The organism is Streptomyces sp. NPDC051452 (genome assembly GCF_044454765.1).
Lineage (GTDB): Bacteria > Actinomycetota > Actinomycetes > Streptomycetales > Streptomycetaceae > Streptomyces.
This window is the reverse complement of the sequence record NZ_JBITEB010000014.1, coordinates 115,344-221,069: the sequence shown is the minus strand read 5'-3', so window position 1 is coordinate 221,069 and position 105,726 is coordinate 115,344. Positions and strand designations below refer to the sequence as shown.

The 105,726-nt window shown below is 73.1% G+C and carries 85 protein-coding genes, 1 tRNA gene, 1 pseudogene and 2 riboswitches (1 of these 89 cut by a window edge); of the genes and pseudogenes, 63 read left to right on the top strand and 24 right to left on the bottom strand.

Features of this window, described 5'->3' with window-relative positions; translation table 11 throughout:
* Nucleotides 1-961: 961 nt before the first annotated feature.
* The gene (locus tag ACIBA9_RS28495; protein WP_399367367.1) at nucleotides 962-1,741 is read right to left on the bottom strand and encodes an SDR family NAD(P)-dependent oxidoreductase; all 780 of its coding nucleotides are present in this window, start codon (nucleotides 1,739-1,741) and stop codon (nucleotides 962-964) included.
* Between the two features lie 68 nt (nucleotides 1,742-1,809).
* On the opposite strand from ACIBA9_RS28495, the gene ACIBA9_RS28490 reads away from it, so the two are divergent.
* From ACIBA9_RS28490 to ACIBA9_RS28465, 6 genes are all read left to right on the top strand, one after another.
* Complete coding sequence (locus ACIBA9_RS28490) at nucleotides 1,810-2,181, top strand: holo-ACP synthase (RefSeq protein WP_362150513.1); 372 nt, start codon at nucleotides 1,810-1,812, stop codon at nucleotides 2,179-2,181.
* Nucleotides 2,182-2,226: 45 nt separating this feature from the next.
* On the top strand, nucleotides 2,227-3,657 hold the full coding sequence (locus tag ACIBA9_RS28485; protein ID WP_399367365.1) for an NAD(P)H-hydrate dehydratase: 1,431 nt from the start codon (nucleotides 2,227-2,229) through the stop codon (nucleotides 3,655-3,657).
* A 199-nt stretch (nucleotides 3,658-3,856) separates the two neighbouring features.
* On the top strand, nucleotides 3,857-5,023 hold the full coding sequence (gene alr, locus ACIBA9_RS28480; protein WP_399367363.1) for an alanine racemase: 1,167 nt from the start codon (nucleotides 3,857-3,859) through the stop codon (nucleotides 5,021-5,023).
* Between the two features lie 111 nt (nucleotides 5,024-5,134).
* Entirely contained in the window at nucleotides 5,135-6,403 is a 1,269-nt protein-coding gene (locus ACIBA9_RS28475) for an alpha/beta fold hydrolase (RefSeq protein ID WP_399367361.1), read from the top strand.
* The gene (gene tsaE, locus ACIBA9_RS28470) at nucleotides 6,360-6,881 is read left to right on the top strand and encodes a tRNA (adenosine(37)-N6)-threonylcarbamoyltransferase complex ATPase subunit type 1 TsaE (RefSeq protein WP_362150524.1); all 522 of its coding nucleotides are present in this window, start codon (nucleotides 6,360-6,362) and stop codon (nucleotides 6,879-6,881) included. Before ACIBA9_RS28475 ends, tsaE begins: the two co-directional genes overlap by 44 nt.
* A 130-nt stretch (nucleotides 6,882-7,011) precedes the next feature.
* On the top strand, nucleotides 7,012-7,206 hold the full coding sequence (locus tag ACIBA9_RS28465; RefSeq protein ID WP_399367358.1) for a hypothetical protein: 195 nt from the start codon (nucleotides 7,012-7,014) through the stop codon (nucleotides 7,204-7,206).
* Between the two features lie 13 nt (nucleotides 7,207-7,219).
* On the opposite strand, the gene ACIBA9_RS28460 is transcribed toward ACIBA9_RS28465, so the two are convergent.
* Nucleotides 7,220-7,780 (bottom strand): hypothetical protein, encoded by a 561-nt coding sequence (locus ACIBA9_RS28460; protein ID WP_362150529.1) that lies wholly within the window; start codon nucleotides 7,778-7,780, stop codon nucleotides 7,220-7,222.
* Between the two features lie 113 nt (nucleotides 7,781-7,893).
* On the opposite strand from ACIBA9_RS28460, the gene tsaB reads away from it, so the two are divergent.
* The 8 genes and pseudogenes from tsaB (at nucleotide 7,894) to ACIBA9_RS28420 (ending at nucleotide 12,834) form a co-directional block, all read left to right on the top strand.
* Nucleotides 7,894-8,550, top strand: coding sequence for a tRNA (adenosine(37)-N6)-threonylcarbamoyltransferase complex dimerization subunit type 1 TsaB (gene tsaB, locus ACIBA9_RS28455; protein WP_399367356.1), 657 nt, complete (start codon nucleotides 7,894-7,896; stop codon nucleotides 8,548-8,550).
* A gap of 29 nt (nucleotides 8,551-8,579) precedes the next feature.
* Nucleotides 8,580-9,077, top strand: a complete 498-nt coding sequence (rimI, locus tag ACIBA9_RS28450) for a ribosomal protein S18-alanine N-acetyltransferase (protein ID WP_362151363.1) — start codon at nucleotides 8,580-8,582, stop codon at nucleotides 9,075-9,077.
* Nucleotides 9,070-10,167 carry a tRNA (adenosine(37)-N6)-threonylcarbamoyltransferase complex transferase subunit TsaD gene (tsaD, locus tag ACIBA9_RS28445; RefSeq protein WP_399367354.1) on the top strand — a complete coding sequence of 366 codons (1,098 nt, stop codon included), beginning with the start codon at nucleotides 9,070-9,072 and terminating at the stop codon, nucleotides 10,165-10,167. The genes rimI and tsaD overlap by 8 nt, the downstream gene beginning before the upstream one ends.
* Nucleotides 10,164-10,421, top strand: coding sequence for a hypothetical protein (locus tag ACIBA9_RS28440; RefSeq protein WP_399367352.1), 258 nt, complete (start codon nucleotides 10,164-10,166; stop codon nucleotides 10,419-10,421). Before tsaD ends, ACIBA9_RS28440 begins: the two co-directional genes overlap by 4 nt.
* Nucleotides 10,422-10,494: 73 nt before the next feature.
* Nucleotides 10,495-10,567, top strand: a tRNA-Gly gene (locus ACIBA9_RS28435).
* 128 nt (nucleotides 10,568-10,695) lie between these two features.
* Nucleotides 10,696-10,916: pseudogene (locus ACIBA9_RS28430) on the top strand (LytR family transcriptional regulator); the annotation flags it as partial.
* A gap of 165 nt (nucleotides 10,917-11,081) precedes the next feature.
* Nucleotides 11,082-11,438, top strand: a complete 357-nt coding sequence (locus ACIBA9_RS28425) for a YciI family protein (RefSeq protein WP_362150539.1) — start codon at nucleotides 11,082-11,084, stop codon at nucleotides 11,436-11,438.
* Nucleotides 11,439-11,484: 46 nt separating this feature from the next.
* Nucleotides 11,485-12,834 carry an RNA polymerase sigma factor gene (locus tag ACIBA9_RS28420; RefSeq protein ID WP_399367350.1) on the top strand — a complete coding sequence of 450 codons (1,350 nt, stop codon included), beginning with the start codon at nucleotides 11,485-11,487 and terminating at the stop codon, nucleotides 12,832-12,834.
* A gap of 6 nt (nucleotides 12,835-12,840) precedes the next feature.
* On the opposite strand, the gene ACIBA9_RS28415 is transcribed toward ACIBA9_RS28420, so the two are convergent.
* Nucleotides 12,841-14,040, bottom strand: coding sequence for a methyltransferase domain-containing protein (locus ACIBA9_RS28415; protein ID WP_399367348.1), 1,200 nt, complete (start codon nucleotides 14,038-14,040; stop codon nucleotides 12,841-12,843).
* A 90-nt stretch (nucleotides 14,041-14,130) separates the two neighbouring features.
* Between ACIBA9_RS28415 and ACIBA9_RS28410 the strand changes: the two genes are divergently transcribed.
* The 4 genes from ACIBA9_RS28410 (at nucleotide 14,131) to groL (ending at nucleotide 18,183) form a co-directional block, all read left to right on the top strand.
* Nucleotides 14,131-15,054, top strand: coding sequence for a polysaccharide deacetylase family protein (locus tag ACIBA9_RS28410; RefSeq protein ID WP_399367346.1), 924 nt, complete (start codon nucleotides 14,131-14,133; stop codon nucleotides 15,052-15,054).
* Entirely contained in the window at nucleotides 15,051-15,869 is an 819-nt protein-coding gene (locus ACIBA9_RS28405; RefSeq protein ID WP_399367344.1) for a polysaccharide deacetylase family protein, read from the top strand. Before ACIBA9_RS28410 ends, ACIBA9_RS28405 begins: the two co-directional genes overlap by 4 nt.
* A 257-nt stretch (nucleotides 15,870-16,126) precedes the next feature.
* Nucleotides 16,127-16,435: a co-chaperone GroES gene (groES, locus tag ACIBA9_RS28400; RefSeq protein ID WP_004955293.1), complete on the top strand. Its 309-nt coding sequence runs from the start codon at nucleotides 16,127-16,129 to the stop codon at nucleotides 16,433-16,435.
* 125 nt (nucleotides 16,436-16,560) lie between these two features.
* Nucleotides 16,561-18,183 carry a chaperonin GroEL gene (gene groL / locus ACIBA9_RS28395; protein ID WP_399367342.1) on the top strand — a complete coding sequence of 541 codons (1,623 nt, stop codon included), beginning with the start codon at nucleotides 16,561-16,563 and terminating at the stop codon, nucleotides 18,181-18,183.
* Between the two features lie 189 nt (nucleotides 18,184-18,372).
* Here groL and ACIBA9_RS28390 read toward each other — a convergent pair whose 3' ends face one another.
* On the bottom strand, nucleotides 18,373-19,146 hold the full coding sequence (locus tag ACIBA9_RS28390; protein ID WP_399367340.1) for an SDR family NAD(P)-dependent oxidoreductase: 774 nt from the start codon (nucleotides 19,144-19,146) through the stop codon (nucleotides 18,373-18,375).
* 74 nt (nucleotides 19,147-19,220) lie between these two features.
* Entirely contained in the window at nucleotides 19,221-19,889 is a 669-nt protein-coding gene (locus ACIBA9_RS28385) for an MOSC domain-containing protein (RefSeq protein WP_399367338.1), read from the bottom strand.
* Nucleotides 19,890-19,969: 80 nt separating this feature from the next.
* On the opposite strand from ACIBA9_RS28385, the gene ACIBA9_RS28380 reads away from it, so the two are divergent.
* Entirely contained in the window at nucleotides 19,970-20,878 is a 909-nt protein-coding gene (locus tag ACIBA9_RS28380) for a LysR family transcriptional regulator (RefSeq protein WP_399367336.1), read from the top strand.
* Between the two features lie 107 nt (nucleotides 20,879-20,985).
* Here ACIBA9_RS28380 and ACIBA9_RS28375 read toward each other — a convergent pair whose 3' ends face one another.
* Complete coding sequence (locus ACIBA9_RS28375; protein WP_362150562.1) at nucleotides 20,986-21,315, bottom strand: WhiB family transcriptional regulator; 330 nt, start codon at nucleotides 21,313-21,315, stop codon at nucleotides 20,986-20,988.
* 381 nt (nucleotides 21,316-21,696) lie between these two features.
* Here ACIBA9_RS28375 and ACIBA9_RS28370 point away from each other — a divergent pair, with 381 nt between their 5' ends.
* The 4 genes from ACIBA9_RS28370 (at nucleotide 21,697) to ACIBA9_RS28355 (ending at nucleotide 26,628) form a co-directional block, all read left to right on the top strand.
* On the top strand, nucleotides 21,697-22,308 hold the full coding sequence (locus ACIBA9_RS28370) for a response regulator transcription factor (RefSeq protein ID WP_003948568.1): 612 nt from the start codon (nucleotides 21,697-21,699) through the stop codon (nucleotides 22,306-22,308).
* Nucleotides 22,309-23,044: 736 nt separating this feature from the next.
* Nucleotides 23,045-23,632 carry a sigma-70 family RNA polymerase sigma factor gene (locus ACIBA9_RS28365; RefSeq protein WP_362150564.1) on the top strand — a complete coding sequence of 196 codons (588 nt, stop codon included), beginning with the start codon at nucleotides 23,045-23,047 and terminating at the stop codon, nucleotides 23,630-23,632.
* A 246-nt stretch (nucleotides 23,633-23,878) separates the two neighbouring features.
* Nucleotides 23,879-25,387 carry an IMP dehydrogenase gene (gene guaB / locus ACIBA9_RS28360; protein WP_362150567.1) on the top strand — a complete coding sequence of 503 codons (1,509 nt, stop codon included), beginning with the start codon at nucleotides 23,879-23,881 and terminating at the stop codon, nucleotides 25,385-25,387.
* Nucleotides 25,388-25,503: 116 nt separating this feature from the next.
* Nucleotides 25,504-26,628 (top strand): GuaB3 family IMP dehydrogenase-related protein, encoded by a 1,125-nt coding sequence (locus ACIBA9_RS28355; protein ID WP_362150569.1) that lies wholly within the window; start codon nucleotides 25,504-25,506, stop codon nucleotides 26,626-26,628.
* Between the two features lie 70 nt (nucleotides 26,629-26,698).
* On the opposite strand, the gene ACIBA9_RS28350 is transcribed toward ACIBA9_RS28355, so the two are convergent.
* Both ACIBA9_RS28350 and ACIBA9_RS28345 read right to left on the bottom strand, forming a co-directional pair.
* Entirely contained in the window at nucleotides 26,699-27,250 is a 552-nt protein-coding gene (locus tag ACIBA9_RS28350) for a hypothetical protein (RefSeq protein WP_399367333.1), read from the bottom strand.
* 269 nt (nucleotides 27,251-27,519) lie between these two features.
* Nucleotides 27,520-28,728, bottom strand: a complete 1,209-nt coding sequence (locus tag ACIBA9_RS28345; RefSeq protein ID WP_399367331.1) for a nucleotide sugar dehydrogenase — start codon at nucleotides 28,726-28,728, stop codon at nucleotides 27,520-27,522.
* 281 nt (nucleotides 28,729-29,009) lie between these two features.
* Here ACIBA9_RS28345 and ACIBA9_RS28340 point away from each other — a divergent pair, with 281 nt between their 5' ends.
* The 8 genes from ACIBA9_RS28340 (at nucleotide 29,010) to ACIBA9_RS28305 (ending at nucleotide 44,615) form a co-directional block, all read left to right on the top strand.
* The gene (locus ACIBA9_RS28340) at nucleotides 29,010-30,719 is read left to right on the top strand and encodes a glycerol-3-phosphate dehydrogenase/oxidase (RefSeq protein WP_399367329.1); all 1,710 of its coding nucleotides are present in this window, start codon (nucleotides 29,010-29,012) and stop codon (nucleotides 30,717-30,719) included.
* A 289-nt stretch (nucleotides 30,720-31,008) separates the two neighbouring features.
* Nucleotides 31,009-33,168: a serine/threonine-protein kinase gene (locus tag ACIBA9_RS28335; protein ID WP_399367327.1), complete on the top strand. Its 2,160-nt coding sequence runs from the start codon at nucleotides 31,009-31,011 to the stop codon at nucleotides 33,166-33,168.
* 163 nt (nucleotides 33,169-33,331) lie between these two features.
* Nucleotides 33,332-35,992 carry a protein kinase gene (locus ACIBA9_RS28330; RefSeq protein WP_399367325.1) on the top strand — a complete coding sequence of 887 codons (2,661 nt, stop codon included), beginning with the start codon at nucleotides 33,332-33,334 and terminating at the stop codon, nucleotides 35,990-35,992.
* A gap of 100 nt (nucleotides 35,993-36,092) precedes the next feature.
* The gene (locus ACIBA9_RS28325) at nucleotides 36,093-37,874 is read left to right on the top strand and encodes a serine/threonine-protein kinase (protein ID WP_399367323.1); all 1,782 of its coding nucleotides are present in this window, start codon (nucleotides 36,093-36,095) and stop codon (nucleotides 37,872-37,874) included.
* Nucleotides 37,875-38,042: 168 nt separating this feature from the next.
* The gene (locus tag ACIBA9_RS28320; RefSeq protein WP_399367321.1) at nucleotides 38,043-39,902 is read left to right on the top strand and encodes a protein kinase; all 1,860 of its coding nucleotides are present in this window, start codon (nucleotides 38,043-38,045) and stop codon (nucleotides 39,900-39,902) included.
* Nucleotides 39,903-40,053: 151 nt separating this feature from the next.
* Entirely contained in the window at nucleotides 40,054-40,986 is a 933-nt protein-coding gene (locus tag ACIBA9_RS28315; RefSeq protein WP_399367319.1) for a protein kinase, read from the top strand.
* A gap of 136 nt (nucleotides 40,987-41,122) precedes the next feature.
* Nucleotides 41,123-42,736: a succinic semialdehyde dehydrogenase gene (locus ACIBA9_RS28310; protein WP_399367317.1), complete on the top strand. Its 1,614-nt coding sequence runs from the start codon at nucleotides 41,123-41,125 to the stop codon at nucleotides 42,734-42,736.
* A 100-nt stretch (nucleotides 42,737-42,836) separates the two neighbouring features.
* Nucleotides 42,837-44,615: a GMC oxidoreductase gene (locus ACIBA9_RS28305; protein WP_399367315.1), complete on the top strand. Its 1,779-nt coding sequence runs from the start codon at nucleotides 42,837-42,839 to the stop codon at nucleotides 44,613-44,615.
* 678 nt (nucleotides 44,616-45,293) lie between these two features.
* Here ACIBA9_RS28305 and ACIBA9_RS28300 read toward each other — a convergent pair.
* Nucleotides 45,294-45,641, bottom strand: a complete 348-nt coding sequence (locus tag ACIBA9_RS28300) for a chorismate mutase (RefSeq protein WP_399367313.1) — start codon at nucleotides 45,639-45,641, stop codon at nucleotides 45,294-45,296.
* A gap of 287 nt (nucleotides 45,642-45,928) precedes the next feature.
* On the opposite strand from ACIBA9_RS28300, the gene guaA reads away from it, so the two are divergent.
* Nucleotides 45,929-47,509, top strand: coding sequence for a glutamine-hydrolyzing GMP synthase (gene guaA / locus ACIBA9_RS28295; protein ID WP_399367311.1), 1,581 nt, complete (start codon nucleotides 45,929-45,931; stop codon nucleotides 47,507-47,509).
* A gap of 3 nt (nucleotides 47,510-47,512) precedes the next feature.
* On the opposite strand, the gene ACIBA9_RS28290 is transcribed toward guaA, so the two are convergent.
* Nucleotides 47,513-47,995, bottom strand: coding sequence for a pyridoxamine 5'-phosphate oxidase family protein (locus tag ACIBA9_RS28290; protein ID WP_399367309.1), 483 nt, complete (start codon nucleotides 47,993-47,995; stop codon nucleotides 47,513-47,515).
* Nucleotides 47,996-48,134: 139 nt separating this feature from the next.
* Between ACIBA9_RS28290 and ACIBA9_RS28285 the strand changes: the two genes are divergently transcribed.
* The 3 genes from ACIBA9_RS28285 to ACIBA9_RS28275 all read left to right on the top strand — a co-directional run bounded on the left by ACIBA9_RS28285 (nucleotide 48,135) and on the right by ACIBA9_RS28275 (nucleotide 51,357).
* Nucleotides 48,135-48,929: a class II aldolase/adducin family protein gene (locus ACIBA9_RS28285; RefSeq protein WP_362150601.1), complete on the top strand. Its 795-nt coding sequence runs from the start codon at nucleotides 48,135-48,137 to the stop codon at nucleotides 48,927-48,929.
* A gap of 266 nt (nucleotides 48,930-49,195) precedes the next feature.
* Entirely contained in the window at nucleotides 49,196-50,476 is a 1,281-nt protein-coding gene (locus tag ACIBA9_RS28280; protein WP_399367306.1) for a hypothetical protein, read from the top strand.
* Nucleotides 50,477-50,817: 341 nt separating this feature from the next.
* Nucleotides 50,818-51,357 (top strand): DoxX family membrane protein, encoded by a 540-nt coding sequence (locus tag ACIBA9_RS28275; protein WP_399367304.1) that lies wholly within the window; start codon nucleotides 50,818-50,820, stop codon nucleotides 51,355-51,357.
* A 137-nt stretch (nucleotides 51,358-51,494) separates the two neighbouring features.
* Here the strand turns inward: ACIBA9_RS28275 and ACIBA9_RS28270 are convergent, their stop codons facing one another.
* Together ACIBA9_RS28270 and ACIBA9_RS28265 are read right to left on the bottom strand one after the other, a co-directional pair.
* Complete coding sequence (locus tag ACIBA9_RS28270) at nucleotides 51,495-51,707, bottom strand: hypothetical protein (protein ID WP_362150608.1); 213 nt, start codon at nucleotides 51,705-51,707, stop codon at nucleotides 51,495-51,497.
* Nucleotides 51,694-53,214 carry a PspC domain-containing protein gene (locus tag ACIBA9_RS28265; RefSeq protein ID WP_399367301.1) on the bottom strand — a complete coding sequence of 507 codons (1,521 nt, stop codon included), beginning with the start codon at nucleotides 53,212-53,214 and terminating at the stop codon, nucleotides 51,694-51,696. The genes ACIBA9_RS28270 and ACIBA9_RS28265 overlap by 14 nt, the downstream gene beginning before the upstream one ends.
* Nucleotides 53,215-53,424: 210 nt before the next feature.
* Between ACIBA9_RS28265 and ACIBA9_RS28260 the strand changes: the two genes are divergently transcribed.
* Entirely contained in the window at nucleotides 53,425-54,717 is a 1,293-nt protein-coding gene (locus tag ACIBA9_RS28260; protein ID WP_399367299.1) for a PspC domain-containing protein, read from the top strand.
* Nucleotides 54,714-55,460 carry a response regulator transcription factor gene (locus ACIBA9_RS28255; RefSeq protein ID WP_362150616.1) on the top strand — a complete coding sequence of 249 codons (747 nt, stop codon included), beginning with the start codon at nucleotides 54,714-54,716 and terminating at the stop codon, nucleotides 55,458-55,460. Before ACIBA9_RS28260 ends, ACIBA9_RS28255 begins: the two co-directional genes overlap by 4 nt.
* Nucleotides 55,461-55,478: 18 nt before the next feature.
* Here the strand turns inward: ACIBA9_RS28255 and ACIBA9_RS28250 are convergent, their stop codons facing one another.
* On the bottom strand, nucleotides 55,479-56,546 hold the full coding sequence (locus ACIBA9_RS28250) for an NlpC/P60 family protein (protein WP_399367297.1): 1,068 nt from the start codon (nucleotides 56,544-56,546) through the stop codon (nucleotides 55,479-55,481).
* Between the two features lie 435 nt (nucleotides 56,547-56,981).
* On the opposite strand from ACIBA9_RS28250, the gene ACIBA9_RS28245 reads away from it, so the two are divergent.
* Nucleotides 56,982-57,335: a hypothetical protein gene (locus ACIBA9_RS28245; protein ID WP_362150620.1), complete on the top strand. Its 354-nt coding sequence runs from the start codon at nucleotides 56,982-56,984 to the stop codon at nucleotides 57,333-57,335.
* A gap of 3 nt (nucleotides 57,336-57,338) precedes the next feature.
* Here the strand turns inward: ACIBA9_RS28245 and ACIBA9_RS28240 are convergent, their stop codons facing one another.
* Nucleotides 57,339-58,304 carry a hypothetical protein gene (locus ACIBA9_RS28240; protein ID WP_399367294.1) on the bottom strand — a complete coding sequence of 322 codons (966 nt, stop codon included), beginning with the start codon at nucleotides 58,302-58,304 and terminating at the stop codon, nucleotides 57,339-57,341.
* 237 nt (nucleotides 58,305-58,541) lie between these two features.
* Nucleotides 58,542-60,116, bottom strand: a complete 1,575-nt coding sequence (locus ACIBA9_RS28235) for an NlpC/P60 family protein (RefSeq protein WP_399367292.1) — start codon at nucleotides 60,114-60,116, stop codon at nucleotides 58,542-58,544.
* Between the two features lie 7 nt (nucleotides 60,117-60,123).
* Nucleotides 60,124-60,295, bottom strand: a riboswitch (cyclic di-AMP (ydaO/yuaA leader).
* Between the two features lie 286 nt (nucleotides 60,296-60,581).
* Here ACIBA9_RS28235 and pcrA point away from each other — a divergent pair.
* Entirely contained in the window at nucleotides 60,582-63,071 is a 2,490-nt protein-coding gene (gene pcrA, locus ACIBA9_RS28230; RefSeq protein WP_399367290.1) for a DNA helicase PcrA, read from the top strand.
* A gap of 82 nt (nucleotides 63,072-63,153) precedes the next feature.
* Here the strand turns inward: pcrA and ACIBA9_RS28225 are convergent, their stop codons facing one another.
* Nucleotides 63,154-64,608 (bottom strand): M23 family metallopeptidase, encoded by a 1,455-nt coding sequence (locus ACIBA9_RS28225; RefSeq protein WP_399367288.1) that lies wholly within the window; start codon nucleotides 64,606-64,608, stop codon nucleotides 63,154-63,156.
* 295 nt (nucleotides 64,609-64,903) lie between these two features.
* Nucleotides 64,904-65,764: an esterase/lipase family protein gene (locus ACIBA9_RS28220; RefSeq protein ID WP_399367286.1), complete on the bottom strand. Its 861-nt coding sequence runs from the start codon at nucleotides 65,762-65,764 to the stop codon at nucleotides 64,904-64,906.
* Nucleotides 65,765-65,987: 223 nt separating this feature from the next.
* On the opposite strand from ACIBA9_RS28220, the gene ACIBA9_RS28215 reads away from it, so the two are divergent.
* Nucleotides 65,988-66,410 carry a cobalamin B12-binding domain-containing protein gene (locus ACIBA9_RS28215; protein ID WP_399367284.1) on the top strand — a complete coding sequence of 141 codons (423 nt, stop codon included), beginning with the start codon at nucleotides 65,988-65,990 and terminating at the stop codon, nucleotides 66,408-66,410.
* 191 nt (nucleotides 66,411-66,601) lie between these two features.
* Here ACIBA9_RS28215 and ACIBA9_RS28210 read toward each other — a convergent pair whose 3' ends face one another.
* Both ACIBA9_RS28210 and ACIBA9_RS28205 read right to left on the bottom strand, forming a co-directional pair.
* Nucleotides 66,602-68,296: a DUF5691 domain-containing protein gene (locus tag ACIBA9_RS28210; protein WP_399367282.1), complete on the bottom strand. Its 1,695-nt coding sequence runs from the start codon at nucleotides 68,294-68,296 to the stop codon at nucleotides 66,602-66,604.
* A 280-nt stretch (nucleotides 68,297-68,576) separates the two neighbouring features.
* Entirely contained in the window at nucleotides 68,577-69,932 is a 1,356-nt protein-coding gene (locus ACIBA9_RS28205; RefSeq protein ID WP_399367280.1) for an SWIM zinc finger domain-containing protein, read from the bottom strand.
* A gap of 131 nt (nucleotides 69,933-70,063) precedes the next feature.
* Between ACIBA9_RS28205 and ACIBA9_RS28200 the strand changes: the two genes are divergently transcribed.
* The 5 genes from ACIBA9_RS28200 to sucD all read left to right on the top strand — a co-directional run bounded on the left by ACIBA9_RS28200 (nucleotide 70,064) and on the right by sucD (nucleotide 78,013).
* Nucleotides 70,064-71,236, top strand: a complete 1,173-nt coding sequence (locus ACIBA9_RS28200) for an AAA family ATPase (RefSeq protein WP_399367278.1) — start codon at nucleotides 70,064-70,066, stop codon at nucleotides 71,234-71,236.
* A complete protein-coding gene (locus tag ACIBA9_RS28195) occupies nucleotides 71,233-73,761 on the top strand; it encodes a DUF5682 family protein (RefSeq protein WP_399367276.1) in 2,529 nt (842 codons plus the stop codon). The genes ACIBA9_RS28200 and ACIBA9_RS28195 overlap by 4 nt, the downstream gene beginning before the upstream one ends.
* Nucleotides 73,762-73,769: 8 nt before the next feature.
* On the top strand, nucleotides 73,770-74,957 hold the full coding sequence (locus tag ACIBA9_RS28190; protein ID WP_399367274.1) for a VWA domain-containing protein: 1,188 nt from the start codon (nucleotides 73,770-73,772) through the stop codon (nucleotides 74,955-74,957).
* A 966-nt stretch (nucleotides 74,958-75,923) separates the two neighbouring features.
* Nucleotides 75,924-77,102 (top strand): ADP-forming succinate--CoA ligase subunit beta, encoded by a 1,179-nt coding sequence (gene sucC, locus ACIBA9_RS28185; RefSeq protein WP_362150649.1) that lies wholly within the window; start codon nucleotides 75,924-75,926, stop codon nucleotides 77,100-77,102.
* A 26-nt stretch (nucleotides 77,103-77,128) separates the two neighbouring features.
* A complete protein-coding gene (gene sucD, locus ACIBA9_RS28180) occupies nucleotides 77,129-78,013 on the top strand; it encodes a succinate--CoA ligase subunit alpha (protein ID WP_399367272.1) in 885 nt (294 codons plus the stop codon).
* Between the two features lie 82 nt (nucleotides 78,014-78,095).
* Here the strand turns inward: sucD and ACIBA9_RS28175 are convergent, their stop codons facing one another.
* Nucleotides 78,096-79,187 carry a helix-turn-helix domain-containing protein gene (locus tag ACIBA9_RS28175; protein ID WP_399367270.1) on the bottom strand — a complete coding sequence of 364 codons (1,092 nt, stop codon included), beginning with the start codon at nucleotides 79,185-79,187 and terminating at the stop codon, nucleotides 78,096-78,098.
* 111 nt (nucleotides 79,188-79,298) lie between these two features.
* Between ACIBA9_RS28175 and ACIBA9_RS28170 the strand changes: the two genes are divergently transcribed.
* Nucleotides 79,299-81,296, top strand: a complete 1,998-nt coding sequence (locus tag ACIBA9_RS28170; protein WP_399367268.1) for a DUF6350 family protein — start codon at nucleotides 79,299-79,301, stop codon at nucleotides 81,294-81,296.
* Nucleotides 81,297-81,329: 33 nt separating this feature from the next.
* Here ACIBA9_RS28170 and ACIBA9_RS28165 read toward each other — a convergent pair whose 3' ends face one another.
* On the bottom strand, nucleotides 81,330-82,139 hold the full coding sequence (locus ACIBA9_RS28165) for a hypothetical protein (RefSeq protein ID WP_399367266.1): 810 nt from the start codon (nucleotides 82,137-82,139) through the stop codon (nucleotides 81,330-81,332).
* Nucleotides 82,140-82,367: 228 nt separating this feature from the next.
* Here ACIBA9_RS28165 and purN point away from each other — a divergent pair, with 228 nt between their 5' ends.
* The gene (purN, locus tag ACIBA9_RS28160) at nucleotides 82,368-83,060 is read left to right on the top strand and encodes a phosphoribosylglycinamide formyltransferase (RefSeq protein WP_393900424.1); all 693 of its coding nucleotides are present in this window, start codon (nucleotides 82,368-82,370) and stop codon (nucleotides 83,058-83,060) included.
* Entirely contained in the window at nucleotides 83,057-84,643 is a 1,587-nt protein-coding gene (gene purH / locus ACIBA9_RS28155; RefSeq protein WP_399367264.1) for a bifunctional phosphoribosylaminoimidazolecarboxamide formyltransferase/IMP cyclohydrolase, read from the top strand. Before purN ends, purH begins: the two co-directional genes overlap by 4 nt.
* A gap of 68 nt (nucleotides 84,644-84,711) precedes the next feature.
* Here purH and ACIBA9_RS28150 read toward each other — a convergent pair whose 3' ends face one another.
* On the bottom strand, nucleotides 84,712-85,302 hold the full coding sequence (locus ACIBA9_RS28150; protein WP_399367262.1) for a hypothetical protein: 591 nt from the start codon (nucleotides 85,300-85,302) through the stop codon (nucleotides 84,712-84,714).
* A 240-nt stretch (nucleotides 85,303-85,542) separates the two neighbouring features.
* Between ACIBA9_RS28150 and ACIBA9_RS28145 the strand changes: the two genes are divergently transcribed.
* The 9 genes from ACIBA9_RS28145 (at nucleotide 85,543) to ACIBA9_RS28105 (ending at nucleotide 98,139) form a co-directional block, all read left to right on the top strand.
* Nucleotides 85,543-86,397 carry a bifunctional methylenetetrahydrofolate dehydrogenase/methenyltetrahydrofolate cyclohydrolase gene (locus tag ACIBA9_RS28145; protein ID WP_393900421.1) on the top strand — a complete coding sequence of 285 codons (855 nt, stop codon included), beginning with the start codon at nucleotides 85,543-85,545 and terminating at the stop codon, nucleotides 86,395-86,397.
* Nucleotides 86,387-86,860, top strand: a complete 474-nt coding sequence (locus tag ACIBA9_RS28140) for a DUF3017 domain-containing protein (RefSeq protein ID WP_399367260.1) — start codon at nucleotides 86,387-86,389, stop codon at nucleotides 86,858-86,860. The genes ACIBA9_RS28145 and ACIBA9_RS28140 overlap by 11 nt, the downstream gene beginning before the upstream one ends.
* A 362-nt stretch (nucleotides 86,861-87,222) precedes the next feature.
* A complete protein-coding gene (locus ACIBA9_RS28135) occupies nucleotides 87,223-88,821 on the top strand; it encodes a DUF2690 domain-containing protein (RefSeq protein WP_399367258.1) in 1,599 nt (532 codons plus the stop codon).
* Between the two features lie 322 nt (nucleotides 88,822-89,143).
* Nucleotides 89,144-90,133 carry a malate dehydrogenase gene (locus ACIBA9_RS28130; RefSeq protein ID WP_362150676.1) on the top strand — a complete coding sequence of 330 codons (990 nt, stop codon included), beginning with the start codon at nucleotides 89,144-89,146 and terminating at the stop codon, nucleotides 90,131-90,133.
* Nucleotides 90,134-90,788: 655 nt separating this feature from the next.
* Entirely contained in the window at nucleotides 90,789-92,309 is a 1,521-nt protein-coding gene (locus ACIBA9_RS28125; RefSeq protein WP_399367255.1) for an aldehyde dehydrogenase family protein, read from the top strand.
* A 74-nt stretch (nucleotides 92,310-92,383) separates the two neighbouring features.
* Nucleotides 92,384-93,916, top strand: coding sequence for a GMC family oxidoreductase (locus ACIBA9_RS28120; protein WP_399367253.1), 1,533 nt, complete (start codon nucleotides 92,384-92,386; stop codon nucleotides 93,914-93,916).
* Nucleotides 93,913-95,220, top strand: coding sequence for a glycine betaine/L-proline ABC transporter ATP-binding protein (locus ACIBA9_RS28115; RefSeq protein ID WP_399367251.1), 1,308 nt, complete (start codon nucleotides 93,913-93,915; stop codon nucleotides 95,218-95,220). The genes ACIBA9_RS28120 and ACIBA9_RS28115 overlap by 4 nt, the downstream gene beginning before the upstream one ends.
* The gene (locus ACIBA9_RS28110) at nucleotides 95,220-97,178 is read left to right on the top strand and encodes an ABC transporter permease (RefSeq protein WP_399367249.1); all 1,959 of its coding nucleotides are present in this window, start codon (nucleotides 95,220-95,222) and stop codon (nucleotides 97,176-97,178) included. The genes ACIBA9_RS28115 and ACIBA9_RS28110 overlap by 1 nt, the downstream gene beginning before the upstream one ends.
* Nucleotide 97,179: 1 nt before the next feature.
* On the top strand, nucleotides 97,180-98,139 hold the full coding sequence (locus tag ACIBA9_RS28105) for an ABC transporter substrate-binding protein (protein WP_399367247.1): 960 nt from the start codon (nucleotides 97,180-97,182) through the stop codon (nucleotides 98,137-98,139).
* Nucleotides 98,140-98,202: 63 nt separating this feature from the next.
* Here the strand turns inward: ACIBA9_RS28105 and ACIBA9_RS28100 are convergent, their stop codons facing one another.
* The gene (locus tag ACIBA9_RS28100) at nucleotides 98,203-98,703 is read right to left on the bottom strand and encodes a carboxymuconolactone decarboxylase family protein (RefSeq protein ID WP_399367245.1); all 501 of its coding nucleotides are present in this window, start codon (nucleotides 98,701-98,703) and stop codon (nucleotides 98,203-98,205) included.
* 47 nt (nucleotides 98,704-98,750) lie between these two features.
* Between ACIBA9_RS28100 and ACIBA9_RS28095 the strand changes: the two genes are divergently transcribed.
* A complete protein-coding gene (locus tag ACIBA9_RS28095; RefSeq protein WP_399367243.1) occupies nucleotides 98,751-100,145 on the top strand; it encodes a PLP-dependent aminotransferase family protein in 1,395 nt (464 codons plus the stop codon).
* Between the two features lie 46 nt (nucleotides 100,146-100,191).
* Here ACIBA9_RS28095 and ACIBA9_RS28090 read toward each other — a convergent pair whose 3' ends face one another.
* Nucleotides 100,192-101,037 (bottom strand): DMT family transporter, encoded by an 846-nt coding sequence (locus ACIBA9_RS28090; protein WP_362151368.1) that lies wholly within the window; start codon nucleotides 101,035-101,037, stop codon nucleotides 100,192-100,194.
* A 134-nt stretch (nucleotides 101,038-101,171) separates the two neighbouring features.
* Between ACIBA9_RS28090 and ACIBA9_RS28085 the strand changes: the two genes are divergently transcribed.
* From ACIBA9_RS28085 to ACIBA9_RS28065, 5 genes are all read left to right on the top strand, one after another.
* Complete coding sequence (locus ACIBA9_RS28085; protein WP_399367241.1) at nucleotides 101,172-101,522, top strand: hypothetical protein; 351 nt, start codon at nucleotides 101,172-101,174, stop codon at nucleotides 101,520-101,522.
* Between the two features lie 14 nt (nucleotides 101,523-101,536).
* Nucleotides 101,537-102,721 carry a glutathionylspermidine synthase family protein gene (locus ACIBA9_RS28080; protein ID WP_399367239.1) on the top strand — a complete coding sequence of 395 codons (1,185 nt, stop codon included), beginning with the start codon at nucleotides 101,537-101,539 and terminating at the stop codon, nucleotides 102,719-102,721.
* 64 nt (nucleotides 102,722-102,785) lie between these two features.
* Nucleotides 102,786-102,876: riboswitch (ZMP/ZTP riboswitch) on the top strand.
* Nucleotides 102,877-102,908: 32 nt separating this feature from the next.
* Complete coding sequence (locus ACIBA9_RS28075; protein WP_399367237.1) at nucleotides 102,909-104,360, top strand: glycine hydroxymethyltransferase; 1,452 nt, start codon at nucleotides 102,909-102,911, stop codon at nucleotides 104,358-104,360.
* Nucleotides 104,361-104,406: 46 nt separating this feature from the next.
* The gene (gene trpS / locus ACIBA9_RS28070; protein ID WP_399367235.1) at nucleotides 104,407-105,420 is read left to right on the top strand and encodes a tryptophan--tRNA ligase; all 1,014 of its coding nucleotides are present in this window, start codon (nucleotides 104,407-104,409) and stop codon (nucleotides 105,418-105,420) included.
* A 136-nt stretch (nucleotides 105,421-105,556) separates the two neighbouring features.
* Nucleotides 105,557-105,726, top strand: the start of a protein-coding gene (locus tag ACIBA9_RS28065; protein WP_393900409.1) for a 2'-5' RNA ligase family protein. It continues 415 nt past the right edge of the window; the window shows 170 of its 585 coding nt (coding positions 1-170); it begins with the start codon at nucleotides 105,557-105,559; the stop codon falls past the right edge of the window.

The following is a 105,726-nucleotide window of genomic DNA, read 5'->3' as shown; positions in this document are numbered from 1 at the left end:
CGCCCGGCCCCTGCCGGGCTCTCGCTTCACCCCTGCCGGGCTTCCGCCAGGCTTTCGCCCGGCTCCCGCCAGGCTTTCGCCCGGCTCCTGTCCGGCTTTCGCCCGGCTCCGGCTTGGCTCCTGTCCGGCTCCCGCTTGGCTTCCGCCCGGCTCCGGCTTGGCTCCTGTCCGGCTCCGGCTTGGCTCCTGTCCGGCTCCGGCTTGGCTCCTGTCCGGCTCCGGCTTGGCTCCTGTCCGGCTTCCGCCTGGCTCCTGTCCGGCTCCCGCCTGGCTCCTGTCAGGCTTCCGCCCGGCTTCCGCCCGGCTCCCGCCCGGCTCCTGTCCGGCTCCCGCCAGGCTTCCGCCCGGCTCCCGCCTGGCTCCTGTCCGGCTCCCGCCTGGCTCCTGTCCGGCTCCCGCTTGGCTTCCGTCCGGCTCCTGCCGGGCTCTCGCGTCGTCCCTGCCAGGCTTCCGCCCGGCTCCTGCCAGGCTTCCGCCCGGCTTCCGCCCGGCTCCCGCCCGGCTCCCGCCCGGCTCCCGCCAGGCTTCCGCCCGGCTTCCGCCAGGCTTCCGCCCGGCTTCCGCCCGGCTCCCGCTTGGCTTCCGCCCGGCTGCCGCCCGGCTGCCGCCTGGCTTCCGCCTGGCTTCCGCCCGGCTCCTGCCGGGCTCTCGCGTCATCCCCGTCCGGCTCCCGTCCGGCTCCCGCTTGGCTTCCGCCGGGCTTCCGCCTGGCTCCTGCCTGGTTCTGCCCTCGGCGTCCCCGCGGCGTCCCCACGGCGTCCCGGGGTGCCCCCGCGGCTGCCGCCGGGCGTCCGCCGGTGTGTCGCCGGCGCCTTCTCGGCGCTCGCCTCGGTGCCCGTGCGGCTTCGATCGGATCCTCCGGCCTGGTCCTCCCGGACGGCCGAGGCGCCTGCGCCCCGCCCGGTCGCCGATGCCGCAGCCGGAGGGCGCCCCCCCCGCCCTCCTCCTGGCCCCTTCCCCCTCAGTGGACGGAGAAGCCGCCGTCGACGAAGAGGGACTGGCCGGTGACGTATGCGGAGGCGGGGCCGGCCAGGAAGACCGCCGCGCCCTCGAAGTCCTCGGCGAGGCCGTTGCGGCCGGTCATCGTGCGCGCGGCCAGTGCCGCCACCCGCTCGGGGTCGGACGACAGCCGCGCGTTCAGCGGCGTCATCACGAACCCCGGGACGAGCGTGTTGCAGGTGACGCCGTGCCGGGACCACGCCTCGGCCTGGGAGCGGGCCAGCGACTCCAGCGCCCCCTTCGAGACGCCGTAGGCACCGCTGTGCACGAAGGCCCGGTGCGCCTGCTGGGAGGTGACGTGGATGATCCGGCCGAAGCCGCGCTCGGCCATCCCCGGCCCGAACCGCTGCCCCAGCAGGAACGGCGCCTCCAGGTTCAGCGCCATGGTGGCGTCCCACACCTCCTCGTCCAGCTCGCCCATCGGCGGCCGGAGGTTGACCCCGGCGCAGTTGACGAGGATGTCGGGCTCCCCGAACACCGCGGCCGCCTCCTCGGCGGCGGCACGCACCCCCGCCCGGGTGCCCAGATCACCGCTCACCCAGGCCGCCCGGCACCCGTCGGCCGTCAACGCGTCGACCGTCTGCGCGAGTTGATCCTTGTTCCGGGCCACGATCACCACGCTCGCCCCGGCCCGCGCCAGCGCACCGGCGACGGCCCGGCCGATGCCGGAGCTGCCACCGGTCACCAGGGCGACGCGGCCGTCCAGCGAGAACAGGTCGGAGAGATAGGCCTTCGATGTCATGTCCGGAGCGTAGGCGGCACGTGCCGGCCCGCCCTCCGGCCCCCGGCCACGACCGTAGGCTGCGGCCCATGAGCATCATCGGAGTCGGGATCGACGTCGCCGAGATCGATCGGTTCCGGGCGTCGCTGGAACGCACGCCGGCGCTGGCCGACCGGCTGTTCGTGGCACGGGAACTGCTGCTGCCCAGCGGGGAACGACGCGGGTTCGCCTCGCTCGCGGCCCGGTTCGCCGCCAAGGAGGCGCTGGCGAAGGCGCTGGGCGCGCCACCCGGCCTGCTCTGGACCGACGCCGAGGTGTACGTCGAGGACAACGGCCGCCCCCGGCTGCGGGTGAAGGGCACCGTCGCGGCGCGCGCGGCCGAACTGGGCGTGCGGTCCTGGCACGTGTCCCTGAGTCACGACGCGGGTGTCGCCTCGGCCGTGGTGGTCGCCGAGGGATGAGCGCCCGGGTGTGACGGACGGCGGTGACGGGGCAGACTCGGTGCCATGCGGACTGCGTATGACGTGGAGACGGTCAGGGCGGCCGAGCGGGCGCTGATGGCACGGCTGCCGGAGGGCGCGCTCATGCTGCGGGCGGCCGCCGGGCTGGCCGCCGCCTGCGCCGAGTTGCTCGGCCGGGTGTACGGCAGCCGGGTGGTGCTGCTCGTCGGCAGCGGCGACAACGGCGGCGACGCGCTGTACGCGGGCGCGCGCCTGGCGCGGCGAGGGGCCGGGGTCACGGCCGTCCTGCTCTCGCCCGAGCGGGCGCACGCCGGCGGACTGGACGCTCTGCGGCGGGCCGGGGGCTCGGTCGCCGCCGACGAGGCGGCGGAGGAGCTGATCGGGCGGGCCGACCTCGTGGTCGACGGGATCGTCGGGATCGGCGGCAAGGGCGGACTGCGCCCCGACGCCGCCCGCCTCGCGTGGGCCGCCGAGCGGTCGAGCGCCGCGGTGGTGGCGGTGGACCTGCCCAGCGGCGTCGAGGCCGGCACCGGTGAGGTTTCCGGGGACGCCGTCCGGGCGGACCTCACCGTCACCTTCGGGACGTACAAGCCGGGGCTGCTGGTCGACCCGGCGCGGGAGTACGCCGGCGTCGTACGGCTCGTCGACATCGGGCTGGAACTGCCCGCCGAGGGTGAGCTGGAGGCCTTGCAGCACGCGGACGTGGCGCGGCTGCTGCCGGCGCCGGGCGCCGAGAGCGACAAGTACCGGCGTGGCGTCGTCGGGATCGCCGCCGGGTCGGCCCGGTATCCGGGCGCCGCCGTGCTCGCCGTCTCCGGTGCCCTGCGGGGCGGGGCGGGAGCCGTGCGGTACGTCGGACCGGCGGGGGAGGCCGTCCTCGCGCGCTTCCCGGAGACGCTCGTCTCCGACGCCGGACCCGCCAAGGCCGGCCGGGTGCAGGCCTGGGTGGTCGGACCCGGCGCCGGGGACGACGCGCGGACCGTCGCCGAGGTGCTGGACGCGCAGGTGCCCGTACTGCTCGACGCCGACGGCCTCCGGCTGGCCGAGCGGGACACCGTACGGGCCCGCACGGCGCCCACCCTGATGACGCCTCACGCCGGCGAGGCCGCAGCGCTGCTGGGGGTGCGCCGGGAGGAGGTCGAGGGGGCACGCCTGGCCGCGGTACGCGAACTGGCGGCGGTCTACCGGGCGACCGTGCTGCTGAAGGGATCGACCACGCTGGTGGCCGACCCCGCGGGCGGACCGGTCCGGGTCAACCCCACCGGCACCCCCTGGCTGGCCACGGCCGGCAGCGGGGACGTGCTGTCGGGACTCGCGGGCTCGCTGCTGGCGGCCGGACTGCGGGCACCGGACGCCGGAAGCGTCGCGGCCTATCTGCACGGGCTCGCCGGACGGTTCGCGGCCGACGGGGCGCCGGCCGGGTCCCATGACGTGGCGGCACACATCCCGGACGCCTGGCGCAATGTGAACGGCTGAGAACCACCCGCCGGGCCCTGCGCTGTCCGCTCCACGCTCGGCCGGCCGAAGACCGGCGCGAGGGGCTTCGCCACCGGGCACGCACGGGCCGCACCCGGCTGCACCCCGGGTGCCCGCCCCCCTGTCGAGCCGGACCGGCGGCCGGGTATCCGACACGGCGCCCGGGGCCCGTGGCGCCCTCTGAGAGACTGGGGGCGCCATGAGTGAGACTGCAACTGTGCCGACCGCCTCCCTGCGGGCCCGCGCCGAGATCGACCTGGACGCCCTGCGCGCCAACGTGCGGGCCCTGCGCGCCCGTACCGCGGGCGCGGCCCTGATGGCCGTCGTGAAGTCCGACGGATACGGACACGGGGCGGTGCCGTGCGCCCGAGCGGCCCGCGAGGCGGGCGCGAGCTGGCTCGGCACGGCCACGCCCGAGGAGGCCCTCGCGCTGCGCGCGGCCGGCCTGCCCGGGCGCATGCTGTGCTGGCTTTGGGTGCCGGGCGGCCCCTGGCGGCAGGCGATCGAGGCCGACATCGACGTCTCGCTGAGCGGCCTGTGGGCGCTGCGGGAGGTCGCGGCGGCCGCCCGTGCCGCCGGGCGGCCCGCACGGGTGCAGCTCAAGGCCGACACCGGCCTCGGGCGCAACGGCTGCCAGCCCGCCGACTGGCCCGAACTGGTCGCCGAGGCCCTGCGCGCCGAGAGCGCCGGACTGGTCCGGATCACCGGACTGTGGTCCCACTTCGCCTGCGCCGACGAGCCCGGGCACCCCTCCATCACCGCCCAGCTCGACCGGTTCCGGGAGATGCTCGCGTACGCCGAGGAACAGGGCGTGCGCCCCGAGGTGCGGCACATCGCGAACTCGCCGGCCACGCTCACCCTGCCCGAGGCCCACTTCGACCTCGTCCGCACCGGCATCGCGATGTACGGCATCTCGCCCGCACCCGAGCTGGGCACCCCGGCCGACCTCGGGCTGCGCCCGGTGATGACGCTGAGCGCCTCGCTCGCCCTGGTCAAGCGCGTACCCGGCGGACACGGCGTCAGCTACGGCCACCACTACGTCACCCCCGGCGAGACCACCCTCGGCCTGGTGCCGGTCGGCTACGCGGACGGCATCCCGCGGCACGCCTCCGGGACCGGCCCGGTGCTCGTCGACGGCAAGTGGCGGACGGTGGCCGGCCGGGTCGCCATGGACCAGTTCGTGGTCGATCTGGGCGGCGACGAGCCGCCGGTGGGCGGCGAGGCCGTGCTGTTCGGTCCCGGCGACCGCGGCGAGCCCACCGCCGAGGACTGGGCACAGGCCTGCGGGACCATCGCGTACGAGATCGTCACACGCATCGGAACCCGGGTTCCGCGCGTCTATGTGAAAGGGAAAGATCTCGGGTAACCCGTGCGGGGGCGGCCGGGCCACCTCCGTGACGGGGGTGCCGGGCACCGCGCCGGCACCATCCGAGTCACCCGCACAGGCGAACTGCAGTACGGCGAAGAGGAGCGGTACGTGAGCGAGAGCAGCGCGGAGGCCGTGGCGGAGGTCGTCGCCGCGGCGGCCGCGGCCTCTGCCGCGGAGGCGGCCGCGAGCTGGCGCCGGGCGACCGGCATCGCCGGCGCCGCGATAGGCGTGCTCGCCGCGGGCGCGGCGGCCGGCGTCGCGGTGGAGCGGATGACGGTGGGGCGCGGCATGCGGCGCAAGGCCCGCCTCGCGCTGGACTCGGCCGGCCCCTACGGCGCCCTGCGCGGCACCCCGGCGGTGGCACGGGCCGACGACGGCACCGAGCTGTACTACGAGGTCGACGAGGCCGAGCCCGACACGGGTCCGAACGTCTCCCCGCGCCGGCGCCGGCTCTTCGGCCGCAAGGCGCCCGCCCCGGTCACCGTGGTCTTCTGCCACGGCTACTGCCTCAGCCAGGACTCCTGGCACTTCCAGCGGGCCGCCCTGCGCGGGGTGGTACGGACCGTGCACTGGGACCAGCGCAGCCACGGACGCTCCGGGCGGGGGCTGGCCCAGACCCGGGACCGGGTGCCCCTCACCATCGACCAGCTCGGCCGCGACCTGAAGGCCGTCCTGGACGCCGCCGCACCCGAGGGCCCCCTGGTGCTGGTCGGCCACTCCATGGGCGGGATGACCATGATGGCCCTCGCCGCCCAGTACCCCGAGCTGATCCGGGACCGGGTCGTCGCGACCGCCTTCGTCGGCACGTCCTCCGGGCGGCTCGGCGAGGTCAACTTCGGGCTACCGGTGGCCGGAGTGAACGCGGTGCGCCGCATCCTGCCCGGGGTGCTCAGGGCGCTCGGTCAGCAGGCGGAGCTGGTGGAGCGCGGGCGCAGGGCCACCGCCGACCTGTTCGCCGGGATCATCAAGCGGTACTCGTTCGCGGGGCGGGACGTCGACCCGGCCATCGAGCGGTTCGCGGAACGCATGATCGAGTCCACGCCGATCGACGTGGTCGCCGAGTTCTACCCGGCCTTCACCGATCACGACAAGACCGGCGCCCTGGCCTGCTTCCGGGACATGCCCGTGCTGGTGCTGGCCGGCGTGCGGGACCTGGTCACCCCCAGCGAGCACAGCGAAGCCATCGCAGACCTCCTCCCGGAGGCCGAACTGGTGCTCGTGCCGGACGCCGGGCATCTGGTGATGCTGGAGCACCCGGAGGTGGTCACCGACCGCCTCGCCGACCTGCTGACCCGCGCGGGCGCCGTGCCGGCAGGGGCTACCGTAAGTGGCTATGGAACATCCGGCAGCACCAGCAGCACAGCACAGCCCCACTGAGACCCGGCTGACGATCACCTCACCCGAGCAGATGCGGGACCTGGGCCGGCGGCTGGCCGTACTGCTGCGCGCGGGCGACCTGGTGATGCTCAGCGGTGAGCTCGGCGCGGGCAAGACCACGCTGACCCGCGGGCTCGGCGAGGGGCTCGGTGTGCGCGGCGCGGTCACCTCGCCGACCTTCGTGATCGCCCGTGTGCACCCCTCCCTGGGCGGCGGTCCGCCCCTGGTCCACGTGGACGCCTACCGGCTCGGCGGCGGCCTGGACGAGATGGAGGACCTCGACCTCGACGTCTCCCTGCCCGACTCGGTGATCGTCGTCGAGTGGGGCGAGGGCAAGGTCGAGGAGCTGACCGACGATCGGCTCCAGGTGGTCATCCACCGGGCCGTCGGGGACACCACCGACGAGGTACGGCACATCACGCTGACCGGACTGGGCGGGCGGTGGTCCGACGCCGGGCTGGAGAGCCTCGCGGTCTGATCTCGGGCCGACGTTCCGACAGGCCGTCGGCAACATATTGCGCTGGACGCCCCGGGCGTGGTCACATGGTGGCCAGCCCGAAGTTAGGTGTGCCTAACTTCGCCCGCCCCCCGCACCTCAGGAGGCGTCCATGACCGCTGCCCGCCCCACGGAGCCCATCCGGCCTGCCGTGCCCGCCGGGATCTCCATGCGCGAACTGCTGGCGTCGTGTGCGGCCGCGGACGCCGTCTCCCGCCCACCCCGCGACCCCGAACCGCGCCGTCACGCGCCCGGATCCCGCCACCAGGCGCCCGGTGTCCCGCAGGAGCGGCGCGCGGCCGCCTAGGCGTACCGTCCCGTCAGCGGATCACGACGACGCGTACGCCGATCGTCGCGAACTGCCACATCAGGTTCCCGTCGGCCCGCGTCTCGCGGATGCCGCCGGTCTTCACGCCCGGGTCGGCCGCGGTGGGCGAGCCGTCGCCCACCGCCGCGCTGAAGCCGACCGCCACCCCGTCCACGCTGGTGAACCGCACGACGTGCTCGATGGGCACGCCGTCGCTGCCGGTGACCGCGTTCGAGCGGGACGAGACCCAGTACGTGCCCGGCAGCGGGTCGAGGTTGCCCGGCCGCACCGGGAAGGTGCGCTGCACCCGGTCGTGCGCGTCGATCAGCCAGACCCGGTCGTCGTCCACCGAGTACACGACCCGTTCACCCGCGCCGGTCCCGCCGGGCAGGGCCGTCGGGTTGTGCCGGTCGCGGGGCGCCTTGCTGGCGGCCGCCGCGGCGGAGGCGCCCGGTCCGGGGCTGCCGCCCAGCTTCGCCGGGACGGTGGTCTGGGCCTGGTAGGCGAGGAAGCCGACCGCTCCGAGGGCCGCCGCGGTAAGGCCGGCCACGATCCCCGCGCTGGTCCCTGCCACGTGCGCTCACCCCTGCCTTGTGCGATATGTCGTACTTCGTACAGACCGTAGCAGCCGGTGACCGTACGACCCGGACGGCGATGCGGGCGGCGCGGGCGCCGTAGGCTGTTCGCGTGCTCTTGCTCGCTCTGGATACCGCAACGCCCGCCGTCACCGTCGCGCTGCACGACGGCGCGGACGTCATCGCCTCGTCGAGCCGGGTGGACGCGCGCCGGCACGGGGAGCTGCTGCTGCCGTCCGTCGACCGTGTGCTCGCCGATGCCGGGCTGAGGCTGGAGGCGGTCACCGGGATCGTCGTCGGCGTCGGCCCCGGCCCCTACACCGGCCTGCGGGTCGGTCTGATGACCGCAGACACCTTCGGCCTGGCGCTCGGCGTCCCGGTGCACGGCGTGTGCACGCTGGACGGCCTCGCCTACGCCGCGGACATCGCCGAAGGCCCCTTCGTCGTGGCGACCGACGCCCGGCGCAAGGAGGTCTACTGGGCGACGTACGCCGACTCCCGCATCCGGCTGACCGACCCGGCCGTGGACCGGCCGGCCGACATCGCCGAGCGGGTCGCTGGGCTCCCGGCGGTCGGCGCGGGCGCGCTGCTCTACCCGGACACGTTCCCGAGCGTGCACGAGCCCCAGCACGTCTCCGCCGCCGCCCTCGCCGCGCTGGCCGCCGAACGGCTCGCCGCGGGCGAGGAGCTGCCGGCGGCCCGGCCGCTGTACCTGCGCCGCCCCGACGCCCAGGTCCCCAAGAACTACAAGGTGGTCACCCCCAAGTGACTCAGCCGGCACCTCCCGAACTGCGCGAGATGCGCTGGTGGGACATCGACCCGGTCCTGGAGCTGGAGAAGGACCTGTTCCCCGAGGACACCTGGTCCCGGGGGATGTTCTGGTCCGAGCTGGCCCACTCCCGGGGCCCGCAGGCCAGCAGGCGCTATCTCGTGGCCGTGGCCGACGGCCGTATCGTCGGCTACGCGGGCCTCGTCGCCTCCGGCGACCAGGCCGACGTCCAGACCATCGCCGTCGCCCGTGACCGCCAGGGCACCGGCCTCGGCGGCCGCCTGCTCGCCGATCTGCTGCGCGCGGCGACCGCGTTCGAGTGCCACGAGGTGCTGCTGGAGTGCCGGGTGGACAACGTCCGCGCCCAGAAGCTCTACGAGCGCTTCGGCTTCGAGCCCATCGGCTTCCGGCGCGGCTACTACCAGCCCGGCAATGTGGACGCCCTGGTCATGCGCCTGGCCACCGCGTCCGACGGCGGCCCGGCCGCTGGCGCCTCCCCCGTACAAGGAACCGACAACAATGACTGACGAACCCCTCGTCCTCGGCATCGAGACCTCCTGCGACGAGACCGGCGTCGGTGTCGTCCGGGGCACGACCCTGCTCGCGGACGCCGTCGCCTCCAGCGTCGACGAACACGCCCGGTTCGGCGGTGTCGTCCCCGAGGTGGCCTCCCGGGCCCACCTGGAGGCGATGGTGCCGACCATCGACCGTGCGCTGAAGGAGGCCGGCGTCCACGCCCGCGACCTCGACGGCATCGCGGTCACCGCCGGCCCGGGCCTCGCCGGCGCCCTCCTCGTCGGCGTCTCGGCGGCGAAGGCGTACGCCTACGCGCTCGGCAAGCCCCTGTACGGCGTCAACCACCTCGCCTCCCACATCTGCGTGGACCAGCTGGAGCACGGCCCGCTGCCCGAGCCGACGATGGCCCTGCTGGTGTCCGGCGGCCACTCCTCGCTGCTGCTGTCCTCGGACATCACCTCCGACGTCCGCCCGATGGGCCAGACCATCGACGACGCCGCAGGCGAGGCCTTCGACAAGATCGCCCGGGTGCTGAACCTGGGCTTCCCGGGCGGCCCGGTCATCGACCGGTACGCCAAGGAGGGCGACCCGGCGGCGATCGCCTTCCCACGGGGTCTGACCGGCCCGCGCGACCCCGCCTACGACTTCTCCTTCTCCGGCCTGAAGACGGCCGTCGCCCGCTGGATCGAGGCCCGGCGTGCCGCCGGCGAGGACGTCCCGGTCCGCGATGTGGCCGCCTCCTTCCAGGAGGCCGTCGTCGACGTGCTGACCCGCAAGGCCGTCCGCGCCTGCAAGGACGAGGGCGTGGACCATCTGATGATCGGCGGCGGTGTGGCGGCCAACTCCCGGCTGCGCGCGCTCGCCCAGGAGCGCTGCGAGGCGGCCGGCATCCGGCTGCGCGTGCCGCGCCCCAAGCTGTGCACGGACAACGGCGCGATGGTGGCCGCGCTCGGCGCCGAGATGGTCGCCCGCAACCGGGCCGCCTCCGGCTGGGACCTGTCCGCCGACTCCTCCCTGCCGGTCACCGATCCCCATGTCCCCGGCCACCACCACGGCCACGACCATGTGCACGAGGTCGGCAAGGAGAACCTGTACTCGTGACGGTCGCCCTGATGTGGGAGGCGCGGGCCGCCGAGGGGCGGGGCGAGGAGCTGCTGCGCTGGGCGCGCGGCCAGACCCTCGCACGGCGGCCGGTGCGCCGCGAGATCCTCCGCGCGCCGGGGGAACGGGTGCTGGTCATCACCTGGTGGGATGCGCCGTACGACGCCGAGCTGCCCGAACTGCCCGAACCGGAAGCGGAGTTGGTGAGCCGCGCGGTGCACCGCTGGCGGTTCGAGTCGGTGGCCGACGACTGAGGTTGGGAAATCCGGCCCGACTGCGCTAAGATCATCACATCGCGAACGGCCGGAACTCCGGTCCGGACGCAGTGCGTTGGTGGTCCAAGGAAAGACGCCCCGCTTCCTGCGGGGAAATGCAGGTGCAAGGCCTGCCCGGCGCTCCATCGAGAACCCGTCCCCGCTCACCCGGGGGCGGGTTCTTCTCGTTCGGGGCGAACCCTGCGCCGAGGAAGGCGGGCGGGCGGGATGAGAATTCCGCGAGAAATCCGGCTCTCACCGCTTCCCCTGACAAGCCCGCACCCGGCACGGCATCGGTGACGGCAGCGACCTCGGCCGCATAGGCCTGCAGCAGAAGCTGGCACCGAGCTGATGGGCCTCGGCCGGAGCCTGGAGGGGCTGACGGCCGACCGGGTGAAGACGGTGATGATGCCGGTCGTCACGGCACCCTCCGACCCCGACCGCGTGATCGCGAGACAACCGGCGGCCGGCACCCTGTGGGCCTCGCTGCGCTGAGCCCTGTCTGGCAATGCGCGTCTGCCGCGCGGCAGCCGAGCCGGAACGGCCCGCGGAAAAACTTCCGGGAAATCCCGGCGAGCGTGTCGATCCCGGCCCCGCCCGTTCGACGCATGGGTGAGCGGCGGGGAGAACGTCCCCGCCGACCCGACCGAAGGAGTCACCATGCCCCGCTATCTGTCGCTCGTGCGCATCGACGAGTCCTCCGCCCCCGCCGGGGGCCCCAGCGAGGAGCTGATGCGGCGGATGGGCGAGCTGATCGAGGAGATCACCAAGGCCGGCGTCATGCTCGACACCGCCGGACTCACCCCGTCCGCCGAGGGCACCCGCGTGACCTGGGACGGGGGCAGGATCTCCGTCACGGACGGACCCTTCACCGAGTCCAAGGAGGTCGTCGGCGGCTATGCGCTCATGCAGTGCAAGGACAAGGCCGAGGCCCTGGAGTGGACCAAGCGGTTCCTCCAGGTCCACGAGGACTTCTGGACGGTGACCTGCGAGGTCCGGGAGATCGCCGAGGGCTGAGCGTCCCTTTGGCCCCGGGCGCCCCGGGGGTGTTGCATGGTGGGCTGTGGAACCACAGCCCACCGCGGCGCACGCGATCGAGACCGTCTTCCGCCTGGAGTCGCCCCGGGTGATCGCCGGCGTCGCCCGGATCGTCCGGGACGTCGGCATCGCCGAGGAACTGGCACAGGACGCCCTGGTCGCCGCCCTGGAGCGGTGGCCGCGGGACGGCGTGCCCGACAACCCCGGCGCCTGGCTCATGGCCACCGCCCGGCACCGGGCCGTCGACCTGGTCCGGCGCCGCGAGACCTACGCCCGCAAACTGGCCGAGATCGGCCGCGACCTGGGCACCGCGCCCCCGCCCGAGGAGCCCGCCGACCCGGACGACATCGACGACGACCTGCTGCGGCTCGTCTTCACCGCCTGCCACCCGGCGCTGTCCCCCGAGGCCCGCACCGCGCTCACCCTGCGCCTGCTCGGCGGCCTGAGCACGGCCGAGATCGCCCGCGCCTTCCTGGTCCCGGAGCCGACGATCGCCCAGCGCATCGTCCGCGCCAAGCGCACGCTCGCCACGCGGAACGTCGCCTTCGAGGTGCCGTACGGACCCGACCGCGCGGCCCGCCTCGGTTCCGTCCTGGACGTCATCTACCTGATCTTCAACGAGGGTTACGCGGCCACCGCCGGCGAGGACCTGCTGCGCCCGGGGCTGTGCGAGGACGCCCTGCGCCTGGCCCGCGTGCTGTCCGCGCTGATGCCCGGGGAGCCCGAGGTGCACGGTCTCGCCTCGTTGCTGGAGTTCCAGGCGTCCCGGACGGCCGCCCGCACCGGGGCCGACGGCACGCCCGTGCTGCTGAAGGACCAGGACCGCCGCCGCTGGGACCGCCTGCTTCTCGCCCGCGGCGTCAGGGCCCTCGCCCGCGCGGACGCCACCGCCTCCGGCGCCCCGGGCCCCTACGCCCTCCAGGCGGCCATCGCCGCGTGCCACGCGCACGCGGCCACCTACGAGGAGACCGACTGGCGCGCCATCGCCACCCTGTACGGCCTGCTGGCGGCCCGGTCCCCGTCCCCGGTGGTGGAGCTGAACCGGGCGGTCGCCGTCTCGATGGCCGACGGCCCGGCCGCGGGCCTGTCACTGGTGGACGCCCTGGCCGCCGCCCCCGCCCTGCGCGACTACCATCTGCTGCCCAGTGTGCGGGGCGACCTGCTGGCCCGCCTCGGCCGTACGGCCGAGGCGCGGGCGGAGTTCGTCCGGGCGGCGGCGCTGGCGCGCAACGAGCGGGACCGGGACCTGTTGGAGGAGAGACTGCGCTCGCTGCCCGAGCAGTCCGAGCTGCCCGAGCTGCCCGAGCAGTCCGAGCAGTCCGAGCAGTCCGAGCTGCCCGAGCTGCCCGAGCAGTCCGAGCAGTCCGAGTGTTGAGGCTTCTCAGTCCCCGATCTGTCGGCGCTGCCCGGCCGCCGGCGGTGCGGGCGCGCCGATCAGCATCGTCGGCGCCCCGGCGACCCGCGTGAGGAACACGGTCGCCGCGTTCGGCCCCTGCGGCCTGACCTTGCGGCGCAGTTCCTCCGGCTCGACCGCGGAGCCCCGCTTCTTCACCGTCAGCGTACCGACCCCGCGCTCCCGCAGCAGGGCCTTGAGCTTCTTGACGTTGAAGGGCATCCGGTCGGTGATCTCGTAGGCCGTGGCGAAGGGCACGGGCCGCAGCTCGTCGGCGGTGACGTACGCGATCGTCGCGTCGAGGAGCCCGCCGCCGACCTCCTCGGCCACCTCGGCGACCAGATGCGCCCGGATCACGGCGCCGTCGGGTTCGTAGAGATACCGGCCCACCGGCCGCTCGGCCGGATCGGGCAGCCCCCGGCCGAGCAGGCTGCGCGGGCCCGGCAGCAGCGTGGCGCGGACGGCGCCCGGCGCGCCGGTGCCGAACCACAGCACCGCCTCCTTCACGTCCCCGCCGTCGGAGATCCACTCCGCCTCGGCCTCGGCGGGCACCGCCTCGTGCGGGATGCCCGGGGCGATCTTCAGGGCCGCGCGGGGCGCCGTACGGGCCGCGCCGAGCGCCCAGGACAGGGGTGGCGAGTAGGCCTCGGGGTCGAAGATCCGGCCCCGTCCGCCCCGCCGGGCAGGGTCCACGAAGACCGCGTCGTACCCGCCGGTGTCCACCTCGGTGACGTCGGCCTCGCGCACCTCGATCAGACCGGCCAGGCCGAGCGCCTCGGCGTTCGCCCGCGCCGCCGCCGCCGTGAGCGGGTCCCGGTCCACGGCCAGCACCCGGATCCCGGCCCGCGCCAGCGCTATCGCGTCCCCGCCGATCCCGCAGCACAGATCGGCGACCGAGGTCACGCCCAGGTCCGCCAGCCGCCGCGCCCGGTAGGCGGCCACGCTGGTCCGCGTCGACTGCTCCACCCCGTTCGGCGTGAAGAACATCCGCCCGGCGTCCTCGGCGCCGAACTTGGCCGCCGCCCGCTGCCGCAGCCGGGCCTGGCCGAGCGCGGCCGACACCAGTTCCGCCGGGTGGTCGCGGCGCAGCCGGGTGGCCACGGCCAGCTCCCGTGCGGGCTCGGTGTCGCGTACCTCGTCGAGGAGGGCGCGGCCTTCGGGGGTGAGGAGGAGGGCGAGGTCGTTCACCGGCTCATTGTGGGCCAGTCGGTGGATGGTGTGCCTCCGGCGGCGGTGTCGGGCCGGGTTCAGGGCCGGTGTTTGGAAGGATCCGGCACCATGCGATCAGTAGTACAAAATGACAAAAACAGGGCATCTTTCCGTGCTCGGTCCCGGAAGCTGACCCTCGGTTGCGGCGCCGCCGCGCTGGCCTCCGCCGCCCTTCTCTCCGGATGCGCCGGCCCCGGCGCGGCCCGCACCGCGCCCGCCCCCGGCGAACCCGCCCAGGCCCTGGGCCCCGAGGCCCGGCAGGCCGCCGAACACACCCGCCTGGTCGCCGCCGCCCGGCGCTGGGGGCTGGCCCAGGTCCCGCTGACGCCCCCGCGGCCGCCCGCGACCAAGCCGAGGATCACCGCCCGCGACGGGTTCGAGGTGGACCACCAGGAGGACTGGAACCTGCCGCCGGTCTTCACCACGATCCCCACCCGGCAGAAGATCGTCTTCCTCACGATCGACGACGGCGCGGAGAAGGACCCCCGGTTCCTCGCCATGATGCGGGAGCTGAAGATCCCGTACACCGCCTTCCTCAGCAACTACCTGGTGAAGGACGACTACGGCTACTTCCGGAAGATGCGGGACTACGGCAACACCCTCAACAACCACACGCTGCACCACCCCTATCTGCCCGGTCTGTCCTACGAGGAGCAGAAAACCGAGATCTGCGGCATGCAGGACATCATGAGGAAGCAGTTCGGCAAGGCGCCGACCGTCTTCCGGCCGCCCTACGGCAACTACAACCAGGACACCCTGGTCGCCGCCAAGTCCTGCGGCATCCGGTACGCGCCGATCTGGAACGAGGAGGTCTACGTCGACCACTGGGAGTACCGCGAGGACGACCAGAAGCTGCGGCGCGGCGACATCGTCCTCACCCACTTCCGCGGCCGGGACGAGTGGGACGGCACGATGGTCGACGACATGCGCCGCTTCCTGGACAAGGTCACGCGCGAGGGCTACGCCGTGGCCCGCCTGGAGGACTACCTGTGACGCGGGCGCGGGGCCTGGCCGCGGCGCTCGCAGCGGCCCTCCTCCTAGCGGGCTGCGCCCAGTCCGTCGACCCCATCGAACGCCTCGGCAAGAAGGCGGCCGAAGGGGTGCGCCCGCACGGCCCCGCACCCGACCGCAACTACCGCCACTGGGGCCTGACCGAGCCCCTGCCCCGCCCGCCCCGCCCGGCCGCCCGGCCCCTCGGCCTCACCCCGGACGGGACGGCCCACCACCTGCCCCGCGTCCTGGACCACGTCCCCACCCGCGACCCGGTCGTCTTCCTCACCTACGACGACGGCGCGGAGCGCGATCCCCGCTTCGTCGACATGGTCCGCGAACTGCGGCTGCCGGTCAGCATGTTCCTCACCGACAGCGTCGTCGGCCCCGGCTACGGCCACTTCGCCCGGCTGCACGGACTCGGCGCCGGCATCGAGAACCACACCCTCGACCACCGCGCGCTCGCCGGGCAGCCCTACGCCGGGCAGCGCGCGGAGATCTGCGGCCAGCAGGACCGACTCGCCTCCCGGCTGGGCGTCCGCCCGCGCCTCTTCCGCCCGCCCTACGGCGCCTACGACGCCACCACCCTGCGCGCGGCGGCCCGCTGCGGCATCTCCGCGGTCGTCCTGTGGCGCGCCGCGATGACCCCGGCCGACCTCGTCTTCAGCCGCGGCGACCACCACCTCGCCCCCGGCGACATCGTCCTGGTCGGCCCGGACGAGTCCACCGGCCCGAACCTGCGGGAACGCACGGCCGGGGTCCTGCGCGGGGCGCAGCGCCGGGGGCTGACGGTCGGGCGGCTCGAGGACTATCTGTAGGACCGGCGCGGGCGATCCGGCCCCCGCGGCACCGCTCCGCGCCTGCCCGCACCGGGCCGGAACCGGCCGACGCGCGGCACGACATTGGCACTCCGCTTGACCGAGTGCTAATCGCAGTCATAGTCTCGGCTCTGGCACTCGGCAGTCGAGAGTGCCAACTACGCGACGGGCAGGTCCGGCACCCGCGACGACGGATCCACCTGGTCGCCACCTCAGACAGTTAACCCCGTGAGATCTCCGAAGGGGGAGGTCGGATCGTGACGACCGCCAGCTCCAAGGTTGCCATCAAGCCGCTCGAGGACCGCATCGTGGTCCAGCCGCTGGACGCCGAGCAGACCACGGCCTCTGGCCTGGTCATCCCGGACACTGCGAAGGAGAAGCCCCAGGAGGGTGCCGTCCTCGCCGTGGGCCCGGGCCGGTTCGAGAACGGCGAGCGTCTTCCGCTCGACGTCAAGGTCGGCGACGTCGTCCTGTACAGCAAGTACGGCGGCACCGAGGTGAAGTACAACGGCGACGAGTACCTCGTCCTCTCGGCTCGCGACGTGCTCGCGATCATCGAGAAGTAGCCACCACCTCGAGCAGACCTTTGCTCTGAAGCTGCGCCCCTGGCCCCCCGCGACCGTTAAAGAAGCCGGGCGTCCGGGGCGCAGTGTCTTTTTACCCCTACATTCCCGAGAGGGCTCCCGCTGTCATGGCGAAGATCCTGAAGTTCGACGAGGACGCCCGTCGCGCCCTCGAGCGCGGCGTCAACAAGCTGGCCGACACGGTGAAGGTGACGATCGGCCCCCGCGGCCGCAACGTCGTCATCGACAAGAAGTTCGGCGCCCCGACCATCACCAACGACGGTGTCACGATCGCCCGCGAGGTCGAGATCGAGGACCCGTTCGAGAACCTCGGCGCCCAGCTGGTGAAGGAGGTGGCCACCAAGACCAACGACATCGCTGGTGACGGCACCACCACCGCCACCGTGCTGGCCCAGGCGCTGGTCCGCGAGGGCCTGCGCAACGTCGCCGCCGGCGCCTCCCCGGCCGCCCTGAAGAAGGGCATCGACGCCGCCGTCAAGGCCGTCTGCGAGGAGCTGCTCGCCACGGCCCGCCCGATCGACGAGAAGTCCGACATCGCCGCCGTGGCCGCGCTGTCCGCCCAGGACCAGCAGGTCGGCGAGCTGATCGCCGAGGCGATGGACAAGGTCGGCAAGGACGGTGTCATCACCGTCGAGGAGTCCAACACCTTCGGTCTGGAGCTGGACTTCACCGAGGGCATGGCCTTCGACAAGGGCTACCTGTCGCCCTACTTCGTCACCGACCAGGAGCGTATGGAGGCCGTCCTCGACGACCCGTACATCCTGATCACCCAGGGCAAGATCAGCGCGATCGCCGACCTGCTGCCGCTGCTGGAGAAGGTCATCCAGGCGGGTGCGTCCAAGCCGCTGCTGATCATCGCCGAGGACGTCGAGGGCGAGGCCCTGTCGACCCTGGTCGTCAACAAGATCCGCGGCACCTTCAACGCCGTCGCGGTGAAGGCCCCCGGCTTCGGCGACCGCCGCAAGGCGATGCTGGAGGACATGGCGGTCCTCACCGGCGCCACGGTCATCTCCGAGGAGGTCGGCCTCAAGCTCGACCAGGTCGGTCTCGACGTGCTGGGCTCCGCCCGCCGCGTCACCGTCACCAAGGACGACACCACGATCGTGGACGGCGCCGGCGACTCCGCGGCCGTCCAGGGCCGCATCGCCCAGATCAAGGCCGAGATCGAGAACACGGACTCCGACTGGGACCGCGAGAAGCTCCAGGAGCGCCTCGCGAAGCTGGCCGGCGGCGTGTGCGTGATCAAGGTCGGCGCCGCCACCGAGGTGGAGCTGAAGGAGAAGAAGCACCGTCTGGAGGACGCCATCTCCGCGACCCGCGCCGCGGTCGAGGAGGGCATCGTCTCCGGTGGTGGCTCCGCCCTGGTGCACGCCTCCAAGGTCCTCGAGGGCAACCTCGACAAGACCGGCGACGAGGCCACCGGTGTCGCGGTCGTCCGCAACGCCGCGGTCGAGCCGCTGCGCTGGATCGGCGAGAACGCCGGCCAGGAGGGCTACGTCATCGTGTCCAAGGTCAAGGACCTGGACAAGGGGCAGGGCTACAACGCCGCCACCGGCGAGTACGGCGACCTGATCAAGGCCGGCGTCATCGACCCGGTCAAGGTCACCCGCTCGGCCCTGGAGAACGCCGCCTCCATCGCCTCCCTGCTGCTCACGACCGAGACCCTGGTCGTCGAGAAGAAGGAAGAGGAGCCGGCGGACGCGGGCCACGGCCACGGCCACTCCCACTGAGCCGAACGCTCCCGAGCGAAGGCCCGACACCGCCCCGGTGCCGGGCCTTCGCCCTGTCCGCGAGCGCCCGTTCGCGCCGCGACACCGCCCGGACCGGCGCCGCCCGGTGACCCCCGCGCGAGGCGGGGCCGCCTCCGGGACGGCCGCCCTCCGCTCGGGCGGCGCCCCCCCGCCGCCCGGCCGGCGCCGCTACTGGGGGCCGTACTTGCGGCCGGTCCTGGAGGAGAGACCGCCCATCAGCCCCCGGGGCGTCACCTTCACCAGGCCCATCAGCGCCTTGTAGCGCGGGTCGGGGACGGACAGGGACTTGCCGCGCGCCAGATCGGCCAGCGCCGCCGCGACCAGCTTGTCGGCGTCCAGCCACATCCACCCGGGGATGTTGTCCGTGCCCATCCCGGCCCGCTCGTGGAACTCGGTGCGCACGAAACCCGGGCACAGCGCCATCAGCCGCACCCCGGTGCCCGCCAGGTCCTTCGCCGCGCCCTGCGTGAACTGCACGACCCACGCCTTGGACGCGCCATAGGTGCCCCGGGGCACGAAGGCGGCCACCGAGGCGACGTTGACCACCCCGCCCCGCCCGCGCTCGCGCATCGCGGCGGTCGCCGCCGACGTCAGCCGGAGCACCGCCTCGCAGTGCACCTTGAGCATCTTCAGCTCATCCGGCATCGGTACGTCCAGATAGCGGCCCTTGTTGCCGAAACCGGCGTTGTTGACCAGCAGGTCGACCGGCCTCCTCCGGTCACCGAGCCGGTCGGCCACCGCCTCGATGCCCTTGTCCTCGGACAGGTCGGCGGTCAGCACCTCCACCTCGATGCCGTGCCGGTCGTGCAGTTCGGTCGCCTGCTCGCGCAGCCGCTTGGTGTCGCGCGCCACCAGGACGAGGTCGTGTCCGTCCGCCGCCAGCCGCCGCGCGAACGCGGCGCCGATCCCCGCGGTCGATCCCGTAATCAGAGCCGTTGTCATGGCCCAAGGGTAGTGACCCGGGCCGACGGCGCACCGCCCGCGCCGACCGCCGTCACGGCCGCGCCGACGCCCGCTCAGGCCCCGTACATCTCCACGTACTTGCGGGCCGCCGCCAGTGTCTCCGCGTGCAACGCGTCGCCCGCCGCCAGCAGCCGCGGCAACTGCTCCCGCTCGGTGGTGACCGCGCGGAACTGCATCGCCGCCGTCACCCCGTGCTCCGGCCGGTGCACGATCTCGACCGGATCGCCCGTCCGGATCTCGCCCGGTTCGATCACCCGGAGGTAGGCGCCGGTCACGCCCTTCCGGGTGAACCTCTTCACCCATCCCCGCTCGCCCAGATGGCCCTGGAACGTACGGCACGGGATCCGCCCCGAGGTCACCTCCAGCACCACCTCGGGGCCGACCCGCCAGCGCTCGCCGATCAGCGCGCCGGAGACGTCCAGCCCGTCCGTCGTCAGGTTCTCCCCGAAGCAGCCGTTGGCCAGGGCGCGGCCGAGCTCGCGCTCCCACTCGTCGAGGTCCTCGCGCGCGTACGCGTAGACCGCCTGGTCGTAGCCGCCGTGGTGCCGCACGTCGCACACCGCGTCCCCGGCCAGCCCGCTCGCGCCGACGCCTCTGGGCCCCGGCGCCGTCACCCGCACCGGCCCGTCGACCGGCTTCTTGTCGATGCCGGTCACGCCCTCGGCCTGGTCCGTGTACGGCACCGGGCGCGGGCGGCCGATATTGACGGAGAGAAGCTTCATGCCCGGAACGGTACGGGAACATAATCAAAGCGTCGAGCGAATATCTGTAGACCTCTCCAAGCATCCCTTATGCTCGGGGGGTGATCGAGGCCCGACATCTCCGCGTCCTGCGCGCCGTCGCCACCACCGGTTCCTTTTCGGCGGCGGGGCGCGAACTGGGCTGCACCCAGCCCGCCGTCAGCCAGCAGATGAAGGCCCTGGAAGCCTCGGTCGGCACCCCGCTGCTGGTCCGCGCGGGCCGCGAGATGCGGCTGACCCAGGCCGGCGAAGCCCTGGTCCGGCACGCCTCCGGCATCCTCGCCGGGCTCACCGCCGCCGAGGAGGAGGTCGCCGCCATCGCGGGCCTGCGGGCCGGCCGGGTCCGGCTGGTCTCCTTCCCCAGCGGCAGCTCCACCCTGGTCCCCACGGCCCTGGCCGCCCTGCGCGCCGCCCACCCGGGCACCCGGGTCTCCCTGGAGGAGGCCGAGCCCCCGAAGTCCGTCGAGCTGCTGCGCGAGGGGGACTGCGACCTGGCCCTCGCCTTCCGCTACGAGGGCGCGGCGGTCGCCGAGGACTGGGACGACCTGGTCGTACGGCCCCTGCTGACCGACCGCCTGGTGGCGCTGGTGCCCGAGCGGCACCGGCTCGCCCGCGCCGAGAGCGTCGCCATCGGAGAACTGGCCCAGGAGCCCTGGATCGCGGGCTGCCCGCGCTGCCGAGGGCAGCTCGTGCAGGTCTGCGAAGGGGCCGGTTTCACCCCGCGCATCGACTTCGCGACCGACGACTACCCCGCGGTCGTCGGCCTGGTCGGCGCGGGTCTCGGAGTCGCCGTACTGCCGCAGCTCGCGGTGGAGTCGGTGCGGCCGAGGGGTGTACGGGCAGTGGCGCTGGAGCCGGCGGTACGGCGGGAGATCGTCGCTCTCACCCTGCCCGACCTGGCCCAGGTGCCGACCGTGGGAGCGACGCTGGAGCAGCTGGCCCGGGCGGCGCGGGCGGCCGGGCGTTCGTAGGAACGGCCTCCGAGGCGGTCACCTCAGAGTCGTGGGCACGCGCAGGGCGCGCCCAAGGGGGAGTTGCGCACCCGGGGGCCGTGGGTGCAGAAACGTTCCTTCAGTAATTAATGATCGGGGACGCCGCCCCCGCCGGTGGTCGTCGCCGACACCAGGCGGTTCCGGGCCCGTCCCATCAGCTCCTCACGCTCGTCCTCGGTCAGGCCGCCCCAGACTCCGTAGGGCTCGCGCACCGCCAACGCGTGCGCCGCGCACTCCGCACGGACCGGGCACCTCATGCAGACCTCCTTGGCCGAGTTCTCGCGAGCGCTCCGAGCCGCCCCGCGCTCGCCCTCAGGGTGAAAGAAGAGCGAGCTGTCCACGCCGCGGCAGGCAGCCAGCAGCTGCCAGTCCCACAGGTCCGCGTTCGGTCCGGGAAGGCGGGAGAAATCTGCCATTACGTGACCCCTTGTAGCCGTTCTGGGCGGATACGGTGCCATCGACCGTACATCTCCGGTCTAAGGAGATGAAAATATGACTCATTGCGAATCTAGCCCCGGACACTGCGAAACGGGAAGAAAAAGGGCTAAATGGGGCATTGGTTGTGATGAAAAGTTGAAAGTCCCACGGGCATGTCTCCACCGTGTCGAAGCCCTCACATAGAGTGCCGAAGACGGCACACGGCCCCGTAACTCTTTCGAGTGACCGTCGTTGAGAGTGCGGAGGCGGTTGAAAACACAAGCGCTCGGGCAGGCGTCCGAGACGGTCGACCGCACAGGTGACGATTCCGTACCAGCCTGGAGGCTCAAGGTGACGCGCATCAGCTGCGGAGGGCGGTCATGACATCCGTCCTCGTCTGCGACGACTCCCCGCTTGCCCGAGAGGCGCTCCGCCGCGCGGTCGCGACCGTGCCCGGCGTCGAGCGTGTGACGACGGCGGCCAACGGCGAGGAAGTCCTCCGCCGCTGGGGCGCCGACCGCTCCGACCTCATCCTGATGGATGTACGCATGCCCGGCCTGGGCGGCGTCGAGACCGTCCGCCGATTGCTCTCCGCCGACCCGGGCGCCCGCATCATCATGCTCACCGTCGCCGAGGACCTCGACGGCGTGGCCCTGGCGGTCGCCGCCGGTGCCCGGGGCTATCTGCACAAGGACGCCTCGCGCGCGGAGCTGCGGGCCACGGTGACGCAGGCGCTGGCCGACCCGACCTGGCGGCTGGCCCCCCGCCGGCTGCGCTCGGCCGAGATGGGCGCCGCACCCACGCTCACCGCGCGTGAGATCCAGGTCCTCGAGGGCATGAGCCACGGCCGCTCCAACGCCGAGATCGGTCGCGAGCTGTTCCTCTCCGAGGACACGGTCAAGACCCACGCCCGGCGCCTGTTCAAGAAGCTCGGCGCCTCCGACCGGGCCCACGCGGTGGCGCTCGGCTTCCGCTGGGGACTGGTCCGCTAGGACATGCGCAGCCCTGCGGGGCGGGCGGGACCGGACCGCGCCGGGCGGCGACCCCGGTGCCGGAAACGGTTCCGCCTTCCTCTGCGGCGGTGCCCGGACGGTGCGGCGGCGCCCGGGCGGTTCGCGTTTCGACCCGCGAGGACGCGAGGCCGCCCGGCGGCGCGGACGGGCGGTCGTGACCGGGCCGTCCCCGGCGCGCCCTCGGCAGACGCGGTACGCCGTCGGCCGAGTGGGCCGGTCCGCCCGGTCTCGTGTGAGACCGCGGGCGTGGTGCGGGCCCGCCGCACCGGCCGGACCGACCCCGGTTTCCGACGAGTCATGAGTCACGTCCAGGCCCGGAGCGCCGGGCGTCCCGTCGCGGCGCGCGGCCGCGCGGGCGGCGGTCGCGGTGTCCGGCGCGACACCGGTCAAGTCCCGGGCCCGCACCTGGTGGAGACGCCTGTGGCGGGGGCGCCGGGCGGCTGCCGGGGCGTACGCGCACCGGTCGCGCGGACGCCGGCCGCCCGACCTCGCCGGACGTGCCGGCGGCCGCTGCGCAAGGCGGCCCGCCGGACGCGTGCTGCTCGTTTCGGCGCGGATGCCGCATCCTTGAGGTGTGGAGTCTCTCGGGGACGAGTTGGTCGAGCGGAAGGGGAGGGCGCAGGGGATGAGTGCCGGCGCACCTGCTCATAACGCTTCGGTGCACAACCACCAGCACGATGCGACGGACCGGACGGCCGCAGTGCACCATGGTCCGATGCGCGACGACGAGGCGGGCAAGGCCCCTGGGGCGTTCGGCGCTCTCGTGCATCGTGCCGTCGACGGGGACGAGCAGGCCACTCACGATCTGCTCGCCCATGTCCATCCGCTGGCGCTGCGCTATTGCCGCACCCGGTTGTCCCGGCTTCCCGGTGACGCGCGCCATTTCGTCGAGGACCTCGCCCAGGAGGTCTGTGTGGCGGTCCTGCTGGCCCTGCCGCGCTACCGCGACACCGGCCGCCCCTTCGAGGCGTTCGTCTTCGCCATCGCCTCCCACAAGGTCGCCGACCTGCAACGCGCCGCCATGCGCCACCCCGGCTCCACGGCCGTCCCCTCGGACGAGATGCCGGAGCGACCGGACGACTCCCTCGGCCCCGAGGAACGCGCCCTGCTCAGCAGCGACGCCGAATGGGCCAAGAAGCTGCTGGCCAACCTCCCCGAGAACCAGCGCGAACTGCTGCTGCTGCGCATCGCCGTGGGCTTGACCGCGGAGGAGACCGGGCAGATGTTGGGAATGTCACCCGGGGCGGTACGGGTCGCGCAGCACAGGGCGCTGAGCCGCCTGCGCGCCCTCGCCGAACAGTAGGCCGGGCCGGCGCGCGGACCGCTTCCCGTCGCGACGGTGACGGGCCGCAACGGCGCAGTTCGCGGGCGCCGGGCCGGTGCCGGTCGCCCCACGGCGCCCGCGACCGCCGCGCCGCGTGAACGGGGTCGGCCGTATTTCCGTACGAACATACGAAGCCTGAAGTAGCCCGGCACCGTGGAATTTGCTGGCGATGCTTCCCGTTAGCATGGACATCCGCACCGAGCAAGGCCATTTGGGGAAGGTGTCATGACTGCCAACGTCGACGGAGTGCCCGGAAAATTCGCGACACTCGGGCTGACCTACGACGACGTGCTGCTGCTGCCGGGCTCGTCGGACATGGCACCCGACGAGATCGACACCGCCTCGTACGTCTCGAAGAACGTGCGGGTCAACATCCCGCTGCTGTCCGCCGCCATGGACAAGGTGACCGAGTCCCGCATGGCGATCGCGATGGCCCGCCAGGGCGGCGTCGGCGTGTTGCACCGCAACCTCTCCATCGAGGACCAGGCCAACCAGGTCGACCTGGTGAAGCGCTCCGAGTCCGGCATGGTCGCCGACCCCATCACCATCCACCCGGACGCCACCCTCGCCGAGGCCGACGCGCTGTGCGCCAAGTTCCGCATCAGCGGCGTCCCGGTGACCGGCGCCGACAAGAGGCTCCTCGGCATCGTCACCAACCGTGACATGGCCTTCGAGAGCGACCGAAGCCGCCGGGTGCACGAGGTCATGACCCCGATGCCGCTGGTCACGGGCAAGGTCGGCATCTCCGGCCCCGAGGCCATGGAGCTGCTGCGCAAGCACAAGATCGAGAAGCTTCCGCTGGTCGACGACGAGAACGTCCTCAAGGGCCTGATCACCGTCAAGGACTTCGTCAAGGCGGAGAAGTACCCGAACGCGGCCAAGGACGCCGAGGGCCGTCTGCTGGTCGGTGCGGCCGTCGGCGTGGCCGGTGACGCCTTCGAGCGCGCCCAGGCGCTGATCGAGGCCGGCGCCGACTTCATCGTCGTCGACACCGCGCACGGCCACTCCCGTCTGGTCGGCGACATGATCGCCAAGATCAAGTCGAACTCCTCCGGCGTCGACGTCATCGGCGGCAACATCGCCACGCGCGACGGCGCCAAGGCCCTGGTCGACGCGGGCGCCGACGGCATCAAGGTCGGTGTCGGCCCCGGTTCCATCTGCACCACCCGCGTGGTCGCCGGCGTCGGCGTCCCGCAGGTCACCGCGATCTACGAGGCCGCGCTCGCCGCCAAGGAGGCCGGCGTCCCGGTGATCGGCGACGGTGGTCTGCAGTACTCGGGCGACATCGCCAAGGCCCTGGTCGCGGGCGCCGACACGGTGATGCTCGGCTCGCTCCTCGCAGGCTGCGAGGAGTCCCCGGGCGAGCTGCTGTTCATCAACGGCAAGCAGTTCAAGTCCTACCGCGGCATGGGCTCGCTCGGTGCCATGCAGACCCGCGGCGACCGCCGGTCGTTCTCCAAGGACCGCTACTTCCAGGAGGGCGTCGCCTCCGACGAGCAGCTGATCCCCGAGGGCATCGAGGGCCAGGTGCCCTACCGCGGCCCGCTGTCCTCCGTGGTCCACCAGCTGGTCGGCGGTCTGCGTCAGTCGATGTTCTACGTCGGCGGCTCGACGGTGCCCGCCCTCCAGGCCAACGGCCGCTTCGTGCGCATCACCTCGGCGGGTCTGAAGGAGAGCCACCCGCACGACATCCAGATGACGGTCGAGGCGCCGAACTACAGCAGCAAGAAGTGACGCACGCGCACGCGTGACGGCCCTGCCACGGCGGTCCCGGGACATCCGGGGCCGCCGTCGTCGCGCCCGTCGGCGATACTGGAAGGCGCTGCAACGCATAGGGAAAGGCCACAGACGTGACTGAGATCGAGATCGGGCGCGGCAAGCGCGGCCGCCGGGCGTACGCCTTCGACGACATCGCCGTCGTCCCCAGCCGCCGTACGCGGGACCCGAAGGAGGTCTCGATCGCCTGGCAGATCGACGCCTACCGCTTCGAGCTGCCCTTCCTGGCCGCTCCGATGGACTCCGTCGTCTCCCCGGCCACCGCCATCCGCATCGGCGAGCTGGGCGGCCTCGGCGTGCTCAACCTCGAAGGCCTGTGGACGCGGTACGAGGACCCGCAGCCGCTGCTCGACGAGATCGCCGAACTGCCGTCCGAGGCGGCGACCCGGCGGCTGCAGGAGATCTACTCCGCCCCCATCAAGGAGGAGCTGATCGGCGCCCGCATCAAGGAGGTGCGCGACTCCGGCGTGGTCACGGCGGCCGCGCTCTCCCCGCAGCGCACCGCGCAGTTCTCCAAGGCGGTCGTCGACGCCGGCGTGGACATCTTCGTCATCCGCGGTACGACGGTCTCGGCGGAGCACGTCTCGTCCTCGCACGAGCCGCTGAACCTGAAGCAGTTCATCTACGAGCTGGACGTCCCGGTCATCGTCGGCGGCTGCGCCACGTACACCGCCGCCCTGCACCTGATGCGCACCGGCGCGGCCGGCGTCCTCGTCGGCTTCGGCGGCGGCGCCGCGCACACCACCCGCAACGTGCTGGGCATCCAGGTCCCGATGGCCACGGCCGTCGCCGACGTGGCCGCGGCCCGCCGTGACTACATGGACGAGTCCGGCGGCCGGTACGTGCACGTGATCGCCGACGGCGGTGTCGGCTGGTCCGGCGACCTGCCCAAGGCGATCGCCTGCGGCGCCGACGCGGTCATGATGGGCTCCCCGCTCGCCCGTGGCACCGACGCCCCCGGCAAGGGCCACCACTGGGGCATGGAGGCGGTCAACGAGGAGCTGCCCCGCGGCAAGAAGGTCGACCTCGGCACGGTCGGCACGCTCGAGGAGATCCTCACCGGCCCGTCCCACACCCCCGACGGCTCGATGAACGTCTTCGGCGCCCTGCGCCGGGCGATGGCCACGACCGGCTACAGCGAACTCAAGGAGTTCCAGCGGGTCGAGGTGACGGTCGCGGACAGCCAGCACCGGCGCTGACCCCTCCCACGACGCGCGAGGGCCCGGTCACCACGGCGGTGACCGGGCCCTTTCCCGTGTGGGCGCGTCGCTACCGGGCGGCCTTCCTGGCGCCGGAGAACGCGGCGAGCGCGGCGATGACGAAGAAGACGAAGGTCATCGGGTCGGCGTCCTCCTTCCAGACGTCCTGGACCGTGCCGAGGTGCTGGAAGAACACCTCGTTGAAGCCCAGGTGGAAGTGATCGGCGATGATCATGGCCTCGCCGACCAGCTGACCGAGGTAGACCGAGCCGAGCGCGAGGACGGCGCCGACGACCGCGAGGGCGGGATTGCGGCCGCCCGCCTTGCCGGCCGCGAGACCGATGACGAAGCCGACGCCGACCGCCGCCCAGCCGATCTCGTGCTTGGTGGCGCCGATGACGAGGCCGTAGAGGGCGCCGACCACCACGGCGGCCGCGACCGCGGCGAGCAGACCGAGGACGAGGTTGTTCCGCACCGGCGGGGGCGGGACGGGCGGCGCGAAGGCGCCCGGCTGTGCGGGGTGGGGCACCCCCGGCGCGGCGGCCGGCGCCTGCTGGGCGTACGGGTTGCCGTCGACCGGACCGGACTGCGGCGGCTGAGGCGGTGGAGCTGACTGGCTCATGACAGGAATTCCCCCGAGGTGGAGCACGGCTGAAGACGAGAACGGAAAGACCCGCACGCACACGGGGGCGGCGAGTCCGGGGGAGACTAACAGCCGGGTACGACAGCGCCACGCCGGTTTTCTGCGCCCGTGACCGCTTTCCGCGTACGACCGTTCTCGGATCGTGACCGCGTGTCGTGACCGCGTGTCGTGACCGCGTGTCGTGGCGGCATGTCGTGAGCGCGGGGCCGGGAGCCGTCGCCGCGCGTGGGTGAGCCGGTGTGCCGCACCTACAGCCGGTGTGCGGCCCCCGTCGGCGTCGCCCCCCGCGTGTCCAGCAGCAGCTGGGCCTTCACCGACAGGCCCTGGAGGTCGTACGTGCGGTGCTGCTGGAGCAGGATCGTCAGGTCGGCGTCGGCGGCCGCCTCGTACAGGGAGTCCGCGCGCGGGACCGGGCGGTCCAGGACGTTCCAGGCGGGCACGTACGGGTCGTGGTAGCTCACGGTGGCGCCCAGTTCCATCAGCCGGATGGCGAGTTCCTGCGCGGGCGTGCCCTGCTGGTCGGCGAGGTCGGCCTTGTAGGTGACGCCGAGGAGCAGGACGCGGGCGCCGCGGGCGGACTTGCCGTGCTCGTTGAGCAGCGTGGCGGCGCGCTGGACGACATAGCGGGGCATGCGGTGGTTGACCTGCTGGGCCAGCTCCACGATGCGCAGGGTGCGGGTGGCGTGTCCGGTCATGTCCTGTGGGACGGCGTGACCGCCGACGCCCGGGCCCGGCCGGAACGCCTGGAAGCCGAAGGGCTTGGTCTCCGCGCAGCGGATGACGTCCCACAGGTCCACGCCCAGCTCGTGACAGAGGACGGCCATCTCGTTGACCAGCGCGATGTTGACGTGCCGGAAGTTCGTCTCCAGCAGCTGCACCGCCTCCGCCTCGCGCAGCCCACGCGCGCGTACCACCTTGTCGGTGAGCCGTCCGTAGAACGCGGCGGCCGACTCGGTGCACGCGGGGGTGAGACCGCCGATGACCTTGGGGGTGTTGGCCGGGGTGTGGTCGCGGTTGCCGGGGTCGACCCGGCTGGGGGAGTAGGCGAGGTGGAAGTCGCGGCCCGCCCGCAGCCCCGAGCCCTCCTCCAGCAGGGGCCGCAGGAACTCCTCCGTCGTGCCGGGCAGCACGGGTGACTCCAGGATGACCGTGGTGTGCGGGCGGAGCCGCTCGGCCAGCGCGCGGGCGGCGGCCTCCACCTGGCCGAGGTCGAGTGTGCCGTCGGCGCCGCGCGGGGTCGGCGCGCAGATCACCGCGGTGCGCACCCGGCCGAGTTGGGCCGGGTCGGTGCCGGGCCGGAAACCCGCGGCGTGCATCCGGCGCAGCTCGGCGGGGCTGAGCGAGCCCACCTCGGGACCGGTGGCGTAGCCGACGGTGTGGATGCCTGCGGCGACGGCAGCCTGGGCGAGCGGCAAGCCGTAGGGGCCGAGTCCGATGACGGCGAGGTCTGCGGGCATGCGTGGGCCGTCCTTCCCAGTAGCCGAAGCGGGACAGGTGCGCAACCGCTGTGCACAGGATGAGCGAGTGCGATGTCAGACTAGGTACAAATATGACCGTTATGTGTGATTGTGTTCGTGTGTCTTCCAAGGGTTGTGCGGCGAGTTGTCCACAGGGTGGGAGCCCGTGGTGGCTGAAGTCGGCCGACCCCGTCAGAATTTGGGCATGAGGAGGGGATGAACCGGGCTTCGCCCACCGGGTGCGGCCGACGCGAGCGGGTCTGCGACAGCGGGAGGCAGCGGTGAGGACAGCGACTCTGGGGCCGGAGCAGCGCGCCGAGGCACTGGCGGCGATGGCCGAGCGTGAACTGGACGTGCTGGTGGTCGGCGGCGGAGTGGTCGGAGCCGGCACCGCGCTGGACGCGGTCACCCGCGGTCTGTCCACCGGTCTGGTCGAGGCCCGTGACTGGGCGTCCGGCACCTCCAGCCGGTCCAGCAAGCTCATCCACGGTGGCCTGCGCTATCTGGAGATGCTCGACTTCGCGCTGGTCCGCGAGGCCCTCAAGGAGCGCGGCCTGCTCCTGGAGCGGCTCGCCCCGCACCTGGTCAAGCCGGTCGCCTTCCTCTACCCGCTGGAGCACAAGGGCTGGGAGCGGCTGTACGCGGGCTCGGGCGTCGCGCTGTACGACGCGATGTCCATGGCCCGCGGCCACGGCCGGGGACTGCCCATGCACCGCCATCTCTCCCGCCGCCACGCCCTGCGCGTGGCCCCCTGCCTGCGCAAGGACGCCCTCGTCGGCGCCCTGCAGTACTACGACGCCCAGGTGGACGACGCCCGCTTCGTCGCCACCCTGGTGCGCACGGCGGCGTCCTACGGCGCGAAGGTGGCCAACCGCGCGCGTGTCACGGGGTTTCTGCGCGAGGGCGAGCGGGTCGTAGGCGCCCGGGTGCAGGACGTGGAGGGCGGCGGGGAGTACGAGGTCCGGGCCCAGCAGGTCGTCAACGCCACCGGCGTGTGGACCGACGACACACAGGCCATGGTGGGCGAGCGCGGCCAGTTCCACGTCCGCGCCTCCAAGGGCATCCACCTGGTCGTACCGAAGGACCGCATCCACTCCACCACCGGCCTGATCCTGCGCACCGAGAAGTCCGTCCTGTTCGTCATCCCCTGGGGCCGGCACTGGATCATCGGCACCACGGACACCGAGTGGGACCTGGACAAGGCCCACCCCGCCGCGTCCAGCGCCGACATCGACTACCTGCTGGAGCACGTCAACTCGGTGCTCTCCGTGCCGCTGAGCCGCGACGACGTGCAGGGGGTGTACGCGGGCCTGCGGCCGCTGCTGGCCGGCGAGTCCGACGCCACCAGCAAGCTCTCCCGCGAGCACACGGTCGCCCATCCGGCGCCGGGGCTGGTGGTCGTGGCCGGCGGCAAGTACACGACCTACCGGGTGATGGCGAAGGACGCCGTCGACGAGGCGGTGCACGGACTCGACATGCGCGTCGCCGACTGCGTGACGGAGGAGACCCCGCTGCTCGGCGCCGAGGGCTACCAGGCGCTGTGGAACGCGCGCGCCCGCATAGCCGCCCGCACCGGACTGCACGTCGTCCGGGTGGAACACCTCCTGAACCGGTACGGCTCGATGGCCGACCAGGTCCTGGACCTGATCGCCGCCGACCCCACCCTCGGCGAGCCGCTGCACGCGGCCGACGACTATCTGCGCGCCGAAGTGGTCTACGCCGCCTCGCACGAGGGCGCCCGGCACCTGGACGACGTCCTCACCCGCCGCACTCGCATCTCCATAGAAACCTTCGACCGGGGTACTCGCAGCGCCAGGGAGGCGGCCGAGCTGATGGCGCCGGTCCTCGGCTGGGACCAGGACCAGATCGATCGCGAGGTCGCCCACTACGACAAGCGCGTGGAGGCCGAGCGGGAGTCCCAGCTCCAGCCGGACGATCTGACGGCCGACGCGGCGCGGCTGGGAGCGCCGGACATCGTGCCGCTCACCTGACGGGGGGTGATGCCTGAAGTGGGGTCAGGGGCGTGATGGGGCGGACGGTTTCGGTGAGACACCGGTCCACCGACGAGGGGGGAGTGGGGTCCATGTCCCGTGAACCGGGTGCGGGCGCGGTCGGTTCCTCCCCTCTTGCGACCCATCATCCCGGTAAGCGGAACGCCCACTTCAGAGGGGGCCGGGGTCGGTGGGGCGCTGGCCGGGGCCAGAGGCACCCTGGGCGTCGCCCACTTGTCGGGTGAGAGACAATGAAGGCTCTGTCAGGGCGGGTTGTATGAGGGGACGCATGTCGGAGGCGGAGCGGGCGGGAACATCCCGTCAGGAGACTCGTCAGGGCAAGAACGAGGGGCGTCTCCTCGCCGGGCGGTACCGGCTGGGAGACGTGCTGGGCCGCGGCGGCATGGGCACGGTCTGGCGGGCCGAGGACGAGACCCTCGGCCGGACGGTCGCCGTCAAGGAACTGCGATTCCCGACCAACATCGACGAGGAGGAGAAGCGGCGCCTGATCACGCGCACCCTGCGCGAGGCGAAGGCGATCGCCCGGATCCGCAACAACAGCGCGGTGACGGTCTTCGACGTGGTCGAGGAGGACGACCGGCCCTGGATCGTCATGGAGTTGGTGGAGGGCAAGTCCCTCGCCGAGGTCATCCGCGAGGACGGCCTGCTGCGGCCCCGGCGGGCCGCCGAGGTGGGTCTCGCCATCCTCGACGTGCTGCGCTCGGCGCACCGTGAGGGCATCCTGCACCGTGACGTGAAGCCGTCCAACGTGCTCATCGCCGAGGACGGCCGGGTCGTGCTCACCGACTTCGGCATCGCGCAGGTCGAGGGCGACCCGTCCATCACCTCCACCGGCATGCTGGTCGGCGCCCCCTCCTACATCTCGCCCGAACGCGCCCGCGGCCACAAGCCCGGCCCGGCGGCCGACCTGTGGTCGCTGGGCGGACTGCTGTACGCGGCGGTCGAGGGCACGCCGCCGTACGACAAGGGATCGGCGATCGCCACGCTCACCGCGGTGATGACCGAGCCCCTGGAGGAGCCCAGGAACGCCGGTCCGCTCCGGGACGTCATCTACGGCCTGCTCACCAAGGACGCGGCCCAGCGGCTCGACGACGCCGGTGCCCGGGCCATGCTCAACGCGGTGATCCACGCGCCCGAACCGGAGCCGATGGACGCCACGCGCGTGGTTCCGCTGCCCTCCCAGCCCGGTTCGCCCGAGGGCAGGCGGGGCGAGGAGGCCGGGGAGAAACTGCGCGGGGCCCTGCGTTCGATGCGCAAGGCGGCCGGCGCGGCGACCACCGCGCGGACGAAGAGCGGAAGCGGCCGGACCGCCCCGGATGCCGGCGGCGCGGCGGGCACCGGTGCCGCGGCGGGCTCGGGCGGTGCGGCCACCGGCGGCGCGCGACCCGCCTCCTCCGCGCCTGTGGCGAAGGGATCGGCGGGCACGGCAGCGACGGGAGCGGCCCCCGCCGGCCAGGTCTCCCTTGGCAAGGGATCGGGCGCCACGGGTGCCGGGCCCGCGGGTGCCGGATCCGGGGGGCGGCCCAAGGGCGCGGCAACCGGTTCCGCTTCGACGCCGAACGCCGATGCGGGAAAGTCGGGTTCGGGCTGGCCGGTGGTACCGCCGCCGGACCTCGACCTGCGGCCGCGGCCGGCGCCGAGGGCGCCGCTGACCGACGTGGTGCCCAAGCGGACGCTGGTGATCATCGCCGTCGTCGTCGCCCTGGCTGTCCTCGGTACGGTGCTGGCCCTCACGCTGGGCGGCGGCGACGGCGGCAAGAACACCGGGGCCGCGTCCAGCGCCAAGGCCTCCACCAAGGAGGACAAGCACACCGGCGGCGCGGGCGGCAAGGGCGGCGGCGCGCGGACGGACGGCTCGAACTCGGCGAGCGCGAGCACCGGTTCGGGGTCGGACAAGGCGACCGGCCCGGGCTCCACCCCCTCCGCCGACGACTCCGCCTCCGGGGACTCCTCCGGCTCCGGGCACTCCTCCGGCTCCAAGGGCGGCGGCAGCGCACCGGCGCGCTCGACCCGCAAGAGCGGCCAGGGCTACTCGATCGGCCTGCCCGACGGATGGAAGTTCACGACCTCCTCCGACGCCGGCGACCGCTACACCGGGCCGGACGGGCAGAAGCTGCTGGTCGGATGGACCAGCTCGCCCAAGCACGACCCGGTCGCGGACTGGCAGAACCAGGAGCGGAGCATGGTCCGCTCCCAGTACCAGAGGATCCGCATAGAGAAGGTGGACTACCGCGGCTGGAACACGGCCGACTGGGAGTTCACCTACGTCGCGGACGGCACCAAGTACCGCAGCATCGACCGGGGGTTCGTGGCCGGCGACCATCTCGGTTACGGGCTGATGTACACCGCGAAGGCCGCGAAGTGGGACAGCGCGCTGCGCAAGGACACCTGGAAGACGCTGACGGAGTCCTTCAAGCCCAAGTCATAGGCGCCGGAGCCCGGTTTGGTCCGTGATAATCCGGCATCCTCTCAATGCGGGTTGCCTCCGGCACGTATCGTGAATGGTTGCGGACCGTACGCAGCCGGACGCCTGGGCGAAACGGATCGTGCGACGAACGGATGTGACCAACCGGGCGCCCGGGGGAGGCAAAGTGGACGACTACGCGGGTCGGGTGCTCGCCGACCGGTACCGCCTGCCGGTGCCGCCCTCCGACGAGTACGAACTCACCGAGACCCGCGCCTTCGACACCTACAGCGGCCAGGAGGTGCTCGTCCGGCAGGTGCCGTTGCCGGAGATCGTCGAGGCCGAGGTGCTCGACGCGGAGGGGCTGCCCGAGGGCTTCACGGCCCGCGCGCGCGGCGGCCGCCAGGCGCCCACGGCACGCGACGCCACCCGGCGCCCCGCCGACCCCGCCGTGCGGCGCGCCGTCGAGGCCGTGCAGGCGGCGGCCCGCATCCCGGACCATCCACGCCTGGACCAGGTCTTCGACGTGTTCGCCGAGGGCGGCTCGCTGTGGGTCGTCAGCGAACTGGTGGCCGCGCGTCCGCTGGCCGCGCTGCTCGCCGAGCGGCCGCTGACGCCGTACCGGGCGGCCGAGGTCGCCTCCGACGTGCTCATGGCGCTGCGGGTGCTGCACGCCCACGGCTGGGTCCACCGCAACGTCACCGCCCGCACGGTGCTCGTCTGCGACGACGGGCGGGTGATGCTGACCGGTCTCGCCATCGGCGCGGCGGAGGAGGCGCTCTGCGGGTACGACCCCGTTCCCGCCCAGGACATGCCCGCCCAGGACGCCTTCGGACAGAGCCTCGCGGGTCCCGAGGCCTCCCCCGGCCCCTCCGGCATCGCGCGCCCCCCGGGCCTCCCCGGCGCCCGGGAGCCCCGAGGCGTCGAGCCGACGGCCGGGGCAGGACACGGGGACGGCCCACGGGGCCCGGCGCTCGCCGGACCGGCCGGCGCCGCCCCGGACGCGGACGTCGATCCCGAGGCCGCGCGCCGGGCCGCGATCCAGGCCCGGGCGGCCGGCGGACTGCCGGCGCCGGAGGCGCACGCGGTGCCCGGCGCGAGCGGTGCCCCCGGTACGGCGGGACAGCGGGCGCTGGAGAGCGGGACGGACATCCGCGCCGCCCGGGCCGGAGCCATCGCCGCCTACCGCGCGGGTGCCCGAGCCGCCGCCCGGGTCCAGGAGGCCCAGCAGAACGGGCGCGCCGCCCTGCCCGCCGCCCGGCCGCCCGCCGACGCCGGCCGGGGCGAGGACGCCGGGCAGCCGCCGTACCCCGCCGGACCGGGCGGGGGCACCCCGCCCGCCCGGATAGCCGACCCCTACGGCGTCCAGGGGCCGCCCTGGCACGGCGCCTCCCCGCGCCCCGTCGAGGAGCCACGGCGAGCGGGACTCGCGGCGCCCCGCGCCGGACAGCCTCCCGCGCCCCGCCGGCCGGACACCGCCCCGGCCCGCTCCGACGTCGCCCCCGGCGACCCGGGCGGCGCCCTCGCCGCCCAGCCCCCGGCCCAGCCCGCACCGCCGGCCGGCGACTGGGACGCGCCCGGCGGCGTGGGGGCCGTACGCCGTGGTCCCGCCACCGCGCTGGCCGCCGAGCGGGCCCGGCAGGTGCGGATGACCGTCGTCGGCCCGGTGACCGAGCGATGGTCGCCGGAACAGGCCGGACCCGTACACGAGAACTGGCAGCTGGCGGCGCCGATCGGGCCGGCCACCGATCTGTGGGCGCTGGGCGCGCTGTTGTTCCGGGCGGTCCAGGGGCACGCGCCGTACCCGGAGGACTCGACGGCCGAACTGGTGCAGTTGGTGTGCGCCGAGCCGCCCGCGTTCGCCGAGGAGTGCGGACCGCTCAGGCCGGTCGTGGAGTCGCTGCTGCGTCAGGACCCCACCGACCGGCTGGACTTCGAGGAACTGGGCGGCTGGCTGCGCTCGCTGGTGCGGTCGGCACCCGAGCCGGACGCCGGCATCCATGTCGTCCCCGTCCCGCCCGCCGACCCGAGCCGGCTGCCGATCGTCCGGCGCCGCGGCGAGCTGGTGCGGCGGCGCCGCGCCCGACTGCCCGCGAACCATCCGCACGGCCGGCACAAGCGCTCCCGGGAGGAGGGCGGTTCACCGCACAGCCTGGGCCGCACCCTGCTCCTGCTGGTCCTGCTCCTGCTGGCCGGCGCGATCGCCTACGCCGTGCTGTTCATGCCCGGGCGGAAGGACGGCGGCGACCGGACGGGCAGCGCGGGACAGGCGAGCCCGGCGCCCTCCCGGTCGGTGCAGCCCCCGTCCGGGGACGGCACCGCGGGCGGCGGCCCCGCCGCGTCCGCGCCCGCCACCGAGACACAGACCGGCGGCGACCCCTCCGTCGCCGACGGCTTCACCCTGCGCAAGGACCCCGACGGCTTCCAGGTCGCCGTCGCCAAGGGCTGGGCCCGCACGGGCCGCGACGGCGACGGCCAGGTGGTGTACGCACACGGGAACTTCGAGCTGATCCTCGTACCCGGACGGGACGCCGCCTCGTCCTACGGCAGCGATCCGATGGCCTACCAGCGGGACAAGGAACCCGAACTCCAGCCGTACCGCGGCTCCAGCTGGGCCACCGCCACCGGACTGCGCACCATAGAGGTGGGCGGACGCACCATGGCCGAGGGGCAGTTCACCTGGACCGACGGCCAGGGGCGCGACCTGTTCGTGCGCAACATGGCGATCCTGCTGAACGGCCGCTACCACATCGTCCAGGTCCGGGGCCCCGAGGCCGAACGCGACGAGGTCACACGGCTGTACGAGCAGGCCACCGCCACCTACCGCTACACGGGTCGACCGGGGTGAGCGTCACAGGACTGTCACCTTGGTACCCCGCTTGTTCCCACAGGGAAGGCCTGTACTTAGTCTGACCCTGTCAAGAGCATTGCGGGGCAACGTGAATCAGATGCAGGGCCTGCTCGTAGCGGGCCGCTACCGGCTCGCCGACTCGATCGGCAGCGGCGGCATGGGCCGGGTGTGGCGCGCCCACGACGAGGTGCTGCACCGGACGGTCGCCGTCAAGGAGTTGACCGCCGCCCTCTACGTCTCCGACAGCGACCGGGGCGTACTGCTGGCCCGCACCCGGGCCGAGGCCCGGGCGGCCGCGCGCATCAACCACTCCGCCGTGGTCACCGTGCACGACGTCCTCGAACACGACGGCCGCCCGTGGATCGTGATGGAGCTGGTCGAGGGCAGCTCGCTGGCCGACGCGGTCAAGGAGCGCGGACGCGTGGAGCCCCAGGAGGCCGCGCGCATCGGCATGTGGGTGCTGCGGGCGCTGCGCGCCGCGCACTCCGCCGGCGTACTGCACCGGGACGTCAAGCCCGGCAACGTCCTGCTCGGCCAGGACGGCCGGGTGCTGCTCACGGACTTCGGCATCGCCCAGATCGAGGGCGACACCACCATCACCCGGACCGGAGAGGTCGTCGGCTCGGTCGACTACCTGGCGCCCGAGCGGGTGCGCGGCCACGACCCCGGCCCCTCCTCGGACCTGTGGGCGCTCGGCGCCACGCTGTACACGGCCGTCGAGGGGCGCTCGCCGTTCCGTCGCACCTCCCCGCTGAGCACCATGCAGGCGGTCGTCGAGGAGACGGCGGACGAGCCGCGCCACGCCGGTCCGCTCGGGCCGGTCATCGCCGCCCTGCTGCGCAAGGAACCGGCCCAGCGGCCGGGTGCGGAGGAGGCGGAGCAGATGCTCGCCGAGGCGGCGGAGGGCCGCCGTCCGAGCGCCGCGCAGGCCTTCGTGCCGACGCAGACCTCGGGTGTGCACACGGGAGGTTTCACCGGGGCGCCCGGCCCCGGCGCGGGCGCCCCGGGCGCGTCCGGTTACGGCACGGGAACGCTCCCGCCCGGCCAGGGCACGACGGGGACGATGGGCGGCAACCCTTCCGGGACCGGTCCGACGGCGGTGGGTCCGACGGCGATGGGACCGGCGGGCGCGGGACCGGTGGGCGCGGGCCCTGCGGCCGGCGGGCCGTCGAGCGGGGGACCGTCGGGCGGGACGCGCTCGCCGCGCCGGTCCCGGCCCCGGCGCCGGCTGCGCACCCTCGCGCTCGTCGTCGCCGTCGCGGCCGTGCTCGGCGCCGCCGGGGCGATCGCGTTCCGGCAGTGGGACGGCCTACGGCAGGACACCACGTCGCGCGGCGGCGGGGACTCCGCCCAGGCGAACGCCGAGAGCGGCCACGGCACCTCGGGCCGGCCGGGCGCCGGCCCCGCAGGCTGGCAGACCCACCAGGACCCGCTGGGCTTCAGCCTCTCCCTGCCCAAGGGCTGGAAGCGCAAGGTGTACGGCATCCAGGGCGACCTCAAGCAGATCGACTACACGCCCGACCAGGGCAAGCACTTCGTCCGCATCTCCATCGACAGCTCACCCGACTTCGCCGACGCCACCCGGCACCAGGAGGACCTCGAACAGCAGTTGCAGCGGCTGGTCGACTACCGGCGCGTGACCCTGGCGGGGAACGTCTACCGCGACCGCAAGGCCTCGCGGTGGGAGTACACCTGGACCGCGCTGAAGAAGGACGCGCCGTACGTCGCCGGACCCCGGCACGCCGTCGAGGAGACCTACTTCTCGCGCCAGGGCACCGAGTACGCCATCTACATGTCGACGCCGGAGCAGGACTGGACCACCACCAGCGAACAGTTCAAGTGGGTGCTGCAGAGCTGGCAGCAGCCGGACGAGGGTTGAGCCGACCGGGTACACCCTGAGACCGGGACCGCCTGACGTCCGGGACACCCGCAGGGCCCTTCTCCGGGCGCCCCGGACCACCGAGACGGCTGAAAATGGCAGGCAGGGCACCCCGCTTGGCCGATCGGCGCCCCGGAGTGTGTGGGTCCGGTGCGGCATGATGGGCTCATGGGGACCGAGGGCGCCGATTTCCGGGTGATCGCGGGCCGTTACCGCCTGGAGGAACGCATCGGGCGCGGCGGCATGGGCGTCGTATGGCGGGCGAGCGATCAGGTGCTCGGCCGCGGCGTGGCGGTCAAGGAACTCCTCCCGGACGACTCGCTCCCGGAGGACGACGCGCGCCGCCGGCGTGACCGGACCTTCCGCGAGGCCCGCGCGGTCGCCCAGTTACACCACCCGCACATCATCGTCGTGCACGACGTGGTGGAGCAGGATGAACGACCCTATCTCGTCATGGAGTTGGTGGACGGCGGATCACTCGCCGACCGGATCGCCCGGCAGGGCCCCGTCGACGCCGCCGAGGCCGCGCGGATCGGCGTCGCCCTGCTGAGCGCGGTGCGCACGGCGCACGAGGCGGGGGTGCTGCACCGCGACATCAAGCCCGCCAACGTCCTGCTCGAATCCGGCACCGACCGGGTCGTGCTCACCGACTTCGGTATCGCGCAGGTCGCGGGCGCCACCACGCTGACCGAGACCGGCTCCTTCGTCGGCTCACCGGAGTACACCGCGCCCGAGCGGATGGCCGGGCTGCGCACCGGCCCGGAGTCCGACCTGTGGTCGCTGGGCGCACTGCTGTGCACCGCGCTCAGCGGCGAGTCGCCCTTCCGGCGCGACTCGCTCGGCGGCATCCTGCACGCCGTCGTCGCCGACGAGATCCGCCCGCCCGAGCAGGCCGGGCCGCTGCTGCCCGTCGTACGGGGGCTGCTGGAGCGCGACCCGGACCGGCGGCTGAGCGCGGCGGACGGCGAGCGCATGCTGCGGACCTATCTGAGCACCGGTCACACACCGCCCGCGCCGGGCGAGTCCGCCACGACGGGCCCGCACGGCGGTGTCCGTCTGCCCAGGTTCGGCGGGACGCGCCAGAGCGGCCCGGGGGCCGACACGGGCCACGCCCACCGGCCCGCGCTGCCCGGAGGCCGGCCGCACCGCCAGGACCCGGCGCCCTACACCCCGACCCGGCCGGACATCGCGCACGACGGCCTGCTCGCGTCCCTCGCGTCCCGGGTGTCGGCGCAGTCCCCCGGGCGGCCGTCCCCGCGCGCGGTGCTGGTCGCGGCCCTGCTCGTCGCCGCGCTGACCGGAGCCGGCGTGTCGGCGGCGCTGCTGCTGCACCGGGGCGGGCACGGGGGCGGCGGCACGCCGGGCGGCACGGCGACGAGTCCGGCATCCGGCACCGGCGCGAGCACCGGCCCGGCGCGGACCGACGGCACGTCACACCCGGCCGACGGCCGGCCCCACCGGTCCGACGGCACGTCACGCCGGCCGGCGTCCGACGGTCAGCCGTGGCCCACCGGGACGCGGCCGCCCGGCGCCGGGCCCGCCGCCGACAGACCCGGCACGCCCGAGGGTTACCGCACCGCCCAGGATCCGGCGGGGTTCCTGCTCGCGGTTCCGGACGACTTCATCCGCAGCCCGCGGGGCGACCGCGTCTTCTACATGTCCCCTTGGGAGACCTTCCGCATCGGCGTCAAGATCACCGCGGCCCAGCCGGGAGGGCCGCGGGCGGTGATGGACCGCTCGGCCGCCCGGGGCCCGAGCGCCAATCCCGGCTACCGCGAGGGCCGGGTCACCGCGACGACACACGACGGGCACCCGGCCGCGCTGTGGGAGTTCACCTGGGACGGATTCAGCGCCTCGGAGGGCCCCCGGCACACCTACGACCTGTGCTGGGAGGAGGCCGGGCGGATGTACGACGTGTGGGTGTCGGCGCCGGTGGGCGAGGGGCGCCAGGCGCGGGAGTACTTCGACGTGGCGATCGACACCTTCGCGGTCCCGGACGCCGACGACGACGACGAAACCGACGACTGACGCCCCGACAGACGACACCTCCGGTGGCGATGGCCGACGCCACGGCCGGCGCCGGCGGCCGACCTGGCGCGGCCCGATCGGCGCGCCGGATGCCGAGGCCGTCCGACCGCCCGCTTCGACAACGGCATGGTGCGCACGGTACTCATGTGCCATGACCGAAGACGGCGAACACCCGCTCGACGGACGTCTGATCGGTGGGCGCTACCGGCTGACCGGACGCCTCGGCTCCGGCCCGGCCGGAACCGTCTGGCGCGCCCTGGACGAACAGACGCAAAGTCAAGTCGCTCTCAAAGAGCCCTTGTTGCCCGGCGACCCGGCCGACGACGAGGACAGCGGGCGCCTGGCGCACCGGCTCTTCCGGGAGGCCCGCGTCGCCACCCGGGTCCGCCACCCGAGCGCCGTCACGGTGTTCGACGTCGTCACCGAGGCGGCGACTCCCTGGATCGTCATGGAGCTGGTGGAGGGCGAGTCCCTGCACGCGGCCCTCCGGCGCGGCCCCCTCCCGGGCGCCGAGGCCGCCCGCGTCGGACTCGCCGTGCTCGGCGCACTGCGCGCCGCCCACGCCGTCGGCATCGTGCACCGGGACGTCCATCCGGCCAACGTCCTGCTGGAATCCGGCACCGGCCGGGTCGTCCTGACGGACTTCGGGATCGGCGACGGCCACGCGGGGGACACGCCCGCCGGGTTCGTGGCCCCGGAGCGGGCGGCGGGACCCGGCGCCGGCCCGGCCTCCGACCTGTGGTCCCTCGGGGCGCTGCTCCGGGCCGCCCTCGGCGCGGAGGTCCCCGGTCCGCTCGGCCCCCTGCTGGACCGGCTGCACGCCGACGACCCCGAGGCGCGGCCCGACGCCCGGGAGACCGAGGCGGCACTGCGCACGTACCTGGGCCTGCCCCCCGAACGAACCACCGCCCCGGAGCAGAAGCCGGAGCCGGAACCGGACTCGGAACCGGACTCGGAGCCGGACGCGGAGCCGGAACCGCAGCCGGAGTCCGGGGCCGATCGGGGGCCGCTCCCCGGCCCATCGCGCCGTACCCCGCTGGCCGCTCTCGGCCTGCTGCTCGCGAAAAAACCGGGGACGGAATGATCGTCGAACGCATCGGCGAGTCAACGCCCTGATCAGCACATTCACTGCCAGTGATCACTGGCACCGTGTGCGAGGTCGGTGAATCCCCGTTACCGACGGGTACACAAAGCTTCCGTACCGGCATACCCTGCGCGTCATGACGGACACGCAGGCCCCGGACATCGCCGGTACCAACCCCCTCGCGCCCGCCCCCGAGGGCGCCCGCACCGCCGCCGACGTGGTCACCCCGGAACTGGTGGCCCGGCTCGTCAAGGGCGTCGTCGGCTCCGGCCGTACCGCCAACCACACCCCGTTCACCGGCGAGAAACTGGCCGACCTGCCCGAGTCCACCCCCGAGGACGTGCGCGCGGCCTTCGACGCGGCCCGGGCCGCGCAGACCGTCTGGGAGAAGATCCCGGTCCGCCGGCGGGCGGCCGTCCTGCTGCGCTTCCACGATCTGCTGCTGGAGCGGCAGGCCGAGGTCCTCGACCTCGTCCAGCTCGAGACCGGCAAGGCCCGGCTGCACGCGCACGAGGAGGTCCAGGCCGTCGCCATCGCGGCCCGCCACTACGGCCGCCGTGCCGCCGCCTATCTGCGCCCGAAGCGGCACGCCGGTGCCGTACCGACCCTCACCAAGACCGTCGAACTGCGCCATCCGCGCGGGGTCGTGGGCCAGATCGCGCCCTGGAACTACCCGCTGGAGCTGTCCGTCGGCGACGCGTTGCCCGCCTTCGTCGCGGGCAACGCGGTGGTGATGAAGCCGGACACGGAGACCTGCCTCACCGCCCTGTGGGCCCGTGACCTGCTGATCGAGGCCGGACTGCCCGAAGGTGTCTTCCAAGTCGTCCTCGGCGAGGGCCCGGTCGTCGGCCCGGAGCTGGTCCGGCACGCCGACTACGTCTCGTTCACCGGTTCCACCCGCACCGGCCGCGAGGTCGCCCAGGGCGCGGCCGCCCGCCTGATCGGCGTCTCCCTCGAACTCGGCGGCAAGAACGCCATGCTGGTGCTGGACGACGCCGACATCGAGAAGGCCGCCGCCGGCGCCGTCCGCGCCTGCTTCTCCTCGGCCGGCCAGCTCTGCATCTCCATCGAGCGGCTGTACGTCCACGAGTCGGTCGCCGACGCCTTCCTGGCACGCTTCGCCGCCCGCACCAGGGCCATGCGGCTCGGCAACTCCCTCGTCTACGGCGCCGACATGGGCTCGCTGGTCGGAGCACGCCAGCTCGAGACCGTCGAACGGCATGTCCGGGAGGCCGGCGCCAAGGGCGCGAAGGTGCTCGCGGGCGGCACGGCCCGGCCCGACATCGGCCCCTACTTCTTCGAGCCCACCATCCTCGACGGCGTCGAGGACTCCATGGCCGTGTGCGAGGAGGAGACCTTCGGACCGGTCGTCTCGGTCTACCGCTTCCGCGACGAGGACGAGGCCGTCGAGCGCGCCAACGCCACGCCGTACGGCCTGAACGCGTCCGTGTGGACGAAGAACGCCCGCCGCGGCCTGGACATCGCCTCCCGTCTGCGCACCGGCACGGTCAACGTCAACGAGGGCTACGCCCCCGCCTACGGCAGCGTCCAGTCCCCGATGGGCGGCATGAAGGACTCCGGCCTCGGCCGCCGCCACGGCTCCGAGGGCATCCTCAAGTACACCGAGGCCCAGACGGTGGCCCGGCAGCGCCTGCTGCCGATGGCGCCCTCGCTGGGCATGGACGACGAGAAGTACGCCGCCTTCATGAGCCGCAGTCTCCGCCTGATGAAGGCGTTCCGGTTCCGGTAACCCACCCGGGCGGCTTCCGGTTCCGGTAACCGACCCCGGACCGGGAGCCGCGCGATCGAACACTGACGACCCGCACGCGACACTCGACGAGGAGACACCCGTGCCCCAGGACGCTTACGACTACGACGTCCTCATCGTCGGATCGGGCTTCGGCGGATCGGTCTCCGCCCTGCGCCTGACCGAGAAGGGCTACAAGGTAGGCGTCCTGGAGGCGGGCCGCCGCTTCACCCGCGCGTCCCTGCCGAAGAACTCCTGGGACCTCAGGAACTACCTCTGGGCCCCCCGGCTCGGCATGTTCGGCATCCAGCGCATCCATCTGCTGGGCAATGTGATGGTGCTGGCCGGCGCGGGGGTCGGCGGCGGTTCGCTGAACTACGCCAACACCCTCTACATACCGCCGAAGGCCTTCTTCGAGGACCCGCAGTGGAAGGACGTCACGGACTGGGAGGAGGAGCTGCGGCCGTACTACGACCAGGCACGGCGCATGCTCGGTGTCCGGCTCAACCCGACCATGACCCCCTCCGACGTGCACCTGAAGGCGGCGGCACAGCGGATGGGCGTCGGCGACACCTTCCACCTCGCCCCGGTCGGCGTCTTCTTCGGCGACGGCCAGGACGCCGACGGTACGGCGAAGGCCAAGCCCGGCGGGCAGGTCGCGGACCCGTACTTCGGCGGCGCCGGCCCGTCGCGGAACGCGTGCACCGAGTGCGGCGAGTGTATGACCGGCTGCCGGCACGGCGCGAAGAACACCCTCAACGAGAACTACCTCTACCTCGCCGAGAAGGCGGGCGCGGTGGTCCACCCGATGACGACGGTCGTGTCGGTCACGGACGACTCGCGCGGCGGGTACGCGGTGGCGACCCTGCCCACGGACCGGAAGAAGAAGGGCGAGGGCCGGATCTTCACCGCGCGCCGGGTCGTCCTCGCGGCCGGCACCTACGGCACCCAGACCCTGCTGCACCGCATGAAGGCGAGCGGCCGGCTGCCCCACCTGTCGCGGCGGCTCGGCGAACTGACCCGCACCAACTCCGAGGCGCTGGTCGGCGCGCAGACCGACAACCGCCGCTACCACAAGGCGACCGGCGAGCCGCGGGCCGACTTCACGCGCGGGGTGGCCATCACGTCCTCGGTCCACCCGGACGCGAACACCCACATCGAACCCGTCCGCTACGGCAAGGGCTCCAACTCCATGGGCGGCCTGTCGATCCTCCAGGTGCCCTACGCCGAGGGCTCCTCCCGGGCGCTGGCCTGGCTGGCGAACGCCGCCCGGCATCCGCTGCTGGTGGCCCGCTCGCTGTCCAACCGGCGCTGGTCGGAGCGGACCATCATCGGCCTGGTGATGCAGTCGCTGGACAACTCTCTTACGACGTATCTGAAGCCCGGCGGCCTCGGCAAGGGCCTGCTGACCGCCCGGCAGGGGCACGGCGCGCCGAACCCCAAGCAGATCAAGGCCGCCACCCAGGCCGCCTCCGCGCTCGCCGCCGAGATCAACGGCTTCGCCGGCAGCAACGTCGGGGAGCTGATGGGTACCCCGCTCACCGCGCACTTCCTCGGCGGCTGTCCCATCGGCGCCTCCCCGGAGACCGGCGTGATCGACCCGTACCACCGGCTCTACGGCCACCCGGGCATCTCGGTCGTGGACGGCTCCGCCGTCTCGGCGAACCTGGGGGTGAACCCCTCGCTGACGATCACCGCGCAGGCCGAGCGGGCGATGTCCTTCTGGCCCAACAAGGGTGAGGCGGATCCGCGTCCGGTGCCCGGAGCGGCGTACGAGCGGCTGAAGCCGGTGGAGCCGCAGGCCCCGGCGGTCCCGGCGGACGCCTTCGGCGCCCTGCGGCTGCCGTTCCTCGGGATACCCGCGGTGCCACCGAAGCAGTAGGGCCTCGACGGAGCGGGGCTGCTTCGGGAGCGGGGCCTGGGGCCGCCTTCGGAAGGGGGGCCGCGGGCCGAGGTACCTGCCTCCCCCTCCGAAGGCAGGTACCTCTTACCGTTTCTTGATCCCGCAGGTTTGATCAGCGAAAAGCGTGAAGGGTTGCCGCGATCCCGCCGATCCCTCGTGTGGAATAGGTCACACGACCGGATGCGGGGCCAGCCGGGCAACGGCCGGAGCGCGGGACGGGCACGGCGAAGGGCCCCGCCGGACGGACACGGCGAAGGGCCCCGCGGGACGCAGAGACCGCGGGGCCCTTCTTCCGGTCGGCACCGACGTCGGGGCAGCGCCGGTGCCGGGGAGCGGCGCCACCGGGACGAGGGGCCGGAGCGCGGTGCGCCGCTTGGGTGTGCCGTGGGGGGCTTGCGTCTGTGCAGTTTTCCGCCGGCCGGCCCCGGGCGTCCCCGGAGCCGACCGTTCTCTTGGATGACCGGGCTGCTGTCCCCTGCCGACCGGTCATTTCTCCGGAGCGAGGTCCCACGGCGCACGGCATGACCCGTACGCCTCATCGCTCCGGTGAGCCACGCGTGGTTCTGTCGGGCCCGCCCCTGGCTGGCACGGACACCCACCCCAACGAAGCGGTACGCGGGCCGGTCACGCGCCGTACGGGTGAGAACGGGACCGAACTCAGATGCGACCCCGGCACAGCTCCAGCAGGGTCATGGCGAGGGACGTGCCCGGCCTGCCGAGGGCGTCGCGGTAGCGGCCGAGGATCTCCATCTCGCGGGACAGGTTCACCCGCCGGCCGCCGGAGGCGATCCGGGCCTGCTGGACGACGGCGGAGACGGCCATCCGCTCCTGGACGAGGCCGATGATCCGGTCGTCGAGCACGTCGATGCGTTCACGGGCGCCGGCGATGGTCGCCTGCGCGGTGATGGCGGCCGCCTCCGGGGCGGTGGGCGCCTGCGCGGTGGGCGCCTGCGCGGTGGGGGCGGCTTCGCAGGCCGTGGCGGATTTCGGGGTGGTCGTGGTCATGTCGGGCTCCTCGATCGGGAGGGGGAGGCCCTGGAACGGCAGAACCCGGAAAACGACAGGCGCCCCGGGCCTTGTCGGCCCGGGGCGCCTGGTAAGTGCTTGGCGTTCGGCTCAAGCAGCACGACCATGGCAGCCGGCGGGCCCGGTGCCATAGGTAAAGACGAAGGTCGAGTGCTTGAGCATGCGGCCAGTATGGCACGGGGGCGCCGGGCGCTGGTCGGGGCCGGAGCGCCCGCCCCGTTAGAATCGGAAGCACAGACCCCCGCCCCACCGCCGGAAGGCACCCCGTGTCATCAGCGACTCAGTCTGCCGCCGCCCCCGACACCGTCCTGGTCGTCGACTTCGGCGCGCAGTACGCCCAGCTCATCGCCCGTCGCGTCCGCGAGGCGCGGGTCTACAGCGAGATCGTGCCGAGCACCATGCCGGTCCAGGAGATGCTCGCCAAGAACCCCGCCGCGATCATCCTCTCCGGAGGTCCCTCGTCCGTCTACGAGGAGGGCGCCCCCCGCCTCGACGGCGCGATCTTCGAGGCCGGCGTCCCCGTCTTCGGCATGTGCTACGGCTTCCAGCTGATGGCCCAGGTCCTCGGCGGCACCGTCGACAACACCGGCGCCCGCGAGTACGGCCGCACCGATCTGCACGTCTCCAAGAACTCCTCCACCCTCTTCGAGGGCACCCCGGACGAGCAGCACGTGTGGATGTCGCACGGCGACGCCTGCTCCGCCGCTCCCGAGGGTTTCTCGGTCACGGCCTCCACCGACGTCGTGCCGGTCGCCGCGTTCGAGAACGACGAGAAGAAGCTCTACGGCGTCCAGTACCACCCCGAGGTCATGCACTCCACGCACGGCCAGCAGGTGCTGGAGCACTTCCTGTACCGCGGTGCCGGCCTGAAGCCGGACTGGACCACCGACAATGTCATCGACGAGCAGGTCGCCGCGATCCGTGAGCAGGTCGGCGACAAGCGCGCCATCTGCGGTCTGTCCGGCGGCGTGGACTCCGCCGTGGCCGCCGCCCTCGTGGCGCGCGCCATCGGCGACCAGCTGACCTGTGTGTACGTCGACCACGGCCTGATGCGCAAGGGTGAGACCGAGCAGGTCGAGAAGGACTTCGTGGCCGCGACCGGCGTCAAGCTGGTCGTCGTGGACGCCGAGGAGCGCTTCCTCACCGCGCTCAAGGGCGTCAGCGACCCCGAGGAGAAGCGGAAGATCATCGGCCGCGAGTTCATCCGCGTCTTCGAGCAGGCGCAGGCCGAGATCATCGCCGACGAGGGCCCGGCCGTGGAGTTCCTGGTCCAGGGCACCCTGTACCCGGACGTCGTCGAGTCCGGCGGCGGCACCGGCACCGCCAACATCAAGTCGCACCACAACGTCGGCGGCCTCCCCGAGGACCTCGAGTTCCAGCTGATCGAGCCGCTGCGCAAGCTGTTCAAGGACGAGGTCCGGATGGTCGGCCAGGAGCTGGGCCTGCCGGACGAGATCGTCCAGCGCCAGCCTTTCCCGGGCCCCGGCCTCGGTATCCGTATCGTCGGCGAGGTCACCAAGGAGCGGCTGGACCTGCTCCGTGACGCCGACGCCATCGCCCGCGAGGAGCTGACCGCGGCCGGCCTGGACCGCGACATCTGGCAGTGCCCGGTGGTCCTGCTCGCCGACGTCCGCTCGGTCGGCGTCCAGGGCGACGGCCGCACCTACGGCCACCCGATCGTCCTGCGCCCGGTCTCCTCCGAGGACGCCATGACCGCCGACTGGTCCCGGCTGCCGTACGACGTCCTCGCGAAGATCTCGACCCGCATCACCAACGAGGTCCGTGACGTCAACCGGGTCGTCCTCGACGTCACCTCGAAGCCCCCGGGCACCATCGAGTGGGAGTAGTCCCTACGCGCGCCTGATGGTGCGCAGGGGCTCACCGGGCTTCCAGATCTCCAGGACGAGGTACTTCTCGTCCTCGACGCGGGTCCTCACGACCTCCGTCAGCTCTGTACGGAAGAGGTGGAACGGCTGCGGCGGTTCCACCTCTTTCACGTACCAGGCCTTGGTCGGCCCCTCCTCCACCTCGTACGCCCGCCCGCTGATCCGCACGTCCCCATCGCCATCGGCCGCCCCGGTGCCCTCGCCCGGGTTCGCCTGGAGCGCGAAGCGTGGATCGCGGCGCAGATCGAGGGCTTTCAGCGAGTCCGGCATCATGCCGAACCACAGCCCGCCGTCGCGGAAGTCGGCCTCCATCCCGGAGGTGCGCGGCGAGCCGTCCTTGCGGAGCGTGGCGAGGACGTGGTGCCTGAAGGCGCCGAAACGCCGCTCCACGGTCGCCGCCAGCGCGGGTTCGGCGGCGGTGAACGCCGCCCAGTTCACATGCGTCATGCGGGCAGTCTGACCGGCAATCCCGACAACCTCTGTCGTGTTTCCGCTGCGTACCGCATCTTTACAACACAGCTCTGCCTTTTTGCCCTGGCCGGGGGTAACTTCCGGGCCGTACAGCAATTCCCACGCTGGAGGACCTATGCACGGGCCCACCCCGCCCCTGCCGCTGCCCACCGACCAGCTGCGGTTCGCCATGCCGCCGATGCACGACTCGGTCGAGGACGAACGCCGGCACCGCAAGGAGCGGCTCGCCGGAGCCCTGCGCATCTTCGGCCGCAACGGCTTCGAGGACGGGGTGTCCGGACACATCACCGCCCGCGACCCCGAATTCACCGACTGCTTCTGGGTCAACCCGTTCGGCATGCCGTTCAAGCACGTCACCGTCGGCGACCTCGTCCTCGCCAACCAGGACGGGCAGGTCGTCGAGGGCCGCTACCACGTCAACCAGGCCGCGTTCACCGTGCACGCCCAGGTCCACGACGCCCGCCCGGACGTCGTCGCCGTCGCCCACTGCCACTCCGTGCACGGCCGCGCCGTCGCAGCGCTCGGCGACCTCATCGACCCCATCACCCAGGAGAGCTGCGCCTTCTACGAGGACGTCGCGCTCTACGACGCCTACACCGGGGTCACCGTCGACGCCGAGGAGGGCCGCCGGATCGCGGCCGCGCTCGGCTCCCGCAAGGCCCTGGTCCTGCGCAACCACGGACTGCTCACCGTCGGCGACTCGGTGGACGCGGCCGCCTGGTGGTTCCTGTCCATGGAACGCTCCTGCCAGGTCCAGCTGATGGCCCGGGCCGCCGGACGCCCGATCCTCATCGACCACAAACAGGCCGTCGCCACCCGCGAACAGCTCGGCGGAGACCTGGTGGCCTGGATCAACTACCAGCCGCTGTGGCAGGACATCAGCCGCGGCGAACCCGACCTGCTCAGCTGAACCCCCTGAGCACGACCGCCTCGGTCAGCTGGAACTCCTCGTCGGCGACCACCCCTTCCGGCCGGAGGGTCTCGGCCGTACGGAAATCCTCGCAGCCCGGTCAACACGGCGGCCCCGGCTTCACCCGCGGTTACTCGCTCCCGCACCCCCCGAGGGCCCGGGGTAGGGCACAATTCGCTGTCGTCACCGGGGAGTTGCGCGGCCTCGGCGCGCCTGACACGGGTGCCGGCCGCAGCGGAAGGTCGTGGGGAAGGCAGGCGTCGGGCGTGGCGGTGCAGGAAGCGAGAGGGGGCATGGGCCCCGAAGGGGTCCACGGGGGCGGCTGCACCTGTGGGGACTGTCCGCACGGCGCCAGGGAAGGGCACCGGCGGGCCGTCGCCGCGTTCCTGCACCGGCGTGACGAGTTCGCCGCCGGGCGGGGCCTGCCGGCGGCCGTGGCGCACTCGGCCTCGGCATCCCGGCAGTGGGTCTCCGAGGAGCTGACCCAGCGCGCGGAGGCCGTCGCCGAGCGCGGCCGCGCGGAGGGCGAGGCGTGGCTCGCACGGCTGTGGCTGCGGACGCTGTGCGCGGTGTGGGGTGCGGTGACCGCTCTGCTGCTCGCCCAGGCGCTCACCGCGATCGGCCCGGGCTGGACCGACGCCCGCACCGCCGCCCTGCTCGCCGCGCTCGTCGTCGCCGGCGCGCTGACCGCCGCCTGCCGGCTCCACCGCGCGCGCGGCGGGGCGCTCGCGCCGGTGATCGGCGAGGACAACCGGATGTCCACCTCCCGCACGGTGGCCGCCTCCTGGGTGCTGTTCGTCGTCTACGCGGTCCTGCTGCTGGCCGCCCGGCTGGCCGCCGCCTCCGACCACGCCGAGCGCGACGCCCTGATCTCGGGGCTCGACCTCGCGCGCGGCGCGGGCGTGGTGACCGTGCTCTGCGTGGTGTGCGCCATCGCCGTCCTGGTCCGCCGGGTGGTGGGCCTGCGCATCCTCGCCCAGCGGCTGCAGAAGGTGCCCGCCCACCGGCCGCGCGCCGCCGACCTGCTCACGGACGACTCCGGCCGCGGCGCCTTCGCCGACATTCAGTACGTCGCCATCAGTGCCGTCGCCCTGCTGTTCGCCGCCGTACGACTCGCCCGCCGCCCCGACCAGCTGCCCGACCTGCCCTGGGGGCTCGGCGTCATCGTGCTGATCTCGGCCGCGACCTATCTGGCCGGCAAGTACGCCGAGGGCGGCCGGCCGGTCATCCTCTCCGTGGTCCGCGCCCGTGAACCCGGTGACCTGGACGGACCGCTGCGCACCGGCGACGACATCGAGATCCGCGGCACCGGCTTCGTCCCGCCCGGCGCGCAGAGCGCCGACCGGCTCGCGCGCACCGTCGTGCGCATCGGCGCGGTCGACGTCCACGTACCGCTCGTGCCCGTCGCAGGGGGCTTCCGCAACCCCACCGACGCCGTCCTCACCGTGCCCGTCCCCGCCGACGTCGAGCCCGGCACGGTGGAGGTCCAGGTGGTCACCGCGGCCGGTGTGGCCACCAACCGATACGCCGTCGAGGTGACGGAGTGACCCGACCGGGAGACGGATGCGGCGGAGACGGTGAAGGTGGCGGAGGTGGCGGAGGTGGCGGAGGCGAAAGAGTCGAAGAAACGAGAGGGGACCGGGGAACCGGCGGGGCGGGCGCGCGGTGGACCGCTGAGCGGTGAGGGCCCGACGGGCCCTGACCCCCTCGCCCGTCGACCGCGGCCGGAATCCGATGAGCATCCATTTCACCCTCACTGACCCACCCCCACAGTTCGCATGTAGACCCGAAATCCGGAAAATCATCGGGAAGAGGATTGAACGCGCCCTACTCGTCGTACGTATCGTCAGGTGCGGGGCGGTAAGGCAGGCGAGAGGTGGCTGGCTCGATGACTCACGGTATTCGGACGGACACGCATGTCACCCGGCTGGAAGGCCGCCGCGGCCGGCGGGACACCGCCTCTCGATACGCCCTGCTGCCCCTGCGCCTCTTCCTCGGCATCACCTACGTCTACGCCGGTCTGGACAAGCTCACGGACAGCGCCTTCCTGAGGTCCGGTGGCGCCGGCTCGATCGGTGACACCATGCGGGCGGCCCGTGGCTCCGCCGCCATCCCCGCCCTGATCGACATGGCCCTCAAGAGCCCCGTCGGCTTCGGCTACGTCATCGCCCTCGGTGAACTGGCCGTCGGCATCGGCATGCTGCTCGGTCTACTCGGCCGACTGGCCGCGCTCGGCGGCGCCCTGATCTCCCTCAGCCTGTGGCTGACGGTCAGCTGGGCGACGACCCCGTACTACTACGGCAACGACCTCGCCTACCTGATGGCCTGGCTGCCCCTGATCCTCGCCGGCACCCCCTACCTGTCCGTGGACGCGGCCTGGCGCTCACGACGCCGGCACCGGCCCGGCGGCTACGGCTACGGAACCTGAGCCGTCGACTCCGGGCACTGAGCTGCCGACTCCGGACACGTACGGGCAAGCGGGGGAGACGCGAGCGCCCGCCCAGTGCGGGGACGGGGCGCGCAGGTGGGTCCGCGCCGGAACCCGCCGCCGGACCGAGCCCGGTTTCAGGAGCCGCCCTCCGCACCACCCCGTCCGCGTATCCCACGGGTCAGCGCGGCCGTGACGCCGGCCAGGCACAGGCCGCCCACGACGAGCGGGACGATCGCGAACCACGGTGTCTCCCACAGGCCGCCCGCGTCCCCGGCGCACACGACACCGGCGGCGGTCAGGAAGAGCCCCGCGATCAGCCTCCCCGGCTGGAACTCATGACGCAGCACGACTGACCTCCACCTCTCCCGCACCGACCTCGAGCGTGAGGTCCAGCGTGCCGGCCGCCTTCGTGCCCTTGGCCGGCGCCAGCGTCACGTCCTCGTGTCTCCCCGGCTGCACGTCGACGTCCTCTCTGTTGTCCCCGGGCAACCGGATGTCGCCCACTCCCACATCGATGCTCATGCGCACGGTCGCCTCCGCCGGCACGACCACCTTCAGCCGTCCCGCGCCCACGTGGACACTGGTGGAGATCTTCTGGCCCTCGGCGGGACGGACCCGGGTCAGATCCAGCGTGCCCCGCCCGGTGCCGAGTTCGTAGGCGGAGCGCACTTGCGCCGCCGCGACTGGCTTCCAGGACGTGTCCTGCCAGTCCGTGCTGATGTCCTTGGGCATGGCCGACGCCCCGGCGAGCAGACCCGCCGTGACGATGGCCAGGAACACCGTCCCCGCTCCCGTACGCCCGAGGAAGGCGCTGAGCGCGATGCCCAGGCCGAAGACCGCCAGCGCGCAGGCCAGCCCGGTCTGCAGACTGGTGCCCAGGGGATGTGTCTCCCACGTCAGCCCGGTACCCAGGCCGGCCGCCAGCAGGGCCAGCAGGAACAGCCGGCCACCGATCCAGCGTGGGCCGCGCTGTCTCGGCGGCGCGGGGCGCGATGGCTGTGCGGCACCGTGGTAGGTCCACGGCGTGGCCACCCCGACGTCGAGGGCGGAGACCGGGTCGGGTCGGCGGGCGTCGCCCGGCCCCCACAGATAGCCGGTGCCACCGACATGGGTGCCGTCCTTGACTATGGGGTCCCGCCACCAGGACGGGTAGTAGGTGATCACCGGTGGTGCCTGGGCCTCCGGCGGGGCGTCGGCGGCGGCCTGTGCGGCGAGCGGGTCGGGATCGCCGGCGTCGCGACGCCGCGACCAGTACCCGGCGCCCGCGAGCAGCAGCGAGAGCACCACGGCGAACGTCAGCACGCCGCCGTTTCTCAGCATGGTCAGGAAGGTGCCGCAGCCCACCAGGGCGAAGAGAACGGCGGCCAGTGCATGGCCGTCGACCCGGCCGGTCAGCAGCTTGCGGACCTCGTTCTCCTCCTCGTCCTCGTACGGCACCAGCAGCCAGGCGAAGCCGTAGAAGATGAGGCCGATGCCGCCGGTCGCCGACAGCACGGCCAGGGTGATGCGGAAGATCACCGGGTCCATGTCGGTCTGCCGGCCGAGCCCCGCGCACACGCCCGCGACCACCTTGTGCCGGCGGTCGCGCCGGAACCGGGCGGGTGCCTCGGCGGCGCTGTGCTCCGGCTCGGTGGTGCCGATGTGGCCGCCGATGCTGGTCTCGGCGCTGGTCCAGGCACCGGTCCCGGTGTGCGTGGTGCGGCCGCCGGCCCGGGGGCCGGCGCCGGTGTCCGGGCCAGCCGCTCCCGACTTCTCCGTCGCGGCGGGCGCGGCATCCGTCGGCCCGGTGCCCGGGGCCGGGCGTGGGCCGGTGCCGGGTCCCGGACCCGTCGCGGCGTGCTCGTGATCCGTCATGCGTCCATGGTGACGGCCGGGACGTCGCGACGGGAGTCGGGTCGACCCTGGGCGAACCCTGAATTCGGCCCTGAGGCGAGGCGGGGAACGGTTCGGACACCGGCGGAGCCCCTGGTCCCCCGCTCCCCGAGCCGACCCTGTCGAAGATCAGGGGCGTCTCGGGGACCGACCCTGATGCCCTGCCCCGCCGGTCGTGTGACCATCGTTGCCATGCCCGAAGCCGCAAGCCTGCCACTCGACGACCCGCGGCCGCCGCGCAAGCTCTACCGCAGCAGCGACGGACGCTGGCTCGGCGGAGTGGCGCGGGGCCTCGCCGGGCATCTCGGGCTGCCCGTCATCTGGGTGCGGCTGGCCTTCGTCGGCCTGTTCATGGCCGACGGACTCGGTGCGCTGCTGTACGCGGCGTTCTGGTTCTTCGTCCCCCTCGGCATCGGCGGCGTCGGCGAGCAGAAGACGCCGACGCTGGTCGGCACGGAGACCTCGCCGGAGGGCCGGCGCAAACTGGTGGCCCGCAAGCCGGACCGGGGACAGATCCTCGCGCTGCTGCTCATGGTCATCGTGTCCGTGGTCTTCGTGGGCAGCGTCAACCTGGGCAGCGCGGCCAAGGCCTATCTCCTGCCCGCCGTACTCGTCGCGGCCGGTGTGGCCCTGGTCTGGCGGCAGGCCGACAACGCCCGCCGGGCCCGCTGGGCCGAGGTCGGCCGCCGTCGTCGCACCCTCACCCTGGTCCGCACGGCCGGCGGAGTCCTTCTCGTCACGGCCGGTGTCTCCGCCATCTTCGTCATGCAGGGCTCGGCCGCCCACCTGGGTGCCGTCCTGCAGGCCGCGCTGGCCGTCCTCGTCGGGATCACCCTGCTCGCCGGCCCCTACCTGGTCCGCATGACGCAGGACCTGTCCGAGGAACGGCTGATGCGCATCCGCGCCCAGGAGAGGGCAGAGGTCGCCGCCCACGTCCACGACTCCGTGCTGCACACCCTCACCCTGATCCAGCGCAACGCCGAAAACGCCTCCGAGGTGCGCCGCCTCGCCCGGGCCCAGGAACGCGACCTGCGTACCTGGCTGTACAAACCCGAGGGGACCGGCAGGGACGAGACCGAGGAACCGGACACGGTCGCCGAGGCGGTGCGGCGCAACGCGGCCGAGGTGGAGGACAAGCACGGCGTGCCGATCGAGGTCGTCGTGGTCGGAGACTGTCCGCTGGACGACAGGACCGGTGCCCAGATGCAGGCCGCGCGTGAGGCGATGGTCAACGCCGCCAAGTACGGTGGCGACGGCGGGGCGGTACAGGTCTATGCCGAAGTCGAGGGGAAGACGGTCTTCGTGTCGGTGCGCGACCGCGGTCCCGGCTTCGACCTCGACTCGATACCAGCCGACCGCATGGGCGTCAGAGAATCGATCATCGGCCGTATGGAGCGCAACGGCGGCACGGCCCGGCTGCGGGCGGTGCCGGGCGGCGGCACGGAGGTCGAGCTGGAGATGGAGAGGGTGGAGAAGACGTCATGAGCGACGCGACCGAGACGAACGGCACGACTGGAGCGGCGGAGGCGGCCCAGTCCGGCCGGCCCGCCGGCGGCGGCGCGGTCGGGCGGCACGTCCGGGTGGTGCTCGTGGACGACCACCGGATGTTCCGCACCGGCGTGCAGGCCGAGATCGGCCAGACCGAGCAGACCGGCGTCGAGGTGGTCGGTGAGGCCGCGGACGTCGACCAGGCGGTCTCGGTGATCACCGCGACCCGGCCCGAGGTGGTCCTCCTCGACGTCCATCTGCCGGGTGGCGGCGGTGTCGAGGTGCTGCGGCGCTGCGTGGCGTTGATGGGCGACGCCGAGCGGCCCGTGCGCTTCCTCGCGCTGTCCGTGTCGGACGCGGCCGAGGACGTGATCGGTGTGATCCGTGGCGGCGCCCGCGGCTATGTCACCAAGACCATCACCGGCACCGATCTGGTCGACTCGATCTTCCGGGTGCAGGAGGGTGACGCCGTCTTCTCCCCGAGGCTGGCCGGGTTCGTACTCGACGCCTTCGCCTCCACCGACGCCCCGCCCGTGGACGAGGACATGGACCGCCTCACCCAGCGCGAGCGCGAGGTGCTGCGTCTGATCGCCCGCGGCTACGCGTACAAGGAGATCGCCAAGCAACTGTTCATCTCGGTCAAGACGGTCGAGTCGCATGTCTCGGCGGTCCTGCGCAAGCTCCAGCTGTCCAACCGTCACGAACTGACCCGCTGGGCGACGGCCCGCCGACTGGTCTGACCCCGTGGGTGCCGGCCCTCACGCCACCCGGGTCGCCCCGGCGAACGGCATCTGGTCGATCGGGGCCAGCCGGACCGGTGCCGACGGGTTCGGGGCGTGGATCATCTGGCCGTTTCCGACGTAGAGCCCGACGTGGCTGATGCCGGAGTAGAAGAACACCAGGTCGCCGGGCTGAAGTTCGGAGCGGGAGACGCGCCGGCCGGCGTTGATCTGGGCGTAGGTGGTGCGGGGCAGGGAGATGCCGGCGGAGCGGTAGGCGGCCTGGACCAGGCCGGAGCAGTCGAAGGCGTTCGGGCCGGTCGCGCCCCACACATAGGGGCTGCCGAGCTTGGCGTAGGCGTAGGACAGGGCCGCCGCCGCGCGTCCGTTGGAGGCGGGGGCGGGTCCGGTCGGGTCCAGGGTCTCCCGGGCGTCGGAGGCCGCCCTGGAGACGTGCCCGGCGGGGGTGTCGGCGCTGCCGGTGACCTCGGTCCGCTGTCGGGGGGTGAGCCGGGCCAGCAGACGGCGGGCCTCGTCCAGCTTGCCGGTGATGGTCTTCTTCCGCTGCTTCAGCTCCGCCTGCCGCGAGCGCAGGGACCTCAGCTCGACTCGGGCGGCGCCGCGCAGCCGCTCGATCTCCCGCATCCGTTCGCGCACCTGTGAGACGGCGGCGGCTTGCCGGTCGCCGACCCGTTCCGCGAGCGCGGCGCCCTCCAGATAGCGATCGGGGTCGCTGGACAGGGCCAGCTGCCAGGCCGGGTCGACGGCGCCGTCGCGGTACTGTGCCGCCGCGACCGAACCCAGGGCGTCCCGGGCGGAGTTGAGTTTCTCCTGCTTGCGGGCGGCCTGGTCCTGGAGCGTCCTCATCCGTCGCTGGGCCGCGTCGGCCTTCTCCCGGGCCCCGTCGTACTTGTCGGTGGCTACCTCTGCCTCCTGGTACAACCTGTCGACCCTGTCCTTCACCTGGGCCGGCGTCAGCTGCGGATCGGCATGTCCCGTCCCCTCGAAAGCCGCGGCGGTGGCCGCGCCCGCCAGGGCGAGGGTGGCGGCCGTACGGGCCGTCTGGCCGCCGAGCGGGCGCTGCCGGGGCTTTCGGTGGGCTGCCACCTGGACCTTCACGTCCCTTCCTAGGACTCGTCGCGCCGAGCGGTCGGCGTACCCGGCGGGGCCCGCACGGGGGAGTGGGCCACCGCCGGGCCTTTCTCGGCGGGAGTGGCCGACTGCCGCTCCTGACCCGGGCGGCGGTGGGAAGCCGGTCACCTGGGGGAGGACGTTAGGCCGTTCGGTGACAAGCAGGTAACGCGCTGTTCGGAAGTGGCTTCGACGGACCGCGAGCTGACTCTTTGTGACCGTTTTCTCCGGGCGGAGTCGCCGTCTTCACGCAGCGTGTTGATCGAAGCGCCGAAAGCGGGACGGGAGGGAGCCGTGGGGTGCTATGCAACGCATATATGCAGTGGGGTGACCGCCGAGAGGCACCGGCGGGAGTGGCATCGGCGAGCCCGCTCACGCGAGGCCGAAACCGCCTGGCTAGGCTCCCGCATCATGGACGTACTCATCCATCTTTTCGTCGGCCTGCACATCATCGGCATCGCCGCGCTGCTCGGCGGTTTCCTCACGCAGATGAAGGCGATGGGCCAGGGCACGGCCCGGTTCGTGCCGGGCATGCTGCACGGCGCGCTGACCATGCTGGTCACCGGCGTGGCCCTGGTCGGCCTCAACCAGGCGGACGACCACCACGTCAACAGCGTCAAGATCGGTGTGAAGCTGGCGCTGCTGATCGTGATCCTCGGACTGGTCTACGTGAAGCGTGACGAGGAGCGGGTCGACAAGGGGCTCTTCGGTCTCGTCGGCCTGCTGACCGTGGCGAACATCTTCATCGCCGTCCTGTGGACCTGACGGTCAGCCCGTCTCGGCACCGGCGCGGAGCGCGAGCACCGCGCCCAGGGCGGCCGCCAGCCACGCCGCCACCGCGATCCACACCAGCACCTGCCCCGGCACCCTGAGCCAGGGGGTGTCCAGGGCGGCCGCGACGGACAGCGTGGCCGCCGCCGTCATGCCCATCGGGAACACCGTCGCCCACCGCCGCATGTCGTAGCCGGGGCGCGGCCGGGCCGCCTCGGCCGCCACGAGCACGAGGTACCCGGCCAGGCTCAGGACAAGCAGTACGACCGTCGCGGTACGCAGGACGTCGCTGTCGTCGTCGTCCCACAGATACAGCCGCCCGCTGTCGGCGGCGAGCAACCGGGCCCCGGCCAGCGCGGAGATCGCCAGTGCCCCGCCCGCGATCCAGTGGTCCCCGGCGCCCTCCAGCGTCTGCCGGGGGTCGAAGCGTGTCAGGGCGAGGCCGTAGAGCAGCAGGCCAAGCCAGAACAGCACCAGCGCCGTGTGCGCGAGCCATGCCGTCCTCTCGGCGGCGCCCAGCGTGGCCGCCAGCACGGCGAGCCCCTGTGTGGCCACACAACACAGGAACACCGCTCCCGGCATGCGCCGCTCCCAGTGCCGCAGGGCGAGGACGAGCAACACGGGCCACAGCAGCGCCGCGAGCGCCAGCAAGGCCTCCGCGGGTGTCTGCCGGCCCAGCATCGAGATCCCGGTGCCCAGCACGGTCGTAGCGGCTACGGCGTTCAGTGCCTCCGTGCTCCGCGCCTCGGCCATCCACCGGCGCCGTTCACGGACCAGGCGCAGCACGAAGTCGGCCGCCAGCGCCAGCCAGGAGACTGCGGCCACTGTCAGCGCCACCAGGGAGAGCGTCTCGGCGCCGGCCAGACGCAGACCCACCGACACGATGGCGGTCGCCATCACCGCGGCCCCGGCCGCGGGAGGACGTTCGGCCCACCACGTCAGGGGGCTCGGGTCGGCGGGCATGCGCCCGATGCTAGGCAGCCGCGCGCCTCCGGCCGCGCAGGGCACGCGCGCGTGGGGCGCAAACAACCGGCACGCGCGTGTGAGGGGTGACGACGACGGGGTCCGTAGGTCCGGACAGGGGCACTGCGCGCTCCGGGCGGTGGGGCCCCGCGATCCGGGAAGACGGGACGCGCGAACCGATGGGCGGGACGCGCGGCCCGTGACGGATATCCGCGAGGGGATCCGCGAGAAGAACGGTCAGGCCGGCCGCACCACGCTGTGGATGACCGACCCTCCGGAGAGGTCGACCGGCGCCTCGCGGACGTACCCGCCGGGCCTCGGGGCGTGGATCATCATCCCGTTGCCCGTGCAGAGGCCGACGTGGCTGCCGTCGGCGTGGAAGAAGACCAGGTCACCAGCGCGGGCGTCGGCGAGCGGGACCGGAGCTCCCGCCGCTGCCTGGGCCTGGGCGGAACGCGGCAGGGTGACTCCGGCGGCCTTCCAGGCGGCCTGGGTGAGGCCGGAGCAGTCGTACGAGCCCGGTCCACTGGCGCCGCTCACATACGGCTTGCCGAGCTGGGCCCGGGCGAAGGCGACCGCCTTCCCCGCCTTCGTGGCCTGCTGCGAGCCCGGGGACATGTGCGCCGCCGGGAGGGGCGCCGCCGACGTGGTCGGCGCAGCGGCGGTCGTTCCCGGGGCGATCGACCCCGGGGTGACCGACCCTGACGCGATCGGCCCCGGAGCGGTCGTCACTGGTGCGGTCGTCACTGGTGCGATCGGCCCCGGAGCGGTTGCCTCCGACTGCGGCCGGTCGAGTGCTGCCTGCGGGTCTCGCGTCGCCGACCACGGCACCCCGAGGGCATCCGATCCGCCGAAGGTGTGCGACCCACTGAGCGTGTGCGACCCGCCGAAGGTGTCGGACCCACCGAAGGTGTCCAACCCGCCGAGGGTATCCGGCCGGCCGTGTGGGTGGGGCCGGCCGAAGGTGTCAGGACCGCCGAGGGCCTCCGACTCGGCGAAGGTGTGCGACCCGCCGAAGGTGTCCGACCCACCCGGGGTGTCCGGCCGGCCATGGAACCGCCCGAAGGCATCCGACCCACTGAGAGCATCCGACCCACCCAAAACGTGCGCCCCACCCAAAACGTGCGCCCCACCCAAGGTGTGCGCCCCACCCAAGGTGCCCGCCCCACCCAAGGTGCCCGCCCCGCCGAAGGTGTCCGGTCGGCCGAGGGTGTCCCGGCCGGTGAGCGAGGTCGGGTGGTCGGGGGTGGTCTGCCGGGAGTCCGCCTGGGAGGTGAGCCGGGACAGCAGCTCGCGCGCGGTGGCGAGCTTGTACTGGATCGCCGCCTTGGCGGCCTGCACGTCGTAGTGCCCGGCGTCCGGCGTCCGGGGACTCCTGGCGTTTCTGCCCCGCTCGGCCGCGTCCTTCACGCGCGAGGCGAGCCGGTTCATCACCCTGTTCTGGGCGAAGTGGTCCTGGGGATACTCGGCGAGCAGCGAGGCGGCCACGTCCGGGGCGGGCGGGAACGGATCCCGGGCCTCGCGGGCCTTGGCGAGCCGCGCCGCGCGCCGGGCCTCCGCCTGACGGGTCTCGTCGGCGCGCGCCCGGTGCCGGGCCGCCGGTTCTTCCTCCGGTGGCGGGTCGGCCAGGCGGTACAGCTCGTCGATCTTCTTCTCGATCTCCTCCAGGCTCGGCCTGCCGTCGTCGGCGGACACGGCCTCGGCCGTCTGGGACAGGACGGCCACGGAGGTGACGGCGGCGGTGGCGAGGGCGGAGCCATGAAGGCCCGGTCCACGGGTGCCGCCGGGGCGCGGCTTGCGGTGCGACGCCAAGGGAGGCGACTCCTTCCAACATGCCGCCTACCGGGTTAGCTGTCGGGTTCGGGCGGGTGGTTCGGAAGGGTTGCCCTACGGCGTCGTCCCGGGCGGGAGTCGGCCGATTCACCCCAGGATCGGTGGGTCCCCGGCTCCGGGCACCGTGCGGGGCGCGCCGGACTCGGCGGAGGCCGCGCGGCCCGGCGAGGTTCGCCGGAGAGGGGTCGTGCGGCCTGAGGGAAACCTAACCAACTCGTGTGACTTCTGTGAAGGTTGGTGCGAGGTATGTCCGATACATTTCCGTGACCTGAGGGCACTTTCACACCGGTGTCACCGGCCGCTTCCACAGGGTGAGGAAAAGATCGTGCCTGGTGGGGCGCTGACCGGCGCCCCGGGGCACATCCCGGCGGTGGCCCCGCTCGCGGGACCGGGTTCGAGGGACGGCGACCGGTTGTCGGTGGGGCGCCCTAGACTCGGAGAGCGATGAGCAGCCTCTTTGACGACAGCTTCCTGGCGGACCTCCAGCCCCCTCGCGGGCACGCGGAGGAGCCCCCGCCGCCCCCCGAGGACGAGCACGCTCCGGAGCCGCTTCCGGACGATCTGTTCGGCGGGAAGTTCGACGCGCCGCCGGACCGGGACGCCTACTACCGCGACGGCGCCCCGCGCCCCGCCCTCGACGCGGCGGCCCTGCTGGCGGGGCTGAACGACAACCAGCGCGCCGCGGTCGTGCACGCCGGCTCCCCGCTGCTCATCGTCGCGGGCGCCGGTTCCGGCAAGACGCGTGTGCTCACCCACCGCATCGCCTACCTGCTCGCCGAGCGCGCCGTGCACCCGGGCCAGATCCTCGCGATCACCTTCACCAACAAGGCCGCGGGCGAGATGAAGGAGCGCGTCGAGCAGCTCGTGGGACCGCGGGCGAACGCGATGTGGGTGATGACCTTCCACAGCGCGTGTGTGCGGATCCTGCGGCGCGAGTCGAAGAAGCTCGGCTTCACGTCCTCCTTCTCGATCTACGACGCCGCCGACAGCAAGCGCCTGATGGCCCTGGTCTGCCGCGACCTGGACCTCGACCCCAAGCGCTTCCCGCCCAAGTCCTTCAGCGCCAAGATCAGCAACCTGAAGAACGAGCTGATCGACGAGGAGGACTTCGCCGGTCAGGCCACCGACGGATTCGAGAAGACCCTCGCCCAGGCCTACGCGCTGTACCAGTCCCGGCTGCGCGAGGCGAACGCGCTCGACTTCGACGACCTGATCATGACGACGGTCAACCTGCTGCGGGCCTTCCCGGACGTCGCGGACCACTACCGCCGCCGCTTCCGGCACGTCCTGGTCGACGAGTACCAGGACACCAACCACGCCCAGTACGCCCTCGTGCGGGAACTCGTCGGCACGGGCGAGCGCGCCGCCGGGGACGTCGACACCCCGCCCCGCGAGGACGACCTGCCGCCCGCCGAGCTGTGCGTCGTGGGTGACGCGGACCAGTCGATCTACGCCTTCCGGGGCGCGACGATCCGCAACATCCTCCAGTTCGAGGAGGACTACCCCAGCGCGACGACGATCCTGCTGGAGCAGAACTACCGCTCCTCGCAGACCATCCTGTCGGCGGCCAACGCGGTCATCGAGCGCAACGAGTCCCGGCGCCCGAAGAACCTGTGGACCAACGCCGGCCAGGGCGCGCTGATCACCGGGTACGTCGCCGACACCGAGCACGACGAGGCCCAGTTCGTCGCGGAGGAGATAGACCGCCTCACGGACGCCGGCGAGGCCAGGGCCGGCGATGTCGCCGTCTTCTACCGCACCAACGCCCAGTCCCGTGTCTTCGAAGAGGTCTTCATCCGCGTCGGCCTGCCCTACAAGGTCGTCGGCGGCGTCCGCTTCTACGAGCGCAAGGAGGTCCGGGACGTCCTCGCCTACCTGCGTGTGCTCGCCAACCCCGAGGACACGGTGCCGCTGCGCCGCATCCTCAACGTGCCCAAGCGGGGCATCGGCGAGCGCGCGGAGGCGATGATCGACGCCCTCTCCCAGCGCGAGAAGATCAGCTTCCCGCAGGCCCTGAAGCGCGTCGACGAGGCGTACGGCATGGCCGCGCGTTCCACCAACGCGGTCAAGCGGTTCAACACGCTCATGGAGGACCTGCGCACGGTCGTCGAGTCCGGCGCCGGGCCGGCGACCGTCCTGGAGGCCATACTCGAACGCACCGGGTACCTGGCCGAGTTGCAGAACTCCACCGACCCCCAGGACGAGACCCGCATCGAGAACCTGCAGGAACTCGCGGCCGTGGCCCTGGAGTTCGAGCAGGAGCGGGAAGAGGGCGAGCAGGGCACGCTGGCCGACTTCCTGGAGCAGGTCGCCCTGGTCGCCGACTCCGACCAGATCCCCGACGAGGAGGACGGCGACGGCGTCATCACGCTGATGACCCTGCACACCGCCAAGGGCCTGGAGTTCCCGGTCGTCTTCCTGACCGGCATGGAGGACGGCGTCTTCCCGCACATGCGCGCCCTCGGTCAGACCAAGGAGCTGGAGGAGGAGCGGCGCCTGGCGTACGTCGGCATCACACGCGCGCGCGAGCGGCTGTACCTCACGAGGTCGACGATGCGCAGCGCCTGGGGCCAGCCGTCGTACAACCCGCCCTCCCGCTTCCTGGAGGAAATCCCGGGCACGCATCTGGAGTGGAAGCGCACGGGTGCGGCCGCGCCGGTGTCCTCCGGGCCGGCTTCGGGCATCGCGGCCTCGCTGTCCTCCAGTCGTTCGCGGTCCTCGGCGTCGGGGGCGTCCGGGTTCGCCACGCGGCGCGGCGCGGAGAAGCCGGTGGTCGCCCTGGCCGTGGGGGACCGGGTCACCCACGACCAGTTCGGGCTAGGCACGGTGGTCGGGGTGAAGGGCACGGGCGCGAACGCGGAGGCCACGGTCGACTTCGGTGACACCAAGCCGAAGCGGCTGCTGCTGCGCTACGCCCCGGTGGAGAAGCTCTAGCCGAAGCTCTTGGCGGAGCGGGGGACCAGGCAGTGGACGGGGTGGGCCCCGCCGGTTCGGCGGGGCCCGGCTCCGCGCGGGCTCAGGTCGGGTCCAGCCCGTGGCTGCGCAGCCAGGGCAGCGGGTCCACGGCCGCTCCGCCCGCCGGGCGTACCTCGAAGTGCAGGTGCGGGCCGGTGGAGTTGCCGGAGTTGCCGGAGTAGGCGACCGGCTGGCCGGCCTTGACGCTGGTACCGGAGGCCACGCGGTAGCTGGAGAGGTGGCAGTACCAGGTCTCCGTGCCGTCCTTCGCCGTCAGGATCAGCATGTTGCCGTAGGCGCTGTTCCACTTGGTGGTGACCGTGCCGTCGGTGGCGGCCATCACCGTGGTGCCGTAGGAGACGGGGAAGTCGATGCCGGTGTGCACCGACATCCAGTTCACGCCGGCCTGGCCGAAGTAGGCGCTCAGGCCCCGCTGCGCGACCGGCAGCACGAACTTGGGGCGCAGCCGTTCCTTGAGCGCGGCCTCCGCGGCGGCCTTCTTCTTCTCCAGTGCCTGCTGTGTCTTGAGGTCGATGCGCTCCTGTGTGCGGCTCGCCCGGTCGGCGAAGTCGTGGGCCCCGGCGGAGAGCGTCTTGAGCTGCTTGTCCAGCTGGCTGTTGGCGACCGACGGCTGCACCGCGTGCCCCTCGGCGGCGCTGGCGGTGGTGTCCGAGGGGGCGTCGTCGGCCAGGGCGCCGACCGAGGCGGCCGCGATCCCGGCGACACCCATTACACAGACCGAGGGCACGGCGACGGTGAACAGGGCGGAGCGCTTGGCGGGCGTACGACGCCTGGAGCGCGCGCGGGGCGCGGACGCCGGAGTGACCTCTTCCTGGCCCTCCAGCAGACTCCGCACGACGGGCAGTTCACCGGTGGCCGCGGGCTCGGACGAGTCGCCGGTCTGCTCGAGATCAGCGGTGTGGGACGCCTCGCCGACCTGCTCGAAGGTGGCGGTGGGCTGTTGGTCGAAGGGTTCGCCGACCTGCTCGTCCTGCTGGGGCGCGGCCTGGCCGGCGGAGTTCCACTGGGTGGCGTCGTACGCGCCGGTGTCGAAGGTCTGGGTGCCCCACTGCCACTGCTGAGTGGGGTCGGCGCCGGCGGACCGGTCGGGCTGGAGCCAGGCACCGGCGTCCCATTGCCCGCTCACGTCGTTCCCGGTCGTCTGCGCGGGGAAGGCCCAGGCGGTGGTGTCGTACGCGCCGGAGTCGTAGCCAGGGTGGTGCTGTGCCGCGTACGGGTCCTGGTCCTGGGTCTGCGCGGTGCCTGTCTGCCAGTGCGTGGTGTCGTACGCGCCGGTGTGCTGCCCGGTACCCGGCAGGCTGCCGAACAGGGGGTCGCTGTCGAAGGCCGTGGTGGCGCTCGCATCGCCCGCGAAACCGGTGGCGTCATAGCCGCCGTACGTGGTGAGGTCGTCGTAGGGGACCTCCGGTGTGCCGTACGGCGCGTAGTGCAGGTCTGAGGCGTCGGAAGCCGGGGCCGGGGTGGTCATGGTCCCCGACGGGTGACGGTCGTTCACCAACTTCTCTTTCGCCTCGACAACAGGGGCTGCCAGAGCAGTGCGGCGACTGTACCCGGCGGTATGCGGGCGCGACAATCTTCGACTGGTTTCGTGTGGGCCGGAAACGGGCATTCGGCCGTGTTTCGGGGGCGCCGGACGCGAGTTTGGCTTTGTGTTCGAAGAGTGTTCGATGTCAGGTGACGGTGAGTTACCTCTGGGACGGCTGTGCCGCGCCCCATGCGGCTCCTCCGGCCCCACGCACCGCCGTCAGTCCCCGGGCGTCATACCGCCACAGGTCGCCGTCATGCCACCGTCAGGCCACCGTCAGGCCGCCGGTCTGCTGGTCGCCGGGGTGCGTGGCGTCGAGAGCCTCGCGTATCCCCGCCGCCACGGCGGGGTGCACGGGCATCGCGAGATGGCCGATGCCGGTCACCCGAACGTTCTGGGTGTCGAGGTCGGGGTGCTCCAGACAGGCCGTCTCCAGCGGAACCATCACGGAGTCCAGGTCGCTCCAGAAGCTGACGAAGCGGGTACGGCAGCCGGGCGCGGGCCGGGCCAGCTCCTCGATCACCTCCGAGCCGGGCCGCATCTGCCGCACGATCGGGTGCGCGTTGGCCAGTGGCGCCACCCGGGTCCCGGAGTGCGGGGTGCCGAGGGTGACGAGCGTGCGCACCCGAAGGTCCCCGCCCAGACACTGCACGTAGTAGCGGGCGATCAGCCCCCCGAGGCTGTGCCCCACGATGTCGATCCGCGCACTGCCCGTGCGCTCGCAGATCTCCTCGACATGCCGGCCGAGCAGCTCCGCGGCGATGCGGATGTCGCAGGTCAACGGAGAGTAGTTGAGTGACTCCACCCGCTGTCTGCCGTGCTGGACGAGGCTTCGGCGCAGCAGCACGAACACCGAGCGGTTGTCGATGAAGCCGTGCAGCAGGACGACGGGGGCGCCGGGCCGGACCGGCAGGGCGAGGGTGCCGTCGGCGGCGGACGGCGCACCACCCGGGGCGGCGCGACGCTCCTGGATGAGGCCTGTCGGGTAGAGCAGGAGGTGACCGGCCAGGATGGCCGCCTCCAGGGCCGTCGCCTTCAGCAGCGTCATGGACAGGCCGGCCAGCCTGCCGGGCCACAGAAGGCGGCATAGCGGGAGGAAGAGTGGCGACAGCCCGTTGACCTTCATGGCCGACCTCCCGTCGGCACACCGGGAAACGGCTCGGCCCCCGTGTGCCCTCATGTCCCACCATGTGATTTCCCCCTCGCGGCGTCCCGTAAAACTGCCGCTTGCGGGATGCTGGAGATAACGTTCGTTCACTTCACGACGGGTGGCGGCCCGCGCCACGAGTGCGGTACTTGTCGTTACGGGCGGAAGCGATCGCTTCCGTGGTCGTCTGATGGAGGCAGTGATGGGTGTGGCAGCCGGTCCGATCCGCGTGGTGGTGGCCAAGCCGGGGCTCGATGGCCACGATCGCGGGGCCAAGGTCATCGCGCGTGCCCTGCGCGACGCCGGTATGGAGGTCATCTACACCGGGCTCCATCAGACGCCGGAGCAGATCGTCGACACCGCGATCCAGGAGGACGCCGACGCGATCGGGCTGTCCGTCCTCTCCGGGGCGCACAACACGTTGTTCGCCGCGGTGATCGCGCTGCTGAAGGAGCGGGAGGCCGAGGACATCCTCGTCTTCGGCGGCGGCATCATCCCGGAGGAGGACATCCCGCCCCTGAAGGCGAAGGGTGTCGCGGAGATCTTCACACCCGGGGCGACGACCACCTCGATCGTGGAGTGGGTCCGGGAGAACGTCCACCAGCCGGCCGCGTCCGGAGGCTGAGCGTCGGCCGGTCGTCCACGACGGCGAGTGACGGCCCGGCCGTCCACCATGGCTGGGTGGCGGCCGTCCGCGCCCGCCGAACAAGTGTTCCCGTACGTCTCAACAGTGCCCGCGGGCGGCGCCTGCCGTGATCGGGCGGGCGCCCGCGGCCGCCGAGCGGGTCCCTGTGGCGGTCGGCCGGGCGCCGGTGGTCACCCGGCGGGTTCCCGCGGCGGTCGGCCCGGTGGTGTGGGGCCGAGCTCCGCCGCCATGTCCGCCCGCAGCCGCAGCGTGGTGACCAGCCGCTGGAAGGCCTCCGCCCAGTACCCGCCGGCGCCGGGCGCCGCGTCCTCCCGCTCGTCGGGTCTCGCCAGCAGCGCCTCCAGCCGGCCGGTCTCCGCCGGGTCGAGGCAGCGCTCCGCAAGCCCCATCACCCCGCTGAAGCTCCACGGGTAGTTCCCCGCGTCCCTGGCGATGTTGAGGGCGTCCACGACCGCCCGGCCGAGCGGCGCGGCCCAGGGCACCGCGCACACGCCGAGCAGCTGGAAGGCCTCCGAAAGGCCGTGGGCCGCGATGAATCCGCCCACCCACTCGGCCCGTTCCGCCGCATCCAGCGCGGCCAGCAGCTTGGCCCGCTCCGCCAGGGAGACCGCCCCCGGCCCGCCCGCCTCCGGCGCCGACGGCACACCGAGCAAGGCCCTGGACCAATCGGCGTCCCCCTGTCGCACCGCTGCCCGGCACCAGGCCGCGTGCAGCTCGCCCTGCCAGCCGTCCGCCACCGGCAGCGCCACGATCTCCCGCGCACTTCGGCCACCCAGCCGCTGCGGCCAGGTGCCGAGCGGCGCGGCCTCCACCAACTGCCCCAGCCACCAAGACCGTTCCCCACGGCCGGCGGGCGGTTTGGCCACCACACCGTCCCGCTCCATGCCGGAGTCGCACTCCGGTGGCGCCTCCACCACGATCGTCGGCGCGTCCCCCGTGCGGTCCAAGGCCACACACGCGGCGGCCCGTACGGCCATGCGCGCGCCGAGCGCCGAGTCCGGCAGCGTCGACAGCAACTCGGCCGCCATCGCCCGGACGTTGCGGCTGCGATCGCCCAATGCCCGCTCCAGGAAAGGCTCGTCCTCGGCGGACAGGCCCACGCGCAGCGAGTCGAGGAACATCAGCCGGTCCTCGGCCCGTTCCGTCGCCCAGGTCGAGGCCAGCAGATCACGGGCGAGTGCGGGCGTACGGGAGCGCGACAGCCCCAGCAGGGCCACCCGCTCGGCGAACAGTCCTTCCCGCCACAACCGCCGCACCGCTTCGGGGTCGTCGGGGGTGGGCAGTGCCGTCCCGCCGCCGGGGGCCGCGCGCAGGGCGAACCGCCAGTCCGGGTTCAGCCGGGCCAGCCACAGCGCGCGGGGACCCGCGAACGCCAGCGCCGCCGGACGCAGGTCCGTACGGCCCCGGGCCGCGTCCAGCAGCGCGGGCAGTGTCTGCGGGGGCGCCGCGTACCCGTGCGCGTCCGCGGCCGCGAGCCACTGCGGGAGCAGCTCCGTGAGGTCGGGGGAGCTGCCGCGCCGGCCGCCCGACGTGCCGCCGGAACGGTCGGCCAGCAGCAGCGCGAGTCTGCGAGCCGCCGCCGGAGGCAGCGCCGGGCGCGGATCCTCGGGGGCCCGTTCCGGCCGCCGCGCCGCCCGCCCCGGCCGCAGCCCGGCGCGCCGCCGTACGGTCGCCACGGCGGCCGCGTCCAGCAGGGTGACGGGAGCCGCCCGGCCGGGCGCGCCCTGTGCCGGAGGACGCCGGTCGGTGCCCAGCAGGGCGTTGGTGACGAGGTCCTCCCAGGGCGCGGCGGGGGGTGCCGGGGGAATCCGGGACGGGTCCGCCTGAGCTGTCGGGGCTGGGGTCGGGGCTGGGGTCGCGTTCATGTCCGTCCCTTCGGAAAGCCGTGCCCGAGTGGCCGTCGGTTGAGGTGGCTGGAGTGGCCGGAGTGGCCGGAGCGGTGCCAGGACGGCGGGGTGCGGCGGCCGGCGCGGTGCTCGGGCCGTGGGGTGTGGTCACCGGAGCGCTGCTTGGGTGGAGAGGTGCGGTCATCGATACGGCGCTCGGGCTGTGGGGCGGTGCGGTCGATGTGACTCGTGCGCTGTCCGGTGGGCCGGTGGCCGACCCGGCCCCGGACGTGTCCGATGCCAATCAAGGACGGCCGGCTCAGCACAGCGCCACCGCCTCGCCCGCTCCCTGCGGCCAGACCGTGAGCGGGGTGAAGCCACGGTGACCGCACTCGCCGAAGACCTTCACCGGGGCGCCCCCGGACACGGCCACCAGACGCCACAGGCCGGAGCGGACACGGGCGCCCCGGGACAGCGGCAGCGCCGCGTCCGTGTCGGCGTCGGCCAGCTGCCACCAGTCACCGTCCGGGACCGGTACCACCCGGTCCAGGGTCGCCGGGACCGACTCCAGCCAGGGATCGTCGCGCAGGGCCTCGCCGTACCCCGCGACCGCCTCGGCCGTGGTCACACCCGGGGGCCGGAAGGTGGCCGGGGCAGGCGGGGCGAAACGCTCGCCCAGCGTGGCCCGTGACTGACCGGCGCCCGGGTGGACGGACAGTTCCGCGTCCACGACCAGGCCGGTCGGCAGCGCCAGTTCGGGGGCCCGGCCGGCCGCGCCATAGGAGAGGAGCAGCCTGTTCCGTCCCGACTCGGCGCCGTGCAGCCATATCCGGCGCGTCGTCAGTTTCGGATCCACCGTGTCGTACTGGGCGAGCACCAGCCAGCGGTCGCGCACCCATGGGCCGTCCGGCGAGGCGGGCAGGCCGAGCCGGGAGCGGACCGTGGCCGCGAGGGCGTCCGGCAGCCCGTCACGGCGCAACCACGCCTGGTCGAGAAGGTGCAGCAGCGCGCACTCCTCCAGCAGCCGGGCCGGCCAGCCCGCACCCGACGCCGGGATCGCCCCCAGCTCCCTTATGCGTGAGGCCAGTCCGGGGGCCTGGGCGTCGACCATCCGGGCCGCCATCTCGTCCCACAGGCCGTATCCCGACTGCTCGGCCGAGGACAGGCCGCCGCGCAGCAGGTCGGCCAGGCGCTGCTCCAACTCGGTGGTGCCCGCCGTGACCCGCTCGGCGCGGCGCTCGGCCCGCCGCCGAGCGGCCTCCGGATCCGCGGGCCCGGTCGCAGAAGCCTCCCGGGCCGGCGCCCGCTCGCCCGCTGTCCGGCCCCGTCTGCCGGAAAGCCACTGACCGGCCCACTCCGGCGGCTGCGCGGGCGACGGCACCGAGCCGTCGTCGCCCGCCCACAGCAGAAGCAGCCCGAGCGCGTGCTTGCACGGGAACTTGCGGCTCGGGCAACTGCACTTGTACGCCGGACCCGACCCGCCGACGAGGTCCACCACCGTCTGGTACGGCCTGCTGCCGCTGCCCTTGCACAGCCCCCACACCGTCCCCTCTCCGCTCCCCGTCTCGGACCACGGCCCGGCCGTACCGAGCTTGCTCCCCGCCTTGCGTGACGCGACGTCAGGCGCCAGTGCCAGCACCTGATCCGCGGTCCAGCGCACCCCCTGCTCAGTCATGTCACCGACGGTAGGTCCCCCCACTGACAACGGGCCCGGCGAGCGCGTTCGTGCAGGTCAGGGCGATTGTCAGTGGCGTGGTGCACGGTGGAGTCAGATTCGAACCGGCCGAGCTGGAGGGGGCCTCAGCCATGTCTGTGTCCGTGCAGTCCGTGCAGTCCGTGCAGTCAGCGCGGTCAGTGTCCGCGCACCCGACGACCGTCGAACCGAGCGGCGGGGAGGCCGCGCAGGTGCTGCGGCCGCACGCCGAACACGCCTTCGCCGCCGAACTCGCCGCGCTGGCCGCGCAGGACGACCGTCCGCGGCCGGCCCGCTGGAAGCTGTCGCCGTGGGCGGTGGCGACGTATCTGCTCGGCGGCACCCTGCCGGACGGCACGGTGATCACACCCAAGTACGTGGGGCCGCGGCGGATCGTCGAGGTCGCCGTCACCACGCTCGCCACCGACCGCGCCCTGCTCCTGCTCGGCGTGCCCGGCACCGCCAAGACCTGGGTGTCGGAGCATCTCGCCGCCGCCGTCAGCGGTGACTCGACCCTGCTCGTGCAGGGCACCGCCGGCACCCCGGAGGAGGCGATCCGCTACGGCTGGAACTACGCGCGGCTGCTCGCGCACGGCCCGAGCCGTGACGCCCTCGTGCCCAGTCCCGTCATGCGCGCGATGGCCGAGGGGATGACCGCCCGCGTGGAGGAACTCACCCGCATACCGGCCGACGTGCAGGACACGCTGATCACGATCCTGTCCGAGAAGACACTGCCCGTCCCGGAGCTGGGCGAGGAGGTCCAGGCGGTCCGCGGCTTCAACCTCATCGCCACCGCCAACGACCGCGACCGGGGCGTCAACGACCTGTCCAGCGCGCTGCGCCGCCGCTTCAACACCGTGGTGCTGCCGCTGCCGGAGAGCCCCGACGCCGAGGTCGACATCGTCACGCGCCGCGTGGAGCAGATCGGCCGCTCCCTCGACCTGCCGGCCGTGCCGGAAGGCATCGAGGAGATCCGCCGGGTCGTGACCGTCTTCCGTGAGCTGCGGGGCGGCGTCACCGCCGACGGACGGACGAAGGTGAAGTCGCCGAGCGGCACCCTGTCCACGGCGGAGGCCATCTCCGTCGTCACCAACGGCCTGGCACTGGCCGCGCACTTCGGCGACGGCGTGCTGCGGCCCGGGGACATCGCCGCGGGCATCCTCGGCGCCGTCGTCCGTGATCCGGCGGCCGACCGGGTGGTCTGGCAGGAGTACCTGGAGACCGTCGTCCGCGAGCGCGAGGGCTGGACGGACTTCTATCGAGCCTGCAGGGAGGTGAGCGTATGAGCGACTCCGGCCGGAACACGGCCTGCGATTCCGGGCCGCTGCTGCTCGGTGTGCGGCACCACGGTCCCGGTTCCGCGCGGGCGGTGCGGGCCGCACTGGACGCCGCCCGTCCGGACGCGGTCCTGATCGAGGGGCCGCCCGAGGCCGACGTGCTGATCCCGCTGGCCGCCGACCCGGAGCTGCGGCCGCCGGTCGCCCTGCTCGCCCACGCCGTGGACGAACCCGGCCGCTCGGCCTTCTGGCCGTTCGCCGAGTTCAGCCCCGAATGGGTGGCCATCCGCTGGGCCCTGGAGCACGGCGTCCCGGCCCGCTTCATCGACCTGCCGGCCACGCACACGCTGGCCTGGGAGAAAGAGCGGAAGGAGGAGACGGGGGAGACGGAGGAGACGGACCACACCGAGCCCACCCCGGCCCCCACCAAGGTCACTCCCGAGGGTGCCGGCGAGGCCCGCGGCGCCGACGGGGAGCGAATCCGGGTCGATCCCCTCGCCGTGCTCGCCGAGACCGCCGGGTACGACGATCCCGAGCGGTGGTGGGAGGACGTCGTCGAGCATCGGGGGCCGGGCGGGCCGGAGTCCTTCGCCCCCTTCGCCCCGTTCGCCGCGCTGGCGGAGGCCATGGGGGCGCTGCGCGAGCGGTTCGGTGACGGCGGGCATTCCCGGGACGCCGTCCGGGAGGCACACATGCGTCTCCGGCTGCGGGACGCCCGCAGGGAGTTCGGGGACGCGGTGGCCGTGGTGTGCGGCGCCTGGCACGTGCCCGCGCTGCGCGAGAGGACCACCGTCGCCGCCGACCGGGCGCTGCTCAGGGGGCTGCCGAGGGTCAAGGCGGACCTGACCTGGGTGCCCTGGACACACCGCCGGCTGGCCCGGTCCAGCGGATACGGTGCCGGCATCGACTCGCCGGGATGGTACGGGCACCTGTTCCGGGCACCGGACCGGCCGGTCGAACGCTGGCTGACCAAGGTGGCCGGGCTGCTGCGCGAGGAGGACCGGATCGTCTCCTCGGCTCACGTCATCGAGGCCGTGCGGCTCGCCGAGACCCTGGCGGCGATGCGCGGGCGCCCGCTGCCCGGCCTGGGCGAGCTGACCGACGCGGTGCGTGCGGTGATGTGCGACGGCTCGGACGTGCCGCTGGCGCTGGTGCACGACCGGCTGGTGGTCGGGGACGTCCTGGGCGAGGTCCCCGAGTCGGCTCCGGCGGTGCCGTTGCAGCGGGACCTGACCCGGCGCCAGCGCTCGCTGCGGCTCAAGCCCGAGGCGCTGGAGCGCGAGCTTCAGCTGGACCTGCGCGGTGACACCGACGCGGGCCGCAGCAGACTGCTGCACCGGCTGCGGCTGCTCGGCGTCCGCTGGGGCGAACCGACCGCCTCACCGGGGAGTACGGGCACCTTCCGGGAGACCTGGCGGCTGCGCTGGGAGCCGGAGCTGTCCGTACGGGTCGCCGAGGCGGGCATATGGGGGACGACCGTGCTCGCCGCGGCACAGGCGAAGGCCGAGGCGGACGCGACCGCAGCACGCGCCCTCGCCGATGTCACCGCCCTCGCCGAGCAGTGCCTGCTGGCCGGCCTGCCGGACGCGCTGCCCGTCGTCATGCGGGTGCTCGCCGACCGGGCGGCCCTGGACACGGACGTCGGCCACCTGGCACAGGCGCTGCCCGCGCTGGTCCGCTCGCTGCGCTACGGCGATGTGCGCGGCACCGACACCGGCGCGCTGACCGGGGTCGCGGCCGGGCTCGCCGAGCGGATCTTCGTCGGCCTGCCCCCGGCCTGCGCGAGCCTCGACGCGGACGCGGCGCAGGAGATGCGCGGCCATGTGGACGCCGTGCACACGGCGGTCGGGCTGCTGGCGGAGACCCTGGCCGGTGCCCCGGCCGGGGACGCGGGAAGGGCCGGTGCCGCCGGTGCGCCCAGCCGTGGCCGGTGGGGTGTGCCGGGCACGGCCGGGGCAGGAGGCGCGGCCGCCGCCGCTCACGAGGACCTGCGGGTCCGCTGGCGGGACGTCCTGCGCGGGCTCGCCGTGCGCGAGAGCGCGCCCGGTGTCGTCCGGGGCAGGGCCGTCCGGCTGCTGCTCGACGACGGCGCGCTGGACGCCGACGAGGCGGCACGGCTGATGGGGCTCGCGCTGTCGCCGGGGACGCCGCCGGCCGATGCGGCAGCCTGGGTGGAGGGTTTCGTCGGCGGCGGAGGCGGCCTGCTGCTGGTGCACGACGAACGGTTGCTCGGCCTGGTCGACACCTGGCTGACGGGGGTGCCGGCCGAGGCGTTCACGGACGTCCTGCCGCTGCTGCGGCGCACGTTCGCGGCCTATGAGCCGGGGGTCCGCAGAACCCTCGGCGAGCTGGTCCGGCGTGGGCCGGGAGAACGCCCGGGAGCCGGCGGCCGGGAGGCCGTGACGCCCGGCTTCGCCGCCGAACCGGACACCGGGCGGGCCGACGCCGTGCTGCCGGTGCTGCGCCTGCTGCTCGGCCTGGACGCCGGGCACGTCACGAGCGACGACGACAACCTCGCGGGGGTGGGCAGATGACGGGACGGATGACGAGCGAGTCACCGTCGACGGACACGCACGACCCGGCCCGGGAGCGGCTGCGGCGCTGGCGGCTGGTGCTCGGCGGCGACCAGGCCGACGGCACCGGATGCGCGCTGTCGGGCCGGGACGCGGCGATGGACGGTGCACTCGCCGCGCTGTACGGCAGGGGGGGCGGGCAGCGGACCGGGCGGGACCGTTCGGCGGGGCTGGGCGCCTCGGCGCCGACCGTGGCGCGCTGGCTCGGGGACATCCGCACCTACTTCCCGTCCTCCGTCGTGCAGGTCATGCAACGCGACGCCATCGAGCGGCTCGGGCTCTCCTCGCTGCTGCTGGAGCCGGAGATGCTGGAGGCGGTCGAGGCCGACGTGCACCTGGTCGGCACCCTGCTCTCGCTGAACAAGGCGATGCCGGAGACGACCAGGGAGACCGCCCGCGCGGTCGTACGCAAGGTGGTCGAGGACGTGGAGAAGCGGCTCGCGACCCGGACCCGGGCCACCCTCACCGGGGCCCTGGACCGCAGCGCGCGGGTCAGCCGGCCGCGCCATCACGACATCGACTGGAACCGCACCATCGCGGCCAACCTCAAGCACTACCTGCCCGAGTACCGCGCGGTCGTGCCGGAACGGCTCATCGGCTACGGGCGGGCCGCCCGCAGCGTGAAGAAGGAAGTCGTCCTGTGCATCGACCAGTCCGGGTCGATGGCGGCGTCCGTCGTCTACGCGTCCGTGTTCGGGGCGGTCCTCGCCTCCATGCGGTCGATCAGCACCCGGCTGGTCGTGTTCGACACGGCGGTGGTCGACCTCACCGACCAGCTGGACGACCCGGTGGACGTCCTCTTCGGCACCCAGCTCGGTGGCGGCACGGACATCAACCGGGCGCTGGCGTACTGCCAGTCGCAGATCACCCGGCCCGCCGAGACGGTTGTCGTGCTGATCAGCGACCTGTACGAGGGCGGTATCCGCGACGAGATGCTCAAGCGGGTGGCGGCGATGAAGGCGGCCGGGGTGCAGTTCGTGGCACTGCTCGCCCTGTCGGACGAAGGCGCGCCCGCGTACGACAGGGAGCACGCGGCGGCGCTGGCCGCGCTCGGCGCACCCGCCTTCGCCTGCACGCCCGACCTGTTCCCGGAGGTGATGGCGGCGGCGCTGGAGAAGCGGCCACTGCCGATACCGGACACGACTACTAATCGGTAACAAGGGCTTGCGCTCCCTCGGGCCGACCGTGCGAGGATCGTCGCCACCCGCGCCGACCCGAGGAAGCCGCGTCCCTTGACCGTGTCCGCCGCATCGTCCGGTACCGCTGTGCGCGTCCTTCGTACGGCGGCCGGGTGGCGTGTGCCGCGACGGGCGGCGATGGCGGGGCGGCTGCCGATGCCCGGGGGCCTGTGGGGGAAACGGCCACACGCGGCCGAGAGGACGCCCTCGACGCTCGTGCGCCCGGTGCCGGTGCCGGTGCCGGTGCCGTCCACGGTGGCAGCCCACGCTCCGCCCCGACAGCCGGCCTTCCACACCCGGCGCCGTACCGAGGCGCTCGCCCAGCCCCGTGCGCAGTCCCCGTCCCGTCTCCGCGCGCAGTCCCCGTCCCGCCTCCGTACGACCTCCCGGCAGCGGGGTGGACGGGTCTGCCCCGGCTAGGGCGCGGAGCCAGCGCCCGGCCGGGCCGGGGCGGACCCGTCCGCCCACCGCGGGGCGCCGGTGGACCCTCGGCCCAGGGCGGGGCCGGTGCGCGACAGACTCCCGCGGGGCGCACGGCCCGGACGGCCGAACGCCGTCGGACCGTCCGGCCCGACCCCCGTGGGACGGGCGTGTGGTCCCCCATCGGGGTGGGGGGTCGACCGCCCCGGCCCCGGCGATCCGGGGCCGTTCCAGAGGCCTCACCGGGCCCACCCCAGTCCGGTGGGGCCTCGCACACTGCCCGGAGCCACCCATGCGGCGGCACGCCGTGCCAGCAATTTTGGCATCATGTGACAGGTATCACCGCTCAGGTGTGACCCGCGATTTAGAGGCCCCCCGCAAGCAGCGATAACCTGCGAGACGGACATGCCGCGCGCTCGGACACCGTGTGCGCATCCCTTGTGACCCATGCGGACGTCACGTTGCCCTTCGCGGCACGCCCACGCATCCAACGAACCGCGAGATCACTGATAGGGACGGAAGCGCGTGGACCTGTTCGAGTACCAGGCGAGGGACCTCTTCGCCAAGCACGATGTACCGGTGCTGGCCGGTGAAGTCATCGACACGCCTGAGGCGGCGCGCGAGATCACCGAGCGACTGGGCGGCAAGTCCGTCGTCAAGGCGCAGGTGAAGGTCGGTGGTCGTGGCAAGGCCGGTGGCGTCAAGCTGGCCGCCTCCGCGGACGAGGCCGTCGCCCGGGCGACGGACATCCTCGGCATGGACATCAAGGGCCACACGGTCCACAAGGTGATGATCGCCGAGACCGCTCCGGAGATCGTCGAGGAGTACTACGTCTCCTTCCTCCTCGACCGTGCCAACCGCACCTTCCTCTCCATCGCCTCCGTCGAGGGCGGCATGGAGATCGAGGAGGTGGCGGCCACCCGACCGGAGGCCGTCGCCAAGATCGCGATCGACGCCATCGACGGCGTGGACGAGGCCAAGGCCCGCGAGATCGTCGAGGCCGCCAAGTTCCCGGCCGAGGTCGCGGACAAGGTCGTCAACGTCCTGATCAAGCTGTGGGACACCTTCATCAAGTCGGACGCCCTCCTCGTCGAGGTCAACCCGCTCGCGAAGGTCGCCTCCGGTGACGTCCTCGCCCTCGACGGCAAGGTGTCGCTCGACGAGAACGCCGAGTTCCGTCACCCCGAGTACGAGGAGCTCCACGACAAGGCCGCGGCCAACCCGCTCGAGGCCGCCGCCAAGGAGAAGAACCTCAACTACGTCAAGCTCGAGGGCGAGGTCGGCATCATCGGCAACGGCGCCGGGCTCGTCATGAGCACCCTGGACGTCGTGGCGTACGCCGGTGAGAAGCACGGCGGCGTCAAGCCGGCCAACTTCCTGGACATCGGTGGCGGCGCCTCCGCCCAGGTCATGGCCAACGGCCTGGAGATCATCCTGGGCGACCCGGACGTCAAGTCCGTCTTCGTCAACGTCTTCGGTGGCATCACCGCCTGCGACGAGGTCGCCAACGGCATCGTGCAGGCCCTGAAGCTCCTCGAGGACCGTGGCGAGAAGGTCGAGAAGCCGCTCGTCGTCCGCCTCGACGGCAACAACGCCGAGCTGGGTCGGAAGATCCTCACGGACGCCAACCACCCGCTGGTGCAGCGCGTCGACACCATGGACGGCGCGGCCGACAAGGCCGCCGAGCTGGCCGCCGCCAAGTAAGCACGAGGACGAGGACTCAAACCACCATGGCTATCTGGCTCAACAAGGACAGCAAGGTCATCGTCCAGGGCATGACCGGCGCCACCGGCATGAAGCACACCAAGCTCATGCTCGGCGACGGCACCAACGTCGTGGGCGGTGTGAACCCGCGCAAGGCGGGTCAGACCGTGGACTTCGACGGCACCGAGGTACCCGTCTTCGGCACCGTCAAGGAAGCCGTAGAGAAGACCGGCGCCGACGTCTCCGTCATCTTCGTGCCGGAGAAGTTCACCAAGGACGCGGTCGTCGAGGCGATCGACGCCGAGATCCCGCTGGCCGTCGTGATCACCGAGGGCATCGCCGTGCACGACACGGCCTCCTTCTGGGCGTACGCCGGCAAGAAGGGCAACAAGACCCGCATCATCGGCCCGAACTGCCCCGGCATCATCACCCCGGGCCAGTCGAACGTCGGCATCATCCCGGGCGACATCACGAAGCCGGGCCGCATCGGCCTGGTCTCGAAGTCCGGCACGCTGACGTACCAGATGATGTACGAGCTGCGTGACATCGGCTTCTCGACGGCCGTCGGCATCGGTGGCGACCCGATCATCGGCACCACCCACATCGACGCCCTCGCCGCGTTCCAGGCCGACCCCGACACCGACCTGATCGTGATGATCGGTGAGATCGGTGGTGACGCCGAGGAGCGTGCGGCCGCGTTCATCGCCGAGAACGTGACCAAGCCGGTCGTCGGTTACGTCGCGGGCTTCACCGCGCCCGAGGGCAAGACGATGGGCCACGCCGGTGCCATCGTCTCCGGTTCGTCCGGCACCGCCCAGGCGAAGAAGGAGGCCCTCGAGGCCGCCGGCGTCAAGGTCGGCAAGACGCCGACCGAGACGGCGAAGCTGGCCCGGGAGATCCTCGCCGGCTGACGCCACGTCGGCCGAGCGTCGGTGGGCCCGTTCCCGGTCGGGGACGGGCCCACCGCCATTCCCGCGCTCGTCCCCGCCCGGGTCAGGGCAGTTCCGGCGCCAGTCTGTGCGGTCCGCTCGATTCCGAGCGTCGCAGCTTCGCCCGCAGGGCCAGTTCCTCCCGGGACAGGGGGCCCAGTGCCGGCCGGGGTGGCACCCCGCGTACCGCCTGCGCCGGGGCGACCGGCGCCTCGTAGTGCGTCGGGGCGGTGCGCAGCGTCAGTGTGGTCGCGCCGATGATCGTCACCGTGAAGGCGATGGCCGCGCGGGTCCAGAAGACGTTGCGGCGTTCGCCGACGGTCCGCACCACCTTCGGCTGGGCCGCCTGCACGCGCTCCGTGGAGGCCAGTTCGAGCAGCCGGCGGTGGAGTTCGGCGGGGTCGGCCAGCTCCGGCAGGCACGAGGCCACCACCTCGCGGGCGTGGGTCAGCCGATTGGCGGCGGCCGGAGTGCTGGCCTCCGTCTCCGCGGCCGTCTCGGGAAGATCGAGGCCGACGCCGTCGTAGAGGACGAGCGTGCGCCGGTACGTCGGCGGGAGCGTGAGCAGCGCGTCCAGCAGGGCACGGTCGGCCGGGTCGGCCGGCGGGGGTTCGGGGTGCCGGTACCGGGGCCGGAAGCGGTGCCAGGGGGAGAGCGCGCAGTCGTACGCCATCGCCCGCACCCAGCCGGCCGGATCCCGGTCCTGGGCCACCTCGGGCCAGCGCTGCCAGGCCAGCTGGAAGGCCTGCTCGACGACCTCGCGGGCCAGGTCCCGGCGGCCGGTGAGCAGATAGGTCTGCCGTACGAGGGCCGGTGCGCAGAACGCGTACAGCGCGTCGAAGGCCTGAGCGGGCGTCAGCGGCTCGGGCCGCGCGCCCGCCGGATCGGAGCCGGCGTCGGCGCCGGAGCCGCTCGCCGTCCCCGCGGATTCCCGGGGGGCCGTCGGCCGGGCGAGTGAGGACAGCAGCCGCGCGTACGCCGCGCCGTCGCTTCCCTCGGGGATACGGCGGCCGGACTCCCACGCGCGTACGGTGGCGCGGCTGACGCCGAGCCGCGCCGCGAGCTGAGTCTGCGTCAGCGAGTGGGACACCCGCAGGCGTCGGCGTTCCGTCGGCAGTGGCAGTGTCAGCGGGGCAGAGCTCTGGGTCGTCACCATGCACCCTTTCGTACGAAAAAGAACATAAACACATATTGGGCGACACTTCGGAGGTTCGCTCGTTACGACGGGAAAGCGCGTGTCGTTGGGACCATGGCGACCGTGACTCAGATGACCGCTCGCCGACCGTCGTTGTCGCCTCTGCTGGCCCGCGTGCGCGACCGTTCGCCCGGACTGGCCGCGAGCCTCCTCGGTGGCGCGGTCGCGGCCGGGCTCGGGCTCGGCTCGCTCGCCGTGCTCGTGCTGGCGATGTGGATCAGCTCGCCGTACCCGGACAGCGGGCCGGGCGGGGCGCTGCACGTCGCCGCCGCGCTGTGGCTGCTCGGGCACGGGGTCCAACTGGTCCGCACCGACACGCTCTCCGGGGCACCGCTGCCGGTGGGTGTGACCCCGCTGCTGCTGCTCGCCCTACCGGTGTGGCTGCTGTACCGGGCGGCGCGCGAGGCGTCGGACGTCTCCACGGATCCCGAGGGGCCACCGCCGGTACCGGCGCTCACGGCGTGGACGGGCGTCGTCCTCGGCTACCTCGGCGTCGGCGGCGCGGCCGCGCTGTACTGCGCCGGCGGCCAAATGCGGCCCGCGTGGCTCTGGGTGACGGTGTGTCTGCCGGTGGTGGCGGTGGCCGCGGCGGGGGCCGGGACGTGGGCGGCGTACCGCCGTACCCCCTGGTGGAGGCTGCCCGTCCGGCCGTGGCGCGCGGCGGCGCCGGGCGCACCGGCGGCGTTGTCCGGTCCGGTGCGGCGACTGGTCGGGCGGCGACTGGTGTTGCGCCCGGAGGCACGGGCGTACCTGGGTACGGCCGTTCGGGCGGCCGGTGCCGCGACGGCGGTGCTCTTCGGCGGCGGGGCGCTGCTGACCGGGGTGTCGCTGGTGTGGCACGGCGAGGCGGCCCGGGCGTCGTTCCTGCAGCTGACGGAGGGGTGGACGGGGCGGCTCGCCGTGTTGCTGCTCGGCGTGGCCCTGATCCCCAACGCGGCGGTGTGGGCCGCCTCCTACGCCCTCGGACCCGGGTTCGTCCTCGGCTCAGGGCACCTGGTGTATCCGTTCGCCTCCGATCCGGCCCCTCTGTTGCCGCCGTTCCCGCTGCTGGCGGCGGTGCCGCAGCCGGGCGCCGGGACGGAGCCGAACTGGGCGGCGGGGCTGGTGCCGCTGACGGCCGCGGTGACGGCGGGCTGGTTCGTGGCGCGGGCGGCCGGAGGGCGGCGGGAGGCGGGGGAGGCGCCGCGGTCGGGCTGGTCGGCCGGGCGCACCGCCGGGGTGGTCCTGCTGACGGCGGCGGTCTGCGCGATGGTCCTGGCCCTGCTGGCGGATCTGGCCGGAGGCCCGCTGGGCGTGGCGGCGCTGGCCCGCTTCGGCCCGGTGTGGTGGCGGACGGGCGGCGCGGCCGGGGCCTGGACGGCCGTCTTCGCGCTGCCGGTGGCACTGGGCGGACGGGCCTGGCGACTGCGGGGCCGGCGGGCACGGCCCGACACGATCCCGGCGCAGGGCACTGAGCCGGGGAGAAAGACGGCTACGGGTGAGGCCGCCCCGGCGCGGGCGCCCGAGGAGGCGGGGGTGTCCGCGGCGGACTCCGGGAGCGGTCCCGGGACGCGGTGGTGGCTCGCCGGGAAGCCTGAGGAGGTGCAGGGAGCGGACGCCGGGGCGGGCACGGAGCCGGCGACGACGGGGAAGGGCGCCGTCACCGACACGGAGAAGGACGCCGGGCTGGAGGAGGCCGAGTCCGAGGGCGCCGAGGAGGGGGACGACGACTCCAAGGGCACGCTCATGTCGCCGGAGGCCGCCGGCGCCACCCCCAGGTCCGCGAAGGGCAAGGGCGGCCTCGGCAGGGGCAAGGTCCTCGCCCGACCGGACCTCGCACCCGGGGCGGCCGAGGAGGAGCTGTACGACTTCCTCCCCGCCGACGACCCGTTCGCCCCGGGATGGCACGACGAACTCGACCGAGCCTCCCGCTGGGCAGCCCTCGCAAAGGCCACCCGCGCCTCCTCCGAGCCCGACCCCGAGGCCCCCCAGGACGGCTCACCGACGCGGGACGACGATCCTCCGCACACCCCCGGCACGCCCCCGCCAACCACCCACGACCCGGCCCCGAAGGACCCGCAGACTCCCTGACCCCCAGGCCCCCTTTCCCCCGCCCCGAGAGCCTCAGCTGTCGTTGACGCCCAGTACTCCGCGCAGTTCCTTCGGCAGGAGGGTGTCGCAGGACTGCTTGGCCTCGTGGGTGAGGGCGTCGCCGACGCAGGTGTAGTAGTCGCGGTAGACCAGCTGGACGGTGAAGGTCGAGGCGACCAGGACCAGGGCCAGGGAAGCCGTTACCAGGCCGCCGATCGCCGCCGTCGTCTGGGGCCGGACGCCGGGCGCCGCCGGGGTGTCCGGGGACGCGGCACGCGGCTTGGCACGCAGCGCGCTGACGCCCCAGTACAGGGCCAGCGCGCCCAGCAGCAGGGCCACGTACGGCCAGCTGAACAGGACGAAGAAGACCGACCACATGCCCGAGAGCAGGGCGTAGCGGGCGCGCCGCTGGGCGGGGTCGGTCGGGTCCCAGCGCATACCGGGGCCGGCCGGACCGCCCGGTCCCTGGGGGGCACCGCCGGGCCGCTCGCCGAAACCGCCGGACGAGCGACCGGGCTGGTGGTCGCTCCACTGGCTGCCCCACGGGGAGTGGCCCCCGGAGCCGGAGCCGGAACTTCCCTCCGAGCCGGGGCCATGGCCCTGGCCTTGCCCCGAGGGGCTTTCGGTGGGGCGGGGCCGCCACGGGCTGTCCGGGGTGCCCTCGGGCGGGGGCGCGAACGGGTTGTCGTCCTGCGGCCGACCGCCCCGCCCGTCGCCGTCCCGGCCGCCGCGGGGTGCCTCGGGCGGTGAGGCCGGCCGCTCCCGCAGCAGCACGGCGCCGCGCTCGGCCCCCTGGGCGTCGCGTGGCGGGAACGTGAGGAGTCGCAGGCTGCGATCGGGCATCAAAAGAGCGTCTTCCCCTTGGTGACTACGGCTGTCCGACGTGAGCTTCCACCACGTGAACGCACCGCACGACGACCGCGTTCCCGAGGCTGCCCCTTCTCGATTCCCTGCGAACGCTACCTTCCGGCCACGCCCCCGTCCCATGGGGGCCGTCCGCGGTGCCGGTATCGTTGCTGACGGTCGGCCGCTTCGTAGACTTCCCCGTATAACGGGGCGCGAAGCATTGGTATGAACGCACAACCGCCGGCCGGACCCATCGCCACCCCGAGAAAGGGCCCCACCGTGGCCGCCACCCCCGCAGGCCCAGCGGTCAAGCGCCTCGTCGTGCTGGTCTCCGGATCCGGCACCAACCTGCAGGCGCTCCTGGACGAGATCGAGCGCGCCGGAGCCGGGTCGTACGGCGCTCGGATCGTCGCCGTCGGGGCCGACCGCGACGGCATCGAGGGGCTCGCCCGCGCCGAGCGGGCCGGACTGCCGACCTTCGTACGGAAGGTCAGGGACCACGCCACCCGCGAGGAGTGGGACGCCGCCCTCGCCGAGACCGTGGCCGGGTACGAGCCCGACCTCGTGGTCTCGGCCGGGTTCATGAAGGTCGTCGGCAAGGAGTTCCTGGCGCGGTTCGGCGGGCGGTTCGTGAACACCCACCCGGCGCTGCTGCCCAGTTTCCCCGGGGCCCACGGCGTGCGGGACGCGCTCGCGTACGGCGTCAGGGTCACCGGCTGCACCGTCCACTTCGTCGACGACGGCGTCGACACCGGGCCGATCATCGCGCAGGGCGTGGTCGAGGTCCGGGACGAGGACGACGAGAGCGCGCTGCACGAGCGCATCAAGGACGTCGAGCGAAGGCTGCTCGTCGAGGTCGTGGGGCGGCTCGCCCGCAACGGCTATCGCATTGAGGGACGAAAGGTAGTTATCCAGTGACCGCCGAGAGCAACAAGCGGGCCATCCGTCGCGCGCTCGTCAGCGTCTACGACAAGACCGGTCTGGAGGACCTCGCGCGCGGGCTGCACGAGGCCGGTGTCGAGCTCGTCTCCACCGGGTCCACGGCCGGCCGGATCGCCGCCGCCGGCGTCCCCGTGACCAAGGTCGAGGAGCTGACCGGCTTCCCCGAGTGCCTGGACGGCCGGGTGAAGACCCTGCACCCGAAGGTGCACGCGGGGATCCTCGCCGACCTGCGCCTCGACAGCCACCGCGAGCAGCTCGCCGACCTGGGCGTGGAGCCGTTCGACCTGGTCGTCGTCAACCTCTACCCGTTCCGGGCGACCGTCGCCTCCGGCGCCTCGCCCGACGAGTGCGTGGAGCAGATCGACATCGGCGGCCCCTCCATGGTCCGCGCCGCCGCCAAGAACCACCCGTCGGTGGCCGTGGTGACCAGCCCCGAGCGGTACGCCGACGTCCTCGCCGCGGTGCGGGACGGCGGCTTCGACCTCGCCGCCCGCAAGCGCCTGGCCGCCGAGGCCTTCCGGCACACCGCGGAGTACGACCTCGCCGTCGCCTCCTGGTTCGCCTCCGCCTACGCCCCGGCCGACACCGCGTCCGACGGCGACGTCGCCGCGAGCACGTTCCCCGACTTCCTCGGCACCGCCCTGGAGCGCGCGCACACCCTGCGCTACGGCGAGAACCCGCACCAGCCCGCGGCCCTCTACACCTCCGGCGAGGGCGGTCTCGCGGCGGCCGAGCAGCTGCACGGCAAGGAGATGTCGTACAACAACTACACGGACACGGACGCCGCCCGCCGTGCCGCGTACGACCACGACGAGCCGTGCGTGGCGATCATCAAGCACGCCAACCCCTGCGGCATCGCGGTCGCCGCCGACGTCGCCGAGGCGCACCGCAAGGCGCACGCCTGCGACCCGGTCTCCGCGTACGGCGGTGTGATCGCGGTCAACCGGCCGGTCAGCAAGGAGATGGCGGAGCAGGTCGCCGACATCTTCACCGAGGTCATCGTCGCGCCCGACTACGAGCCGGGTGCGCTGGAGGCCCTCGGCAAGAAGAAGAACATCCGGGTGCTGCGCTGCCCCGACGGCCCGGCGCAGAGCGTCGAGGTCAAGCCGATCGACGGCGGCGCGCTGCTCCAGGTCGCCGACCGCCTCCAGGCCGACGGCGACGACCCCGCCCACTGGACGCTGGCCAGCGGCGAGGCGCTCGCCCCCGAGGAGCTGGCGCAGCTGGCGTTCGCCTGGAGGGCGTGCCGCGCGGTGAAGTCCAACGCGATCCTGCTCGCGAGGGACGGCGCCTCGGTCGGTGTCGGCATGGGTCAGGTCAACCGCGTCGACTCCTGCAAGCTGGCCGTCGAACGGGCCGGCGAGGAGCGGGCCCGGGGCTCGTACGCGGCCTCGGACGCGTTCTTCCCCTTCCCCGACGGCCCGCAGATCCTCATCGACGCGGGTGTCCGGGCGATCGTCCAGCCGGGCGGCTCGATCCGTGACGAGCAGGTCGTCGAGGCCGCGAAGAAGGCCGGCGTGACCATGTACTTCACGGGCACGCGCCACTTCTTCCACTGAGACGTGAACCCCAAGGGCCGTGTCCCCCCAACCATGGGGATGGACACGGCCCTTGGGGTGGGTGCGGATCAGTACTGCGACGGCGCGGCCCCGTAGCGGGGGCGCTGGAACCAGGCCGAGCCGGCCGAGCCGCCGACGAAGCAGGCGATCAGGATGCCCAGCACCGTGTGGACGAGACCCACGATGACGAACGGGTACAGGCCGAGGATCGCGGTGATGACGCCGTAGACCAGTGCCGCGACGCGGACGCCGTTGCCGCCGCTGTTGAACTTCAGTGCCAGGACGACGGTGAACACCGCCCAGGCGAGCGCGAACAGCGTGATGCCCCACAGCAGGCCCGTCGAGTAGTCGGCGAACCGCTGGAAGGAGGCGTCGTCCTTCAGCGTGCCGTCGTCCCGCGCGGAGCTCACCTTGACGGCGCTGAACGCGAACAAGGCGATGCCGATGACCTGCAGACCGGCGATCACCCACAGCATCACGCGTGCCGCGCCGACGGTGCCTGGCATGGTCTGCGGCACGGCCTCGCCGTACGGCCCCATGGGCGGCGCCTGCGGGTAGCCGTAACCCGGCTGCGGGGCCTGCGGGTAGCCGTAGCCGGGAGCGGCCTGCTGCTGGGGCGGCGGCGGGCCGTAGGGGTTGTTCGGGTCGCCGAAACTCATGATGGGGCTCCTCCGTTGCTCAAGTGCGGGGACGACGCGGAGCACGGTTCGGAGGAGAGAGTCGTACAGATGCGGTCCGTCCCCCCGGCACTGCCCGCGGCACTGTGTGTTCATCGTTCTTCAGCGGGCTCGCGCTTGTCCAGCCGGAACCCCGATGTGTTGTGCAAGAGCAACCTCGCCGATCATGGGGCCGGCCACCCGGATTGGAACCCGGGGCGGGTCATCCGGGAGGATGGGGCCATGACCGCCCAGATTCTCGATGGCAAGGCCACCGCAGCCGCGATCAAGTCCGATCTGACCGCCCGCGTGGCGGCGCTGAAGGAGAGGGGCGTCACGCCCGGCCTCGGCACGATCCTGGTCGGGGACGACCCCGGCAGTCAGAAGTACGTCGCGGGCAAGCACCGCGACTGCGCGCAGGTCGGCATCGCCTCCATCCAGCGCGAGCTGCCCGCCACGGCCACGCAGGAGGAGATCGAGGCGGTCGTACGCGAGCTGAACGACGACCCGGCCTGCACCGGCTACATCGTCCAGCTTCCGCTGCCCAAGGGCATCGACGAGAACCGCATCCTGGAGCTGATGGACCCGGCCAAGGACGCGGACGGGCTGCACCCGATGAACCTCGGCCGGCTCGTCCTGAACGAGCCCGCCCCGCTGCCCTGCACCCCCAACGGCATCCTCTCCCTGCTGCGGGCCCACGGCGTGGAGATCAAGGGCGCCGAGGTCGTCGTCGTCGGCCGGGGCGTGACCATCGGCCGCCCGATGCCGCTGCTGCTCACCCGGCGCAGCGAGAACGCCACCGTCACCCAGTGCCACACCGGCACCCGTGATCTGCCCGCGCACCTCAAGCGCGCCGACATCATCGTCGCGGCCGCCGGTTTCCCGCACCTGATCCGCGCCGAGGACGTCAAGCCGGGCGCGGCCGTCCTGGACGTCGGCGTCTCCCGCAACGCCGAGGGCAAGATCGTCGGCGACGTCCACCCCGACGTGTTCGAGGTGGCCGGCTGGATCTCTCCGAACCCCGGCGGTGTCGGCCCGATGACCCGGGCTCAGCTGCTGGTCAACGTGGTCGAGGCGGCGGAGCGCAGTGCCGGCTGACCACTCCCGCGGACCCGCGGAACCGACGGTCCGCGACGCGATCAGCGCCCCCGACGCGACGGGCCGCCCGCGGCGGACCACCCGCCGTTTCCCCCTGTTCACCAGGGACACCGCGCGCCCCGAGGGCGGCGGCCGGGCCGCGCCCCGGGACGCCCCGGCGCCCGCCCGGCAGTGGCCCATGCTGGCCGTGCTGTCGGCGGTCGCGATCGGCCTGCTGATGACCGCGCTCGACGTGTTCCGCTACGGCACCCTGCTGGTCGGCGTCGCCCTGCTGGCCGCCTCGGCGATGCGCTGGACACTGCCCGGCGTCGGCATGCTCGCCGTCCGCTCCCGCTTCACCGACATCGTCACCTACGGAATCCTCGGCCTGGCGATCGTGCTGCTGTCGCTGATGGCCCAGCCGCATCCGTTGCTGGAGATTCCCTTCCTGAAGGACACCCTGCACTTCACGGTCGACAAGTAGCGGTCGCGGCGCCGGTGGCCCGTGCCTCCCCCCCCGGGGGGGCACGAGCCACCGGCGTCTCCCGTTCCCGGCACCACGGCCCCGCGCCCGCCTCCGCCTCCTGACCGAACCGCCTTACCGCCACCACCGGATGCCGTCACCCGGCGGCCGGGAAAGCCCCTGCTCAGCGTGGGTCCCCCCGCTGTGGTGCGGAGGTGGCTGTTCCGTTACGGTGTCCGCGCGCGCCGCCCCACGTGCCCCTTCCCGTGCGCCCTCGCCACGGGAAGCTGGGATCCTTGTGCGGCGCATCACCGGAACGCGGGGGCGGCTCGGGGGCAGCGCGCGCGTACGACAGCACCGATCGGGGGAAGTGGGGGGTAGCGATGCCACGTTGGAAGGCGTTGCCCGAGGATCTGGACCCGCGGCTCGCGGAGTTCACCGGCCGGATGCGGCACCTGGTGGACCACAGCGGCCTGAGCGTCGCGGTACTGGCCGACCGCACGGGGTATGCCAAGGCGTCGTGGGAGCGGTATCTGGGCGGCCGGCTTCTCGCGCCCAAGGGGGCGGCGGTCGCGCTGGCCGAGGCCACCGGCACCGACCCGCTCCCCCTCGTCGCCCTGTGGGAGATCGCCGAACGTGCCTGGAGCGGGGCGGAGCCGCTGAACGACCGCGCGAGTGGGGCGCCTGGCGGCTCGCGGCCGCGTGCGGAACCCGGGCGGTCGGTGCCGGTGGCCCCGACGACCGACGGTCCGCCGGTTGCCACCACCCCCATCACCCCCACCACGACTCCGGCGACGGCCGGCCCCACGGCCACCCGTCCGGCCACTTCCGGCCCGGCGACGGGTGAGGACAAGGGCGCCGACGGCGAGGGCCGTACGTCGGCCGACGATGCCGGGCGGGGGTCCGCCGACGGCGGGGACCGCGCGGAGACCGACGTCGAGGGCCGTGGGTCTGCCGAGGACGCGGGCCCTGCGCGAGGCGCGACCTCCGGCGTCAACTCCTGGGGACTGGCCGGATATCGCGGCCCCTCCCCGGCGAGCGCGCGCCCCGGTGCGGGTGCGGGTGCGGGCTCCGGCGTGGCAGCCGGAACGCCTGCCGACGTCCAAGCCGCTGCCGACGCCCAAGCCCCCGCCGGTTCCGGCGCATCCGCCGGAACCGGTGCCGGTGGCACAGCCGGTGGCAAGACCGGAGCCGGAGGCACGACCGGAACCCGAACCGGAGCCCGAGCCGGTGGCGGTGGCGCTGCCTGGCCCAGTGCCTGGCCCCCCGGTCCCGGGCTCGGTGGCAATGGCGCGGGGATGCGGCCCTCGACCCCGCCTGGCGGTACCGCCCGTACCCCGACGCCGCCCGGCGGCATCTCCCGTACCCCGACCCAGCCCGGCGGCATCCCCCGTACCCCGACGCCGCCCGGCGGCACCGCCCGTACCGCCACCCCGCCCGGCGGCACCGCCGGCCCCGTGGCCGCCGCTGTCCCCACCCCGGAGTCCGGCGTGGGGCAGCGGCTGACGATGTTCTTCGCGGGCCTGGTCGGCACGCTCCTCGTCATCGCCGCCGTCCTCTACGTCCACTACCAGGGCGGCGCCGACAAGGACGGGGGCGACGCCAAGTCCTCCGCCGCGAGCGCCCATCCCCGGGTGAGCCTGCCCCCGGGCGTGAAGTGCGCCGGTTCCGCCTGTGACGGCAAGGACGCCGAAACCATGGGATGCAGCGGCGATCTGGTCACCACGGCCAAGTCCGTCACCGTCGGCACCGCCATCCTGGAGGTCCGCTACAGCAAGACCTGCGGCACGGCGTGGGGCCGTATCACCGGTGCCGTGGCGGGCGACCGGGTGGTGGTGACGGCGGGCAGGGCCCGGCAGACGGGAACGCTCACCTCCGTGGACGACACCATCGCGTACACCCCGATGATCGCCGTGAAGGACGCGGCGCGGGCCGAGGCCTGCGCCACCCTGGCGGCCGGTCAGACGGGCTGCACGAAGTAGCGGGTGGAATTCGCGGCCGGGGACGCATGGCGTCCCCGTCGCCGGGCACGCGGACCGTACCCCCACGGGAGTCCGGCGATCCGGTATCCCCTCGCGGTGGCCGTCTCCGTCCCCCTCTCGCGGACGGACGGCCGCCGTTCCCGCCCGGCGGTCCCCGGCTCGTGCCACCGGTGATCCCCTTGTGGGGTGAGCCACACGGCCCCGGACGTCTCGCATGCCGGATGCGCGATAGCCTGACCGCTGGATCTCTCTTGACGCCAAGAGATCGATCATCCGCCCGGGGCAGGGACGCCCCACCGCCAGCTGTCATACGGAGAACGCCATGACCCGCACTCCCGTGAACGTCACCGTCACCGGCGCGGCCGGCCAGATCGGTTACGCCCTGCTCTTCCGCATCGCCTCCGGCCAGCTGCTCGGCGCGGACGTGCCGGTCAAGCTGCGCCTGCTGGAGATCACCCCCGCGCTGAAGGCCGCCGAGGGCACGGCCATGGAGCTGGACGACTGCGCCTTCCCGCTGCTGCAGGGCATCGAGATCTCCGACGACCCGAACGTGGCCTTCGACGGCGCCAACGTGGCGCTCCTCGTGGGCGCCCGGCCCCGCACCAAGGGCATGGAGCGCGGTGACCTGCTGGAGGCCAACGGCGGCATCTTCAAGCCGCAGGGCAAGGCCATCAACGACCACGCGGCGGACGACATCAAGGTCCTCGTCGTCGGCAACCCGGCCAACACCAACGCGCTCATCGCGCAGGCCGCCGCCCCCGACGTCCCGGCCGAGCGCTTCACCGCGATGACCCGGCTGGACCACAACCGCGCGCTGACCCAGCTCGCGAAGAAGACGGGCACCGCGGTCGCCGACATCAAGCGTCTGACCATCTGGGGCAACCACTCCGCCACCCAGTACCCGGACATCTTCCACGCCACGGTCGCCGGCAAGAACGCCGCCGAGGCCGTCGGCGACGAGAAGTGGCTGGCCGAGGACTTCATCCCGACCGTCGCCAAGCGCGGTGCCGCGATCATCGAGGCCCGTGGCGCCTCGTCGGCCGCCTCCGCCGCCAACGCCGCCATCGACCACGTCCACACCTGGGTCAACGGCACCGCCGACGGCGACTGGACCTCCATGGGTATCCCGTCGGACGGCTCCTACGGCGTCCCGGAGGGCCTGATCTCCTCCTTCCCGGTCACCACCAAGGGCGGCACGTACGAGATCGTCCAGGGCCTGGACATCAACGAGTTCTCCCGCGCCCGGATCGACGCCTCCGTCAAGGAGCTCGAGGAGGAGCGCGAGGCGGTTCGCGCCCTCGGCCTCATCTGAGGGAGTCCTCGGCGCTGACGCCGTGACGCCCGCGTGGGCCCCGCTCCGGTTTCCGTCCGGAGCGGGGCCCACGCGCGTTTCGGCCCAGCCTTGCCGGCTCCTCGCTGGAGCCGCCGGGCCACGGGACCGCTTGGATCCGCTGGGGCCGTGCCGGGTGCCGGCTCCGCCCGCCTCACCCGCGTGCGGTGGTGCCGAGGCCCGAGCCGAGACCCGCCTGGTGGGCGGGGGGCCGGACACCATCTGCTCAGCGGGGAGTTGAGGCGCGAGCGCTTCGCCGGGGAGGCAGGGCGCCTCCTCGTCTCCCGGCGCGGCGGACAGCGCGGCCCGAGCCGCTGCTTGAGACCGGCCTCATCGGCATGATCGGCCGGTGGGAGCGCCCGCTCGCCTCCGACGTGCCGCTGTCCCCGCCCGCGATGCGGGTGGGTTTCGCCTGGCATCCGCGCCATGACGCCGACCCCGCGTACGCCGGCCCTTCCTCAGTCACCCACTCTTGTCCCTTTTCGGCGCCATTTCGACCGTATTTTCAGTGACGCCGCGCACTTTCGGCCACCCATTGCGCATGCAATCCGCAGAGTCGGGCAGGTGGCCACGGTCCCCGAGAGTGACAACCTCGTAACGCAGGGGTACGGACCAGGAACGGAAGGCTACACGGATCATGGCGCACAGAACGGAACGACAGGGCGGGGCGACCATCCACGCGGGCGGCGAGTGGCTCCTGGCGAGCTCAGGCGCGACGCGCGAGATCCTCGACCCGGCGGACGCCCGGCCGTTCGCCGTGGTCGCCGAGGGTGACGAGAAGGACGCGGAGCGGGCGGTGGCCGCCGCCCGGCAGGCCTTCGACCACGGCCCCTGGCCCCACACCCCGGTCGCCGAGCGCGCCGCGCTGCTGCGCCGCGTCGCCGACCTCCTGGTGCGCGACCGCGAGGAACTCGGCCTGCTGGAGAGTCGCGACGCCGGCAAGACCGTCGAAGAGGGCCGCGTCGACATCGACTGTGTCGCCGACGCCTTCCGCTACTTCGCCGACCTGGTGGCCGCCGAGGCCCCGGGCCGAGTGGTCGACGCCGGCTCGCCCGACATCCACAGCGTCGTCGTACACGAACCGGTCGGCGTCTGCGCGCTGATCACCCCCTGGAACTACCCCCTCCTGCAGGCCAGTTGGAAGATCGCCCCGGCCCTGGCGGCCGGCAACACCTTCGTGGTCAAGCCGAGCGAGATCACCCCGCTGACCACCATCGCGCTGATCGAGCTGCTGATCGAGGCCGGGCTGCCCGCCGGGGTCGCCAACATCGTCACCGGTCCCGGCCACACCGTCGGCGCCCGGCTCGCCGACCACCCCGGCGTCGACCTGGTCTCCTTCACCGGCGGCCTGGCCAGCGGCACCAAGGTCGCCCAGGCGGCCGCCCCGAGCGTGAAGAAGGTCGCCCTCGAACTCGGCGGCAAGAACCCCAACGTGGTCTTCGCCGACGCCTGCGCCACCGAGGAGGACTTCGACACCGCCGTCGACCAGGCCCTCAACGCCGCCTTCATCCACAGCGGCCAGGTCTGCTCGGCCGGCGCGCGCCTCATCGTCGAGGAGTCGGTCCGCGACCGCTTCGTCACCGAACTCGCCCGCCGCGCCCAGCGGATCAGGCTCGGCCGCGGCACCGAGGACGGCGTCGAGTGCGGCCCGCTCGTCTCCGAGCAGCAGCGCGCCAAGGTCGAGGCGTACGTCGCGTCCGCGCTGGCCGAGGGCGCGGTGCTGCGCTGCGGCGGCAAGCGGCCGGAACCGTCGGCGCAGCGCCCCGAGTCGGGCTGGTTCTACGAGCCGACGATCCTCGACGCCTGCCACCGCGAGATGAAGGTCGTCCGGGAAGAGGTCTTCGGACCCGTCCTCACCGTCGAGACCTTCCAGACCGAGGACGAGGCCGTCCGTCTCGCCAACGACACCGAGTACGGCCTCGCCGGCGCCGTGTGGACCACCGACGCCGGTCGCGCCCGCCGGGTCGCCGGCCGACTGCGGCACGGCACCGTCTGGATCAACGACTTCCACCCCTATCTGCCGCAGGCGGAGTGGGGCGGGTTCGGCAAGAGCGGCACCGGCCGCGAACTGGGCCCCGCCGGACTCGCCGAGTACCGCGAGTCCAAGCACGTCTACCAGAACCTCGCGCCGAAGCCGGTGCGCTGGTTCGCCGGCTGAGCGCCCACTCGCCCAGCCGGCGAACCCGCCGCGACCCTCCACACGTCCTCCCACCCCGCAGGAGTAACCAGCCCATGCCGGATCACACCCACGAATTCGACTACGTCGTCGTCGGCGGCGGCACCGCAGGCTCCGTCATCGCCTCCCGCCTCACCGAGAACCCGGACGTCACCGTCGCCGTCATCGAGGGCGGCCCGAGCGACGTGGGCCGCGACGACGTCCTCACCCTGCGCCGCTGGATGGGCCTGCTCGGCGGCGAACTCGACTACGACTACCCGACCACCGAACAGCCGCGCGGCAACTCCCACATCCGGCACAGCCGGGCCCGCGTCCTGGGCGGCTGCTCCTCGCACAACACCCTCATCTCCTTCAAGCCGCTCCCCTCCGACTGGGACGAGTGGGAGGAGGCCGGCGCCGAGGGCTGGGGCGCCGTCCCCATGGAGGCCTACTTCGCGCGCCTGAAGAACAACATCGTCTCCGTCGACGAGAAGGACCGCAACGCCATCGCGCGCGACTTCGTCGACGCCGCCGAGACGGCGCTCGGGGTGCCCCGGGTCGAGGGGTTCAACCGCAAGCCCTTCACGGAGGGCGTCGGCTTCTTCGACCTCGCCTACCACCCGGAGGACAACAAGCGCTCCTCCGCCTCCGTCGCCTATCTGCACCCGGTGATGGACGAGCGTCCGAACCTCCACCTCTTCCTGGAGACCTGGGCGTACCGGCTGGAGCTGAACGGCACCCGCGCCGAGGGCGTCCACGTGCGCACCAAGGACGGCGAGGAACTGCTCGTGCGGGCCCGCAACGAGGTCGTCCTGTGCGCGGGTGCCGTCGATTCCCCGCGCCTGCTGCTGCACTCGGGCATCGGCCCGCGCGCGGAGCTGGAGGCACTCGGCATCCCGGTCGCGCACGACCTGCCGGGCGTCGGCGAGAACCTGCTCGACCACCCCGAGTCGGTGATCGTGTGGGAGACGAACGGCCCGATCCCGGAGAACTCCGCGATGGACTCCGACGCCGGTCTGTTCGTGCGCCGCGACCCCGAACAGCCGGGCCCGGACCTGATGTTCCACTTCTACCAGATCCCGTTCACGGACAACCCCGAGCGCCTCGGCTACGAACGCCCCGCGTACGGCGTCTCGATGACCCCCAACATCCCCAAGCCCAGGAGCCGCGGCCGGCTGTTCCTGACCAGCGCCGACCCGTCCGTGAAGCCCGCCCTGGACTTCCGCTACTTCACCGACGAGGACGACTACGACGCCCGCACCCTCGTCGACGGCATCCGCATCGCCCGTGAGATCGCCCGGACCGAGCCGCTGGCCGGCTGGCTCAGGCGCGAGGTCTGCCCCGGCCCCGAGATCGTCGGCGACACCGAACTGAGCGAGTACGCCCGCAAGGTCGCGCACACCGTCTACCACCCCGCCGGCACCTGCAAGATGGGCGCCGCCGACGACGCGCTGGCCGTGGTCGACCCGCAGCTGCGCGTGCGCGGCCTGTCCGGCATCCGCATCGCCGACGCCTCCGTCTTCCCGACCATGCCCGCCGTGAACCCGATGATCGGAGTGCTCATGGTCGGGGAGAAGGCCGTCGACCTGATCGGAGGCGAGTCCCGATGACTCTCACCGTCCCCACGCGCAAGCCCCCCACCGACACCCCCGTCTTCTCCGTGGACGGCCTGTGGAAGGTGTTCGGCCCCAAGGCCGACCGCATCCCCGCCGACCCCTCGCTCGACGGCCTCGACGCCGCCGAACTGCGCGCCCGCACCGGCTGCACCGCCGCCGTCCGCGATGTCTCCTTCGACGTCCGCAAGGGCGAGGTCTTCGTCGTGATGGGCCTGTCCGGCTCCGGCAAGTCCACCCTCGTACGCTGTCTGACCCGGCTGATCGAGCCGACGGCCGGCACGATCGCCATCGACGGCGAGGACGTCCGCGCGATGGACAAGGGCCGCCTGCGCGAACTGCGCCGGCACCGCGCCGCCATGGTCTTCCAGCACTTCGGTCTGCTCCCGCACCGCACGGTCCTCGACAACGTCGCCTACGGCCTGGAGATCCAGGGCGTCGGCAGGTCCGAGCGGCGCGAGCGGGCCGCCGAGGTCGTCGCCAAGGTCGGCCTCGAAGGCATGGAGAAGCGCCGGCCCGGCCAGCTCTCCGGCGGCCAGCGCCAGCGGGTGGGCCTGGCCCGCGCCCTGGCCGTGGACCCCGAGGTGCTGCTGTTCGACGAACCGTTCAGCGCCCTCGACCCGCTCATCCGGCGCGACATGCAGGAAGAGGTGGTCCGCCTGCACCACGAGGAGGGCCGCACGATGGTCTTCATCACCCACGACCTCTCCGAAGCCCTCAAGCTCGGCGACCGGATCGCCCTGATGCGCGACGGGCGGGTCGTCCAGCTCGGCACCCCCGAGGAGATCGTCGGTTCCCCCGCCGACGACTACGTGCGCGAGTTCGTCCGGGACGTACCGCGTGAACAGGTGATGACGGTCCGTACGGCGATGCGCCCCGCGTCCCCGGCGGACACGGCCACCGGCCCGGCGGTCCGACCCGAGGCCACGGTCGCCGAGGCGATCGAGGCGGTGGCCCGCTCGGGCGCCGCGGCCCGGGTCGTGGAAGCGGGCCGGTGCCTGGGCGTCGTGGACTCCGACGCCCTGCTGGGCGTGGTCGCGGGAACGGCCGACACACCCGGCCCCCGGCCGGGCACCACCCCGGACGGTCCCACCGGCACGCCCACCGGCACGCCCACCACCACCGGCCCCACCCCGGCAGCCGCCCCCACCGCCGACCCGGCCCCCGAGGCCGCTGTCCCCGACCCGGCCCCCGCGGCCGAGATACCCCAGGGAGCGTCCGGTGCGCGGACCGCGGCGGCCGGGCGGCGGCGCGGACAGGCATCCCCGCCTCCGCCGCGCACCAGTCCGGAGGTGATCTGATGGCCACGCTCTCCGTCCCCGGCTCCGCCGCCGGCGCCCCCCGCCTGCTGAAGAACCGGGCCGTCGGCAAGCTCCTCCTGCTCGCGCTGGTCGCCGCCGTCCTCGCCCCCTGGGCCGCCACCAGATGGCCCGGCGCCACCTGGCCGCACGCCCTCACCGTCGACCTCACCAAACCCCTCGCCACCGCCAGCGACTGGGTCATCGACAACCGGGACAGCCACCCGCTGTTCCTGTACTTCTTCGGCTACATCAGCGACGCGGTCGTCCTCTCCGTCCGCGCGGTCTACCTGACCCTCCTCGCCGGGGGCTGGATCGGCGTCACGGTGTTCGGCGCCCTAGTCGCCTGGCGCGTGGCCGGCGTCCGCCTCGCCGCCGGCACCGCCGTCGCCTTCCTGGCGTGCGGCGCCCTCGGCATGTGGGTGCCGACCATGCAGACCCTCGCGCTCATGGTCGTCGCCGTCCTCGCCTCCGTACTCCTCGGCATGCTCCTCGGACTCGCCGCCGGACTGTCCGACCGCCTCGACCGGGCCCTGCGCCCCGTGCTGGACACCATGCAGGTGCTCCCGGCCTTCGCCTATCTGCTGCCCGTCGTCCTGGTCTTCGGCATCGGCGTCCCCGCGGCCGTCCTCGCCACCGTCGTGTACGCGGCACCGCCCATGGCGCGGCTGACCTCGCTCGGCCTGCGTGCCGCCGACGCCGGGGTGATGGAAGCGGTGGAGTCGCTCGGCGCCACCTTCCGGCAGCGGCTGCTGACCGCCCGGCTGCCGCTCGCCCGCAAGGAGCTCATGCTGGGCGTCAACCAGACGATCATGATGGCGCTGTCCATGGCCGTGATCGCCTCCATGATCGGCGCCGGCGGCCTGGGTGACCGCGTCTACCAGGCGCTGGCCTCCGTCGACGTCGGCGCCGCGCTGGCGGCCGGCATCCCCATCGTGCTGCTCGCCATCGTGCTCGACCGCGTCACCGCCGCCGTCGGCGAACGCCTGGGCGCCGGAACCGAGCCCGCCGCGGGGCACACGGCTGCCCGCTGGTACGTGCCGGCCGCCGTGACGGCCGCCGTGGTCCTGATCGGCCGGCTCACGGACACCCTGACCTGGCCGGGCGCCTGGGTCGCGGACATCGCCGCGCCCGTGAACACCGCCAAGGACTGGATGGTCGACCACCTCTACAGCGGGGTCCCCGTCGTCGGCGGCACCGCCGACTGGGCGGCCCACTTCACCACCTGGGTGCTGGACCCGATCCGGGACGGTCTGCAGTGGCTGCCCTGGTGGGGACTGCTCCTGATCGTCGCCGCGGTGTCCTGGCTGATCGGCACCTGGCGCACCGCGCTCACCGCGACGCTGGCCATGGCCGCGATCGGCGTGCTCGGAGTGTGGAAGCCGTCCCTGGACACCCTCTCGCAGGTGCTGGCCGCGGTGGCCGTCACCCTGGTGATCGGCTTCGGCACCGCCGTCGCCGCGGCCCGCAGCGCCCGGTGCGAGCGGATTCTGCGCCCGGTGCTCGACGTCTGCCAGACCATGCCGCAGTTCGTGTACCTGATCCCGGTCGTGGCGCTGTTCGGCGTGGGCCGCGCCCCCGCCGCCGCTGCCGCCGTGATCTACGCCCTGCCCGCCGTCATACGCATCGTCAGCCAGGGACTGCGCCAGGTCGACCCGGGCGCCCTGGAGGCGGCGCGCTCGCTGGGTGCCACCAGCGCCCAGCAGTTGCGGCAGGTCCAACTGCCGCTGGCCCGGCGCGCCCTGCTGCTCGCCGTCAACCAGTGCGTGGTGCTCGTGCTCGCCGTGGTCGTCGTCGGCGGTCTCGTCGGCGGTGGCGCGCTCGGCTACAACGTGGTGTTCGGCCTCGCCCAGGGCGACCTGGCGACCGGACTGGTGGCCGGCGCGGCCATCGTCTGCCTGGGCCTGATGCTCGACCGGGTGACCCAGCCGACGGACCGCCGCGCGAGGAAGGGAGCCTGACATGCGATTCCGTACCACCGCCCTGGTCACCGCCGCGGTCGCCGCACTGGGGCTGACCACCGGCTGCGGCGCCGCCGACATGACCAAGCAGGCCAGCCCGTTCGCCAACGCGCGGGGTTCGAAGACCGTCACCCTGTCCGTGCAGTCCTGGGTGGGCGCGCAGTCCAACGTGGCCGTCGCGCAGTACATCCTGGAGCACAAGCTCGGCTACCGCGTCGACACCGTGCAGGTCGACGAGGTGCCGGCCTGGGACGCGCTCAGCCAGGGCCGGGTCGACGCCCTCATGGAGGACTGGGGCCACCCCGACCAGGAGAAGCGGTACGTCGAGGACAAGAAGACGATCGCCGACGCCGGCGAACTCGGGGTGACCGGCCACATCGGCTGGTTCGTGCCGACCTATCTGGCCAGGCAGCACCCCGACATCACCGACTGGCGGAACCTGAACAAGTACGCCTCGCTGTTCCACACCGCGGAGAGCGGCGGCAAGGGCCAGCTGATGGACGGCTCCCCGTCCTACGTCACCAACGACAAGGCGCTGGTGGCCAATCTGAAGCTGGACTACCAGGTGGTCTTCGCCGGCTCCGAGGCGGCGCAGATCACCCAGATGAAGCAGTTCGCCAAGGAGAAGAAGCCCTTCCTGACCTACTGGTACACGCCCCAGTGGCTGTCGAAGAAGGTCCCCATGACGGAGGTGAAGCTGCCGCCGTACAAGGAGGGCTGCGACGCGGACGCGGCGAAGGTCGCCTGCGCCTACCCGCACACCCCGCTGAAGAAGTTCCTCAACGCGGACTTCGCGAGGTCCGGCGGGAAGGCGGCCGCCTTCCTGAAGAAGTTCCGGTGGACCACCGAGGACCAGAACGAGGTCTCGCTGATGATCGCCGATCAGAAGCTGAGCCCGCAGGACGCGGCGAAGAAGTGGGCGGACAGCCACCCCGACGTGTGGAAGCGATGGCTGTCCTGACCGGCCCGCGCCCCCGGCCCACCACCCGCGTACGGCCCGCTCGGGCCGTACGCGGCCGGCGGCCTACTTGTGCTGTCCCGGCCGGTAGTGGCCCGGGGTCATCCGGGTGGTCACACCGAACCGGTTCCAGGCGTTGATCACCGTGATCGAGGCGATCAGCTGGGCCAGTTCGGCCTCCTCGAAGTGCTTGGCGGCCCGTTCGTACACCTCGTCCGGCACGAACCCGTCCGTCAGGACGGTGACCGCCTCGGTCAGCTCCAGCGCCGCGAGCTCCCGTTCCGTGTAGAAGTGCCGGGACTCCTCCCACGCGGCGAGCTGCACGATCCGTTCCACGCTCTCACCGGCGGCGAGCGCGTCCTTGGTGTGCATGTCGAGGCAGAAGGCGCAGTGGTTGATCTGCGAGACACGGATCTTGACCAGCTCGCGGAGCGTCGGGTCCAGACCCTGGCCGGCGGCGGCGTCCAGGCGGACCATCGCCTTGTAGACCTCGGGCGCCTGCTGGGCCCAGGCCAGCCGCGGGGCCTGCTCGGTCGCGTATCGGGGGGTTTCCTGTGCAGTGCTCATGGAATCGACCCTAGGTTTCGTGCGGCCCGGGAGTATGGTCCATTTCCATGGCGGAAAAGTGGGCCACTTTCGGGGTCGACCTGCATCTCGAACCGGCCGGCCCGGGCGGACTGCGCCGGGGCCTGACCGACGCGCTGCGCGACGCCGTGCGCACCGGACGCCTGGCCCCGGGCACCCGGTTGCCGTCCTCCCGCTCGCTCGCCGCCGACCTCGGCATCGCCCGCAACACCGTGGCCGAGGCCTACGGCGACCTGGTCGCCGAGGGCTGGCTCACCGCCCGGCAGGGCTCCGGCACCCGGGTGACCGACCGGGCCGTCGTCCCGCCCGCCGGCACCGGCGCGGCACCCCACCGCCGGGAACCGCCGCGCCCGGCCCACAGCCTCGTCCCGGGCAGCCCCGACCTCGCCTCCTTCCCGCGCGCCGCATGGCTCAAGGCCGCCCGCCGAGCCCTGGCCGCCGCCCCCCACGACAGCCTCGGATACGGGGACCCGCGCGGCCTTCCCGCACTGCGGGCCGCCCTCGCCGGCTACCTCGCCCGCGCCCGAGGCGTCCGCGCCGACCCGGACACCGTCCTGATCACCTCCGGTTTCGCACACGCCCTGCGCGTCCTCGGACCCGTACTCGCGGCCCGGGGAGCGCGGACGGTGGCGGTCGAGGCGTACGGGCTCGACGCGTACTGGGCCCGGCTGCGGGAGTCGGGCCTCGCCACGCGCGCCCTGCCCTACGACGAACTGGGCACCGATCCGGGCGCGTTGACCACGGAAGGCGCCGTCCTGCTGACCCCGGCCCACCAGTTCCCGATGGGCACGGCCCTGCACCCCGACCGGCGGGCGGCCGTCGTCGACTGGGCCCGGCGCACCGGCGGACTGGTCCTGGAGGACGACTACGACGGCGAGTTCCGCTACGACCGCCAGCCCGTCGGAGCGCTCCAGGGCCTCGACCCCGACCGCGTCGTCTACCTCGGCACCGCCAGCAAGGCCCTCGCCCCCGGACTGCGGCTGGGCTGGATGGTGCTGCCGCCGGCCCTCGCCGAGGAGGCCCTCGCGGCCAAGGGCGGCATGGAGACCGTCAGCGTGCTGGAACAGCTCACCCTCGCCGAGTTCCTCACCTGCGGCGCCTACGACCGGCATGTGCGCTCCTCGCGACTGCGCTACCGGCGCCGCCGCGACGCCCTCACCGCGGCCGTGGCCGACCGCGCGCCCGGGGTACGGGTCACCGGGATCGCCGCGGGGCTGCACGCGGTGCTGCGGCTGCCGGCGGGCATGGAACAGCCGGTGGTACAGGCCGCGGCCTGGCAGGGACTGGCGTTGCACGGACTGGCCTTCCACCGCCATCCGGAGGCGATCACCGAAGCGGTGGACGCGCTGGTCGTGGGCTACGCGACACCACCGGACAGCGCGTGGGCGGCCACCCTGGAGGCCCTGTGCCGAGTGCTCCCCTGACCACCGGCACCGATGCCGGCCTCCCCGGCCCGGCCGCGCTCACCACTCACCCCTGCACCGCCGAGCCCGCGCCCCCCTCCGCCGGCGCCTCACCGAAGCGGGCCAGCAGCAGGGCGCCCGCCACCGCCACCAGGAAGCCCAGGACCGCGAGCCAGGCCAGGCCCTCCCGGGTCCGGTCGCCGAGCCACACCACGCCCACCGCGGCCGGCCCGATCGTCTCCCCGATCACTATCCCGGCCGTCGCCGTCGTCACGGAGCCGCGTTGCAGGGCCGAGGTCAGCAGCAGGAACGCGGCACCACCGCCCAGCAGCAGCGCGTACGTCGCCGGGTTGGCCAGCAGATCGGCCGGCCGCAGCGAGTCGATGAGCCGTACCGACACCTCCACCACCCCGAACCCGAACCCGGCGCCGAGCCCCAGGAGCAACGCCCGGGTCCGGCCGGACAGGCGCCCGCCGACCCCGCCGAGCAGCAGCACGCCCACGGCCACGGCCACCATCGTGTACCCGAGCCAGTCCGGCGCCTCCCGGTCCCCTTCCGTGCCCGAGGCCAGTGCGAGCATCGCCAGACCCGCGCAGACCACGCCGACGGCGCCCCACTCCAGCCCGCTCAGCCGCACCCGCAGCAGCCGCGCCGCCACCACGGCCGTCACCGCGAGGCTGGCCGCCAGCGCCGCGCCCACCGCGTAGATCGGCACCGACCGCAACGCCGCGATCTGCAGCAGGAAGCCCAGCCCGTCCAGCGCCAGCCCGGCGATGTACCGCCACTGCCGCAGCGCGCGCAGCAACAGCGCCGCGTCCCCACCGCCCCCGTCCGTGCCCACCTCGCGGGTGGCCACCGCCTGCAACACCGTCGCGGTGCCGAAGCAGACCGCCGCGCCCAAGGCGCACATCATTCCGAACAACACGAAGTGACTCTAGGCGAAGGGCGGATCGCGGGGGCCGCCTGTACGGGCGGACCCCGCGATCTCTAGGCTGGCCCGACAGCGAACGGTTCCGGCCGGTGCGGCCACGGGGGGAGACACCAGACATGACCACAGGACAGTCACCGGCGGCCAGGCGGCTGCGCTCCGGCACGGTCGTCCTCGGCGGCATGGGCCTGCTGGCCGCCGCCCTGACCGCCTGCTCCTCCGACCCGGACAAGCGCTGCGTGGACCGCGACAGCTACACCTACGGCAAGGGCTACAAGGTCGTCTCCGACAAGTACTGCAAGTCCACCACGTCCTCGACGCACGGCGTCTGGTACTACGGCGGCAGCAGGAAGGGCGGCCGGGTCGACAGCGGTTCCTTCTCCAAGCCCCACAAGGGCTCCGGCGGCTCGGGCGGCGGCGGTGTCCACCGCGGCGGCTTCGGCGGCGGTAAGGGAGGCTCCGGCGGCTGACCGGAGGACCTCGCATGGAACGCCGTACGATCACACCCCGCCCCGACTGGCAGCGCGTCGTCGAGGAGCAGGGACTCGTCTATCCGCTCACCCGCCAGCCCGACGGCTCCCTGCGCCCCTACTGGGACGAGAGCGCCTACTACGTCTTCTCCCTCGACGAGGTCGAGGCGCTGGAGGAGACCGTCGCGGAACTGCACCGCATGTGCCTCGCGGCCGCCGAGCACCTCGTGGCGAAGGACCGCCTCGGCGACCTCGGCATCACCGACCCGCGGGTGGCCGAGGCGGTCACCGAGGCCTGGCGGCGCCGCGCCGAACTCCCGTCCGTCTACGGGCGCTTCGACCTGCGCTACGACGGCACCGGCCCGGCCAAGCTGCTGGAGTACAACGCCGACACCCCGACCTCGCTGGTCGAGGCCGCCTCGCCGCAGTGGTTCTGGATGGAGGACCGCTTCCCCGGCGCCGACCAGTGGAACTCCCTGCACGAGCGCCTGGTCGACGCCTGGCGCGCACAGGCCGCCCTGCTGCCCCCGGGAAGTCCCCTGCACTTCGCGCACTCCTCGGCCGACGAACTCGGCGAGGACCTGATGACGGTCGCCTATCTGAAGGAGACCGCCGAGCAGGCCGGCCTCGACACCGACTGGCTCTCCATGGAGGAGATCGGCTGGGACAGCCTCTCCGGCCGCTTCGTCGACAACCAACTGCGTTTCATCCGCGCCCTGTTCAAGCTCTACCCCTGGGAGTGGCTCACCACCGACGCCTTCGCCGGGCACGTCCTGGACACCCTCGACAACGGCGGCGGCACCGGCAGCACCCTGTGGATCGAACCCGCCTGGAAGATGCTGCTCAGCAACAAGGCGCTGCTGGCGGTCCTGTGGGAGCTGTACCCCGGCCACCCCAACCTCCTGCCCGCCTACCTCGACGGCCCCCGCGAACTGGCCGGATCGTCCGGCTATGTCGCCAAGCCCCTGCTCGGCCGCGAGGGCGAGGGCGTCACCGTGCACCCGCCCGGACGGCCGCCGGTCCTGCGCGACGAGGCCTGCTGCTACCAGCGGCTCGCCCCGCTGCCCGCCTTCGACGGCAACCACGTCGTCCTCGGCGCCTGGGTCGTCCGCGACGAGCCGGCGGGCCTCGGCATCCGCGAGTCGGCCGGCCTGATCACCGACGCGTACGCCCGCTTCCTGCCCCACGTGATCCTCTAGGGCTCCGCGGTCGCTCGGATGGTGGACGCCGCAGCTGTCCCGGTCGGCGTGCCCGGTAGGCTGGCCGACGGGCCGTGACTGGCGCGCTGGGATGGGACGGACCATCGGGGAGCGGCCCGAGCGGGAAAACAGTGCCGTGCGCCTGGGCCGAACGTGAACGCTGCCCGTCCACCGTCCGGAGGTCCCCATGCCAGAGCAGCAGCCCCTCTCCACCGAGTCCACGGCCTTCCGCGCCGCCCTCGACGTCGTCCGCGCGGTGGAACCGCGTATCGCGGACGCCATCGGCCAGGAAGTCGCCGACCAGCGCGAGATGCTCAAGCTGATCGCCTCCGAGAACTACGCCTCGCCGGCCACCCTGCTGGCGATGGGCAACTGGTTCAGCGACAAGTACGCCGAGGGCACCGTCGGCCGCCGCTTCTACGCCGGCTGCCGCAACGTCGACACCGTGGAGTCCCTGGCCGCCGAGCACGCCCGCGAACTCTTCGGGGCCCGGCACGCCTACGTCCAGCCGCACTCCGGTATCGACGCCAACCTCGTCGCCTTCTGGGCCGTCCTCGCCGACCGGGTCGAGGCCCCCTTCCTGGAGAAGACCGGTGTCCGCCAGGTCAACGACCTGACCGAGGCCGACTGGGCGGAGCTGCGCCAGGCCTTCGGCAACCAGCGCCTGCTCGGCATGTCCCTGGACGCCGGCGGCCACCTCACCCACGGCTTCCGCCCGAACATCTCCGGCAAGATGTTCGACCAGCGCTCCTACGGCACCGACCCGGTCACCGGCCTGATCGACTACGAGGCCCTGCGCGCCCAGGCCCGCGAGTTCAAGCCGCTGATCATCGTCGGCGGCTACTCGGCCTACCCCCGGCTCGTGAACTTCCGGATCATGCGCGAGATCGCCGACGAGGTCGGGGCGACCCTGATGGTCGACATGGCCCACTTCGCGGGTCTCGTCGCCGGCAAGGTCCTCACCGGCGACTTCGACCCGGTACCGCACGCCCAGATCGTCACCACGACCACCCACAAGTCGCTGCGCGGCCCGCGCGGCGGCATGGTCCTGTGCGACGACTCCCTCAAGGATCAGGTCGACCGCGGTTGCCCGATGGTCCTCGGCGGCCCGCTCCCGCACGTCATGGCCGCGAAGGCGGTCGCCCTCGCCGAGGCCCGCCGGCCCGACTTCCAGGACTACGCCCGGCGCGTCGTCGACAACTCCCGCGCGCTCGCCGAGGGCCTGACACGGCGCGGCGCCACCCTCGTCACCGGCGGCACCGACAACCACCTCAACCTGATCGACGTCGCCACCTCCTATGGGCTCACCGGCCGCCAGGCCGAGTCCGCCCTGCTGGAGTCCGGCATCGTCACCAACCGCAACGCCATCCCCGCCGACCCCAACGGCGCCTGGTACACCTCCGGCATCCGCATCGGCACCCCCGCGCTGACCACCCGCGGCCTGGGCACCGCCGAGATGGACGAGGTCGCCGGGCTCATCGACCGCGTCCTGACCACGACCGAGGCCGGCACCACCAAGTCGGGGGTGCCGTCCAAGGCCCAGCACGTCCTGGACGGGAAGATCGCGCGGGAGATCTCCCAGCGGGCGACCGACCTGGTGGCGGGCTTCCCGCTGTACCCGGAGATCGACCTCGGCTGACCCTCGGAGACCGATCACCCCCGCACCCTCTGAGACAATGGTGAGCATGGCGACTGACCGACCTCGCGTGCTCTCCGGAATCCAGCCCACCGCCGGCTCGTTCCACCTCGGCAACTACCTGGGCGCCGTCCGCCAGTGGGTGGCCCTGCAGGAGTCCCACGACGCGTTCTACATGGTCGTCGACCTGCACGCGATCACGGTCCCGCAGGACCCCCGCGAACTGCGCGCCAACACCAGGCTCGCCGCCGCCCAGCTGCTGGCGGCGGGCCTGGACCCGGACCGCTGCACGCTCTTCGTGCAGAGCCACGTGCCGGAGCACGCCCAGCTCGCCTGGGTCATGAACTGCCTCACCGGCTTCGGCGAGGCCTCCCGCATGACCCAGTTCAAGGACAAGTCCGCCAAGCAGGGCGCCGACCGGGCCTCCGTCGGCCTGTTCACGTACCCGGTTCTGCAGGTCGCCGACATCCTGCTGTACCAGGCCAACGAGGTGCCGGTCGGCGAGGACCAGCGTCAGCACATCGAGCTGACCCGTGACCTCGCCGAGCGGTTCAACGGCCGGTTCGGCCCGACCTTCACCGTCCCGAAGCCGTACATCCTCAAGGAGACGGCGAAGATCTACGACCTGCAGGACCCGTCGATCAAGATGAGCAAGTCGGCGTCCACGCCGAAGGGCCTGATCAACCTGCTCGACGAGCCGAGGACGACGGCGAAGAAGGTCCGCAGCGCGGTCACCGACACCGACACCGTCATCCGCTTCGACACCGAGAGCAAGCCGGGCGTCAGCAACCTGCTCACCATCTACTCGACGCTCACCGGCGAGACCATCGCCGAGCTGGAGGCGAAGTACGAGGGCAAGGGCTACGGCGCGCTCAAGACGGACCTCGCCGAGATCATGGTCGAGTTCGTGACGCCGTTCCGCGAGCGCACCCAGCAGTATCTGGACGACTCCGAGACCCTCGACTCGATCCTGGCCAAGGGCGCGGAGAAGGCTCGCGCGGTCGCCGCCGAGACCCTCGCGCAGGCGTATGACCGGGTCGGCTTCCTGCCCGCGAAGCACTGAGGCGTACGACCGCACACACGTCCCGGGAACAGAGCGCTGCACATCACTTCGGTTGCGCCTGCCTTGGAGACGGCCGTGGTCGTACAGTCGATACCCGGACGACTGAGAACACAACAGACGTGACGAAGGAGACGACGTGGGGACCGTAACGATCGGCGTTTCGATCGCGGTCCCGGAGCCTCACGGCAGCCTGCTCCAGGAGCGGCGCGCGGGCTTCGGCGACGCCGCGGCTCACGGCATCCCCACGCACGTCACCCTGCTCCCGCCGACCGAGGTCGAGGGGGCCGACCTGCCGGCCGTCGACGC

Excerpts from the sequence above, each read along its gene's own strand:
- ACIBA9_RS28095 (WP_399367243.1), top strand. The coding sequence starts at position 98,751 with ATGGCGGAAAAGTGGGCCACTTTCGGGGTCGACCTGCATCTCGAACCG.
- ACIBA9_RS28375 (WP_362150562.1), bottom strand. The coding sequence starts at position 21,315 with ATGGCAGATTTCTCCCGCCTTCCCGGACCGAACGCGGACCTGTGGGAC.
- ACIBA9_RS28100 (WP_399367245.1), bottom strand. The coding sequence starts at position 98,703 with ATGAGCACTGCACAGGAAACCCCCCGATACGCGACCGAGCAGGCCCCG.
- ACIBA9_RS28365 (WP_362150564.1), top strand. The coding sequence starts at position 23,045 with ATGCGCGACGACGAGGCGGGCAAGGCCCCTGGGGCGTTCGGCGCTCTC.
- ACIBA9_RS28275 (WP_399367304.1), top strand. The coding sequence starts at position 50,818 with ATGACTCACGGTATTCGGACGGACACGCATGTCACCCGGCTGGAAGGC.
- ACIBA9_RS28465 (WP_399367358.1), top strand. The coding sequence starts at position 7,012 with ATGACCGCTGCCCGCCCCACGGAGCCCATCCGGCCTGCCGTGCCCGCC.
- ACIBA9_RS28210 (WP_399367282.1), bottom strand. The coding sequence starts at position 68,296 with ATGAACGCGACCCCAGCCCCGACCCCAGCCCCGACAGCTCAGGCGGAC.
- tsaE (WP_362150524.1), top strand. The coding sequence starts at position 6,360 with ATGGAACATCCGGCAGCACCAGCAGCACAGCACAGCCCCACTGAGACC.
- ACIBA9_RS28195 (WP_399367276.1), top strand. The coding sequence starts at position 71,233 with ATGAGCGACTCCGGCCGGAACACGGCCTGCGATTCCGGGCCGCTGCTG.
- rimI (WP_362151363.1), top strand. The coding sequence starts at position 8,580 with ATGCGCTGGTGGGACATCGACCCGGTCCTGGAGCTGGAGAAGGACCTG.
- ACIBA9_RS28135 (WP_399367258.1), top strand. The coding sequence starts at position 87,223 with ATGCCACGTTGGAAGGCGTTGCCCGAGGATCTGGACCCGCGGCTCGCG.
- ACIBA9_RS28300 (WP_399367313.1), bottom strand. The coding sequence starts at position 45,641 with ATGACCACGACCACCCCGAAATCCGCCACGGCCTGCGAAGCCGCCCCC.
- ACIBA9_RS28110 (WP_399367249.1), top strand. The coding sequence starts at position 95,220 with ATGGCCACGCTCTCCGTCCCCGGCTCCGCCGCCGGCGCCCCCCGCCTG.
- ACIBA9_RS28200 (WP_399367278.1), top strand. The coding sequence starts at position 70,064 with ATGTCTGTGTCCGTGCAGTCCGTGCAGTCCGTGCAGTCAGCGCGGTCA.
- ACIBA9_RS28245 (WP_362150620.1), top strand. The coding sequence starts at position 56,982 with ATGGACGTACTCATCCATCTTTTCGTCGGCCTGCACATCATCGGCATC.
- pcrA (WP_399367290.1), top strand. The coding sequence starts at position 60,582 with ATGAGCAGCCTCTTTGACGACAGCTTCCTGGCGGACCTCCAGCCCCCT.
- ACIBA9_RS28105 (WP_399367247.1), top strand. The coding sequence starts at position 97,180 with ATGCGATTCCGTACCACCGCCCTGGTCACCGCCGCGGTCGCCGCACTG.
- ACIBA9_RS28170 (WP_399367268.1), top strand. The coding sequence starts at position 79,299 with ATGACCGCTCGCCGACCGTCGTTGTCGCCTCTGCTGGCCCGCGTGCGC.
- ACIBA9_RS28385 (WP_399367338.1), bottom strand. The coding sequence starts at position 19,889 with ATGAAGCTTCTCTCCGTCAATATCGGCCGCCCGCGCCCGGTGCCGTAC.
- guaB (WP_362150567.1), top strand. The coding sequence starts at position 23,879 with ATGACTGCCAACGTCGACGGAGTGCCCGGAAAATTCGCGACACTCGGG.
- ACIBA9_RS28325 (WP_399367323.1), top strand. The coding sequence starts at position 36,093 with ATGCAGGGCCTGCTCGTAGCGGGCCGCTACCGGCTCGCCGACTCGATC.
- ACIBA9_RS28490 (WP_362150513.1), top strand. The coding sequence starts at position 1,810 with ATGAGCATCATCGGAGTCGGGATCGACGTCGCCGAGATCGATCGGTTC.
- ACIBA9_RS28145 (WP_393900421.1), top strand. The coding sequence starts at position 85,543 with ATGACCGCCCAGATTCTCGATGGCAAGGCCACCGCAGCCGCGATCAAG.
- ACIBA9_RS28255 (WP_362150616.1), top strand. The coding sequence starts at position 54,714 with ATGAGCGACGCGACCGAGACGAACGGCACGACTGGAGCGGCGGAGGCG.
- ACIBA9_RS28075 (WP_399367237.1), top strand. The coding sequence starts at position 102,909 with ATGCCAGAGCAGCAGCCCCTCTCCACCGAGTCCACGGCCTTCCGCGCC.
- ACIBA9_RS28080 (WP_399367239.1), top strand. The coding sequence starts at position 101,537 with ATGGAACGCCGTACGATCACACCCCGCCCCGACTGGCAGCGCGTCGTC.
- ACIBA9_RS28085 (WP_399367241.1), top strand. The coding sequence starts at position 101,172 with ATGACCACAGGACAGTCACCGGCGGCCAGGCGGCTGCGCTCCGGCACG.
- trpS (WP_399367235.1), top strand. The coding sequence starts at position 104,407 with ATGGCGACTGACCGACCTCGCGTGCTCTCCGGAATCCAGCCCACCGCC.
- ACIBA9_RS28485 (WP_399367365.1), top strand. The coding sequence starts at position 2,227 with ATGCGGACTGCGTATGACGTGGAGACGGTCAGGGCGGCCGAGCGGGCG.
- ACIBA9_RS28345 (WP_399367331.1), bottom strand. The coding sequence starts at position 28,728 with ATGCCCGCAGACCTCGCCGTCATCGGACTCGGCCCCTACGGCTTGCCG.
- tsaD (WP_399367354.1), top strand. The coding sequence starts at position 9,070 with ATGACTGACGAACCCCTCGTCCTCGGCATCGAGACCTCCTGCGACGAG.
- ACIBA9_RS28165 (WP_399367266.1), bottom strand. The coding sequence starts at position 82,139 with ATGCCCGATCGCAGCCTGCGACTCCTCACGTTCCCGCCACGCGACGCC.
- ACIBA9_RS28205 (WP_399367280.1), bottom strand. The coding sequence starts at position 69,932 with ATGACTGAGCAGGGGGTGCGCTGGACCGCGGATCAGGTGCTGGCACTG.
- ACIBA9_RS28260 (WP_399367299.1), top strand. The coding sequence starts at position 53,425 with ATGCCCGAAGCCGCAAGCCTGCCACTCGACGACCCGCGGCCGCCGCGC.
- ACIBA9_RS28285 (WP_362150601.1), top strand. The coding sequence starts at position 48,135 with ATGCACGGGCCCACCCCGCCCCTGCCGCTGCCCACCGACCAGCTGCGG.
- ACIBA9_RS28350 (WP_399367333.1), bottom strand. The coding sequence starts at position 27,250 with ATGAGCCAGTCAGCTCCACCGCCTCAGCCGCCGCAGTCCGGTCCGGTC.
- ACIBA9_RS28310 (WP_399367317.1), top strand. The coding sequence starts at position 41,123 with ATGACGGACACGCAGGCCCCGGACATCGCCGGTACCAACCCCCTCGCG.
- ACIBA9_RS28335 (WP_399367327.1), top strand. The coding sequence starts at position 31,009 with ATGTCGGAGGCGGAGCGGGCGGGAACATCCCGTCAGGAGACTCGTCAG.
- ACIBA9_RS28220 (WP_399367286.1), bottom strand. The coding sequence starts at position 65,764 with ATGAAGGTCAACGGGCTGTCGCCACTCTTCCTCCCGCTATGCCGCCTT.
- ACIBA9_RS28125 (WP_399367255.1), top strand. The coding sequence starts at position 90,789 with ATGGCGCACAGAACGGAACGACAGGGCGGGGCGACCATCCACGCGGGC.
- ACIBA9_RS28175 (WP_399367270.1), bottom strand. The coding sequence starts at position 79,187 with ATGGTGACGACCCAGAGCTCTGCCCCGCTGACACTGCCACTGCCGACG.
- ACIBA9_RS28370 (WP_003948568.1), top strand. The coding sequence starts at position 21,697 with ATGACATCCGTCCTCGTCTGCGACGACTCCCCGCTTGCCCGAGAGGCG.
- ACIBA9_RS28190 (WP_399367274.1), top strand. The coding sequence starts at position 73,770 with ATGACGAGCGAGTCACCGTCGACGGACACGCACGACCCGGCCCGGGAG.
- ACIBA9_RS28425 (WP_362150539.1), top strand. The coding sequence starts at position 11,082 with ATGCCCCGCTATCTGTCGCTCGTGCGCATCGACGAGTCCTCCGCCCCC.
- ACIBA9_RS28390 (WP_399367340.1), bottom strand. The coding sequence starts at position 19,146 with ATGACAACGGCTCTGATTACGGGATCGACCGCGGGGATCGGCGCCGCG.
- ACIBA9_RS28265 (WP_399367301.1), bottom strand. The coding sequence starts at position 53,214 with ATGACGGATCACGAGCACGCCGCGACGGGTCCGGGACCCGGCACCGGC.
- ACIBA9_RS28215 (WP_399367284.1), top strand. The coding sequence starts at position 65,988 with ATGGGTGTGGCAGCCGGTCCGATCCGCGTGGTGGTGGCCAAGCCGGGG.
- ACIBA9_RS28240 (WP_399367294.1), bottom strand. The coding sequence starts at position 58,304 with ATGCCCGCCGACCCGAGCCCCCTGACGTGGTGGGCCGAACGTCCTCCC.
- ACIBA9_RS28315 (WP_399367319.1), top strand. The coding sequence starts at position 40,054 with ATGACCGAAGACGGCGAACACCCGCTCGACGGACGTCTGATCGGTGGG.
- ACIBA9_RS28150 (WP_399367262.1), bottom strand. The coding sequence starts at position 85,302 with ATGAGTTTCGGCGACCCGAACAACCCCTACGGCCCGCCGCCGCCCCAG.
- ACIBA9_RS28115 (WP_399367251.1), top strand. The coding sequence starts at position 93,913 with ATGACTCTCACCGTCCCCACGCGCAAGCCCCCCACCGACACCCCCGTC.
- purN (WP_393900424.1), top strand. The coding sequence starts at position 82,368 with ATGAACGCACAACCGCCGGCCGGACCCATCGCCACCCCGAGAAAGGGC.
- alr (WP_399367363.1), top strand. The coding sequence starts at position 3,857 with ATGAGTGAGACTGCAACTGTGCCGACCGCCTCCCTGCGGGCCCGCGCC.
- ACIBA9_RS28090 (WP_362151368.1), bottom strand. The coding sequence starts at position 101,037 with ATGATGTGCGCCTTGGGCGCGGCGGTCTGCTTCGGCACCGCGACGGTG.
- groL (WP_399367342.1), top strand. The coding sequence starts at position 16,561 with ATGGCGAAGATCCTGAAGTTCGACGAGGACGCCCGTCGCGCCCTCGAG.
- ACIBA9_RS28130 (WP_362150676.1), top strand. The coding sequence starts at position 89,144 with ATGACCCGCACTCCCGTGAACGTCACCGTCACCGGCGCGGCCGGCCAG.
- ACIBA9_RS28120 (WP_399367253.1), top strand. The coding sequence starts at position 92,384 with ATGCCGGATCACACCCACGAATTCGACTACGTCGTCGTCGGCGGCGGC.
- ACIBA9_RS28320 (WP_399367321.1), top strand. The coding sequence starts at position 38,043 with ATGGGGACCGAGGGCGCCGATTTCCGGGTGATCGCGGGCCGTTACCGC.
- ACIBA9_RS28495 (WP_399367367.1), bottom strand. The coding sequence starts at position 1,741 with ATGACATCGAAGGCCTATCTCTCCGACCTGTTCTCGCTGGACGGCCGC.
- ACIBA9_RS28290 (WP_399367309.1), bottom strand. The coding sequence starts at position 47,995 with ATGACGCATGTGAACTGGGCGGCGTTCACCGCCGCCGAACCCGCGCTG.
- ACIBA9_RS28410 (WP_399367346.1), top strand. The coding sequence starts at position 14,131 with ATGCGATCAGTAGTACAAAATGACAAAAACAGGGCATCTTTCCGTGCT.
- sucD (WP_399367272.1), top strand. The coding sequence starts at position 77,129 with ATGGCTATCTGGCTCAACAAGGACAGCAAGGTCATCGTCCAGGGCATG.